Raw genomic sequence first — 113,155 nt, 5'->3', positions numbered from 1 at the left:
GTCGCCAGTCTCGCGGGCTCGACCGAAGCCGTCTGGCTCACCGGCGCTTTTCTGGCAGCACAGACCATCTTCCTACTGATCATCGCCAACAGTCCTTTCTGCCCGCGCCTGTTCGCTCCGCTGATTGCCGTCAGCGCACTGGTCACCCTGACCCTTAGCCCGCTTCTGCTCCCGCTTGGTCTCCTTATCCACGCGCTTTGGACCCTACTGCACCAATCGGCCCGCATCACAGGTCACCTGCCGCGCCCATATCTCTACTTCACGCTGACCGCAGACCTGACTGCAGCGACCGTCCTCACCTTCGCCCTACACTTCACCCAATAAAAAGGACGCCCGCAAAGGGGCGCCCTCTTTCATCTTTGTCAAAATACTCTCGGGGGTCCGGGGGCAGACAGCCCCCGGCCGCGCCCCGCAAGCCCCACAGGGCTTATGTCCGCTGGCCCTTGCCCAAGTGCTTTTTCAACTTCGAAGGCTGTGCCTTCTTCTTGTTCTGATAGGGGTTCCGATCCCCTTGTCCACGCATATGCAGACGGATCGGCGTGCCGGGCATATCAAAGTCCTCGCGCAACCCATTGATAAGATAGCGCGAATAGCTATCCGGCATCTTATCGGGATGCGAACACATGACCACAAATCCCGGCGGACGAGTCTTGGCTTGGGTCATGTAGCGCAGCTTTATCCGGCGGCCGTTCGGCGCGGGCGGCGGGTGGGCCGAGATCATGCCTTCCAGCCAGCGGTTCAGCTTGGCTGTCGACACGCGGCGGTTCCAAACGTCGTGGGCGCGCTCAATGGCGTTGCGCAGACGGTCCAAACCACGGCCTGTTTTCGCAGAGACCGTCACCAGCGGCGCGCCGCGGAGCTGAGGCAGCAGACGCTCGAACGACTCTTTCAAATCGCGCAGCTTCTCTTGCTTCTCGTCTTCGATGTCCCACTTGTTGACAGCGACGCCCACAGCCCGCCCCTCGCGCTCGGCAAGGTCGGCAATCCGCAAATCCTGCTGCTCGAACGGGATCGCCGCATCCAGCAGAACGACCACGACCTCGGCAAATTTGACCGCGCGCAAACCGTCAGAGACTGACAGCTTCTCGACCTTGTCCTGCACCTTGGCGCGCTTGCGCATGCCAGCAGTGTCAAAGATCCGCATCGGCAGCCCGTCCCACTCGATCCGCAATGCGATCGCGTCGCGGGTGATGCCCGCTTCGGGTCCAGTCAGCAGGCGATCCTCGCCCAAAATCTTGTTGATCAGCGTCGACTTTCCCGCATTCGGACGGCCAACGACAGCAACCTGCAACGGCTTTGCCGCAGTTGGGCGGTGCACCTTCAGGTTCTCGTCACCGTCGAAATCGTCCTCGTCATCGCCCACTTCGACCTCGGTCTCGGGCGCTTCGGCTTCGGCGCGCTCGGCGTACTCATCGGCCAAGGGCAGCAAAGTCGTGTACAGGTCGTTCAGGCCTTCGCCATGCTCAGCTGACAAACGGATCGGCTCGCCAATCCCCAGACCATACGCCTCAATCACACCTGCATCCGCGGCAGCGCCTTCGGCCTTGTTCGCGGCAAGGATCACATGCTTGGCCCGTTTGCGCAGGATTTCGGCAAAAATCTCGTCTACGGGGGTCACGCCCACGCGCGCATCGATCATGAACAGACAGATGTCCGCCATATCCACGGCCCGCTCGGTCAGGCGGCGCATCCGCCCTTGAAGGCTGTCATCCGTCGCATCCTCGAGGCCCGCGGTGTCGATCACGGTAAAGCGCAGGTCCGCAAGGCGTGCATCGCCTTCGCGCAGGTCGCGCGTGACGCCGGGCTGGTCGTCGACCAGCGCCAGCCGTTTACCAACGAGGCGGTTGAACAGCGTGGACTTGCCCACATTGGGGCGGCCCACGATGGCCAGCGAAAATGTCATAGTAGCGACTCCGTCAGGATCAAGCCGCAGCCCTTAACGCATATTTGCGTCAACGGAAAGCGATCAGTTTGCCCTTGCGCGACACAACATACACCAAACCGTTCACAACGATGGGTGCGGTTGCCGCGCCGCCATCAACGACCACACCGCCGGTAAACGCACCGCTCGTCGCGTCAAAGCTGCGGAGCGAGCCGTCGCCCGACGCAATCAGCAACTGGTCATTCACCAGAAGCGGACCGTAGTGGGCATAAACGTCCGCCCGCTTGCGCGGCGTGCGGGCCATATAGTTTGGCAATTTGGTGCCCCAGATGCGGCTACCATCAGCAGCATCCAAGCGCAGCAATTCGTTCCGGTCCGAAATAAGGAAGACCGAGCCGCCGCCGACAGACACGGGGCTGAGCGCGCCTTCTTGGGCCGTCCACATACGATCACCGGTATCCAGATCCAGCGCCGCCAAGCGGCCAGAGTGGTTCGACACGTAAACCGTGCCGCCATCAATCACCGGATCGCCTGTCACCGCGCTGATCTGGGCCAAGGCGCTGCCTGTCCGCGTCCCCGACACCGACGCGCGCCAACGCTGCACACCGCCAAGACGGAACGCAGACACCAGCTCACCGTTCGAGAAAGGGAACAGAACCAACTGGTCTGTCACGGCGGGCGCAGGACCGCCCACGATGGACGCGCCACCTTCGACGCCATTCAGTTGCCAACGCACGCGGCCAGTGTCTTTCTCCAGCGCCCAACCACGGTTGTCGCTCGAGACAAAGTAGACCAGATCACCCGCAACGGTGGGTGTGCCGGTCCCGCCCGCGTTCAACTGCTGTTCCCATAGGATGCGGCCAGTCGCGATATCCATCGCGGTCAGGCTGCCAAAACCCGAGGACGCGTAAACCAAATTACCATCCACAGCGAGCCCGCCGCCCGAGGCTTGGCTCGAGTCGTCACGCATCGGGGTTAGGTCCCGGCGCCACAAGACACGGCCATCCGGTGCGGTCGCCTGAACGGTCGCTTGGGCATCCAAGGTAAAGATCCGGTTGTCCGCCACTACGGGCTGCGCCGTAATACGGTGCTTGCGATCCTCGGCCGCGCCGATCGACACTTCGAACACCTGCTCCAGCGGGTAGTTCACGCGCAGATGTCCTGGGTTGTTCTGGATGTTCGCTTGCGACTGGGGCCACGAGGTTAGGTTCTGGGCCGCAGCAAAGGAAATCGGCGACGAGATATTCTCTGGCGCGGCCTCGGGGGTTTCGCCCCGCAAGGTCAGGCGTTCACCAGGTAGGATCACCTCTTGCTGTGCGCAGCCCGCCAGCAGGGTTGTCGCGGCAAGAACCGCAGTCAAGGCAGTGCGGCGGCAAAGCGTCATGGCAATCTTCCTCGTCAAACTATTATTGGGCCGCAGCCTCGGGGTCGGCCCCCAAAGCGGTCAATGCATCACGGACACGCTGACGCTGGTCAGGGGCGACCTCTGCGTCGTTCAGAATACGGTTCAAAGTCTCGACCGCCACATCACGATTGCCGGCACCCGCCTCAAGATAAGCCAACTCTTCCAAGGCCAGCAGGCGCAGGGGCGCGCCGGGTGCGGCCAAAGCCTCTAGCGAAACGCGGCGCGCATCGGTGTCTTGGGTTTCGGGCGCGATCAGCAGCGCCTTGAACGCTGCGATATCACGGTAGATGCGGGGCAATTCGCCGTCAGCGGCCACTTCGTTCAGGGCGGTGATCGCCCCTTCTGCGTCGCCAGCCTCGACCAGTTGCTGCGCGCGCATCTGTGCCACGATCGCAGAGGCGGTCGCATCCGGCGCTTCGATCATGCCCAGAGCGTCAGCGCGCTGTTCGGGGGTCTCTGCGGTGGATGCGTCAAGCAGGCTATCACCAAAGGCCTCTGCCTCGGCCCGTTCTTGCGCCTTGGACCACTCGTTCCAAGCGGCGCCGCCAACGACCACAACGACGGCCAAACCCACGATCCATCCATACCGCTTGATATAGGCGAAGGTCCGATCGCGACGCACCTCTTCGGTGACTTCGTCGATAAAGCTGTCGGTATTGCTCATAGTCTGCCCCGTAACTCTTTGCCCCTCTGTAACCCTAGACGCGTTCCCTTGCCAAGGGCGATGGTGCTTTTGCATTCATCCTAAAGGGTCTACGGGCTATCGGAATTCCTCCATTTGCCGTTTATATGTCGCACAGCTAATCTAAACTATGTGGTTTAGCGTATACGTTTTCGGTGTAGGAATAGCCCGCAACGATTCCCGCCTTTGTGTGATAGACTGTGTTGCGGGCCAAGACCGAGGATATCCATGCGCATCGTCCAACTTCTGACTGCCCTGATTGTAACCGGAGTTCTGTATCTGGTTGTGTTCGAGCGCGAGCAATTGCTGGCCTTTGCAGGTGCTGCCCCAACCGAGGAGACCGCATCCGAAGACGAGGCGCGCACCACTCGTAAGGTGGGTGTGGTCGTGCAGACCATGGAAGCCCAAGAAATCGACAGCGCCGTGATTTTGCGCGGCCAGACCGAAGCCGCCCGTCAGGTCGAGCTGCGGTCGGAAAGCTCTGGTCAGGTGATCTCGGCGCCTCTGCGCAAGGGTAAGTACGTGACCAAAGACACAGTCATGTGTGAGCTTGATCCCGGCACGCTCGAAGCCACGCTGGCCGAAGCCGAAGCCGCCCTGGCCGAGGCCGAGGCCGCCCGCCCCGAAGCGCAGGCCCGCGTGGTCGAGGCCAAAGCCAGATTGCGCGAGGCTGAGATCAATGCCCGTGCCGCGAGCGAGCTGTCCAAGAATGGCTTTGCCTCTGAGACGCAGGTTGCCAACGCCGAGGCCGCAATCGAAAGCGCCCGAGCTTCGGTCGAGGCAGCAACAGGCGGACTGTCCAGCGCAGAAGCGCGCATTTTGTCCGCCAAAGCCTCGATCGCGTCGGTGAAGAAGGAGATTGATCGCCTGACCATCGAAGCCCCTTTTGATGGCATCATCGAAAACGACACCGCCGAGCTGGGCAGTTTGATGCAGCCCGGCTCGCTCTGTGGCACCGTCATCCAGCTGGACCCGATCAAGGTCGTGGGCTTTGTCCCCGAAACCGAGGTGAACCGCATTGATCTGGGGGCCAAGGCGGGCGCGCGTCTGACCACCGGCCAAGAAGTTGTGGGCCAAGTGACGTTCCTGTCCCGCTCCGCAGACGAGATCACCCGCACCTTCCGCGTGGAAATCGACGTCCCCAACGCGGACCTGAACATCCGCGAGGGCCAAACTGCCGAGGTTGCAATCTCTGCCCCGGGCGAGAATGCACATCTGCTGCCCCAATCCGCGCTGACCCTGAACGACGAGGGCGCTTTGGGCGTGCGTGTGGTCGATACGGGTGATGTGGCGCACTATATGCCTGTATCTGTTCTGCGTGACACCATCGACGGCATCTGGGTCAGCGGCCTGCCCCAAACCGTGTCCGTGATCGTGGTCGGTCAGGAATACGTAGTGGATGGCGTCGCCGTAGACCCCACTTATCGAGAGGCCAGTAAATGATCGGCATCGTCGACTGGGCTGCGGCCCGTGCACGGATGGTTCTGTTCTTTGTCGTGATCTCGATCGCGGTGGGGGCCTTTGCCTATGTGGGCCTGCCCAAAGAGGGCGAGCCGGACATCGAAATTCCCGCGCTGTTCGTCTCGGTTCCATTCCAAGGCATCAGCGCCGAAGACAGCGAAACCCTGTTGGTCAAACCCATGGAGACAGAGCTGTCCGATCTGGACGGGCTAAAGTCCATGTCCTCGACCGCGTCCGAAGGGTACGCAGGTGTCGCGCTGGAATTCGAGTTTGGCTGGGACAAGACCAAAACGCTGGCCGATGTGCGCGACGCGATGAACACTGCCGAAGGAAACTTCCCCGCAGGCGCTGAGAAATACTCGATCAACGAGATCAACTTTTCCGAATTTCCGATCATTATTGTGAACCTGACCGGCGCCGTTCCGGAACGCACAATGAACCGCATTGCCAAGGACTTACAAGAAGACATTGAAGGACTGGATGCGGTTCTGGAAGCCGGTATCGCGGGCAATCGCGACGAGATGCTCGAGGTCGTGATCGACCCACTTAAGCTAGAAAGCTACAACGTCACAGCCGATGAGCTGATCAGCGTAGTTCAGAACAACAACCAGCTGATCGCAGCGGGCGAAGTGAAGACCGAACAAGGTTCTTTTGCCGTCAAAATCCCTTCGTCCTTTGACGAGCCGCGCGATGTTTATGACCTGCCCGTGAAAACAAACGGCGACCGTGTTGTGACTTTGGGCGATATCGCTGACATTCGCCTGACCTTCGAAGACCGACAGGGCACCGCGCGCTTTAACGGCGAGAAAACCGTTGCCCTGCAGGTGGTCAAGCGCAAGGGCTACAACCTGATCGACACCGCAAACGAGGTCAAAGAGGTCATCGCCACCGCCAGCGCCGCTTGGCCTGACGAGATGCGCGCCGCCGTGCAAGTGGGCAGCTCGAACGACCAGTCCCACACTGTGGACAGCATGGTCAAACAGCTCGAAGGATCGGTGCTGACGGCCATTGCGCTGGTGATGATCGTGGTACTGGCGTCGTTGGGGATTCGCCCTGCTCTTCTGGTGGGCTTCTCAATCCCGACCTCTTTCCTGCTGTGTTTTGCGATCCTCGGGGCGTCCGGCATCGCCATTTCGAACATCGTGATGTTCGGCCTCATCCTCGCCGTGGGGATGCTCGTGGACGGCGCGATCGTGGTGGTGGAATACGCCGACAAACGCATCTCCGAAGGCTCCGGCCCTATGCACGCCTATGTCGAGGCGGCAAAGCGCATGTTCTGGCCCATCGTCAGTTCGACCGCGACAACGCTCTGCGCCTTCTTGCCCATGCTGTTCTGGCCCGGTGTGCCCGGCGAATTCATGGGAATGCTGCCCGTTACCCTGATCTATGTTCTGTCTGCCTCGTTGGTGGTGGCGCTGATCTACCTGCCTGTCCTTGGCGGCGTGACCGGCCGCTTGAGCCGCACGTTCCACAATTCAGGCGAAGGTCTGCGCCGCATCGCGCCTTGGTGGGTGCGCATCCTTCTGGTTCCCCCCAGCCTCTACCTGATTTTTATCGGCGTCATGCAGACCCTGAACCCGGGCTATCTGACCAACGGTCAGGGTGGCGGCAGCTTTGGCGCCTATTTGCCCGGTATCATGATTTTCCTCGTCGGGGCTGTGCTATCCAGCATCACCATCGACGCTGCCCGCGTGGATTGGCGCAAGAAGCGCAGCGTGGATGCAGGCTACAAACGGTCGCCGTTCGGTTGGCTCATGCACGGGATCGTGGGCAATCCCATCATGCCGCTTGCGGTCATTGGCGGGGTCATCTTCTTTGTCATCTCGACCTTTGGTTATTATGGCGCGAACAACAATGGAGTCGAATTCTTCGTCGCGTCCGAACCCGAGCAAGCGCAGGTCTACGTCCGCGCCCGCGGCAACCTGAGCCTGCAGGAAAAGGATGCGCTGGTGCGCGAGGTCGAGGAAGTCGTGATCGCCCACCCCGGTGTACGCTCGGTCTTCTCCTTTGCCGGATCGGGCGGCTTGGACAGCAACAACGGTGGCGCGCAGGCCCCATCGGACACCATCGGTCAGGTCCAATTCGAAACCATCCGCTGGGAAGAGCGGATGGGCCGCGCCGATCTGGACGGCAACGTGGTGCTCGAGGAATTGACCACACAGCTCAACCAGATTCCGGGCATACAGGCCGAAGTGCTTGAGCTGGCCATGGGCCCCGCTTCTGGGAAACCTGTGCACCTGCGGCTCAAGGGCGACGACTGGGACGAACTGTTGGGCGCGACGCAAACGGCCCGCACCCAGTTCGAAAGCCTGCCCGGCCTGACGCTGATCGAAGACACCCTGCCCCTGCCCGGCATCGACTGGCAAATCGACGTGGACGTGGCCAAGGCGGGTCGCTATGGCGCGAACGTGGCAGCCGTGGGCGCGATGGTTCAGCTGGTCACAAACGGTCTGCTCTTGGACACCATGCGCGTGGACACCAGTGACGAAGAGATCGACATCCGCGTCCGCCTGCCCGAGCAGGACCGCGTGCTGTCGACATTAGATACGCTCAAGGTCCGTACCGCCGAAGGGCTCGTGCCCTTGGCCAACTTCATCACGCGCCAGCCCGTCGCGCAGTTGGCCGAGATCAACCGCGTCGATCAGAAGCGGCACTTTGACATCAAGGCAGACGTGGCCCCCGGCCTGTGGAAACTGGTGCAGGACGGCGAAATCACCGCCATGCTGCAGGACCTGACTGTGCTGCCCTTGGGTGAACGCGGCCAAGCCTTTGCGACCAAGGGAGAAACCCCCTACGGTCTGTACTGGCTAGCCGAGGGTACGGACCGTGAGGCCGTGCGCGACGCAGTCAACGGCGACGCTGTGCTCAGCGCCGTGAATGGCAACGAACGGATCGAAGCACTGAACGCTTGGCTCGACACAGAGCCATTCCCCGCCAGCATAGAGGCAGAGTGGACTGGTGACCAAGAAGATCAGGCCGAGTCCGCAGCCTTCCTTCAGAGTGCGTTTGCAGGTGCGCTTGGGCTGATGTTTGTGATCCTTCTGGCGCAGTTCAACAGCTTCTATAACTCAGTACTCGTGCTCTTGGCGGTCATTCTATCAACGGCAGGTGTGCTGATCGGGATGCTGGTGATGAACCAGCCGTTCTCGATCATCATGACCGGCACAGGGATCGTCGCGCTTGCGGGGATCGTCGTGAACAACAACATCGTTCTGATTGACACCTATCAGGAATTCTCGCGGTACATGCCGCGGATCGATGCGATCACGCGCACAGCCGAAGCCCGCATCCGTCCCGTTCTGCTGACCACCATCACCACGATGGCGGGTCTGGCCCCGATGATGTTTGGCCTCAGCCTCGATTTCATCAACGGCGGCTACTCGATCGACAGCCCCACTGCCCTGTGGTGGAAGCAGCTTGCCACCGCAGTGGTCTTTGGTCTGGGGATCGCCACGGTTCTGACGCTGGTCTTTACGCCATCACTGCTGGCGCTGCGGGTTTGGGCGGGCACATATCTGCACTGGATCGCGACTCTGCTGGCCAAGATATCCCTTGGCAAAGGCAGCCGTGCCGCGCGCGATCTGGCACTGGCCCGTGCTGCGAGACGTGTCAAACGGCCCGAAATCATTTGGGAGGTCGAGGATATCTCGGCCCCCGTGCCGCACCACACCAGCACGATGCGCGCCGCCGAGTAACATCTCAGCCCCTTCTGCACCAGAAGGGGCTGTTTTCGTTCAGGCCGCCGCTGCAGGTTTCTGGTTGGCTTTCTCCTTTAGGTGATCAGCCAGACGCACGGCGATGCCCATCATCATCAAGGTCGGGTTCGCGTGCCCGCTGGTCGGAAAGACCGAGCCGCCCGCTACATAGAGCCCTTCGGTCCCGTAGACCTGACAGTTCTGATCCACAACACCGGTCGCCGGATCATGGCTCATGCGTGTCGTCCCCAAGGTGTGCGCCATATCAATGATGACTGCATCTTCGGGGCGGTCGTTCTGCACCCAATCGGCCAATTGCGGACGCGGCAGACCAGATGCCTCTAATTCGTCTGCAACCAGTTTTGCAATGCCCGCGAGCGCGCAGCGTGGCGCTGCTCCGATCTCCCACTCCACACGGGGCAGCGGGTTTCCAAAACGGTCGGTCTGATCAGACAAGGTCACGCGGTTTTCAGCGCGCGGGGGCTGTTCGGTAATCGCATGAATCGCAACGCCGGTGAGCTTGTGCGGGATGCCGCGGGTCTCGAATTCTTCGACCACGAAATTAGGACTGATCAGGATTGCGGCGTTGGACACCATCTGCTTGACCTTGCGCGGAACGATCCCGCTTTGCAGCGCCTTTTGCGCGACACCTGCGCCGACGATGCCCGCGTTGGCGATGATGTTCTTGATATCTGCCAGCGGCCGGTCGCTCTGGCGTTTCAGCAAACGCTTGAGCGCATCAAACGGGTTGTCCTCGGCACGCTCCATCATGAAGTAGACCGCGCAATTCAACTGCTCTTCCTCGCGCTGCAACTCCGGCGCCATGGAAAGGCCCGGCATGTACATCAGCGTACAACCATTATGGGACAGACCATAGAAGCTGAACCTTTTCTTAATCGGCTTCAGATCCTTCTCGGGGAAGCTCGCCACATGCGCGCCCGGATGGTCCATCAGGTAGCGGCCCACCTGATCAGTGTCGTTGCCAAGCCCCGCCGGTTTGGCGTCATTGGACAGCAGCAGAAGACGCGCATTTTCCACCGCGCTCGCCGCGATCACGCAGGTGTCGGCGTGCAGTTCGAACACCTCTCCGGCGATGTTCGCCACGGACACCCCGCGCACAAAACGCCCCGTTGGATCGGTCAGGATTTTTTGCGCCGTCGCATCGGTCACGATGGTCACATCATTCCGCTGTTCTTCCAGAAATTCCGGGCCCGAGCGATAGATATCCAACGGGTCCACACGCGACCGCGCAAATTGCCAGAAGAAAGGCTTCAGCCGGCTTTCGTTGATTTTGGGTTCAGGCGCCTTGCGGCCCGCGACATCCCAGAACTTTTCATCGTACACATTCGGGCCAAGGTTCAGGATATCGGCCGCACGGTCGAGGTAGGGCATCAACTCGGGTCGGCTGATCGGCCACCCCGACAGCGGCACCCAAGGGCGCTCTGCAAAATCGGTCTCGTCGAACGTCGCGGATTTTCCCGCCCAAGCAATCGTTGATCCGCCAATCACGCGGCAGCGCACGCCATAGCGCTGAACGTCGGGGTCCCAGTGCATCGTCGACTCCGCATGAAATTCCTGCCGCTTGGCCAAGGGCGCGGGGCTGCGCAAATCTCCGTCATGGTCCACGCGGCACAGTTCGGCCGTTTCCGGCGTTTCGATCAGACCCGCGCTTTCCAGCACGACGATATTCAAACCTTGGCCTGACATCTCTTGGGCCACGGCCAGACCGGACGGGCCAGCGCCAACAATCAACAAATCGATTTTTCCGGGATTTTGGGAGAATTGCGACAGGGGAACGAGCGTCGTCATACAACAAATCTTTCAAAATTTTGGGACCGCGAACCGGCAAAAAACCAAGCGGTGCCCCACAAAGAATCTAAAAATACGCGGATAGTTTACTGCGTTCCGCGCAAACACCCTATGGTAGAATTGCTGTCGACTTGCGCTGATTGCCGCAACCTGTGGGCGACAGCCAACAAAAAGGGCGATCCGAAAAGGACCGCCCTAATTTCACTGGAGATTTGCCCACGTCAGGCCGCGTCTTGTGCCTCGGCGGCTTGGCGGCGCCAGAGGCTGGCGTACCGCCTATCTTGGGCCAAAAGGTCATTATGGGTCCCGCGCTCGACGATTTCGCCATCTTGCAGAACCACAATCAAATCCGCATCCGCAATGGTGGACAGACGGTGTGCGATGGTCAGCACAGTCCGCCCTTGGGCCGCGTGCACCAGCGCCTCTTGGATACCGCGCTCGGTCTCGGTGTCGAGCGCGCTTGTCGCCTCGTCCAGCATCAGGATCGGCGGGTTCTTGAGCAGGGTCCGCGCAATGCCGACGCGCTGCTTTTCACCGCCTGACAGTTTTAGGCCCCGCTCGCCCACCTGCGTGTCGTACCCGTCAGGCAAGCGCAGGATGAAATCGTGGATCTGTGCGGCTTTGGCGGCTTCGATAATCTCATCCTCCGATGCGCCATCGCGACCGTAGGCGATGTTGTAGCGGATGGTGTCGTTGAACAGCACCGTATCCTGCGGCACCACGCCGATCGCGGCGTGAAGGCTGGTTTGAGAAACATCGCGCAGGTCTTGCCCGTCAATCCTGATGGCGCCACCGCTCACGTCGTAGAACCGGAACAACAAACGGCTGATCGTAGACTTGCCAGAGCCCGACGGGCCCACAATCGCGACGGTCTGCCCCGCGCTGATGGTCAAAGACACGCCTTTTAGAACTTCGCGCTCTGGGTCATAAGAAAACCGCACGTCGTCCAGCGTAATCTCGCCGCGGGTGACCTTCAGCTCTTTGGCGTCGGGCTTGTCGGTGACCTCGGACGGCTGATCCAGCAGGTTGAACATCTCTGCCATGTCCACAAGGCTCTGACGGATTTCGCGGTACACGGTCCCGAGGAAACCGAGCGGGCTGGTGATCTGCACCATGTAGGCGTTCACCATGACGAAATCCCCTACTGTCAGGTCACCCCGCTGGACGCCCAAAGCGGCCAAGATCATCACCGCTGCCAAACCGACAGAGATGAAAAAGGACTGCCCCGAATTTAGGAAGGCCAGCGAATAACTCGTCTTGAGCGCGGCCTTCTGATAGCCCGCCATGCTTTCATCGTATCGTGTCGCTTCGCGCTCTTCGGCGTTGAAATATTTGACAGTTTCGAAGTTCAGCAGACTGTCGATCGCCTTCTGATTGGCGGTCGTGTCCTCTTTGTTCATTTGGCGGCGCAGCTTCACGCGCCACTCAGTCACCACAAAAGTAAAGGTGGTATAGGCCACCACGGTCCCCAGCACGATCAGCAGATACCACACATCAAACAGAACCATCAGCCAGATCGAAATCAGCAGCAGTTCGATGGTCAGCGGGCCGATCGACAACAGGGTAAAGCGCAGCAGGAACTCCACGCCCTTGATGCCCCGCTCGATAATCCGCGAAAGCCCGCCAGTCTTGCGCGTCAGATGATAGCGCAGGGACAGGTTGTGGATGTGGCGAAAGGTTTCGTGGGCCAGTTTGCGCACCGCCCTCTGCCCGACAGGGGCAAAGAATACATCACGCAACTGCTGCAACGATACGGTCAGGAACCGCGCCGTCGCGTAGATCACCGTCAGCGCCACCGCGCCCAAGGCAAAGCCCGCGACATCCGGAATTTCGCCATCTGGCGACAGGGTGTCCACGGCCAGCTTGTACATATAGGGCGACGCGGTCGCGACCAGCTTGGCCACCAAGAGCGACAGCAACGCCAGAACCACGCGGACGCGGATCCACTTGGGCTCCTTGGGCCAAAGATATGGGGCAACGCGGCGCAACACGCGCCAGCCGCCGCTACGTTCTTCGGCGGCGGTCGGATCGGTCTGGGTTTCGGGGGGCATTCGGGCTCCGCTCTAAGTCTGGGGCAGAGAATAGGTCAGCCCCCTACCCTTGGCCAGTGCTTGCCCGTTAGTCCCGTGGCAAATCAAAGATTTGACCGGGGTAGATCAGATCGGGGTTACGGATTTTGTCGCGGTTCGCTTCAAAGACACGCACATACAGCACGCCCTCGCCATAAGTGTCCGCCGCAATGGCCCACAGAGTCGATCCGGGCACGACAGTCGCGGTCACAGCGCCGCTCGCATCGCGCGGCGCATCGGCCAGCACATCCTCGCTCTCGCGTCGGAAAGGCGTTTCCAGACGAGAGGCGACAGAGCCATCTTCGGCAATCTCGTCCACGCGCAGAGTGTAGTTCCCGCTGTCGATCTCAGGCAGTTGGACGCGCCAGCTGCCGTTATCGTCAATAGCGCTGGTGATCACAGGCTCGTTGTCCACATAGACCCGCACATGACCGGCTCCGGTGCTGCGACCGGCAAGGTTCACGTCGCCCTCAGCGTCGTAGCTGATCACGTCCAGCGCCACCTGCTCCATCACCTCGGGGGCCGAGCCGCCCGGTTGCAGCACGCGCATCCCTTTGTCATCGGCCAGCAGAACAGTTGGCGCGCCGGGCGCGTCAGACGCGATCGGCAGGGGCGCTGGTGCTGCGGGCGCGTCGGGCGCGGTCATCGCTGTTTCGAGTTCGGGCTGTTCGGGCGCGCTGCTCTCCGCCTCGGGCACGGGCAAGGCCGCGACGCCTTGCGCAGCATCCTCTTCGGTCGGCGCGGGCAAGGACACAGGCGCGAGGATAACGCGCTGGTTGCCTTGGGTGCCGTTGGTGTCACCATCCCGATGGGCCAGTGTCAGCACGCGGGGGCGCGGCGCGGGCGGCAGATCGAGGAAGCTAACGAACTTGCCGTCGGCCCCCGCATCCGCGGTCGCCACACGCGCGCCGTCCACCAGAATGGCCAATTGCAGACCGGCAGGCGCGCGTCCAGCAACCAACGTGCTGCCGTTGGGCTCGACCCGCACCAGATCAAACTGGAGCGCGGGGTCAGAGGGCTCTGTTGTAGGGGTCGTGACATCGGCGCTTTCCGCCGTTGCGGTCGCCTCTTCCATGGCTTCGGGTGCGGCGCTGACCTCTGGCTCGGGCAACGCTGCGACCACTGGGGCCTCTGCACTTTCAGCTGTTGAAGCGGTCTCTGCGGCGGGCTCTGTAAGCTCAACTTGAGACTCATCTGCGGCCATTTCAGCCGATTGCGCATCACCTGTTTCCCCATCAAGGAACGCAGGCACGTCCATCTCATCGGCAAAGAAGAAAACCGCCAGCGTCGCAAAGACCACACCGGTGCCAAGACCCATCAGAATTGTGCGTGTATTGGTCATTTTTCTGTGGTTTCCCCGCTTGTCGAAGCCATCACGACGTATTGATCGAGGATACCAACCCGCTTAAACGGGGTCTAGGCGAATTCCCGCCGAAGGAGAGCCACCCATGTCCTTGTTTTCCGTTTGTGTCTTTTGCGGCGCACGTTCAGGCAAAAACCCCGCATTTGAAAGCGCTGCCGACGCGATGGGCCGCGCCATCGCCGCTGAAAATTGGCGGTTGGTGTACGGTGCTGGCGACGTTGGTCTGATGGGCGTGGTCGCCCGCAGCGCCCAAACCGCAGGGGCGCAGACCTTTGGCGTGATCCCCGAGCACCTGATGAAATGGGAAGTCGGCAAGCGTGATCTGTCCCAGTTCATCGTCACGGAAAACATGCACGAGCGTAAGAAAGTGATGTTCATGAACTCGGACGCCGTGGTCGTTCTGCCGGGCGGCGCGGGGTCTCTGGACGAGTTTTTTGAAGTGCTCACATGGCGGCAACTGGAGCTGCACGCACGGCCCATTATTCTGGTGAACACCGACGGCTACTGGGGCCCCTTGGTGGACCTGCTGCAGCACGTGGTGGATCAGGGTTTTGCCGGTGCTTCGATGCTGGAATTCGTGACGGTGGTGGACACGGTCGAGGACGCGGTCTTGCGTCTGCGCGAGGCCGCCCGCGCCCCTGCGGTCGAGTAAATCGCAAGCGCGGTCCAGATCATCCCAAAGGCTATGGCGTACCAGATGCCAAAGGGCTCTTTGAACAACAGGACCGCGACCAGAAATTGCAGGGTCGGGTTCAGGTACTGCAGAATGCCAACCGTCGCCATCGGAATGCGGCGGCTGGCATAGCTGAACAGGATCAGCGGGAAACCCGTCAGCGGACCCGAGAACAGCAGAAGCGCGGTCTGGTACGGGCTGTCCATATGCGTGCCACCGATCCAAAGCACCGTCAGCGAGATCGGGATCAGCAGCACAACCTCTGCCGTCACACTGACGACAGGTCCGATGCTGAGAAGCTTCTTGAGCACCCCATAAAAGCCAAAGCTAAAGGCGAGGATCAACGAAATCCACGGAGCCACGCCAAGCCCCCATGTAAGCAAAGACACCGCCCCCGCAGCCAGCGCCACAGCGACCATCTGCCATCGGTTCAGGCTCTCGGCAAAGAAGATGCGCCCGAGCAAAACCGCGACCAGCGGAAAGATGTAATAGCCCAAGCTGGCTTGGGTCGCGTGGCCCGTGTTGACCGAATAAATAAAGAAAAACCAGTTGAGCGAGATCGTCAGCGACGCTCCCGCGATGACAAGCAGCGTTCGGCGGTTACCAAGCGCGGCAGGCAACTGCGCAATGCGGCCCTGTACGGACAGAACCAGCGCGAAGAACACCGCCGACCACAGGGTCCGGTGCGCGAGGATGGTCAGCGGCGGAACATCCGACAAAAGCTTGTAGAAGATCGAAGACAGCCCCCACACCACACAGGCCGAGATCATCGCTAGAATGCCGCGAACGGTCTGGGTCATGGCAGGCTCCTTGGGGTCGTCTGCCAAATGTCTGCGCCTCTGCCGCGCAGATTGCAATGGTGTCAGGCGGATGCCCCTGTGCAAAGGTGCAGATGCGTTTGCGCCCCCTGTAGGTGGGGGCGCGACGCGGGATCAGGCCGCCAATTCCTGTTTGATCAACTCTTCGATCTTGTCGATCGGGTGGTTGGTCAGGGTTTTGGGGATTTCGGCAATCACCTTGTCACTGACCTCTTGGTGCATTTCCTTGCGCAGTTCGCCCAGGGTCTGCGGGGGCGCGACAACGACAATCTCGTCGAATTTGCCCTTGTGCGCCTGCTTGTACAAAATGTCGGCCATATCGCTCGCAAAGCGCTCTTTGGCCAGTTCGTGCCAATCGGTGTCATCCACCGCCGACTTTTGGCCGGGGCCACCGTCGTGCATGCGGCCAGGACGGTTTGCGGATTGCTCGCGGTCCGATGGGTTTTCTTGTTCTTCGATCCGCACCACATTCAGATCAAGGTCCTGCGCATCAAGATCGTTGCGGAGGAACAAGGCCTTTTCGCCATCTGCGATCAAAACCCATGCGCCGTTTTTCAACTTAGTCATTAGCTGTCCTCCTTTTCGTCTGCTTTGGTCACTCGGGTGTCACCTGCGGGACGCTCGGTTGCGCGCTTCTGCTCGTCGCGGGTGCCGATGTCGCGCTGCAAGTTGCCGCCCTGTCGTCCCTGCTGATCCATCTCTCCCTCAGCGCCCATCACCTTATCGGTGTCTCGGCTGCCGTCTTTCGACCTGACGCGTTCGGCCATAACATCCTCCTGTGCATTGATTTCATTAAGAAAACGCAAGGGATGCCTAAAAGTTCCCCCAAAAGAAAACGCCCCGCGGAAAACCGCAGGGCGTCCAGAAATTCGCGTTGCGCGGGAAAGCCTTAGGCTTTCGACAGGCGCTCTGCCACGTTTTCCCAGTTAACCAGTTTCTCGAGGAAGTTGGTCAAGTAGGCGGGACGCTTGTTGCGGAAGTCGATGTAGTAGCTGTGCTCCCACACGTCGCAACCCAGCAGTGCGGTCTGGCCAAAGCAGACGGGGTTCACGCCGTTCTCGGTTTTGGTGACCTTCAGGGTGCCATCGGTGTCGACGACCAGCCATGCCCACCCCGAACCGAACTGGCCTGCGCCAGCTGCCGAAAAGTCTTCTTTGAACTTGTCGACCGAGCCGAACGCGTCAACGATGCGGGCTTCCAGCTCCGACGGCATCGCGTCGCCTTTGGGGCCCATCATTTCCCAGAACTGCATGTGGTTCCAGTGCTGCGACGCGTTGTTGAAGATGCCGTTCTGGGCAACTGCGTCCGCGTTGTAGGTGCCTTTGATGATCTCTTCCAGCGACTTGTCCGCCCACTCGGTGCCGTCGATCAGCTTGTTGCCGTTGTCGACGTAGGCCTTGTGGTGGATGTCGTGGTGAAACTCCAGCGTTTCCTTCGACATGCCCAGATCTGCCAGAGCGTCGTGGGCGTAGGGAAGTGCGGGAAGTTCGAAAGCCATAGTAGCCCCCTTGAATTCGTGTGAAATTAATATGCCTCTTAGGTGATCCGACACAGGCCTCACGTCAAGCCTGAGTTTGAATTTCCCACCAGAGAGTCGTCAAACAAACGGTCTGATGGCTCTGTTGTTCCGCATATCCTGCGGAAAATCATCAGATATTCTGTGCACCCCGTCACATTGGACCTACACATAAGAAAACCCTGCCCAATCTCTCGGGCAGGGTTTGTCTGTCTCGTCCAAAACAGAACTTAGAAGTAGCCGACTTCGCCGCCCTTGGCTGCCGAAACGCTCAGCAGTTTAAAGGCGTAATCCCCAACCGAGCGGAAGCAGATCAAGCGGAAGCTGTCGTCACCGGCCATCCAGAACGCGGCCGCGACCTGAGCGATGCGGGTGCGGCGCAGATCACCAGTGGTGAAGGCCTCGGGGGACATGTCAACGGGGGCGACCTTGGCGATCACTTCGCGTGCCCCTGCCCCGTCGATGCCGAACACCGCGCGGGCGTCTGACACGTTCACGGCCAAGAAGTGCGAGCCAGCAAGCGTGCTGTTCAGCTCATCCACTTTGTCGACGACTTGGGCATAGGGCACGAACACCATCAGCTCGTCCGGCGACATCCAAGCGATGCCCCCTTCCAAACCGCCAACCATTTTGCGGACCTCTGGCAGCGAGTCGACGCCCGCCACCGCGCAGAGCGCTTTGGCCAGATCGGCGTTCGACAGATCACCGCGGACGGTGATCATGCCATGCAGGCCCAGTTCAGAGACGCGGCAGAACCCTTCGGTGTTCGCGCCAGCCAATACGCTGATTGCTTCAGACATTCTGCTTTTCCCCTTCTTTGTCGTACCAGACAGGGTCAACGATTTTCGCCATAACGGTCGAGCCGTCGGTTTTCGCGAATTCCACCAATTCGCCCATACGCTCGGGTCCGTGCTTGACTAGACCCATCGCGATACCGCGGCCCAAGGTGGGCGAGTAGTAGGTCGAGGTCACGCGGCCGATCATGGTGCGCTGGCCGTTCTCGTTGTGGCCGTGAACCACAGCGTAGGCACCATCGGGCAGCACGCTGCCATCGACGGTTTCCAGACCCACCAGACGCCAGCGATCTTCGCTTGCCAAGAAGGTGCGCTGCTGACCGCGTTTGCCGATGAAGTCCTCTTTCTTTTTCGAGATCGCCCAATTCAGCCCCAGATCTTGCGGGATCACGGTGCCATCGGTTTCGTCCCCGATCATGATAAAGCCCTTCTCGGCGCGCATGACGTGCAGACATTCGGTGCCATAGGGCATGACGCCATGCTCTTCGCCAGCTTCCATCAGCGCATCCCAGAAGGCGCGACCTTGGCTTGCAGGCACCGCGATCTCGTAGGACAGTTCACCCGAGAACGAGATGCGGAAGATGCGAGCATCAAAGCCACCCAGCTTGCCTTGGGTCCACTCCATGAACTTGAGCGCGTCTTTGGACACGTCCATGCCACCCAGCTTTTCCAGAACCTTGCGGGCTTTGGGGCCCACAACGGCGATCTGTGCGTACTGCTCGGTAACATCGGCGGTGTAGACTTTCATGTCCCACCACTCGGTCTGCAGCCACTCTTCCATGTGGGCGTGGGTGTGCGCCGCGCCGCCAGAGGTGGTGTGCACAAGGAAGGTTTCCTCGTCCAAGCGGGCCACAACGCCGTCGTCCATCAAGAAGCCGTTCTCGTTGCACATCAGGCCGTAGCGGCATTTGCCCGGCTTCAGAGTGCTCATCATGTTGGTGTACATGAGGTCGAGGAACTTGGCCGCGTCGGGACCTTTGACGATGATCTTACCTAGCGTCGAGGCATCCAGCAGACCCACATTGGTGCGGGTGTTGGTGATCTCGCGGTTCACCGCCTGCTCGTGGGTCTCGGACCCGCGGGGGAAGGTGTAGGGACGACGCCAGTGACCGACGGGCTCCATGTAGGCACCGTTGTCGATGTGCCACTGCTGGATCGGAGTCTGACGGATCGGCTGGAAGATTTCGCCGCGCGCTTCGCCACCGATCGAGCCCATCGAGATAGGGGTATACGGCGGACGGAAAGTGGTGGTGCCCACCTGCGGAATCTCTGCACCCAATGTATCAGCAAGGATCGCCAAGCCGTTGATATTGCTGAGCTTACCCTGATCGGTCGCCATACCCAGCGTGGTGTAACGCTTGGTGTGCTCGACGCTCTCGTAGCCTTCGCGGGCAGCCAGCTGAACGTCGGACACTTTGACGTCGTTCTGGTAGTCCAGCCACATCTTCATGCGCAGCTCATAGACAGCGTCCGCGGGCATCATCCACACGGGCTGCATCGGCTTCTCGTCGCGCTCGTCGCCGCTGGGTGCGGGGGTCGAGGCAGCGGTGAAGCCAGCAGCCTCGGCGGCTTTCTTGCCCGCTGCATCCGCATCCGCCAGAACTTCGCCAAGGCCGAGGGGGCCAGAGGCGCTGCCTGCGGTGATGACAAAGGGTTTGCCCTCTTGGTTGGTGGGCGCGCGGTCGGGATCGGGTTTGAAGTGGCTTTCGACCTCGTCCCAAACCAGCTTGCCACCGCAGTGCGACCACAGGTGCACAACAGGCGACCAGCCTCCGGACATGGCAACCGCGTCACATTTGATCGTTTCGATCACAGCGCCGCCATTGCCTTGCATTCGGCAGAGCTCGACGCCTTCAACGCGCTTGCCACCTTTGACTTTGGCGATCGCCTTGCCGGGTTCGACACGAATGCCAGCCTTGCGCGCCGCATCGGCCAGAGCGCCTGCACCGTCTTCGCGAGCGTCGATGATTGCAGGAACCTCGACACCAAGCTCCTTGAGCTTGAGCGCGGTGCGGTAGCCATCGTCATTGTTGGTGACGACGACAGTTTTCTGACCTACGGCGACACCGTAGTTCACCGCGTAGTCGCGGACAGCACTTGCCAACATGACACCAGGGATGTCGTTGCCTGCAAAGCTGATGGGGCGTTCAATCGCACCAGTCGCGGTCACGATCTGCTTGGCGCGGATGCGCCATAGACGGTGACGGGGGGCGTCCAGTTCGGGCGCGTGGTCTTTGACCCGCTCGTAGCCCAACAGGTAGCCGTGGTCATAGACCCCTGCCCCCATCATGCGGCGACGGACAGTGACGTTGGGCATCTCGTCCAGACGGGCCAGAGCGCCAGCGATCCATGTTTCGGCTTCGATGCCGTCGATGGTGCCGCCGTCCACGGGAGCGCGGCCACCAAAGTGCGCAGTCTGCTCCATCAGCAAAACCTTGGCACCGGCTTCACCAGCGGCCAAAGCCGCCTGAAGGCCAGCCACACCGCCGCCGATCACAGCAACGTCGACATACGCATAGAAGTGCTCGTAGCGGTCGCCATCAGTGTCCTTGGGCGCCTTACCCAGACCAGCGGACTGGCGGATGAAGGGCTCGTAGACGTATTTCCACAGCGGACGCGGGTGGATGAACATTTTGTAGTAGAAGCCAGCGGTCAGGTAGTTCGCGAACAGACCGTTCACCGCGCCGATGTCGAAATCGAGCGAGGGCCAGTGGTTCTGGCTGGTCGCGGACAGACCGTCAAAGAGTTCGGTCGTCGTGGTGCGCTGGTTCGGCTCGAATGTGTTGCCAGAGCCGAGGTTCACCAGAGCGTTCGGCTCTTCGGCGCCAGAGGCCACGATCCCGCGGGGACGGTGGTACTTGAACGACCGACCGACCATCATCTGGTCGTTGGCCAGCAATGCAGAGGCCAGCGTATCGCCCGCGTGGCCTTGCATTTTCTTGCCGTTAAACGTGAACGCGACAGATTTCGAGGTGTCGACCAGACGGCCTGCCTTGGAAAGTCGGGTGCTCATTCTCTCAGACCTCGCTTTTGCCGGAGAACGGGGGGATTTGAGTATTTACGCAAAGCAGAAAGGTCATTCGAACTCTCTCCACTTAAAGCCGGGGCGCGCTGCGCGGATTTTTTCCAGAAGATCTGCGGGCGGCACAGAGGTTTGGGCGGTGTAGGTGCCGAAAACCTCAAGCGTGACGGTATCTCGCGCCGCGTGGAACCACTTGCCGCAGCCATTTGCATGGCGCCAGCGTTCGAAATGTACGCCGCGCGGGTTTTCACGCATGAACATATAGCTCTCGAACTCTTCGTCGTTCGAGCCCGGTCCGAAACGTTTCAGATGAGCCTCGCCGCCAGCGGAGAGTTCGGTTTCCTCGGCCATGACGCCGCAATAGGGGCACTGGAGTGTCAGCATGAGGCCAATCCTTTTGCACGGAAAGAGGTGGAAATTGCGCACGACAAAGACCGCAGGGCACGGAATGCGTGCTGCGAGGCGGCGGTGCTGGTGTGTCGGGAATAAGTGTCGCCGCCCCCCTGAGGTAAGTCGGAAAGCGGGGTGCGGCGACGGTATGCTTCGGCCATTCGATCTTTGAACGACCGGCCGAAAGGCAAGTCGGTGTTATTGGCCGGTAACGTCTTCGGCTGCGTCATCAACAGCGTTGGCCGCGCCTTCAAGCGCTTCGCCAGCTTGCTCAGCAGCCGGGCCTGCGCCTTCGATGCTGATGTTGATGTCGTCTTCTGAGCCAAAATCCATGCCGTTATACAGCGCGAAACCAAGGACAACGACTGCGACGACGAGCGCGCCGACGATGAACGCGAGAACGCTGTTCGAGCTGTTGCTTGTTCCGGTGTTGCTGTCGTGGGCAGCCATGATTTCGCTCCTGTGTAATGGTCAGTTACACAGCAAACGCCGGATATGCGAAAAAGGTTCCGCATTTTAGTGCGCCACACCAGCGGCCACGGATTCGTCGATGAAACGGCCTTCTTTGAAGCGGTCCACGGAGAATTCGTTTGCCAGCGGCGAGTAGCCCTTGGCCATCAGTTCCGCCATCGCCCAACCGGAGCCGGGGATCGCCTTGAAGCCGCCGGTGCCCCAGCCGCAGTTGATAAAGCAGTTTTCCAGCGGGGTTTTCGAGATGATGGGCGAGCGGTCGCCGGTCATGTCCACGATCCCACCCCACTGACGCAGCATCTTCAGGCGGCTGATCATCGGGAAGGTTTCGACCAGAGCGCGCACGGTTTCCTCGATGTGGTGGAAGCTGCCGCGCTGGGTGTAGTTGTTGAAGCTGTCGGTGCCCCCGCCGATCACCATCTCGCCCTTGTCGGACTGAGACATGTAACCGTGAACGGTGTTCGCCATAACGACAACGTCCATGCAGGGTTTGATGGGTTCGGAAACCAGAGCCTGCAGCGCCGCCGATTCAATCGGCAGACGGAAGCCCGCCATATCGGCCAGAACGCCCGAGTGACCCGCGACCACGATGCCAAGTTTGTTGCAGTCGATGGAGCCTTTGGTGGTTTCGACACCTACAACACGGCCCGCCACGCGGCGCACGCCGGTGACTTCGCACTTTTGGATGATGTCCATGCCCATGTCAGAGCAAGCACGGGCATAGCCCCACGCCACAGCATCGTGACGCGCAGTACCGCCGCGTTTCTGCAAGAGACCACCCAGAACAGGGTAACGCGGGCCGTCAATGTTGATGATCGGCACGATTTCTTTGACCTTTTCGCGGCCAATGAATTCGGTCTTCACGCCCTGCAGCGCGTTCGCATGGGCGGTGCGCTGGTAACCGCGGACCTCGTGATGGGTCTGGGCCAGCATGATGACGCCGCGGGGGCTGAACATGACGTTGTAGTTCAGATCCTGCGACAAAGTCTCATACAGGTCGCGCGCCTTTTCATAGATCGCGGCAGACGGATCCTGCAGGTAGTTCGAGCGGATGATGGTGGTGTTCCGGCCGGTGTTGCCGCCGCCGAGCCATCCCTTCTCGATGATGGCAACGTTTGTGATGCCAAAATTCTTGCCCAGGTAATAGGCCGTCGCCAAACCGTGGCCGCCCGCGCCTACGATAATGACATCGTAGGATTTTTTGGGCTCGGGCGAACGCCATGCGCGCTCCCAGCCACTGTGGTAACGTTGTGCCTCTCGGGCAACCGCGAAGACGGAATAGCGTTTCATCAGACTCGAATCCGTAGGTGTGTCAGTTCATGATCCGTCATGGACCTGTCGCAATTCTGGACCGCCTCTCTCAGCGTCACAATACCGACTGGATGCGACATGAGGCCGTGGCGGCCTGCGACATACCATGGTTATGGCGCGATTTTGACTTTTTCCAAGAGCCATTCCTGCCTAAATAGCGGTCAGACTTGGGAGACGACATGACATTTTGGATCATCACACTCGGCCTGGCTGCAATGGTTGCGGCGCTGCTCGTTCTGGCACTCATCCGAGGCAAGGCGGGCGCTGAACCCCCTGCGGCCTATGACCTGAAGGTCTATCGCGACCAGATGGCCGAGGTGGAGCGCGATTCTGCGCGCGGCGTGATCGCCCCCGAAGAGGTCGAGCGCCTGAAAGCCGAAATCGGTCGCCGGATTCTAGCAGCCGATGCCAAATTGCAAGAGCAGCAGTCTGGTGCAGGACAGCCGAAATCCGCGACTTTGGCCATGGCAGCGGTCGTCGGCGTCTTTCTGCTGGGGGGCGCTTGGTGGATGTACAACCACTATGGCGCGTTTGGATATGGTGATCTGGCGCTGAAGGACCGGATCGAGATGGCCGAAGAGCGCCGCGCAGATCGTCCTACTCAGGCGCAGGCCGAGGCGGAACTGCCGCCGATGCCGAACCCCGACCGCGATCCCAAATATCTAGAACTGGTCGAAAAATTGCGCGCCGCAGTCGAGCAGCGCCCCGACGATCTGCAAGGCCAAGCCCTGCTCGTGCGCAACGAAGCGGTCTTGGGCAACTTTGCCCGCGCCCACGCCGCTCAAGCCCGCGTCTTAGAGATCAAGGGCGACGAGGCTACCGCGACCGACTACGCGGATTATGCGGACGTCCTGATCCTTGCCGCCGGCGGTTATGTCAGCCCCGAGGCTGAGACCGCTCTAAAGCAAGCGCTGTCTCGCGATCCTAAAAACGGCACCGCTCTGTATTACTGGGGCCTGATGCTGACCCAAAACGACCGCCCTGATCAGGCATTCGGCATTTGGCGCAGCCTGCTGCGTCAGGGGCCCGACGATGCGGCGTGGATTCCGCCAATCCGCGCGCAGATCGAAGAGATCGCCATGCGTGCTGGTGTCGAATACACCCTGCCCCCCGTTTCTGACGCGCCAATGCTGCGCGGCCCCAGTGCCGAGGATATGCAGAACGCCGCCGAACTCTCTGACGAAGATCGTCAAAACATGATCCGCGGCATGGTCGCCAACCTGTCAGAGCGCCTTGCTACCGAGGGCGGGACCGCCCCAGAATGGGCGCGCCTGATCAATGCTTATGGTGTTCTTGGTGAACAGGACCGCGCAGCCGCCATCTGGGCCGAAGCCCAAGGCCGTTTCGCTAAACGCCCCGATGAACTGGCCGCCATCCGCGCCGCTGCAGAGCAAGCAGGGGTCGCACAGTGATCCACGAAGACATCGCGGAATTTGCCGCCGCCTGCCCGCCCATGACAGCCTTGGCCGGACTGGATTTCGGGGACAAAACCATCGGTGTTGCCGTTTCGGACACGTTCCGTGGCGTGGCGACCCCGCTAGAAACCATCCGCCGCAAGAAGTTCGGAGTGGACGCTGATGCGCTCTTGGCCATCCTGACCAAGCGCAATATCTCTGGCATCGTGCTGGGGCTGCCGCGCAACATGGATGGTACCGAGGGACCCCGCTGCCAAAAAACCCGTGCCTTTGCGCGCAACCTAACAAAACTGACCGACTTGCCGATCACATTCTGGGACGAACGCTTGTCCACAGTGGCCGCCGAGCGCGCGCTGCTCGAGGCTGACACGTCCCGCCGCCGCCGCGCCGAGGTGATCGACCACGTGGCGGCCAGTTACATCCTTCAGGGCGCATTGGATCGCCTTGGCCATCTTGGGAGAGCGGATTGACCGACGACATCTGGAAACGGGACGAAATCGAAAGTCCCTGCGTCAAAATCTGTGTGATTCACCCAGAAACCAAACTATGCACAGGCTGCTTGCGTTCGCTGGATGAAATCGGCGCTTGGTCACGGATGACTCCCGAAGTGCGCCGCCAAATCATGGGCGAACTTCCGGCGCGCGCAGACCTACACAAACAGCGCCGTGGCGGGCGCGCCGCGCGGCTCAAACGCGCCTGATATTCGAAGATTCTTCGAAATTCCATCTGCACTAGGGCGACTTGCCTAATATTCAGTCGCCCTTACGGCGATTGGGCGGCATTTCCGTTCTTTACAAGCTGTTGTCACGCATCTTACTTACCCAACATGACGCAGCGCAAACCCATGACCCGCATCCAACGCAAGAATACCGAAGCGATTCTCGAGGCCGCTTTGGTCGTGTTCTCGCAATACGGGTTCCGTGGCAGCACTCTGGATCAAATCGCCAAGGCCGCAGGCCTGTCGAAACCCAACCTGCTCTATTACTTCAAAAGCAAAGAAGCGATCTTTACCGAGGTGCTCGAAGGGCTGCTGGACAACTGGCTCGATCCCCTCCGTGAGATGAAGGAAGACGGCGACGCGATCGAAGAAATCTTGGCCTATATGAAGCGCAAACTTCAGATGAGCCGCGACTTCCCGCGCGAAAGCCGCCTCTTTGCGAACGAGATCATTCAAGGCGCCCCGCGCATGATGCACGCCATCGAAGGCGAGCTCAAAGAACTTGTCGACGAGAAGGTCAAGATCATCCGCAAGTGGAGTGCCGATGGCCGCATCGCAGAGATCGATCCATACCACCTGATCTTCTCGATCTGGTCGCTGACCCAGCACTACGCGGACTTTGACGTTCAGGTCCGCGCCATCCTGCGCGAAGACACCGACGAGATTTTCGACGAGGCCGAGAGCTATTTGACCACCCTCTTTACGCGAATGCTGACGCCCTAAACATGGGCCCTTCGGGCAGGAAAATTGCCCCGCCTCGATAGGTTTTGAATTTATCTATCATCCGGGGTCATTTTATAGATAATCCATTCGCGTTATAGGCGAAACCCGTCTTTTCCCGCCCTGAAACAGTGATCCGAAGCTTTTCACGCATTCTTAGACCGCGTATAAGCCGTTCAAATTCGTGACCCGCTTCCGGCCACTCCGGCGCGGGATATCCACCTATCGAGGACGGTATGAGCAAACAAAACCACGACGCAGATGTCGCCTTCATTCAGGCTCTTGCAGAGCTGCTGCGCGAAAACGATCTGACCGAACTGCAGGTCAAGCGTGAATACGCCGAGGATGATAGTCTTGATGTGCGCGTGTCGCGCGCAGCCCCTGTCGCGGCCCCTGCCCCTGTCCAGTACGCAGCCCCCGCTGCTGCAGCGCCTGCCGCTGCCCCCGCAGCCGCACCCGCCGCTGCCGAAGCCCCCGCAAGCGACAATCCCGCCGACCACCCCGGCGCTGTTACCTCGCCCATGGTTGGCACCATCTACCTGCAGGCAGAGCCCGGTGCACCGGCGTTCATCTCTGTCGGCGCACAGGTCAAGGAGGGTGACACCATCGTCATCATCGAAGCGATGAAGACCATGAACCACATCCCCGCGCCCAAGTCGGGCACCGTCAAGCGTATCCTCGTCGAAGACGGCTCGGCAGTAGAGTACGGCGCACCGCTCGTTATCATCGAGTGAGGCTGAACCATGTTCGATAAAATTCTGATTGCGAATCGGGGCGAAATCGCGCTGCGCGTCATCCGCGCCTGCCGCGAGATGGGCATCGCCTCTGTCGCGGTCCACTCTACAGCAGACGCCAACGCTATGCATGTGCGCATGGCAGACGAGGCTGTCTGCATCGGCCCCAATTCTAGCACTGACAGCTACTTGTCCTTCCCCGCGATCATCGCGGCCTGTGAAGTGACCGGCGCGCAGGCAATCCACCCGGGCTATGGCTTCCTGTCGGAAAACCAGAACTTCGTGCAGATCGTCGAAGACCACGGCATCACCTTTATCGGCCCCTCGGCCGAGCACATCAGCCAGATGGGCGACAAGATCACGGCCAAGGAAACGGCTGAAAAGCTGGGGATCCCCGTGGTGCCCGGCTCTGCTGGCGGCGTACCCACCGTGGAAGACGCCAAGAAGGTCGCCGCTGACATGGGCTACCCCGTCATTATCAAAGCGACCGCCGGTGGCGGTGGCCGCGGAATGAAGGTGGCCTTGAACGAGCAAGAGATCGAGAATTCGTTCCGCACCGCGCGGTCCGAAGCCAAAGCGGCCTTCGGCAACGACGAAGTCTACATCGAGAAGTACCTGCAAAAGCCCCGCCACATCGAAATTCAGGTGTTCGGCGACGGTCAGGGCAACGGTGTGCACTTGGGCGAGCGCGACTGCTCGCTGCAGCGTCGTCACCAGAAAGTACTCGAAGAGGCCCCCGGCCCCTGCATCACCGAAGAAGAGCGCGCGCGCATCGGTAAAATCTGTGCCGACGCCATCGGCGCAATGAACTACCGCGGCGCAGGCACCATCGAGTTCCTGTACGAGAACGGCGAGTTCTACTTCATCGAGATGAACACACGTCTGCAGGTTGAACACCCTGTGACCGAAGCCATCTTTGGCGTCGATCTGGTGCGCGAACAGATTCGCGTCGCGGCGGGTCAGAAGCTGTCGTTCACTCAGGACGAGTTGCAGATCAACGGTCACGCCATCGAGGTTCGCATCAACGCAGAGCGTCTGCCGAACTTTGCGCCTTGCCCCGGCAAGATCACCCAGTACCACGCCCCCGGCGGTCTGGGTGTGCGGATGGACAGCGCGCTCTATCAGGGCTACTCGATTCCTCCCTATTACGACAGCTTGATCGGCAAACTGATCGTGCATGGCCGCGATCGAACCGAGGCTTTGGCCCGTCTGAACCGCGCTTTGGGCGAGTTGATCGTTGATGGCGTTGACACCACTGTACCCCTGTTCCACGCGCTGCTCGCGGAAAAGGATATTCACACCGGTGACTACGACATCCACTGGTTGGAAAAGTGGCTGGCCGCGAATTTCGGCTGATCTTTCAGGCTGCTAGACACAATTTCCAAGGGCAGGCCATCGCGCCTGCCCTTGCGCATTCCGGCGGGCGGATTAGGATTATCCTCTATGACGATCACGCCGGAACTCCTCTTGAATGCCTACGCCGCAGGTGTCTTTCCCATGTCGGAGGGCCGCGATGATCCCGACCTATTTTGGGTCGATCCCAAGATGCGCGGCATCATTCCCCTGAATGCATTCCACATCTCGCGCAGCCTCGCCCGGCGGATCAAGCGGGGGGGATATTCGGTATCCATCAACGGCGATTTTCGCGGCGTGATGGAGGCCTGTGCAGAACGTCCAGAGACGTGGATCAACGCGGAGATTCTGGCTCTGTACACCAAGCTTCACGAGATCGGATATGGCCATTCTCTCGAAATCTGGTCCGAAGACGGAGAGCTGATTGGTGGGGTCTATGGCCTTGCCCTTGGCACTGCCTATTTTGGAGAGAGCATGTTCTCGCGCCAGACCGACGCGTCAAAACTGGCGCTAGCGTGGCTAGTGGACCACCTGCGCCGCACGGGCTTTACCCTATTTGACACGCAGTTCCTGACGCCGCACTTGGCCAGCCTTGGGGCGATAGAGATTCCTCGCGCCGAATATCACGCAAGGCTGTCCAACGCGCTGGAAAATGTTGCTGATATTTACTCTGTCCCGCTCGAAGACAATCCGTCGGCGGTGGTGCAGCGCAATACCCAGACGTCATAACGGGCGTGGTCCATCGGATTCAGTGCTGGCGATGACGCGACCATCCAGCCCTGAAAAACAGAGGCACCGTCCTGTTCGGCAATCGACAAAAATGCATAGCCTTCGCCAGCCGGATCATCCGGCGGGTAGCGACATTCACCGAGCGCGATGGTAACGCGCCCCAGACGCGCGTATCCGCCGGCTTCAATTTCCAGATCAGTGACGGCGCCGGTGATTTTATCCAAGCCGCGCAGCAACGCGCCGGTACCGCGCGTTGTCGCTTCTTGAGCTGCCGCAGGCAGCGAAACGGCCATCAACAAAGCTGCGGCGTACCGGATCACTCGGAGCCCCCGGACACGAACTTCATCATCAGCGACACAAGGCTGATCGCGCTCTGCGTATCCTCAATCTCGTCCCCAGCAGCAAGGTTATCGAGCGAGCCGCCAGGCACAATCTCGATGTAGTTGCCCCCGAGCAAACCCTCGGATGCGACGGTAATCGCACTGTCATAGGGCAGTTCGATCCCGTTCTGGATCTGGATTTCGGTCTCGGCGCGGAACGTGGTCGGATTCAGCTCCATGTCGCTGACGGTGCCGATTTTAACACCGGCCAAGCGCACGTCGGTCCCTAGGGTGATCCCCTCGGCCGAGCGGAAGCTCGCAGTCAGCGGATAGGTCGCAGACTGTCCTAGCGACAGGCCAGCCACCTGCCCTGCATACACCACAAACCCAATGGCGAGCGCCATAACAGCGCCGCCGACCAGTACTTCGGTACGGTTCTCAGCCATGATGATGCCTTACTCGGGCTGCCAGGCTTCGTAGTCCTGACGCGGTGCGGGCTCAGGGCGACGGATCGACCCTGCGGGCGCATAGGCCAGCGGCGTACCGGTCAGGTTTTCCTGGTGCGGCTTTTCCCACTCTTTGTGGGCCAGCGGACGATCGGTCGGCGGCTCATCATAGGTGTAGTGCAGCCAACCATGCCAGTCGGGGCTGACGCGGCTTGCTTCGGCTTCGCCGTTAAAGATCACCCAGCGGCGCTTGCCACCTTCGGTTTGGTAAAAGACGTTGCCCTGCTCGTCCTCGCCCACTTTTTGCCCGTGACGGTTGGTCCAGAGCATGGTGTTCAAGGTCGCGCCGTTCCACCAGGTCACAGCTTTCAGCAGCGTGTTCAGAATACCCATAGGTGCCTCCGATCTAATTACATTCCGTATGGCCGATTGGCCTCGAAAGGTCCAGTCCCTTAGCCGTGAGCGAGGGCGGTAACTTCGATTTCGATGCGGTATTTATCGTCGATCAGGCGACATTCCACCATGGTCGCGGCTGGCGGGTTTTCCCCAAAGGTTTCCGCGAGGATCGGCCAGCAAGCTTCGAATTCCGCGCGGTCCGGCAGGTAGTAGTTCACGCGCACCACATCGGCAAAGGAGCTGCCCGCTTTTTCAAGGGCGCCGCCAATGACCTCGAGTGCGGATTTGCACTGCTCTTCGACCGTATCGCCCTGCCCCACGGTGCCTGCCACATGGACGAAACCGCCCGCAACGACTGCACGGCAGTAGCCGATCTTTTCCTCGAACACACCGCCGGATTTGATGCGCTTCATCTGTCTTCAACCTTTTCGGGAAATGCGGCCACACTGGACCGGACAAGAAAAATGCCCGCCCCATCGGGGCAGGCATTGGAATGTCAGTCAGCCTCGGGCCTTAGCCCGCGCTGGCACCGCCCTTTTTGGCGGTTTCGGCGTAGATCATCAGCGGTTTCGCGTCCGAAGAGTTCACAGCTTCTTCGTTGACGACAACCTCTTCGACTTCGCTCATGCCGGGCAGGTCGAACATGGTATCCAGCAGGATGTCTTCCATGATCGAGCGCAGACCACGTGCACCGGTCTTGCGGGCAATCGCCTTGCGCGCAATCGCGAGCAGCGCGTCGTCGGTGAAGGTCAGCTTGGTGTCCTCCAGTTCGAACAGACGCTGGTACTGCTTGACCAGAGCGTTCTTGGGCATGGTCAGGATGGTGACCAGAGCGTCCTCGTCCAAATCCTCGAGCGTAGCGATGACCGGAAGGCGACCAACGAATTCGGGGATCAGGCCAAACTTCAGCAGATCCTCAGGCTCGAGCTCAGCCAGCAATTCGCCGACCCCTTTGGAGGTCTCGTCCCGCACATCCGCACCAAAGCCCATCGCGCTGCCTTTGCCGCGCTGCGCAATGATCTTGTCGATGCCCGCAAAGGCGCCGCCGCAGATGAACAGGATGTTCGTGGTGTCCACCTGCAGGAATTCCTGCTGGGGGTGCTTACGGCCGCCTTGGGGCGGAACCGAGGCCACGGTACCTTCCATCAGCTTCAGCAAAGCCTGCTGAACGCCCTCGCCCGAGACGTCGCGGGTGATCGAAGGGTTTTCCGACTTGCGGGTGATCTTGTCGACCTCGTCGATGTACACGATGCCGCGCTGTGCGCGCTCAACGTTGTATTCCGATGCCTGCAAGAGCTTCAGGATGATGTTTTCCACGTCCTCGCCCACGTAACCGGCTTCGGTCAGTGTGGTCGCATCGGCCATGGTAAACGGCACATCCAGAATACGCGCCAATGTCTGGGCCAGCAGCGTTTTACCGCAACCGGTCGGACCCAAAAGCAGGATGTTGGATTTGGACAGTTCAATCTCGGAACTACCCTGTGCGTGGTTCAGACGCTTGTAGTGGTTATGGACAGCCACCGACAAAACACGCTTGGCGCGGGCTTGACCGATCACATAGTCATCCAGAACTTCGCAAATCTCTTTGGGGGTCGGGACGCCGTCGTGCGACTTGAGCCCGCCGCCCTTCGTTTCTTCGCGGATGATGTCCATGCACAGCTCGACGCATTCATCGCAGATGAACACGGTCGGGCCGGCGATCAGCTTGCGCACCTCGTGCTGGCTCTTTCCGCAGAAAGAACAGTAGAGGGTATTTTTGCTGTCGCCGTTGCTATTGTTCGACATATCTCACCTTCTCGGCATTGTAGGTCTGTGCGGCCGATGCCGACAAAACCCCTTGGTCTTGAGCAATGCTAGGGCAGCACGCCCACCGCCACAATGTCAAATGTGCCACAGTGCGGTAATCTGTGGCACAAAACTGTTATGTTACGCCTCGTCTTCAGGCTTTGTGCGGTTTTCCACGATTTCGTCGATCAGACCCCATTCTTTGGCGTCCTCGGCCGACATGAAGTTGTCACGCTCCAGCGCGGCTTCGACTGTTTCGTAGTCGTTACCGGTGTGCTTTACGTAAATTTCGTTGAGACGACGCTTCAGTTTCTCGGTCTCGCGAGCGTGGATCATAATGTCCGTCGCCTGACCCTGATAGCCACCAGAGGGCTGGTGCACCATGACGCGGCTGTTCGGCAGCGAGAAACGCATGCCCTTTTCGCCAGCAGTCAGCAGGAGCGAGCCCATCGACGCGGCCTGACCAATCACGAGGGTCGAGACCTTGGGTTTGATGTACTGCATGGTGTCGTAGATCGACAGGCCCGAGGTCACAACGCCGCCGGGGCTGTTGATGTACATGCTGATTTCTTTCGAGGGGTTTTCCGCCTCGAGATGCAGCAGCTGTGCGACGATCAGGCTCGACATACCGTCGTGGACGGGGCCCGACAGAAAGATGATGCGTTCCTTCAGAAGGCGCGAGTAAATGTCATATGCACGTTCCCCGCGGCTGGTCTGCTCGACCACCATAGGGACCAGGGTGTTCATGTAAGTATCAATAGGATCGTGCATTCTCTGCCTCTGCCTGCTGTCTTTCGGACACTAAAATTCAAATTAGCTCCCTGAGTCTTAGTCTCGCACCAGACCCCCTGCAAGGGGCGTGCCCTTTTTTAAACGTCTCATTTGCTCAGATATTGATCAAAACCTGTTGCGCCCTAGCCTTCGGGATAACTTTCTAAGCAATGCCCATCCCCAAGAGGCTAGGCCCATGACCGACTTTTCCCCAACACGCACAGCAGCGCTGGAACGCCTGAGCGCGTTTTTACCCAAAGCTGGCAGCACTTATGCCAAGCGCCGGAACTACGACCTTGGTCCCGACCGCCACACAGAGGGCGTGTCAACACTGTCGCCCTATCTACGGCATCGGCTGATCACTGAAGCCGAAGTTCTAGAGGCCGTGCTCGCCCGCCACAGCTTGAAGTCAGCGGAAAAGTTTGTCCAAGAAGTTTACTGGCGCACCTATTGGAAGGGCTGGCTCGAGATGCGGCCCGGGGTCTGGACCGCCTATCGCGCTGACCTGCAGCGTCAGTTGGACCGACTGAAATCCGAGGGTGGTCTGCGCCGGATGTGGCAGGACGCCTGCGAAGGGGAAACAGGCATTGAACCGTTCGATTTCTGGGCCAAAGAGTTGGCGCAGACCGGCTATTTGCACAACCACGCACGGATGTGGTTCGCCTCGATCTGGGTATTCACCTTGGGGCTGCCGTGGTCGCTGGGGGCCGATTTCTTTATGCGGCATTTGCAGGATGGGGACCCCGCGTCGAACACTCTGTCGTGGCGCTGGGTGTCGGGGCTGCAGACCAAGGGCAAGACCTACATGGCCGCGTCATCAAACATTTCCAAATACACTGAGGGACGGTTCGGCGGCATTCACGGATTGGCGCAAGAACCACGTATCCCAGAGGCACCTGCAGACCCCGAACGCATGCCAATCCCGCTGACCCAGCCAGTGTCCAAAGGTCTGCCGACCGCTCTTCTGGTGCATTCCGACGACCTTGCCCTTGGGGATGTGCTGAAGTCAGCGCCGCAAGTCTTGGGAGCCGGAGTACTAACGGATGTGGGCCACCGAAGCCCGCTGGCCATCGCACCCCATGTCCAAGAGTTCGCAACTGCCGCAATCAACGACGCCCTGAACCGCTGGTCCGATCGTCTGGCAGAGCAAACCTTCCTGTCGCCTGATGCCGTGGCCGATTGGGCCACAGGTTTGGGCGCACAGCAGATCGTCACGCCATATGCCCCTGTCGGACCTGTCGCGGATGATCTAGCACGGATCGAAACGGCATTGCGCAGCAAGGGCATCACGCTGGCACGGGTGCGCAAGGACTACGACAGTGCTGCTTGGCCCCACGCCACCCACGGTTTCTTTCGCTTCAAAGAAAAAATCCCCGCACTGCTCGGGGCACTGCGGGGACTGACAACGGTTTAAAGCGGTTTACTGGGCCGCCATCGGCTGGCGGGCCAGTTCACACTGATGCCAGAGATCTTCGAGCGCGGTGACCAGACGCTCCATATCCTCGGCGCTGTGCACGGGGCTGGGGGTGATCCGCAGCCTCTCGGTTCCTTTGGGAACTGTGGGATAGTTGATTGGCTGGATGTAGACGCCGTGCTCGTTTAGCAGCTTGTCCGAGATAAACTTGCACTTCACCGGATCGCCAACCATCACCGGAATGATGTGGCTGGGGTTCGGGATGTGCGGGATGCCGATCTGGTCCAGCTTGGCGCGTAGCTCGGCCACGCGGGCTTGCTGCAACTCCCGCTCCGCACTGCTGTCCTTCAGGTGCCGGATTGAGGCCGCTGCCCCAGCCGCGACCGCAGGCGGCAAAGCGGTGGTAAAGATAAAGCCGCTCGCAAAGCTGCGGACGAAATCCACCATCTGGGCCGAGCCGGTGATGTAGCCCCCCACGACGCCAAAGGCTTTGCCCAAGGTGCCCTGAATGATGTCTACACGGTGCATCACGCCATCGCGCTCTGCCACGCCGCCCCCGCGGGGACCGTACATGCCCACGGCGTGCACTTCGTCTAAGTAGGTCAGAGCGCCGAACTCTTCGGCCAAATCGCAAATCTCTGCGATCGGGGCGATGTCGCCGTCCATTGAGTAGACGGATTCGAACGCAATGATCTTGGGCTGATCTTTGGGCAGCGTCTCAAGATGAGCGCGCAAGTCATTCAGATCATTGTGCTTCCAGATCACGCGCTGCGCGCGGGAATGGCGCATCCCTTCGATCATGGAGGCGTGGTTTAACGCATCCGACAGGATCACACAGTTCGGAATTTTTGCAGCCAGAGTGCCCAACGCAGCCCAGTTCGACACGTACCCGCTGGTGAACAGCAGCGCCGCCTCTTTACCGTGCAGGTCGGCCAATTCGCGCTCCAGCAGCACATGGTCATGGGTCGTGCCAGAGATGTTGCGCGTACCGCCCGCACCCGCGCCGCAGCGGTCCAGAGCGTCATGCATGGCGGTCAGGACTTTGGGGTGCTGCCCCATGCCCAGATAATCGTTCGAGCACCAGATCGTGACGGGGCGCTCTTTGCCCGCAGCATCACGATGGGTCGCATGGGGGAAATCACCTGTCCGGCGCTCCAGATCGGCAAAGTGGCGATAATTGCCCTGCTCTCGCAGATCGGTCAGTGCGCCATCGAAAAACTGGTTGTAATCCATAAGTCCCTTGGTCCCTTGGGGGCGGTGCACGCATGCGCCGCCCGTTGTCTTTCCAGCCTTAGCCGAACATGTCAGCAGTGATGCCCGCATACCAACCAACGGACTCTTCGTAGGTGGTTTTACGAAGATCTGCGTCTTCACCCGTTTGGGATATGAACCCATCCACTTTAGCGATTTTCTCGTCTGTCGCCTCGTAGGTCGCGCCGACTTTGACGCCATCGTCGGTGTCGATCAGCGACCAGCAGGTGTTCGAGAATTTGGCAGGGAAGACCTTGGAGCCGGTCAGAGCGCCACGCACCGCCATCGCCGCCACCTTGGCCTGAGAGTTCGCAGAGAAGCCGGACTTGGGCATGTCCCCTTGCGAGCACGCATCGCCAAGGACGTGGATATTCTCATCGATCTTGCTCTGCATGGTGTGGCCGCTCACGGGGGCCCAGTTGCCCTCGGTCACGCCTGCCATCTCGCAGATTTTGCCGGCTTTCATGGCGGGGATCACGTTGCAGACGTCCGCTTTGATCACTTCGCCATCCACATTCACCGTCATCTCGTCGGGGTTCACCTCAACGTTCGCACCGCCGAAATCGGGACCAATGCGTTCAACCATGCCGGTGTAATGCTTGCCCCACCCCTCTTCGAACAGCGCCTGTTTCGAGAATTTCTCTTTGGGATCGACGATGATGATCTTGGCTTTGGGGTTATTGGCCTTGAGCGTGTGCGCGACCATGCTGACCCGCTCGTAGGGGCCAGGGGGGCAGCGGTAGGGGTTCGGCGGCGCGACCATGACGAAGGTCCCGCCTTCGGGCATCGCGTTAATCTGAGCGCGCAGCAGCTCGGTCTGGCTGCCGCCCTTGTAGGCGTGGGGCATCGCGTTCTGGGCCATGGTCGACCAACCGGGCACCGCGCCGTCCACGAAATCAATGCCGGGGCTCAGGACCAGACGGTCATAGGGGACAGAGCCACCACCGGCCAGCGCCACCGTCTTGGCATCGCGGTCGATCCCGATGGCCCAATCGTGGACGACGTTCACACCACCTGCGGCCAGATTGCCGTAAGAATGGCCAAGGCTGTCCATTTCGCGGAAGCCGCCCAAATAGAGGTTCGAGAAGAAACAGGTGTAGTACTGGCGTGTGGGTTCGATCAGCGTCACGTCGATCTCGCCCTTGCTGTCCTTGGCGACATAGCGCGCGACGGTGGCACCGCCTGCGCCGCCCCCGATCACGACAACCCGCGGCTTGGTATTGGCCCGCAATGACGGCGCCCCCAGCGTCGCGGTTGCCGCGCCTGCAGCAATGAACGAACGTCTGTTCAATTTCATGGTTCTTCCTCCCTAGATGTGCGGCCCGGATGGTGTTGTTTTATTGGTCTCCGAGGTCCGCGAAATACGCAGCCAAGGCCGCGATCTCTTCGTCCGACAACCGCCCTGCCATCATCTGCATGACGGGATGGGGCCGGATCTTTTCTTTGTAGGCATGCATGGCGACCACGAAGTCCTCGGTCGGCCAGCCCGTGATGGACGGGATGCCTTGGTCACTGCCATTTCTCTGATGGCATGTGCTGCATTCACTTGAGAGATATTCTCCGTAGGCAGGGTCGCCGACGATAGCTAGCACTTCGGCGGACAGCTCTACCTCTTTGGGTAGGGCCGTTGGTTGGGCCTCGGGGATATCGAGTGGGCTATCCGAGAACTGGCGCAAATAAGCGAGAACATCGTGGCGGTCCTGCTCCTCTTTCAGGCCGCGGAAGTTCATGCGCGTATCGCTGACCAGCGCTTTGGGGTTGTCGAGATAGGCATCAAGGTGCTCGTAATCCCAGACCAGCCCGTTCTTGCCCTCGCGGATCAGACCGTCGGAATAGCGGAAATCCTCGATCGTGCCGGCCGTGCGGCCAAAGATACCGTTCAGCTGGGGGCCGACCTTGTTCTTGGCCCCTGCCCCAACCGCATGGCAGCTGGCGCATTTGCGGAACACTTTCTCGCCGTTTGCTGCGTCCCCGAGGGGTGCTGCGATCTCTTCAGCATGGGCTTGATGCACAAAGGCAGCGGCGATGACCGCCGCTGCCCCCAGATATGTCGCAATCCGCGTCATGGATCACTGACCAAAGGTCTTGAGGTACTCAATGACAGCCGCCACGTCGTCCTCTTTCTTGAGACCCGCAAAGGACATCTTGGTGCCTTTGATCTCTGCCTTGGGCTTTGCGATGAAGGCTGCCAGACGCTCTGGCGTCCATTCTCCGCCGTAGTCAACCATCGCGCCCGAGTACTTGAACCCGTCCGCCGAAGCGACCGAGCGGCCAACGATACCGTTCAACTGAGGGCCAGAGCCATTTTTCGCGCCATCACCAATCTTGTGGCAGGCTTTACACTTCTTAAAGACCTTCTCGCCCTTGTCGGCCAGCGCCTGATCAATCGCCATCGCAGGCGAGGCTGCCGGAGCCTCTTCTTCGGGGGCCGGGTCAGCGGCAGCGACCTGAACAGGCTCTTCTTCGGGGGCGGAAAGAGCCTCTTCGGTCACCTCTTCGCCGGGGGTCACGTCCAGCACAGTGGCGCGCTTGGTGATCTCGACGGTGTCCTTGCAGTTTTCCATGCAGGGCTCGGCGCGCCAGATTGCGTATTCACTATCTTCGCGGTCATCGATGATGAAGCCGTCCGCATTGGGCAGCACGATCTCGGTGAAGTTCTCGTTCGACAGAACGAAGTCATCCTCGACCAGATAATTGGAATAGAGGATGTACGCGACGATGCCATAAACCTCGTCCGGAGTCAGGCTCTGTGCGTTGCCAAAGGGCATGGAGCGGTTCACATAGTCCCATGCGGTTGACAGATGCGGCCAGTAGCTGCCCACGGTCTTGAGCGGGTCTTCGTCCGCCAAAGAGCCATCTCCGCCAGCCAGTTTGGGCCAGTTGCCGCGCCCTTCGGCAAAGTCACCGTGGCAGACAGCGCAGTTCTCGATGAACACTTCTTCGCCTGTGAACACGTCGCCAGATCCAACCGGAAGGCCAGTGCCATCGGGGCTGACATCCAGATCCCACGCTGCGATCTCTTCTTCCAGCGCGGGGCGGCCCAAGCCAAAGGGCGCGTCCGCATAAGCTGCAGCCGCCTGAGCGCGGGCAATCAACGCGAAATCGGGATCGCTATCGGCCGCCATGCGGTCATAGCTTTCGGCGTGTTCGGGGATCAGGCGATCCGCGAAATTTAGCGCCACCGTCAGCATCAGAACGGTGCCGACCGCCGAGCCTGCATAAAGTTTAAGAGACTTCGACATTTTCTGCCTCCCCGTTCGATTTCACATGCCATGTCTGGATGCAGTTGTTGTGGTAGACCGAGTTCAGGCCACGCACTTCGCGCAGTTGCGCTTTGGTGGGCTGCACGTATCCGGTTTCGTCCATCGCGCGGGATTGCAGCAGCATCTCGCTGCCGTCCCAGTTGATGTCCAGATAGAAGCGGGACAGCGCCTTGTCGCCAGCCTCGGACGCGAGGCGCGCCTGCTGCCATGTCTTGCCGCCATCGGTCGAGACGTCCACACGCTTGATCTTGCCGTGACCGGACCACGCCAGACCAGTGATGACCAACGGGCCGGGGCCATGCTTGATCGGCGACTGCGGGCTGGGGCTGGTGACGACCGATTTGGCGTCCATGACCCAAGTCCACTTGCGGCTGGTTCCGTCCGCCAGAGTGTCCGTGTATTTGCTGGTTTCCTCACGGCTTTCAACCGCTTGCGTGGTAACCTCAATGCGGCGCAGCCACTTGACCCACATGTTGCCTTCCCAACCGGGAACGACCAGACGCACGGGGTAACCATGCTCTTTGCGCAGGGCCTCACCGTTGGCTTTGAAGGCGACCAGAACGTCGTCCAGCGCCTTTTCCATCGGGATCGAGCGGCCGTTCGACGAGGCATCCGCGCCCTCGACATAGACCCACTTGCCCTCGGTCTGAATGCCAGCCTCGTTCAGCAGGGTGCGCAGGGGCACGCCGGTGTATTCCATATTGTGGATCATACCATGGGTGAATTGCGCGCCGTTCAGCTGCGCGCCCGCCCATTCCATGCCGGTGTTCGCCGCGCATTCGCAGAAGTACACATGCTGCTCACGGGGGAAGCGTTCCAGATCCGCGTAGGTAAAGACCAGCGGGCGATCCACCAGACCGTTGATCATCAGACGGTAGTCATCCTTGGAAAGCTCGATCGCGCCCGAGTGGTGGCGTTCAAACGCACAGCCCTGCGGAGTGATGGTGCCATCCAGCGCGTGGATGGGCGTGAAGTTGATCGAGCTGATCGGGTCCGCGGTCAGCCAAGGCACGTTGCGGCGCACCACATCGGTTTCGAACCGGATGGGCATGCCATAGGGGGTGGCGTCCACACCCTCGCCCAAACCTTGGGCCCATTCATGTACTTCGGTGATCAGCGGATCGGGGGTCTGAGCACGGGCGCCAGTGGCCGCCCCTGCCCCGATGGCAGCCGCACCGGCCAGAAACTGGCGACGCGAAGCCTTGGGTCCCTTGAAGCTGGATGTCATGTCCTTTGCTCCTTTTCTCAGATCGAAAAATTCATCTTCGTGAATTCTTCGGGGTAAAAAAATTTGGTTCCGATGGGCGCCTTACGCGCCCACCACCTGCACGCTGGTGTTGGGCTCGACCACGACGGTGCCCTTGTTGCGGATGTGGGTTTCGACCACGTCCCAGATATCGGGGCCTTCGGTGCCCTCGTTCACGCTTGCCCAACCGGCAACGACGTAATTCTTTGACGGATCCAGCTTTTCGCCGGTCTTGAGCAAGGTCAGTTCGCTGATGCGGCTGCCTTGGGGTTTGCTGATGTCGATCCGGTAGCCCAGACCGCCCATGCGCACCATGTCCCCGCCCTGCTGATAATAGGGGTTCGGGTTGAAAATGTTGTCCGCCACATCTTCCATGATGGTATGGATGAACTCGCCGCTCATCTCGGTGCGGTAGGCCTTGGGATAGGTCATCGAGGTGACGTTCCACAGATCCTCGCGGGTGATCGCCTGACCCGGCAGAACCGAGGGCCCCCAGCGCACGCCGGGCGACATGGCGATGTCCGCATCGCGTTCGGTCAGCAGCGCATCACAGATCAGATCATCCCACGTGCCGTTGAAGTTGCCACGGCGGTACAGCAGGGAGTCTGTGTGGCCAAGGACTTCGGACAGGGTGGATTCATAGGGCGCGCGTTGCTCGTCGATCAAAGCGGCAACCTCGGCGTCCGGTGTGATGACGTCAGAGAAGATCGGGATTAGTTTGTGGCGGAAGCCCATCATGCGGCCGTCGCGGATGTCTAGATCGACGCGGCTGACAAACTTGCCGTTCGAGCCAGAGGCCACGATGATTGTTTCGCCGACCAGAACGGGCTCGGGCAGCGCGTCGTGGGTGTGACCGGACAGGATCACGTCGATGCCACTGACAAGGCTGGCCATGTGGCGGTCCACGTCAAAACCGTTGTGCGACAGGACGACAACCACATCCGCGCCCATGTCGCGCACTTCGTCGACCATGGCCTGCATGTTTTCGTCACGGATGCCGAATGCGTATTCGGGGAACATCCAGCCGGGGTTCGCAATGGGCATATAGGGGAAGGCCTGACCGATCACGGCCACCTTCGCGCCACCACGCTCAAAGAATTTGTAGGGCTTGAACAGTTCAGCAGGTTCGTCCCACTCGGCGTCGAAAATGTTCTGCGCCAGCGAGTCAAACGGCAGACCCGAGACCAGTTCGTTCACACGCTCGGAACCCAGAGTGAACTCCCAGTGGAAAGTCATCGCGTCCGGCTTCAGCGCGTTCATCACGTTGACCATGTCCTGCCCCTGCGTGTGGTAGCAGGTGTATGAGCCGTGCCATGTATCACCGCCGTCCAGCAGGATGGCATCGGGACGGTCGGCGCGGATCGCATTGATCACGGTCGCAACACGGTCCAGACCACCCATCTTGCCATAGGTTTTGCCCAAGGCAGAAAAGTCGTTGTAGGTCAGCGCATAGTGGTTCGGTGAGCCGTCATTGATGCCATAGAGCTTGCGGAAATCCGCGCCGGTCACGTGAGGCACTTTGCCGTTCACTTCGCCCACGCCGATGTTCACTTCGGGTTCACGGAAATAGATCGGTTTCAGCTGTGCGTGAATGTCGGTGACGTGGATCAGCGACACATTCCCGAAGGTATCAAACTGTAGCAGCTGGTCCTGCGTCAGAGCTTGCTGCGCGGCCAAGCGGCTCCAGTTGCCAAAGCCCGACGCTCCGACCAGTGCGGAGGCGGCCATGCTGGCCTGAAGAAAATCGCGGCGGGAAATCATGTGGGACAGGCTCCGGTTCTGAGATCAATTTTGACAAAGGTTCCCTGTCCCGTGCATTGAATGCACGGGCCAAGGAAGGTTTCGTGTTGTGATAGTAGTAGGTTAGTTACGCACCGACGGTCCTTCGACCGACAGGCCGTTGCCGCGCGATGCGACATACAGCTCCAGAGCCAAGAATTCGGGGCTACCGGGCGAGAAGGTTTCCGCGCGGGTGTCACGGACACAGCCTTTGAAGCGCGCGTGAACCGAGTTCAGCTTGGCGTTCTTCAGGCGGTAGGTCGGGAAGCCGTTGATCTGGCCCTGCGACAGGTGGTCTGCGCGGATCAGATTGTCGTAGTTGTCTTCGTGACAGGTCGCGCAAGACAGCTCCAACTGGCCGGTGCGGGTGTAATAGAGCTCTTTGCCCTGCTCCCACATCGCCTGAGCGGGACCATCAATCGCGACGTTCACGGGCAGACCGCGCGACACAGCCGACATAAGCGCAACCATGTTGGTCATGTCACCCGACGTGTATCCCAGCGCCTCGGCCCCCATGTTTTCAGTACGGCAGGCGTTGATCTGCATTTCCATGGTGCGGACTTCGCCAGCGTCTTCGTTCCACTTGGGATAGACGGCTTTGACACCGGCCATATCCTCGGGCGCGCCGTGGCAGGATGCGCAGCTCTTATCTTCGGACCCCTCGGCGGTGTCCCACGCCTCGCGGGCGTCGTCGACAAAGATCATACCGGGGTTATCGAAGTCGTCTCGCTGCAGATCTTGGGTCTCGTGCGAGCGGAATTCCCAGCCGGACTGGATCGTGTCGATCATGTCCATGTGGGCGGGCGCAGCGGTGCTCGTGACGATTTCAAGATCGCCGTTCACCACCAGCGGTTCGGTCGGATCGGTTGCCTGCGCAGCCGTCGCCAGAGCGAAGGTGCTTGCGGCAAAACCCAACGCGATCATCGCCTTGCTTTTGATTTCCTTGGTCATGGTTTCCTCCCTGAAGCCAGAAAGCGGGGCGACAAAGTTATGCTCTTTGCGCGCCCCGCCCTGTCGCATTAGCCGATCGCTACCGGCTTGGTCTCTTCGTAGACGTCGCCGTCATCGTCGTACCAAGTGAATTTGAAGTCGCCTGCCTCGGGGACGGTCGCTTCGAATTCAAAGTAGGGGTTGGTCGAAATCGCAGGCTCCATCGCCACGTCCACAACCATCTGACCGTTAAACTCGCAGGTAAAACGGTTGATGATCGAGCGCGGGATGACGTTGCCGCTGCTGTCCTTGCGCTGACCGGACTCCATGGGGTGGCTGATCAGAGTCTTGAGGGTGATGGTTTCACCAGCCGAAGCCGACTTGGGAACCTTAACGCGGGGGCGTACACCAGATGCCATTTTAGGTCTCTCCTCAGAAAATCTATGTGTCTCGACAGGTCGCGGGCGTTAGCCGCCACAGCCGCCGATGGTCACTTTGACGGTGGATGCCGCACGGGCGAACGAGCCGTCTTCGAATTTGGCGATCGCGACGACGTCCTGCGTACCGGCAAGGCGGATACGGGTGGTTGCAGACTGCGAACCAGCCAGCGGGCCAAAGTTGAACTGGGCCACGCCGGGAGTCGGGTTGCCGGTCGCCAGAACCATGATGCTGGCTGCGCCGGGCGCATCGACGGTGATCGGAACAGTGTTGCCGTTTTCCGCGATTTCGGGGGCGGTCAGGGTGATGCCCTCGGCCTTCATGTCTGCGCCGCCGGTGAACTCGGCGATTTTGTCATCGGCCGAAGCCGCAACGCGGAAGGGAAGCACGGTCAGAGCTGCCGCACCTAGGCCCAGTGCGATTGTGTCGCGTCGGGTGAATTCCATTTCTCTCTCCTTAAATCCGGGTCGCTTACTGCTCTTTGAGCGTCATCAGGTAAGCGACGACATCCTCGACTTCCTGCGCGGTCAGCAGGGGTGTCAGTGCTTCGGTCGGTGCTTTGCCGGTGTAGGCATTACCGGGGCGGATGTAGCCCTCGTTCTTGTAGAACGCGGGCATGATCGTGCCCTCAAAAGTCTTTTTGGCATTCGCGACAAGGCCGCGCAGCTCTGCTTCGTTCCAGCGGTCGGCAACACCATCAAGGGTCGGGCCAACTTCGCCGTGGAACGGAACGTCCGACATGGCCGAGACAGCGTGACATGCAACGCAGTTGCCCTTGCCGCGGTTCGCCATGATCTTGACGCCGTTTGCCGGGTCGCCGGGCTGACCGGTCAAAGAAGTCGCGACATCGCCATATTCCGAGAACTCGACATCTGCCGGGGCAACGGGTGCCGCCATTGCGATGCCAGCAGTGCAAGCGGCGACTGCCGCGAGTGCAAATGAAAGCTTCATGTTTCCTCCCTGGCTACCATTCTTCCGCTGGTAGGCTCCGTATACTGTAGAACACCGCGCATCTTTTACGCAACAACAAATTCAACTAAGTGAATTTACTGATATGTTGCAGCGCAGCATTTCTGGTCTTGCTGGTTTGTTTACTCAGCCAACTTCCGCTGCAGGTACTTCTGGAACGGCTCTCCAGAGCTATATCCTTCTTCAAGAACCCAGTGCAACATGTTGAAAGTCGTTCCTTTTCCAAAGGCGCCGGGCATCTGTGCGACGGCGGCTTTGGGGGCGGTCGCACCCTCCTCTACCTCCTCAGGAAAGAACATCATTGTAGGGGTAAAGAGAACACCCCACCGTTGGATCATGTCCTTCTCCGAAAGGCTGGTCCCATCGAAATCCGTGACTTCAACGTCCCCGAACATGTTGAGCTGCACAACAAAGAAGTCGTCCTGCAACAGGGATTCGATGTCTGGGTCAACAAAGACTTCCTCGTGCATTTTCTTACAATAAATGCAGCCGCGCTGCTCGATGATTACCATCAGGCGTTTGCCCTCGGTGCTGGCTTCATCCAGATCTTCGCGCAGGTCCTTGAAGGTGTCGTGCATCCAGTCCGCCTTGTGCAGACCATCGTCCCCCATCTCGGCCGCCATAACGGACGTGGACAGGCACAGCGCCGCCCCTAGGGCGGTTAATCGTTTCAGCATAGTCTTCCTCCCAGATAACAAGCCGCCCCTTCTCGGGCCGCAGCACAGAGTGTTCGCCTCACCCCAAGGATGTGAAAGACGGGAACCATTCGATCATCGCCGCCGCGATCAAGTTCACCGCATTTGTCGCAATCAAAATGGCAAAGATGATCAGCATCACGCCCATCACCTTTTCCACGTAGCCCAGATATTTCCGGTTGCGCTGTGCCCAAGCCAGAAACGGTCCGGCAAACAGAGCGGCGACAATAAAGGGCGCGGTCATCCCGATCCCGTAGACAAACAGCAGCGCGCCGCCCTGCCACACATCGCCCATGCCGCTCGCCACCATCAGGATCGACGCCAGCGCAGGGCCGACACAGGGCGTCCACCCAAAGCCAAAGGCCAATCCCATGACATAAGCCCCGCCTATGGACGCCGGATTGGCGGAGCTTTCGACCCGCGCTTCGCGGTACAGAAGGCCGATGCGCAGAACACCAAGGAAGTGCAAACCAAAGACAAACAGGATCGCTGCGGCCACGTAACTCAGAGGCTGCTTCCACTGGGCAAAGGCCTGCCCCACCGCCGTCGCGCCCATCCCGAGCAGGACGAAAATCGTCGTGACCCCTAACGCAAAGGCGATCGCAGACCGGATCAGACGGGCGCGGGCCCCCGCTGCAATCACGCCATCGCCGCGCAGTTCCGCAACCGACAGACCAGCCATATAACTGAGGTAAAACGGGACCATAGGCAGGATGCACGGCGTGAAAAACGACAGCAGACCCGCCAGCAATGCCCCCATGTAGGTGACATCCAACATGCAATATTCCTTGATTTATTCAAATATTTGATTACATGCTTGCCTGAAGCTGTCAATTGGATTGATCGCATGCCGCATCTATTTGCAAAAACCCTCTTTGCTGGCGCTCTCGCGCTTGCTCCCTTGACCGCCAGCGCGGCCGAGCTGGTGATGGTCGAGCAAGTGGGCTGCGCCTACTGCGAGATGTGGCACAAGCAGATCGGCCCAATCTACCCGAAAACATCTGTCTCTGCCGTGGCCCCCTTGCGATCTGTGCAATTGACCGAGATTGACGATGCAGGGTTCGATATTGCCCGACCCGTCGTCTTTACTCCGACTTTTCTGCTAGTTGACGACGGTCAGGAACTGGCAAGACTAGAAGGATACGCAGGCGAAGATTTCTTTTGGCCCTTGGTCGAGAAAATGGTCGCCGAACACGCCGGTTCTCCCCTCTCAGACACCGCTTCCGGCAGCGGTTCGTGATGTAAGTTAGTGATAGGCCCTTCCTATGTCTCTTCCTGCCATAAAAGACGATCTCACCGATTTTGAAATGGACCGCATGCTCGAGCGTGCGACCAGCGCCGCGAACTTCCTCAAGGCGATCAGCCACGAGGGTCGCTTGATGATCCTGTGCCATCTCGTGGATGGCGAAAAGTCGGTCACCGAACTCGAAGAATTGCTGTCTGCCCGTCAGGCTGCTGTGTCCCAGCAGCTGTCGCGTCTTCGTCTCGAAGGGCTGGTCGTGCCCCGCCGTGACGGCAAGACGATCTATTACAGTTTGGCAGATGACCGCCCCCGTCGTATCCTAGAGCGTGTTTACGAAGTATTCTGCGATAGCGAGTGAACCTGACGACACGCTAAACTGCCGGCGCGTCCGGCCGTCATTGGACTTGGGAGGGTTCCGATGATCGATGGGATTTCCGACGCGGTTTTGGTCGCGTTGATTGGTGCGTTCGGAGGCCTGCTTCTGGGCCTCGCGGCGCGGTTGGGCCGCTTTTGCACACTTGGGGCAATCGAAGATTACTTTTACGGTGGCAGCGACATCCGCTTGCGGATGTGGGGCGTGGCCATCGGTGTCGCCTGCATGGGCGTGTTCGGCGCCAATGCGGCAGGGCTGCTTAACCCCACCACCTCCTACTATCTCGACACACGCTGGCTGCCATGGGCGTCGATCATCGGCGGCGGCGTCTTTGGCTATGGCATGGCGCTCGCTGGCAACTGCGGCTATGGCGCATTGGCCCGCTTGGGTGGAGGCGACCTGCGGTCCTTTGTGATCGTGGTGGTCGTCGGGATGGCGGCTTACGCCACGCTTTACGGTCCCTTGGCCTTTGTTTTCGCCAAGCTTTTCCCGCGTATCACCACCGATATGCCACAGGGGATCGCCCATGGACTGTCCTATCTTCTGCCCGTCTCGCCCGCCATAATCGGCATGCTAATCGGCGCCGCCATTTTGATCTTTGCCATCTGGCCCGCGCGCATGCGGGCGGACCGCAAAGCCATGGTCTGGGGCGCTGTCGTGGGTCTGGCAATTCTGTCGGGCTGGCTTGGCACCGGCTATATCGCGCAGCACGGGTTCGAGGTTGTCCCCGTCGCATCGCACAACTTCTCGGCCCCTGTGGGCGAAGCGATGCTCTATGCGATGATCGGCGCCAATCATGCGCCGTCGTTTGCCGTGGGATCTGTGATCGGGGTGTGGAGCGGCGCGCTGGTCGGTAGCTTCATGCTGGGACATTTCCGGTGGGAAGCCTGCGAAGACCCCCGTGAATTGCGCCGTCAAATCATTGGCGCAATCATGATGGGCGTTGGCGCGGTTCTGGCCATGGGCTGCACGGTCGGCCAAGGGCTGTCGTCCATGGCGCTGCTCAGCTACTCTGCCCCCGTAACCATCGTGTCGATTTTCGGCGGCGCGGCTCTGGGCCTGCGCCACTTGATCGAAGGGTTCGCCCCCGCCGAATAACTTCAGGCGGGCAGCTTCTTGGCTGCATCGCCAGAGCACAGCGGTGTTATCGCCAACATCGTCTCTAGCGCGTGGTTGTCACAGATCAGGGTGTCGAGCGTGATCGTTTCCATGTGCGCGTAAAACGCATCCAGCGCGGCAGCGATCGCCTCTTTTAGACGGCAGGCATCAGTCAGCGGGCACGTGTTGTCCACATCGGCAAAGCACTCCGCGACGGGCACATCCGCTTCGAGCAGGCGAAAGACCTCGCCAATCGAGATCTGTTCGGGCGCGCGGGCCAGCGTCAGACCGCCCCCGCGACCACGTGTGGTTTCCAGAAAACCGAGCTGCGCCAGCTGGTTCACGATCTGCCCCAAATGGTTCTCGGACGAATTACACGCCTCTGCGATATCATGCTTGGTGACACGGCGATCCATGTTCACAGCACAAAACATGAGCGCCCGAATGGCGATATTGGTGCGCTTGGTTATTCTCACAGAAAGTCCCTCCGTCCGAAATCTGCAATGACGCTATCACGTCGAGAGACGGCGGGACTTGATGTAGATCAGATGTGTGTTTTCGCGAGGTCTTCCAAAATCGGGCAGTCCGGCCGGTTGTCCCCCGCACAGCAATGGACGAGCCGCGCAAGAGTATCGCGCATTTCGGCCAGCTCGCGCAGCTTTGCTTCGATCTGCTCCAAATGGCTCTGGGCAATAGCCCGCACATCTGCACTGCTGCGCCCGTTATCCCCCCAAAGGGCGAGAAGGTTGCGGCAATCCTCGATCGAAAAGCCCAAGTGGCGTGCCCGCCCGACAAAGGCGAGCTTATGCAAGTCGTTCTCCGAGAATTTGCGATATCCGTTTTCCCCGCGTGCTGGGGTGATCAGGCCGATGTCCTCGTAATAGCGGATCGTTTTGGCGGGCAGCCCCGTGCGGTCGGAAACATCCTTGATATTCATACGCTTGCCCCCTGCCCCAAGGTCACACGGTTCAGCCGTAACGCATTCCCCAGAACAAAGACGCTGGACAGCGCCATCGCCCCGCCCGCCAGCATCGGCGACAGCGTCAGCCCGAGCGCGGGATAGAGAACACCCGCCGCCACAGGGATCAGCGCAATGTTATAGCCAAAGGCCCAGACCAAGTTCTGACGGATGTTTTGCAGAGTCGCACGGCTCAGGCCAATCGCCTTGGGCACGGCCAAGGGATCGCCAGACATCAACACCACATCCGCAGCTTCGACCGCCACATCTGTGCCGGTGCCAATAGCAATCCCGACATCAGCGCTGGCCAGAGCGGGCGCATCGTTGATCCCGTCACCGACAAAGGCAATTTTCCCGAACTCCTGCTTCAATTGCTCCACGGTGTCGCGTTTACCTTCAGGGCGCACGCCCGCAATCACACGGGTGATTCCCAACCGCTGCGCCACATATTCCGCCGTCGCATGAGCGTCACCGGTGACCATCACGGGTTCCAACCCTTCGGCGCGGAGGTTCTGCACCGCCTCGGCAGCACTGTCCTTGATCCGATCCGCCACTGCGATGGCCGCGATGACCACGCCATCTCGTGACACCCACACGACCGTCTCTCCCCGCGCAGTGCGGGTCTTGGCCTCAGATTGCAGTGCACCAGCGACAGAGCCGCCCACCCAAGCCAGCGTGCCCACACGGATCGTCTGACCAGAGACCCGCGCCTCGACGCCAGATCCTGTTTCAGACAGGAAGCCCTCGGCCTCTGGGACCGTCTCTGCGCCGCGGAGAATTGCGTGGGCAATCGGATGCTCTGACTTGGCCTCCAAGGCTGCGGCAAGCGACAAAGCCTCTGCTTCTGTCACCCCATCAGACGGCAGAACGGCGGCAAGTTCCGGGCGGCCTTCGGTCAGAGTGCCGGTTTTGTCAAAGACCACAGCTTTGACCGATTGCAGCTCTTGCAGCGCGTCGCCCTTGCGAAAGAGCACACCCAACTTAGCCGCGCGGCCCATGCCAACCATAATCGAGGTCGGTGTTGCCAGCCCCATCGCACAGGGGCATGCCACGATCAGAACGGCCACTGCTGCGATCAGTGCGCGGGCCAAATCCGGCCCAACCACCAGCCAAACAAGGAAAGTCAGCGCAGCAATTCCCAAAACAGCAGGGACAAACCACATGGTCACGCGGTCAATCAACGCCTGAACAGGCAGCCGCGCGCCCTGAGCAGTTTCAACCATGCGGATGATCTGGGCCAAGGCGGTTTTGCTGCCGACCGCATCCGCACGGACGCGCAACGCGCCAGTGGTGTTCAACGTGCCAGCCGACACCGCGTCCCCCTCGTCTTTGGCAACAGGGACAGGCTCACCGGTCAGCATCGACTCGTCCACATGGCTTTGACCGGACAACACAGTGCCATCGACCGCCACACGCTCGCCCGGGCGCAGTTGCAGGATATCTCCACTCTCGATTTCCGCGAGAGGGCGCTCTGCGGTTGTCCCGTCAGCCTGCTCGACCCGCGCAGTTTTCGGGCTCAGATCCATAAGCGCGCGGATGGCCGCACCTGTGCGCCCCTTGGCACGCGCTTCCATCCAGCGCCCCAAAAGGATCAGAGTACAGATCACTGCTGCAGCCTCGAAATAGACCCCGTGGCCCGCCACGCTCATGGCAGAGGGCACCAGCGTCACAACGGTCGAGTACCCCCACGCCGCCAGAGTGCCGAGCGCGACAAGCGCATTCATGTCAGGCGCACCTCGGAACAGCGCCGGAAGACCCAATTGAAAGAACCCTCGTCCAGGCCACGCCAAAACCAACGTTGTCAGGACCAATTGGAGCAGCATATCCCCCCGCGCTCCAATTGTGCCGTCGATCAACGCGCCAAATCCGGGCACCCAATGGCGCCCCATTGCCAGCACAAAGACAGGCACTGTCAGGGCAGCCGATAGAATGAACTTCTGCCGATACTGCACTGATTTATCGATACCTTCTGCCGTCTCATCTGTCCGTAACCGCGCACCATAGCCCGCTTGCTTAACAGCGGCGATCAGGTCCGCAGCAGACACGCCCGAATAGACTTTGGCACGAAGACGGTCCTCGGCCAGATTGACCTTGGGCTCGACCACGCCCTCTACATTTGCCAGCGCTTTTTCCACGCGCAAGACGCAAGAAGCACAGCTGAGCCCTTCTAGGTCCAGCACGATCTCTTCGGTCGCCATAGGGTAGCCCGCCTTGGCCAAGCGCGCTTGGAGCGCCGATGGGTCAAAGGCTGGCCCCGTATCAATCTCGAGCGTGTGGGTCGCGAAATTGGTGTTGGCGTCCAGAACGCCGGCAACCTCGGACGCGGCGGCAGCAGAGCGCCGCGCACAGCCTGCGCAATTCAATCCTGACAATTTGTACTGACGATGCATGACAAGGATTCCTTTCTCTTGCCCTGCATATAGGGCTTCCAGTTACTGGAAGCTCAACCCTTCAGATCAGAAATTATTCAGGTGCGGCGATCTGCACCCCCGCTTGCTCCAACCGCGCGCGCACCGCACGCGCCATTTGGATCGCACCTTGGGTGTCGCCGTGCAGGCAAATCGTATCAACGGGCACATTCACCCGCGCGCCAGATTGCGCAATGACAGAGCGCTCTTGGACCATTTCCAGCACCCGCTCTGCAGCCTGATCGGGGTCATGCAGCACAGCGCCCGGTTGGCCCCGCGGCACGAGCGTCGCATCGTCTTGATACGCGCGGTCGGCAAAAATCTCGGCACTGAAGGTCGCGCCCAACTGCTCTGCCGCGCGCTGCTGCTGGGTTCCGGCAATCACGAAAAGCCGCAAGTCGGGCGACACAGCTAATGCTGCGCGATAGCACACCAGCGCCATCTCTAGATCCCGCGCGCACATGTTTGCCAGCGCCCCGTGCAGCTTCAGATGCGCCACTGGCACGCCTGCCGCTGCCGCCATCCCCATGAACGCGCCAAGCTGGTACTGCACCAGTGCAGTTAACTCGGCCTCGGTGAGTTTCAGATCACGCCGCCCAAACCCTTGCAGATCGTCAAAGCCCGGATGCGCCCCGACAGCGACGCCCGCCGCCTTGGCCTGCGCGATGGTTTGCGCCATGACCACAGGATCGCCCGCATGAAATCCACACGCCACGTTTGCACTGCTGATCACCTGCAGTAGCGCCGCGTCGTCCCCCATGACCCAAGGGCCAAAGCTCTCGCCCATATCAGCATTCAGATCGATGGTGGTCATTCCCAGCCCTCCGGATCAGTGGCCGACACAACACCGGACACCAAGGTAAAAGACAGTAGATCATGGATCGTCTCTGGCGCACGCACGACGGGCGCAACCCGCCCGCGCAATGCCTTGGCAAAGTCGACCTGCGCCGCGCGCGCCGCCAGTGCCTGCTCTAGCGTGACGAACCGAAACCGGATCTTCGCGCCCGCCGCCAACTGTGCAAAAGCAGGCAGATCAGCGCTGATGACGGTCGCAATGCGGGGGTAGCCGCCGGTTGTCTGCGCCTCTCGCATCAGCACATAGGGCGTGCCGTCCCCCGTGATCTGAATATCGCCAAGGCTAACAATCTCGGACGTCACGCTCAGCCCGTGGTCCGACTGCACGCCCTGCCCGTCAAACGACAAGGCGGCCCCCATCCGGCTCGCCCGAGCGGTTTTCAAAAACACGGTTTGCTCCAGCCAAGCGCTCCCTTCCTCCCCGAACCAGCCGCTCTGAACAGACGGGATCACACGCACCTCGGTTGCAGTCGTCCGCCAGTTCGGCAAACCAAGTCCAGCCTCGGCTGGTGTGGGGTCCAATTCCAGCACATCCCCGTCAGTCATCGGTGCGCCAATTCCCGCTTGGATATGCGTGCTTTTCGCCCCGAACCGCTCTGGCACCTGCCATGTCCCTGCGACCGCCAAATAGCCATAGGTCCCTTCGGTCGCAGCGCCTATCTCCAACTCAGCACCAGCCGGCCACGCGTGGGTTTGCCCCCACGCCAAAGACTCACCGTCCAATTGAGCTTTCATCCGCGCGCCGGTCAGGGCGATGATCAGATCTCCGTCCGCCGTGTAGCGTCCGCCCATCTGTCCCATCTCAATCGCACAGCCATCGAAACCAGCCCCGAGCAGGGCACGGGCCTCGGCCAAAGCCATGGGGTCCATCGCCCCACCCGCCGACAGACCAAACGCCGACAGCCCGGTGCGCCCGCTGTCCTGCAAAGTGACCGAGGGCCCGGCGGACAGAACCTTGATCCAGGTCATAGCCGGTCCTCCAGCAACCCGCCGCCAGCGGCGAGATGATCGGCAAAGGCTTCTGGCCCCACAGGATCAAAGCGCAGGACATCCCCTGCGCTCAGATACGGCCCCGACCCATCAGGATCAAATCCACGCCATGCGGCCTGCCCGATCTGCCGCCAGCCAGTTCCCGAAGGTACGGCAAAAAGCACGATTTGCCGGATTGCTGCCGTAATCGCCCCGACCGGCACTTTCGGCGTCAAACCACTCTGCCGTGGCACATTCCAATGAGCAGGCAATTCTCCAAGATACGGCATTCCAGGCGCAAACCCCAAAGCCAGCACCCGCAGAGGTGTCGCGGCCAATTCATCGACCAGATCCGCTGCAGACCGACCCGCTAGCCCCGCAAACTCCTCCAACTGCGGCGCAAAATCCGCATCAAAGCAACTCGGCAACCGCCAAGCCCGCGCCACCGGAGCCTCCACCTTAGACCAATCCTCTTGCCCCAACACATCGCGCAACGCCGCCTCAGCACGCCCACGGGACAACACCGCAGGATCAAAACGCATAAACGTGGATTTCAGCGTCGATCCAACCTCAACCACCCCGTCCAGTCCTAACACAGAAACAGCATCACGGCACGCAATCGCCGCCGCATTCGCCTGCATCGACAGGGCCGGCGCAAATTCCACCAGCAAGCCATCTTCGCCAAGGGGATAAAGAACAGGATCAATCTTCGTCATGGCGTGCAGCCTAGCCAAATCCACGGCCGCCGCAAGCCAAGGACACGCCCTTCATCCCCACTGAAACACCAAGCTCTTTCTGCTTTGCAAAAATACTCACGGCCCGCCGCAAGCCACAAAGAGCGTTAAAAGAAAAAGGGCTCCGACCATCACCAGCCAGAGCCCCTCTGATCTTATTCCGCCGCGTCCAGATACTCTTCCATCGGCGGACAAGTGCAAATCAGGTTGCGATCCCCGTGCACGTTGTCGACGCGCCCGACCGGCGGCCAGTACTTGTCCACACGGAAGCTGCCCGCAGGGAAGCACCCCGCCTCGCGGCTGTAGGGGCGATCCCAGTCGCCCACAAGCGATGCCACCGTGTGCGGCGCGTGCTTCAGCGGGTTATTCTCGGCATCCATCTCGCCGCGCTCGATGGCGGAAACCTCTTCGGCGATGTCCTTCATAGCGACAATAAAGCGGTCCAGTTCAGCCTTCGTTTCTGATTCCGTCGGCTCGACCATCAAGGTGCCCGCGACAGGGAAGCTCATAGTCGGCGCGTGGAAACCGTGATCCATCAGACGCTTGGCGACATCGTCCACGGTCACATGGGCGCGGTCGCTGAACGGGCGCGTATCAAGGATACATTCATGCGCCACACGGCCCGAGCGCCCCTTGAATAGGACGTTGTAATGGTCCTTCAACTCGCTCGCGATGTAGTTCGCCGACAGGATCGCGACTTTGGTGGCTTGCGTCAAACCCGCGCCGCCCATGGCCAGACAATAGGCCCAAGAGATCACAAGGATCGAGGCCGAGCCCCAAGGCGCACCGGACACTGGACCCGTCGCGCCGCCCGTTTCGGGATGGCCTGGCAGATAGGGCGCAAGGTGCGCTTTGACACCGATCGGACCCATGCCGGGGCCGCCGCCGCCGTGGGGAATGGCAAAGGTTTTGTGCAGGTTCAGATGGCTGACATCTGCGCCAATCTCGCCGGGTTTTACCAGCCCGACCAGCGCGTTCAGGTTCGCCCCGTCCAAGTACACCTGCCCGCCACAGCGGTGGGTGATCGCGCAGACCTCTCGCACGGTTTCTTCGTAAACCCCGTGGGTCGAGGGGTACGTGATCATGCAGGCCGCCAGATCATCGCCCGCCTTTTCAGCCTTAGCACGGAAATCCTCGAGGTCGATATCGCCGTTTTCCAGCGCCTTGACCGCGACGACTTTCATCCCGCACATCTGGGCAGAGGCAGGGTTCGTCCCGTGAGCCGAGGTCGGGATCAGGCAAATCTTGCGGTGCCCTTCGCCGTTGCCCTCGTGGTAGGCCATGATGGTCAAGAGGCCCGCATATTCGCCCTGCGCGCCCGAGTTGGGCTGCATCGACATCGCGTCATAGCCGGTGGCCATGCACAGAATGCGGCTCAGGTCATCCACCATTTCTGCGAACCCGGCCCGCTGGTCTTCGGGGGCAAAGGGATGGATCGCGCTGAATTCGGGCCAAGTGATCGGCGCCATCTCGACCGCCGCGTTCAGCTTCATGGTGCATGAGCCCAGCGGGATCATCGCACGGTCCAGCGCCAGATCGCGGTCCGACAGGCGACGCATATAGCGCATCATCTCGGTCTCGGCACGGTTCATCTGGAAGATCGGGTGGGTCAGATACTCACTCTCGCGCACCAGATCGGCGGGCAAGCGGTAGGCCTGATGCGCCTCGTCAAACGTGCGCGTGATGCCAAAGGCTTCCCAAAGGCGTTCGATGGTTTCGCCACGGGTGGTCTCGTCGACCGAGATGCCGAGTTTGGTCGCACCGACTTTGCGCAAGTTGATTTTGCGGTCCAGCGCGGCCTGATAGATCACGCCCTGCATGGGGCCGACCTCGACCGTGATGGTGTCGAAGAAGGTGGTCGGCTCGGCGGTGAAACCAGCCTCTTCCAGACCTTCGACGAACTGGACGGCGACGGCGTGGATGCGCTGCGCGATGGCCTTCAGACCTTTGGGACCATGGAACACCGCGTACATACCCGCGATCACCGCTAGCAGCGCCTGCGCGGTACAGACGTTCGAGGTCGCCTTTTCGCGGCGGATGTGCTGCTCGCGGGTTTGCAGGGACAGGCGGTAGGCGGGCGTGCCGTGGCTGTCTACAGACACCCCGACAATCCGGCCGGGCATAGAGCGTTTGTACGCGTCGCGGCAGGACATATAGGCCGCGTGGGGGCCGCCCCCGCCAAGAGGCACGCCGAACCGCTGGGTGCTGCCCACAGCGATATCCGCGCCCATCGCGCCCGGCTCTTTCAGCAGGGTCAGCGCCATGATGTCCGCGACCACGATACCCAAGGCTTTGGCCGCGTGCAGGGCCTCCATCTCCGCAGTGAAATCGGTCAGCCCACCATAGGTGCCCGGGTACTGGAAGATCGCGCCAAAGACCTGATCCGCCTGCAGTTCGGCGGGGTTCCCGACGATCACCTTGATCCCCAAGGGCGCTGCACGGGTCTGCATCACGGCGATGTTCTGCGGGTGGCAGTTCTCGTCGACAAAGAACGCCTTGGCTTTGGATTTAGCCAAACGCTCGGCCATCGCCATTGCTTCGGCGCAGGCGGTTGCCTCGTCCAAGAGCGAGGCGTTGGCGATCTCCAGACCGGTCAGATCGCAAACCATGGTCTGGAAGTTCAGCAATGCCTCAAGACGCCCCTGCGAAATTTCGGGCTGGTAAGGGGTGTAGGCCGTGTACCACGCAGGGTTTTCCAAGATATTGCGCTGGATCGCGGGAGGGATCACGGTGTTGTAGTAGCCCTGCCCGATCATCGAGGAATGCACGGTATTCTTCTTGGCGATCTGGCGCAGGAACCATGTCAGCTCGCGCTCGGACTTGGGCGCGCCATACTCAAGCGGCTCGGCCTGACGGATGCTGGCGGGTACGGTTTCGTCGATCAGGGCATCCAGACTGTCTGCCCCCACCGCCTTCAGCATCTCGGCCATTTCCTCTGGCGAGGGGCCGATATGACGACGGTTGGCGAAATCGTAGGGATCGTAGTCGGTGGGGGTAAAGGTCATGTCAGCCTCAGCCTGCGTAGTCTTTGTATGCGCCTTCGTCCATGAAGCCGTCGATCACACTGGTGTCTTCTACCTTAATCTTGAAGAACCAAGCCTTGCCCAAGGGATCCTCGTTCACGAGGCTGGGGTTATCCACGATCTCTTCGTTCACTTCGACGATCTCGCCATCCACGGGCGCGCTGATGTCGGAGGCGGCTTTGACCGATTCAATCACAACGATCTCTTCGCCCTTTTCCACTTCGCGGCCCACGTCGGGCAGTTCGACAAACACCACATCCCCCAGCTGAGTGCTGGCGTGTTCGGTGATACCGACCACCAGCAGGTCGCCTTCGATTTCGAGCCATTCGTGTTCTTCGGTGAATTTCATCTCGCGGGTCTCCTACTGGCTTAGCGCTTGAAGTTATTGGGGACAAAAGGCAGGTCGACGACCTGAACAGGCATGCGTTTGCCGCGCACATCGCCAAACAGGCGCGTGCCGCTGGCCGCAAATTCGGTGGTGACATAGGCCATCGACATAGGCGCACCGAGGGTCGGACCAAAGGCACCGCTGGTGACTTCACCAATCGGGTCGGCGGCCTCTTCGCTGGCGTAGATCATGGTGTGGGCACGCATAGGGGCGCGGCCTTCGGGCTGCAGGCCCACGCGTTTTTTCGGCGCGCCGTTGTCGATCTGGTCCAGAATGACGTTCGCGCCGGGGAAGCCCCCTGCCCGTTCCCCGCCCGTCCGACGGGATTTCTGTATGGCCCAGATCAGGTTGCCCTCTACCGGCGTGGTGGTGGGATCAATGTCATTGCCATGCAGGCACAGACCAGCCTCAAGCCGCAGACTGTCGCGGGCACCTAGGCCAATGGGCTCGACAGCCTCCAACGCTATCAGGGCTTTGGCAAACTCGTCGGCGGTCGCTTCGGGGACAGAGATTTCATAGCCATCCTCGCCCGTATAGCCCGACCGCGAAACCCACAGCTCGCCATAGGGGCTGTCCACGATGGCGACGTCCATGAATTTCATCTCGGGCAACGCGGGCACGATGGATTTCAGGGCCTCTTCTGACGCAGGACCCTGCAAGGCCAACAATGCGCGGTCGGTGATTTCTTCGACGCCGTCCATGTGGGCCTTCAGGTGGGCAATGTCGGCGGACTTGTTCGCGGCGTTCACGACCAGCAGCAGATGGTCGCCGCGGTTGGCAAAAATCAGGTCGTCCAGAATGCCGCCCTGTTCGTTGGTAAAGAAACCATAGCGCTGACGCCCCTCGGCCAGACCCAGCACGTTCTGGGGGATCAGCGATTCCAACTGAGCAGCCGCATCCGCCCCGCGCAGGATCACCTGCCCCATGTGGCTGACATCGAACAGGCCGGCAGCGGCACGGCAATGCAGGTGCTCTTTCATCACGCCAAGGGGGTATTGCACGGGCATGTCATAGCCCGCGAATGGCACCATCTTGGCCCCAAGTTCCACATGCAGATCGTACAGCGGTGTGCGAAGCAAATCGCTCATCTGTCCTCCGGTTCTTCCGGAGCGGTCCTCCGGCATCGTGTCCCTGCGGGTTTCCCCACGCTCGATGCCCCCTCTGTCCTTGTCGCCTGAGATCGCTATCCCTTCGGCGGGCGCATGAGGCGCCTCTCTCCAGAGTGTTCCAGTAGGCCGGTTCTTTTGCCTGAGAGTTTACCGGGGCGGTTGCTCCTTCGGCCCTGACTGTCGTCAGTGTCTCCCGTACCTGTCGTTTTTGATAGGCGAAGAGTCGATAATGCGCAACGGGATTCGTTAATCTCTCGCTCAGATTTCTTTGCAGTCGCAGAAAGCACGAAAAAGGGCAGCCGAAGCTGCCCCTTCCCGATCATCGATGTCAGGCCCTTTTAAAGGGACTGGTTGTCTTCTTCGGCCATTTTTGCGTCCTCGCGCAACTCCAGCCACATGGCGTTCAGAACCGCGAACAACGCGGCCAGAGGCAGGCCCAATATCCAGGCAAAATACCACATGTGTCAGTCCTTTCTCAATACAGGGTTTCGCCGTTGGCGTTGACGTCATCCTCGGTCACCTTGCCCCAGAGGACAGAGTAAACCCACGAGGTGTACATCAGTATCAGCGGCATAAAGATCACCGTCGCCACCAACATCACGAAAAGCGTCAGATGCGAGCTAGAGGCATCCCACACGGTCAGAGAGCTGTCGGGATCGGTGCTGGACGGCAGGATGAACGGGAACATGGTCAGGCCCACGGACGAGATCACCCCAAGGATGCCCATCTTGGACCAAAGCATGGTCGTCGCTTCGCCGCCCGAGGTCAGACCCCGCAGAGCCATCAGCATCCCGACAAAGCCCATGATCGGTGCGATCATGATCCACGGGCGATCACCGTAGGACGCGATCCAAGAGCCGCCCTTGACCACATCCGACATCAGCGGGTTTGAGGGACCATCAGTGACCACATCGTTGACGAAGCTATAGCCGTCGGTGATCAGCAAGAGCCAAGCCCCCGCCACCGCGTAGCCGATGATCGCGACCACACCGGCAGTAAAGCCATAGCGGCGAGCACGAGACTGGATGCGGCCTTCGGTTTTCAGGTTCAGCCAAGCCGCCCCGTGCATGATCAGCATCGACAAGGACACCACGCCGGTCAGCAGGGCAAAGGGGTTCAAGAGGCCAAAGAAGCTGCCCTCGTAGATCGGCATCAGCGACGGGGTCAGGTGGAACGGCACACCGCGCAGGACGTTGCCCACGGCGACGCCAAAGATCAGTGCCGGCACCGCTCCACCCGCAAAGAGGGCCCAGTCCCACGTGCTGCGCCATGTGGGCGACGGACGCTTGGAGCGGTATTTGAACGCCACGGGACGCACGATAAAGGCACACAGGACAATGAACATCGCCATGTAGAAGCCGCTGAACGACACCGCATAAAGCGGCGGCCACGCGGCGAAAATCGCACCACCGCCAAGGATGAACCATACTTGGTTGCCTTCCCACACGGGGCCGACAGTGTTGATCACCACGCGGCGTTCGGTGTCCGTCTTGGCGACGAAAGGCAGCAGCGCCCCCGTCCCCATGTCGAACCCGTCCGTCAGGGCAAATCCGATCAGCAGGACCCCGAGCAGGCCCCACCAAATCACGCGAAGCATTTCGAAAGAAATGAGCTCATGAAGGATCATATCTATTACTCCGCCGGTGTGAATTCGGGCACATTGCCGTCATGGGTGCGCAAGCGGTGCTCGTGCTTGGCCATCCATTCCTCGGTCACTGCGACGTCCTGCGTGGGGCCCTTTTTGATGTATTTGATCATCAAGCCCATCTCGACGACGAACAGCACTGTGTAGAACAGCGCAAAGCCCGCAATGGTCAGCAGCAGCTGCGTGACGCTCAGGTGGCTGACAGACAGCGCGGTGGGCAGAATGCCGTCCACGGTCCAAGGCTGGCGGCCATACTCGGCCACGATCCAGCCCATCTCGGCCGCGATCCAAGGCAGCGGGATCGCCGCCACCGACAGGCGCAGGGCCCAACGGGGATAATCCATGCCTTTGAACGAACTACGGACAAAGAAGTAGCCGTTGATCAGGATCAGCGCCATGCCAATACCGACCATAATGCGGAAGGCCCAGAACATCGGCCACACGTGGGGCACGGTGTCATTTGCGGCCATTACGATCTGCTCTTCGGTCGCGTTGCGCGGGTCATCCACGTAGCGCAGCAAGAGGAAGGCGTAGCCCAGATCGTCACTATGCTGCTCGAATGTCTCCATGACATCTGCGGGCGTGTCTTGCATCTGCTCTTGGATGGTCATCAGCGCGTCATAGGCGATGATGCCGGAACGCACTTGTCCTTCGGCCTCTTCGACCAGTTCCGCGATGCCAGGGATTTCCTCGGTCAGCGAACGGGTGCCGATCAGCCCCATAACATAGGGCACATGGATCGCATAATGGGTCTCGCGGTCTTCTTGGTCGGGGATGCCCACCAGCGTAAAGGGCGCGGGGGCCTCTTCGGTTTCCCACATGCCTTCGATCGCGGCCAGCTTCATCTTCTGGTTCAGACCAGCGTCATAGCCGCTCTCGTCCCCCAGAACGACGACCGAGATCGCCGACGCCAGACCAAACGACGCTGCAACGGTGATCGACCGGCGGGCCAGTTCAATGTGGCGCCCCTTGAGCAAGTACCACGCCGACACGCCCATCACGAACATCGCTGCGGTGACGTAACCGGCCGACACGGTGTGCACGAATTTCGCCTGCGCGACCTCGTTGAACACCACATCGAAGAAGCTGGTCATCTCCATCCGCATGGTCATCGGATTGAATTCTGCGCCCACAGGGTTTTGCATCCAGCCGTTTGCGATCAGGATCCACAAGGCCGAAAAGTTCGAGCCAATCGCCACAAGCCAAGCGACCATCAAGTGCTTCACGCGGCTTAACTTGTCCCAGCCAAAGAAGAACAAGCCCACGAACGTCGCCTCAAGGAAAAAGGCCATCAGACCCTCGATCGCGAGCGGCGCGCCGAACACGTCCCCGACATAGTGGCTGTAGTAGGCCCAGTTCATGCCGAACTGGAACTCCATGGTGATGCCCGTGGCCACGCCAAGGACAAAGTTGATCCCGAAGAGAGTCCCCCAGAATTTGGTCATCTGTCGCCAGATCGGACGACCGGTCATGACATAGACCGTCTCCATGATCGCAACGAGGATCGAGAGACCCAGCGTCAGCGGCACGAACAGAAAGTGATAGAGCGCCGTCATTGCAAACTGCAATCTGGACAGCTCTACGACATCGAGTTCCATTGTCTGCTCCTGAGTGCGCGGGAAAACCTATCCCGCAGATTAAGATTTTACGAGGAGACATATCCCATAGTCGGAATGCATCGGTCCTTGATCTGGGTCAAAACCTAAATCCGCGATACAGCAAACGTAAGGTGGTAAATTACCGCAAGGTAATCGTGCGATCCGCGAGCGCACGGTCACAGTCTCGGTGGCTGGCGATCAGGATAGCAGAGGTGGGCAGATAAGCTCGAATACCTTGTAAAACAGCGGTTGCGGTGGCTTCGTCCAGCCCTTCGGTCGGCTCGTCCATCAGCAACACAGCGGGGCGTCCTGCGATCAGACGACCCAATGCGACACGCCGCCGCTCTCCCCCCGACAGCGCACTTCCTCGTGATCCGACGCGGGTTTTTAGCCCGTCGCGCGATGTCGCGAATCCCGAGAGCTGCACCGCTTCCAAGATTTGCCAAGCCTCATCTTCGGACAAATCAGGGTTCCCCAGGCGCAAACTGTCCAGAACAGAGCCATCAATCAGCGCCGCTCGCTGAGGGAGATAGCCTAGGTTCCCGCGCAGGTCCTCGTCGCTGTATTGGTCAACCGGAGTCCCGCCGATGCACACGCTGCCCCGATCCGCAGGCAGAAGCCCGGCGATCACATTCAGCACAGTGGATTTCCCAACGCCCGAGGGACCGGAGAGCAGCGCCATCTCGCCCCGTTCGACGGTCAGGGACAGGGTGTCGATCAGCGGCGTGATTGCCACCCCGCGCAGGTCCAAGGGCGGCACCACAACGGGTCCGGTTTTGCCGCGCTCTGCGAGTGGGACGGTCTCTTCGGGAATGTCGTCCATCACGCGCCGCGCAGAGTCTGCGATCCGTCCGAATTCAGAGATCCCGCGGGCCAAGGGCATCAACACCTCGGACAGAGCCAATGCCGCCAGAACACCGGTTGTCGCCAGCGGCGTGCTCAGGGTGCCTTGGCTGACCTGCCAGAACCCGACGAACAGTGCCCCTGCCACAGCGCTTTGCACGGCGATGGTGACCCAGAATTGCGCGGACCGTTCCACGCTGTCACGGCGATCCCGAGCACGCCCAAGGGCAAAGCCCGCGCGGTGGATTTGTGCGGCCTGCGCATCCAGTGCGTTATAGACCGTCAGATCCTCTCGCGCGGCAAAGGCGTCGTTGGCCCGCGCGCGCACGGCTTGGATCGCCCGTTCCGCGCGCCGAGCGGCCGGTAGCGCTTTGGGCCCGAACCGTCGGCCGATCGCCAACGCGCTGCCGCCGTAGACCAAGGCGATCCACCCAGCGACCGGCGCACCGATCAGCCAGAGCAGCCCCAACGAGGCCAAGATTAACGTAATCGCACCGGCAATCGCGGGCAGGAACAGGCGCAAGGTTACCCCGTCCAGAGCATCCACATCAGAAATCATCCGGTTCAGCGCAGCGCCCGCGCGGACCCGTTCGAGCCGCCGCAAGGGCTGCGCCATCAACCCGCGCAGTAGCCGCAAACGCACCGCGACGAGCGCCTTGAGCGTCGCATCATGGGTGAGCAGCCGCTCCCCGTAGCGCGCTGCCGTCCGGCCCAAGGCCAACGCACGGACCCCTGCACTGGGTTTAAAAACGTCAAATGTCAGGCCCGCGCCTGCCAGACCTGCCGCCGCAGCGGCCGCGATAAACCAGCCCGAAAGCGACAACAGCCCCACGCCAGCCAACAGGACCAAGACGGTCAACGCCCCACCGCGCCACATCGTCCCCTTGGCAGAGCGCAGGCACAGGATCAAAACACGCTTCATCGCTGTCATGCGCTTGCCCCCCTCGGCTTGGGCGCAATCGACAGATCACACGCGGCAAGCAACGCCGGATCATGGGTCGCAATGACCAGCAGCACGCCCTCGTCCCGAAGGCCAAGCAATGTGCTCCGCACCGCCGCAGCTGTCTCGGCGTCCAGATCCGCTGTGGGTTCGTCCACCAACAGCACATCTACGCCCGCAAGGAGCGCACGGGCCAGTGTCACTCGGCGCGCTTCGCCGCCAGACAGACCCGCTCCGTTTTCGCCCAATGTTTCGTTAATGCCATGGGGCAAGCGGTGAATTTGCGACAAAATTCCAGCGGCTTGCAGTGCATTATTCACAGCCGCCATATCCGCGTCAGGCCGCGCGAGCTTCAGGTTTGCCAGTACCGATGCCTTCATGAAGTGGGGGGATTGGGGCATCCAACCGATCCGCTGCCGCCAGCCCGTCGCTGTGGCCGCGGTCAACACGCGGCCCGCGACCTCAATCACGCCCGCCTCTGCAGGCATCAACCCCGCCAGCGCAGCCAAGAGTGTAGACTTGCCCGACCCGCTGGGGCCGGAGATCGCGAGGGCCTGTCCTGCGGCCACCTCGGCATCCGGATAAGAAATCAATTGGTCGCCCACGCGCAGGGTGACGTCCGTCAGACACACAGCCGCTGGACCGTCGATCTCCGCCGCCTCTGCCCCGCGGCCCAACACGGCGGGTATTTCGGCATCGCGCCATGCGATCACCTCGTCTGCAACAGCCAAGGCCGCCGCGCGGTCGTGCCATGCAGCAGACATATCGCGAAGGGGCGCAAAGTATTCCGGTGCAATCAACAGCAAAAACACACCGGACCACACGCTGAGCGGCGCGCTGTATGTGCCAAACTCGATCTGCCCCAGCAGTGAAAAGCCAACATAGACTGCCATCATCGCGACGCCGAGCGCAGCGAACAATTCCAGCGCAGTCGAGGTCAGAAAGGCGATCCGCAGAACCGCCATCGTCCGCGCGCGCAGATCATTGGTCGCCTCTTCGAAATCGCGTAGCACCGCACGCTCTGACCCCAAAAGCCGAATATCGACCAGCGCGCCCACCCGCTCGGATAACAGCGTGCCTAGCGTCGACATCTGATCCAGTTGGCGTGCGCTGGCCTGTTGCGCGGCCATACCAACCAACGCTGAAAAGACAGGGATCAGTGGCCCCGCCACCAGCAGGATCGCCCCCGCTGACCATGACTGGGTAAAAGCAATAATCAGCAGCGCCATGGGCACCACCATCGCCCGCAGCCGCGCCGGACCGAACCGCAGGATCGCAGGGCGCAGCATTTCCAGCTTTTCCGAAACCAGACTGGACAGCGCGGCGGGCGCGGCCAATGGACGGCGTGTCAACTCGCCATCGATAATCGCACGGCGCAGCGATGAAACGTGCCGCTCTGCCAGATCGGTCAATCGGCCACTGGCCCACCTCTCGAGCCCTGCGCGGCACAGCCCAAGGCCAAGAACCAAGGCTGCCGAAATTGCCACGAACGCCGCGTCAAGTGTGCCAGCAGTCCCCCGCGCCACAACAGACGCAATAGCCGCGGCCTGTCCCAGCCAAGCAAAAGAGCCAACCAGTAGCGCCAGTTCGGCGCGGCGGTCTCGGGGCGCTGCGATCTGTTTTGGTGTATCGGGAATGCTCATTCTGATCAGCTATCCCGCTGGCCTTGCGGGGACAAGCACAAGTCCTGCGACAAACCGCACTAGGCGCGACGCCATGCGCTGGACGCACGCTCCCACCGCTGCACGATCAAATATTCGATCGCGAGCATGAGCGCGGTAAAGCTCAGGGCATAGGCCAAAACCGACGCTGTATCAAAAAGTTGGAAATAGAGGTGGATCTGGAAACCCACCCCGTTGGACCGACCCAAAAATTCGACAACCAGCACGATTTTCCAGATGACGGCCAATCCGTTGCGGGTCGATGCTGCCACAAATGGTCCAAGCTGGGGCCAGACCACATGGCGCAACCGCGCGCCCAAAGGCATGCGGTAGACCTGCGCCATCTCAGTCACGCCGCGGTCCAGCGCACGCACCCCTTCGCGGATCGTCACAGTGACCATCGCGAATTTGTTCAGGGCCACGGCAAAGATCGCTGCGACCTCGTTCAAACCAATCCAGAGATAGCACAGCACAATGATGACGAGCGCAGGCACGTTCAAGAGCACCGTCACCCAAGGGTCGAGCCACAGGTTCAGCCGATCGGATTGCCCCAAAACAACCCCGAGCGCCCCGCCTCCGATCATCGCCAGAGCGAACGCCATCAGCACACGCTGCAATGTCGCCCCCATATGGGTCCAGAGCTTGCCGCTTTGGGCATGATCGACGATGACGGACAGAACCTCGCCTGGGTAAGGCAGGACCATCGGATCCGCGGTTGCCCATGCGGCCACCACCCACAGACATAGCAACGCTGCCAGCGAAACCGCCGTGACGCCAGATTTCCCCATCCGGTCTCTCCTCCCGTTCGGCATTCAGCCTAGCCGAAGCCTAACACATCCTGTTCCGCGACCAAGGTCGCATAGGGCATCAAAAAGATCAGTGCTTAACCTGCGCTCATGGGAGTTCTACGGAGAGTCATGGCCGCGCTCGCGTGGCTGTTCATTGCGCATTGCGCCAGCGCCGAGGGCTTGCCCCGCGAGCGCATCGAAGACTTTATCGTCCCGCCCATGTCCTTGGGCGAGGCGCTGAATGACAAGGGCGTCTGGCAACTGCTGAACTCTGGCGGGGCCGAGACGGGCTATGTCTTTGAAACCTCGGTCATGGCCCCGTTGCCCGGCTTCTCCGGCGCGCCGATCAACATGTTGGTGGTGCTGGACCTCAACGGGCGCTTTATGGACGTCAAACTGATCGAGCATAACGAGCCGATCTTTGTCTCTGGTCTGGGAGAGGCACCTTTCCGTCAATTCCTAGAGCAATATCGAGGGCTCTCGATTTCTGACAACATGGTTGTGGGCACCCCATATGGTGCGGGGGGCGAGGGCGGCCAGCTCGTCTATTTGGATGGCGTGACCAAAGCCACCGCGTCGGTCCGGATTGCCCACGAAAGCATTTTGGCCGCCGCCCTGCAGGTCGCCCGCGAAAAGATGCAAGGCGTCTCGGCGGGGCCGCCTGCCCTGCCCGATCTGTCGATTGACGAGCCTCTGACTTGGCAGGATCTCGTAGACCAAGACCTGATCCACCGCGTCACCTATACCAACGCCGAAGTTCAACAGTTGTTCGAGGGGACGATCTGGCAGGATGACGACCCAGAGGCTCTGGACGATCCCGAAGCCATGTATCTGGACCTGTGGGTCGCCGATCTGGGGCCGCCCTCGATCGCCCGCGCTGTCTTGGACGAGGATACCTACGAGGAACTTCAGTACTTCCTGTCGATCTCGACCTCTGACGCACCGATCCTGATGGTTGAGACCGCCCGCCACGGGCTGGTGACCGAAGACTTCGTGCGCAACACCTCGCCCGACCTGATCGCAGTGCACCAAGATGGCCTGCCCGTGGCGATGCGCGACGCCGACATCTTTGTGACTTTGGCCGATGATGCGCCGGACGCCCTGCACGACGGCACCGCCATGATCTTGCGCACCGACCGCCGTCTCGGCTTTGATCCAACCCGCGACTGGCTGCTCTCTATTCAGGCGCAACGACAGCACGGCATGTTCCAACCCGAGACCGGCTCGGTCTCTTTGGACGCAACCCTATCAAGCCCCGAGCGGTTCTACACGCGCCCCGCCGAAGTCCGCCGTCTGTCCCCGTTCGAGGAAGCCATCCGCAGCCGCCAGACCGACCTGATTGTCCTGGGCATCGCGATGGCACTCCTGATCCCTGTCTTGTTGTTCGGCCAATCGTGGCTGGCCGCCCGCAAGCTGTTTACCCCGATCCGACTAGCCGTTCTGGCTGGCATTCTGGGCTTTGTAGGTTGGTGGGGCCAAGGGCAACTGAGCATCGTCACGCCCCTCGCCACGCTGCAAACGGCGTTGGCAGGCGGATCCTATGCGTTCCTGCTGTATGACCCCTTTGGCCTTGCTGTGTGGGTTGCCGCGATTGTCGGTTTCGTCCTGTGGGGGCGCGGGCTGTTCTGTGGCTGGCTCTGCCCGTTCGGCGCGCTTCAGGAATTTGCCCACCACATCGGTCGGTTGCTGCGCCTGCCCCAGATCACCATCAGCGCCACCTGGGACCAGCGCCTGAAGTCGGTGAAATACATCGCTCTTGCCGGATTGGTCGCGGTCACAATCTTTGCCCCCGCCCACATGGACAAAGCCGCCGAAATCGAGCCCTTTAAAACCGCGATCACCACGTTTTTCATCCGCGAATGGTACTACGTGGCCTATGCCGCGCTCTGGCTGGTGCTTGGCCTGTTCGTGTTCAAAGGGTTCTGCCGCTATCTTTGTCCACTCGGGGCGCTAATGGCGATCGGGGGCGTCCTGCGACTGCGCCGCTGGATTCCCCGGCGCGTGGAATGCGGATCGCCCTGCCAGCTGTGCCGTGTGAAATGCAATTACGGCGCCATCAAGAAGACCGGAGAAATCCAGTACTCCGAATGCTTCCAGTGCCTTGATTGCGTGACCATCCATGACGACCCAAAGCAGTGCGTGCCCCTGATCCTTGCCGCAAAGTCGCAAAAACGCCGCCCACAACCGGAGGCCGCCGAATGAACCGTCGCCGTTTCCTGACGCTTTCTGCTGCGTTTGCCTGCGCGCCCGCTCTGGCCCGTGCGGATACGTGGTCCGGTATCGCGCTTGGGGCAGAGGTCAGCGTGACGCTTTATGGCCTGCCAGACCGAACAGGCCCGATGCTGTCCGCCATCCCGCGCAGATTGCGCCAGATCGAGCAGACCTTTTCGCTCTATGAACCCTCTGACCTGACGCGCCTGAATGAACGGGGCTCGGCCGATATGTCCCCCGAGTTTGCGCAGTTGATCGACGTGTGTGATGAGGCGCACGGCCTGACAGGCGGCCTCTTTGATCCGTCGATCCAGTCCCGTTGGACCAACCCACGGGCCAAGACAGGTTGGCAGCACACCACGCGAAACGGACGCCATCTGACCCTTGGCGCGGGCCAAAGCCTGACCCTGAATGGCATTGCCCAAGGCTATGCCACCGACCTGATCCGCGCCGACCTGCTGGCGGCGGGCGCGGATAAAGCCCTGATCAACATCGGGGAATATGCGGCGCTCTCTGGCCCCTTTCATCTCGGGATCTCTGACCCGGCCCAAGGCATTGTCGGGCAGACCAGCCTGACAGGCACCGCCGTTGCGACTTCGAGCCCCTCGGCCACTCTGATCAACGGCACGCCCCACATCACAGGCCCGAAGGGCGAGCACCCGCTGTGGTCCACCGTCAGCATCACCGCAGACAGCGCAGCCATGGCCGATGCCCTATCGACAGCCGCCTGCATGATGCCCCTGACCGCCCTGCGTGCCCTGAAACGGCAAGCGAACCTGCACAAGATCACCGTTGTAGACGCTGACGGAAACCTACGGACGCTATAACGCAAAAGGCGCGCCGGTTTCCCGACGCGCCCTCTTTTTCAAACCAATCGAAGATCAGCCGGCAGCGGCAACCGCGCGCTTGGTCATCACGCCCACAAGGTGCGCGCGATATTCCGGCGTGCCATGCAGATCGCCAATCATGTCGCCTGCGTCCACGGTCAGACCGTTGATCGCATCGGGGCTGAAGTTCGCGCTCAGCGCTTCTTCGGCCTCGGTCCAGCGGAAGACACCATCGTTCGACGCACCGGTCACAGCCACACGGACGCCATCGGCGAACTTGGCCACGAACACACCCACCAGCGCAAAGCGCGATGCAGGCTGCACGAACTTCTGGTAATTCGCCGCCTGCGGGACAGGGAAACGAACCTCGGTGATGATCTCGCCTTCTTCGAGCGCTGTCATGAACAGGCCGTCAAAGTAGTCATCCGCCGCGATTTCACGGTTGTTGGTCACCACAATTGCGCCAGACGCCAATACGGCCGACGGGTAGCACGCCGCCGGATCGTTGTTGGCCACGCTGCCGCCAATGGTGCCACGGTTGCGCACCGCCGGATCGCCAATGTTGCTGGCCAGAGCCGCAAGCGCCGGATAGTGCGCCCCAGCTTCGGCTGCGACAACAGCATGGGGGGTTGCGCCACCGATGCAGACCTCGCCTGCGTCGTTTTTGCAGACGCCCTGCATCTCTGGGATACCCGTCAAGCTCACCAGTTTGGACGGCATCGCCAGACGCTGCTTAAGCGTCGGGATCAGGGTCTGGCCACCCGACAGAGGCTGCGCCTCGTCGTCGGCCAGCGCCGCAACTGCATCTGCGACGGTCGTGGGTTTTTCAAAGTCGAATGCGTACATATCGCTCCTCCTGAGATCGCAGTCTCCTGCTTTCTCTTTCTCGAAATACTCCGGGGGTCCGGGGGCAGCGCCCCCGGTCCACCCTCTCCGTCATTAGCCTTTCATCGCTGCCCAGACGCGCTGGGGCGACAGCGGCATGTCGATATGGGTCACGTCTTTTTTGCCGCTCGACTGGATCGCGTCGATCACCGCGTTCACCACCGAAGGCGGCGAACCGATCGCGCCTGCTTCGCCGCAGCCCTTCACACCAAGCGGGTTGTGGGTACAGGGTGTCGCGCAGGAATGATCCACCACATAGAACGGCACGTCTTCGGCGCGGGGCATCGCATAGTCCATGTAGGACGCGCTCAAGAGCTGGCCTTCGCTGTCATAGACACAGTTTTCCAGCAGCGCCTGACCGATACCCTGACCGATGCCGCCGTGAACCTGACCTTCAACGATCATCGGGTTCACCACGTTGCCGAAGTCGTCTGCAGCCGCAAAACGCTCGATCGTGACCCTGCCGGTTTCGGGGTCAAGCTCGACCTCGCAGCAGTACGCACCCGACGGGTAGGTAAAGTTCGACGGATCATAGAACGCGGTCTCTTCGAGGCCGGGCTCAATGTCTTCGAGCGGGTAGTTGTGGGGCACGTAGGCCGCCAAGGTCACATCGCCCCAAGCCACCGACTTGTCGGTGCCTGCCACGGTGAACTGGCCATCCTTCAACTCGATATCGCCCTCGGACGCTTCGAGCAGGTGGCTGGCGATCTTCTTGGCCTTCTTGATGATCTTCTCGGTCGCTTTGACCATCGCAGATCCGCAAACCGCCAAAGAGCGCGAGCCATAGGTGCCCATGCCGAACGGGATTTTCGAGCTGTCGCCGTGGACAATTTCGATCATCGACTCGTCGATGCCGAGCATGTCCGCAACGACCTGCGGGAACGCCGTTTCGTGGCCCTGACCGTGGCTGTGCGCGCCGACCATGACGCTGATCGAACCGGTCGCGTTCACACGCACGGTCGCTGCGTCATAGAGACCCGCACGGGCACCGAGTTGACCCACAAGGTTCGACGGCGCGATACCGCAAGCCTCGATGTAGCAGTTCACACCCAGACCGCGCAGCATACCCTTGGCTTCGGACTCTTTGCGGCGCGCTTCGAAACCGGCCAGATCGGCGATCTCTTCGAGCTTGTCCATGGTCGCAAAGTAGTCGCCCGTGTCGTACTCGACCGCCACGGGCGTCGCGTAGGGGAACTCCGAGATGAAGTTCTGGCGGCGCAGGGCGATCGGGTCGACACCCAGTTCGCGGGCGGCTTTGTCCACCACGCGTTCCAACTGATAGGTCGCCTCGGGGCGGCCAGCACCGCGATAAGCGTCAACAGGGACAGTGTTGGTGAACACGGCCTTTACGTTCACGTAGATCAGGGGCGTTTTGTAGTTGCCCGCCATCAGCGTGCCGTGCAGCCACGTAGGCACCGACGGCGCGAAGGTCGACAGGTAAGCCCCCATGTTTGCATAGGTTTCTGTCCGCAGCGCGGTAAAGTTATTGTCCGCGTCCAGCGCCAGTTCGATCTTGGTCACGTGGTCGCGGCCATGGGCATCGGACATAAACGCTTCGGAGCGCGAAGCGGTCCATTTTACCGGGCGGTTCAGCTTGCGCGCGGCAAAGGTCACAAAGGCTTCTTCCGCGTAGTGGAAGATCTTGGTGCCGAAACCGCCGCCCACGTCAGGGGCCACAACGCGCAGCTTGTGCTCGGGGATACCCAGAACGAACGCGCCCATCAGCAGGCGGATCACGTGGGGGTTCTGGCTGGTGGTGTAGAGCGTGGACTCGTCGTTCGAACGGTTGTACTCGCCCACAGCCACGCGCGGCTCCATCGGGTTTGCGACCAGACGGTTGTTCACCAATTCCAGCGTGGTGACGTGCGCGGCGTTCTTGATCGCCTCGTCCACTGCAGCCTTGTTGTCCTCAACAAAACCCCAGTCGTAGCAGAGGTTCGAGGTCAGGTCGTCGTGTACCTTGGCGCTGCCCTCTTCAAGCGCGGCCTTCATGTCCACAACGGCGGGCAGCTCTTCGATATCCAGCTCGATCGCTTCGGCTGCATCGCGGGCCTGCTGCAGGCTCTCGGCCACAACAGCGGCGATGGGATCACCGACGTGGCGGACTTTGCCCTGAGCCAGAACGGGGTGCGCCGGTTCCTGCATAGCTTCGCCAAAGCGGTCGGTCACCTGCCAACCGCAGGGCAGCCCGCCGATGCCTTCGAAATCGGCGCCGGTAAAGATGCCGACAACGCCTTCCATGGCGGCGGCAGCGCTGGTGTCGATGTTGTTGATCCTACCGTGCGCCACGTCCGAGCGCAGGAAATACACGTAGGTCTGACCGTAGACGTTAATGTCGTCGGTATAATTGCCGGTTCCCGTCAGAAACCGGACGTCCTCGCGCCGCTTCGATGCAGCGCCGATGCCTGAATCCTTTGGCATGGTCCATCCTCCCTAAAACTGCGGCGGAGCGATCCGCCATGCGACCGGCACCTCCTCGCGCCAGTAGCCGTTTTACTCTGCGGCGATCTTCGACACGTCCTGACCGGACGCTGCCATGATGGCCTTGACGATGTTGTGGTAGCCGGTGCAGCGGCAGATGTTACCCTCGAGATGATGCCGGATTTCGGCTTCGGTCGGGGACGGGTTCTGCTCGAGCAGTTTGGTGGCTGTCATCACCATGCCAGGGGTGCAGAAACCGCACTGCAGGCCGTGATAATCCTGAAAGGCCTGCTGAACGCGGCTCAGGGTGCCGTCGGGCTCAGCGATGCCTTCGATTGTGGTGATTTCAGCACCGTCTGCTTCAGCGGCCATCATGGTGCAGGACTTCACAGCCTTGCCATTGACGTGGACAACACACGCGCCGCACTGGCTGGTGTCGCATCCGACGTGGGTGCCGGTCATCCGCAGATCCTCGCGCAGGAACTCCACCAAAAGGCGGTTCCCTGCCGCTTCTCCGCTCACGGCACGACCGTTTACGGTCATTGATAGTTTTGCCATCTAACTCCTCCCTAGCTGGCGAATTGCTTGGTCGTTTAGACCCAGCCTGTCACGAGAACAGGCGTTTGATAAATCCTTTCTTCTCCGCAGGCGCTTCTTCGGCGGCTGCTGGCTCTTCTGCTGCAGGTTCGGGCGCTGCTTCCTCGGCAGGTCCCTCCACAACATTCTGGAAATTGGTGAAAAACTGGTCTGCCATCTTCTTGGCAAAGCCGTCGATGACGCGGCTGCCAAGCTGCGCGAGCTTGCCGCCGACCTTGGCATCGACATCATAGGTCAGGGTTGTGCCAGTGTCAGATGGCGCCAAGGTCACAGTCGCCTCGCCCTTGGCGAAACCGGCGGCCCCGCCCTTCCCTTCGCCCACCAGTTTGACTGAATTTGGCGGGTTCATATCTTCGAGATTAACTTTGCCCGAGAACTTGGCCTTCACGGGGCCGACCTTCTGGACAACGGTGGCATCAAAGCCCTCTTCGGGGCTGCCTTCCATGGATTCGCATCCGGGAATGCACTGTTTAAGCACCTCTGGATCGAGGATCGCCGCCCATACGACTTCGGGCGTTGCGGCAATCTCTCGTGAGTCGTTCATTTTCACGGTAACGGTCCTCCCTCGCTTCCATCATCAAGCCTATGGGTGAACCGTCAAATGGCATATTAGACTAAGGGATGAGTTTCCCACATATTTCACCGCACAGGCGGTTGATGGGTCATTCCGTAATCAGCGTAAATCTGCGCAATGCGGCCATCGGCAAGTGCCGCTGCGATGGCGTCGTCCACCATGTAGCTCAGCGCCTTGTAGCTGAAGTGCACAGCCGTACCCAAAGTCCACTTTGACACCGCAAAACCGGCCAGAGACGGCTGGTGAATACCGATGGTTTCGGTTGCGCCATACTCCAGTTGGCCCATCGGACCCATAGCGGCTTTGACCTCTTGGTTCGCCAGCGCTTCCATGGCGCCTTCCATGGTCGGGAAGCGGACGATGTTGGTCATCATCTGACCGCCCGCCATGCCACCCAAGTAGAAATCGGAAATCGAGTCATTCTCGACCGAGACCTTGTCGAACCGGAAATAGGCCGGCACAGGCAGATCTTCGGGATAGCTCGCTTTGTCGTAGGCGATGGCGATGCTCTCGGCCGCATATTGGCCGCTGAACGTCACCTGCTCGACCCGACATTTGAATTTGGAATCATAGGGAATGCGCATCATCACGTTGGCGATGCGTCCGCCCAGATTGGACCCTTTCCAGATGTTGACCCGCAGGTCCGCTTCCAGATTTTCGCCGGACATCACGAAATTGAACTTGGGTTCGACGCCGATGTACTCGGCAATCAGCTTGGCAATTTCGATATCCACGCCCTTGGGCTGACCATTTTCCATCCAGCTGTAGGGCGGATAATCCTCGTAAACCGCAAAGAGCATGGAGCCTTGGTCCATGATCTGATCCAAATCCAGCCCCACGATATCGCGGCTGGCATTCTGAGGTTTTTCCTGAGGGACGTAATCCGCGCAAGGGTCCTCGGCGTGGGCAGCGGTGACGCCGCCCACGACCAAAGAGAGAACAAGAGCGGGGAGAGAGAGGGCTCTTGTCCGCTGCATCTTAGTGCGCCGACGAGAGGCCGATGGTCAGGGTCTCGGCTGCCTTGTGATAGGCATCATCGCCGCCCTTCTCTAGGATGTGCGCCGCACGGCTTGCCACGCTGTCCGCAACAGGAGCACCGGACAGGGTCTCGATACCGCCAGCGATTTCGGCCAGCTCGTCGTGGATCGCATCCGCGTCACCTTCACCGCCGTCAGCCATGGCGGCCAGCTTGTCACGCAGAGCCAGCAGTTCGGGTGTCAGCTCGTCAATCTGGTCCTGATCAGGACGGGTTTCGATGTAGGTACGAATTGCCCACGCGGCCTCTTGGCCCAGCAGTTCGCCGAACGCAGGCATCTTGGTGATGCCGTTCTGTGTATAGCCGTACTGGAAACGCTCTACGTACCATTCGTCGCCGTATTCCTCGGCCTCAAGGAAACGCAGATCAGGGGCCAGACCGCCCGAAACAACGCCCAAACCGTGGCAGCGCGCGCAGTTCTGGTTGTAGCCAGAGTCGCCAATCGCGATCGCCTTTTCCCAAACCTCCTGGCCCGCTTCCTCCGCGCGGTAGGGGTTTTCGGTCAGCCATTCGTCACCTACGGCAGGCAGGCCCTCGGTGTTCACAGCCTGAGGGGTCACATCGCCATGAGCCAGCGCGAGTGTCGCGGTCAGGGCGATCGCCGCGCCACCTAGGGCGAGGGTCGAAATTGTCTTGGGCATTGGGGGTCTCCTCCGTGGTGCCGTGTTCGCGTCTTTTTGTTTTGTTATAAATGCAGGGGGGAAGAGCGGTATTAGACCTTGGTTGGGGGGATTGACTATCTAACGGGTGTGGGTGTGGGACATTGGTCGTAGAGCGCATGCGCCCTGCCCCATTCCGACTTTTGTGGCGGTCTGGTGGGGGCATCAGCCCCTTGCCCGTGCCTGCGCTTTGCGTGCAGTCTGATCGGGCGCGGAACCTTTGGGTCGACTTGCCCACCGCAGCATATCAGAGGGAGGGGACGACACCGCATGACCGTAGGCCTGCATGTCGAAAATCTGCGCTACCGCTACGGCGCGAAAGAGGCCCTGAAGGGCGTGTCGTTCACCCTCGAAGCCGGTGCATTCGGGGCTCTACTGGGGCCAAACGGTGCCGGAAAATCAACGCTCTACGGTCTACTGACCCGGCTTTTCACGACGTCCGAAGGGCGGATCGAGATTGCAGGTCATGACCTCAAGGCACAGCCCCGCGCCGCCCTGGCCCGCATGGGCGTCGTCTTTCAGAACCAGACGCTGGATCTGGACCTGAGCGTGCGGCAAAACCTGTCCTACTTTGCCAGCCTGCACGGGCTCTCGGGCCGCGAGGCCAGCACCCGCATCGACGCTGCGCTGGACCGTTTGAATATGCGCGAACGCGCGGGGGAAAAGGCCCGCGCCCTGAATGGGGGCCACCGCCGCCGCACGGAAATCGCCCGCGCTTTGATCCACCAGCCGGATGTGCTGCTGCTGGACGAGCCGACTGTCGGCCTTGACGCCGCCGCCCGCCGCAGCATCACGGACCATGTGCACCAGTTGTGCGCCGAAGACGGCCTGACCGTCCTCTGGGCCACGCACCTGACGGACGAAGTCCACGACCCCGACCGCCTGATCGTCATCCACCAGGGCGAAAAGCTGGCGGACGGACACGCGGGAGATCTGCGTGAGGGTGCCGACCTGTCCGACTATTTCCTCTCCCTCACCGGAGCGCAGGCATGAACATCTACCTCACCGCCCTAAGCGCCATCGTCAAACGCGAGGCTCTGCGCTTTGTGCACCAGCGTGAACGCTTCATCGCCGCCATGGTGCGTCCGCTGATGTGGCTACTGGTGTTCGCGGCCGGTTTCCGTGCCGCGCTGGGGCTGTCGATCATTCCACCCTACCAAACCTACATCACCTACGAGACCTACATCGTCCCCGGCCTCTGCGGGATGATCCTGCTGTTCAACGGAATGCAGAGCAGCTTGTCCTTGGTCTATGACCGTGAAATGGGGTCTATGCGCCTGCTGCTGACCGCGCCCTTGCCGCGCTGGTGGCTTCTGTTTTCGAAACTATGCGGGTCTACGGCAATCTCGATCCTGCAGGTCTATACCTTCCTTGCCGTCGCGGCGCTGTTCGACATCACGGTCGCGCCTTGGGGCTATCTGGCCGCCCTGCCCGCGCTGATCATTGCAGGGCTGATGCTGGGGGCGCTGGGGCTGGCGCTATCCAGCTTTATCAAGCAACTGGAGAACTTCGCAGGCGTCATGAACTTTGTGATCTTCCCGATGTTCTTTCTGTCGTCGGCGCTCTATCCGCTGTGGAAAATGGCCGAAAGCTCGCCTCTGCTACGGGACATCTGCGCGGTGAACCCCTTTACCCACGCAGTCGAATTGATCCGCTTTGCGCTCTACCTGCGGCTAGAGCCGATGGCACTGCTGTGGACGGTCCTCGCGCTGGTCGCATTTATGCTTCTGGCGATTTGGGGCTACGACCCAGAACGGGGCATGACCCGCCGCAAGGGCTGATCTACGACCATAGCAACCGTGAAAAATTTGGCCTCCTGTGCTAGGTAAAGCATGGGAGGATTTTTTATGCGTTTGACTTTGGCCCTGATCGCCGCCGTTTTTGCGGCCCCTGCAACCGCCGCCGAATACGGCCCCGAGGACGGCACGCTCAACCCCGAAGAGCTGACTTGGCAGAATAACTTGAAGAAAGCCGAAGAGGGCAAAGTGGACATGATGGTCTGCGCTTCTGGCTATCTGATGACCAAGTCCGGCGACCACGACACCGCCCGCAAAATCTTCGAAGCCTGCGCCGAGGCGGGATACACCGCCGCCATGACATGGATGAGCTACATGGAGAACAACGGCTTTGGTGGCGAGTACAATCCCGACGCCGCCGCACAGTGGGATCAGCGCGCCGCAGAGCTTGGGGATCCGGTGGGCAAGTTCAACCACGGCATCAACCTGATGCGCGGGCACGGGATCACCCAAAACGCAGAGCTTGGCCGTCAGTATGTGGACGAGGCTGCCAAAGACGGCCTGCCCGTTGCGCGCCGTCTACAAGGGGCCGATTACGATCTGGACGAAGTCACGCCAGACGCGGACAATTGGCGGTACGCCCCGCTGTTTTGAACGGACCTAGCCCCGTACGATCTGTGCGGGGCTGCCATCCAGACGCAGAATGCGATCCGCCAGACGTGTTGCCTCTTCGGCGGAATGCGTGACGATTAGGGTCGCCACATCACGCCGGTCGCGCAGAGCTTCGAACAAGCTCATCATTTCATTGGCCATGTCTGGGTCGAGCGATACGAAAGGCTCGTCCAATAGAAGAAGCTTTAGCGAACCGGCAAACGCGCGCGCCAAGGCCAAACGCCTCTGTTGTCCAAGCGAAAGCTGACGTGGAAAATCCGCGCCCCGACCCGCCAAGCCAACCTCTTCCAGCGCCTTTTCAGCGCCTTCGGCAGTGACCCCAGCCGTCAGAATCAGATTGTCGAGTACCGACCGCCACGGCATGAGGGTCGGTTCCTGAAACACCATGCCAATCTGGTCGGGGCGGATGACTTGTCCCTGATACTTCGACTCCAAGCCTGCGATGATCCGCACCAATGTGGACTTGCCGATCCCTGAAGGCCCGGTCAGCGCCAACGTCTGCCCAGCCGCAAGTTTCAGAGAAATCGCACCGAGCACCTGCCGCGTGCCATAGGACATGCCATCCAAGGCAACGGTCAGTACAGGAGGCGTGTCCGCCCCCTGTGAGATGGTGTCATTCGATGCCACGAGTCGAAGCGCCATTCGCCCTGCCCTAGCTACCCGGCTGGACAAAGACGCCTTCGGGCAAGGTGGTTGCGTTCCCGATCAGGTCCGAGCCGCCAAGCTCGGCCATCAGTGCCAGCATCTTGGCCGCGGCCTCTTCGTTTACGGCGCCCTTGGCGGGGATGCCCGCGCGGAAGCCCTCAATCAGCGCGTCATATTGCGCGTCATTCTTGACGTTCATGCGGTCACGCAAACGGGTCCACGCGTCGTCATCCTCGGCCAGCAAGTCCTTGGCCGCGCGGGATGATGCGGCAAACCCCTCTAGGATTTCGGGATGGTCGCGCAGCATCTCGCCTTTGAACACGTAGCCCAACAGAGGGGTCTCGGGGTCGAGCCCCAAGGCCAAGGCCGCGTCCGACACAGACACGAGTTGGCGCATCCCGGCTGCCTGCATCTTTGCCATGAAGTGCCAGAAGTTGATCGCCCCTTGGGTCTCGCCCTGAAGCGCGGTCTTGAACACCAGTGGCGGTGCGCCAAAGACTTGCTCGGTCTCTGCAGCCAAATCCATGCCGTATTCTTGCTGGGCATATGCCTGTAGGATCAGCCAGCTCTTGTCCAAGGGACCGCCCGCGATGCCGATCTTCTGCCCCTTCAGATCCTCTAGGGATTGCGCTGGGCTGTCGCCAGCGACCATGACACCACCCACAGCCTTGGAGTACGGCACGAACACATAATCATGTCCGTCCGCCCGCTGGCGCGCCACCCAGAGCCAGTCCGACACGATCACATCGGCCTCGCCGCCCTGAAACGCCACCTGGGCTGCAGACCCGCCCGCGACACCTTGAACTTGCAGATCGTACCCGTTCTGTGCGTCCAGCTCATAATGCTGAATGGTGTCGAGTTCCCAGTTCACGGTTCCGAACTCCAGAACCGCCGCGCGGATGACGGGGGTCTCGGCAGTGGCTGCGCCTGCACCCAGAATCAGTGCGGTGCAGGCCGTGCTCAGCGCCCTTGCAAAGGTCATGTGATTGTCCTCCCTGACAGTTGCGCCCATGGTACATGTCCCCCCAATCAGCGCAAATTACGACCAAAGGACGATATCGGAGCCCCCTCTCCGTTGACCTGTATCAAAGGAGCGCGAAATGCGTGCTTCTAGCCTTGGGACGCACAACCCAAGGAGGGAAAAATGCATCGTTTTTGCACCATTTTATGCGCGGCCGTGACCGCCGTTTCGGCCGCCCCCGCCATCGCCGCCGACAGCACCTTTGAGGCCGTCAAAGTCACCGCGGGCGAGACCCTGTTCCAAGCGGAATGCCGCCGGTGCCACTCCCCCGACGCGGATCACGACTCTTATGGCCCGCCGCTAGAGAACATCGTCGGCCGCGCCGCTGGCAGTTATCAGGATTATGATTATTCGACTGCTTTGGAGGCATCGGGCATCGTTTGGACCCCAGCTGCCCTGCGCGCGTGGATGGAGGACAACGACGGTTTTATGCCCGGCACCAAGATGCGCCACGTGGGGATCGAAGACAGGACAGTGCAGGATTTCATCCTTGCGTACCTGACCTCGATCACAACACAGGACAACAGCGCCATCTCTGAGTGACGCGCGTTCGGGGCCGGATGAAACACGTTCGACCCCGCAACAAATTATGCACCTGCAGCGACTCAAATGTGCGGAATAACGGAGGGAGTATGTCAAGTCTCTAGGGGTCGTAAGACTAAGGCCGGATACCTATCAAACCTCGCGTCCGTATACTGATGCTCAGGACGGCTCCATTTTCCATTGTTCGGAGCTGAACTGACCGTCTAGGGAGGACATAATGAAGAAACTTCTAGCCGCAATGTCGGTGAGCGCGCTGGCAATCACTGCCGCGCACGCGCAAGTCACCGAGGAGATGCTGGCCAACGACCGTATGGACACGTCGAACGTTGTCACCAACGGCATGGGCCGCGACCTTCAGCGTTACTCGCCGCTGGAAATCCTAAACAAAGATAACGTCAAGAACCTCGTTCCGGCATGGGCCTTCTCCATGGGCGGCGAAAAGCAGCGCGGTCAAGAGACCCAGCCGCTGATCTATGACGGCATCATGTATGTGACCGGTTCGTATTCGCGTCTCTACGCGATCGACGTGATGACCGGCGAAGAGCTGTGGCAGTACGACGCCCGCCTGCCCGAAGGCATCCTGCCCTGCTGTGACGTGATCAACCGCGGTGCGGCGATCTACGGCGACAAAATCTTCTTTGGTACTCTGGACGCACGTATCGTTGCGCTGGACCTGAAGACCGGCGACGTTGTCTGGCGTGACAAGATCGCGGACTACAAGGCTGGCTACAGCTACACTGCGGCACCCCTGATCGTTGACGGTCTGGTTGTGACCGGTAACTCGGGCGGTGAATTCGGCATCGTCGGCGAAGTTCAGGCCCGCAACGCTGACACTGGTGACATCGTCTGGACGCGTCCGATGATCGAAGGCCACATGGGCACGCTGAATGGCGAAGAATCGACCATGACCGGCACCCTGAACGCGACTTGGCCCGGCGACCTTTGGAAGACCGGTGGCGGCGCGACCTGGCTGGGTGGCTCGTATGACATCGAGACCGACACTCTGGTCTTCGGCGCAGGTAACCCTGCCCCTTGGAACAGCTGGCTGCGCGGCGCAGGTGAGCCCACCGAAGGCAACACCGGCGACAACCTGTACGCAGCAAGCCGCGTCGGCATCGACCCTAAGACCGGCGACATCAAGTGGCACTTCCAGACCACTCCCCGCGAAGGCTGGGACTATGACGGTGTGAACGAAGTCGTTGCTTATACCGACCGCGAGGGCAACAAGCGCTTCGCAACCGCGGACCGTAACGGCTACTTCTACGTTCTGAACCGCGAAGACGGTGCGTTCGTATCGGCCAACCCCTTCGTCAAGGACATCACTTGGGCGAATGGCATCGACGAGACCGGTCGTCCGATCTTTAACGAGCCCAACCGTCCCGGCAATCCCGCGAACGCGGCTGACGGTGGCAAAGGCGAAGTCGTCTTCTCGTCGCCCTCGTTCCTGGGTGGTAAGAACTGGATGCCCATGGCGTTCAGCCAGAACACCGGCAACTTCTACGTTCCCTCGAACGAGTGGGGCATGGACATCTGGAACGAGCCTGTGACCTACAAGAAGGGCGCGGCATACTTGGGTTCGGGCTTCACCATCAAGCCGAACTACGAAGACCACATCGGCTCGCTCAAGGCGATTGACCCGGACACCGGCGAATGGGTCTGGGAATACAAGAACGACGCACCCCTCTGGGGCGGCGTGATGACCACCGCAGGCGGTCTGGTGTTCTTTGGCACCCCCGAAGGCAAGTTCATCGCTCTGGATGACGCGACTGGCGAAGAGCTGTGGTCGTTCCAGACCGGCTCGGGCATCGTGGGCCAGCCTGTCACATGGGAAATGGACGGCGAGCAGTATGTTTCGGTCGTTTCCGGCTGGGGCGGCGCGGTTCCGCTCTGGGGTGGTGAAGTGGCCAAGAAGGTCAACTACCTGAACCAAGGTGGCATGGTCTGGACATTCAAGCTGCCCAAGCAGCTGGCGTCCGCCAACTAATCCCCAACCTCTCCCAGAGGTACCAGAGGCGTCCGGTTTCGACCGGGCGCCTTTTGTGTTTCCGGCCGTTTTGGACGTGGCGCATAATACCCTGCGGTATTAGACTTTTTGGTAACAGAAGCCATTCGCGAAAAACGGCTATCCTCAATCGAGGAACACGAGGACAGATTCATGCAACATCGCGCCACTTCACAGATCGCAGCCGGAAACGCGCTGGTCGTTGACGACCACCCGCTCTTTTGTGACGCGTTGACGCTAACACTGCGGTCCATCGCCAACTTTGGCGAAATCCACACCGCTGGCACCTTGGAAAATGCGCTAGAAGCCGTGAGCGCCGACCCCAAGATCGAGATGATCATCCTTGATCTAAACCTGCCCGATGTGAATGGCCTTGACGGGCTGATCCGCCTGCGCAACGCGACCCCCAAGGCCGCGATCGTCATCGCCTCGTCCATGTCCGACAACCGTATGATCAGCCGCGCCCTGCAAGCCGGTGCGAATGGCTTTGTTCCGAAACAGGCGCAGCGGGCGGTGTTCCAGATGGCCTATGACGCGGTCAAGGCCGGACAGCCCTTTGTCCCCGAAGGCTACATTGATCCCAACGGCCAGAATGGTGAGGGCGGCAACCAAGAAGACGCGCTTCAGCGCCTGTCGTCCCTGACCAACCAGCAGGCACGCATCCTGAACCTGATCTGCGAAGGTAAGCTCAACAAACAGATCGCCTATGACCTGTCGATCGCTGAAACGACAGTTAAAGCACACGTTACCGCAATCATGCGAAAGCTCGGTGTGCACAGCCGGACTCAGGCAGTTTTGATCGCGCAAGAGGCCAACTTTAACAGGGTCTTGCCAACCACAGAGTAATCGCCCATCCTCGGGCAAATATGTAAGAGGACACCGGTCGAGTGAACGGAGCGCTACCACGTTCCGGCAGGGAGGAGACCGCTGACAAGAAAGCGATGCGTGTTGCGCAGGTGACGTGCGACCAGCCCAATCTGATGGAGGAGATCAGGTTACAGCTGGGAGACGATCCATTTGCGCTGGTGTGCTTGTTTGCTGCTCCCTGTGCGGATTTTAAACAGTTGATCGAGGATGCCTCTGGCGCCTTCGAGGGTGCCGATGTGTTGGGCTGCACCACCGCCGGAGAGCTGGGGGCCGAGGGCTACGAAGAGGGTCAGATCCTCTGCGTGGGCTTCCCTGCCCGCTACTTCACTTCCATCACCTACGCGCTGGACCTGCTGAACATGGCAGACGACCAGCAGATCATTGATACCTTGATCCAGCAGCGCATGGCCTTGGCCCAGACTGCGCCCGACCGCCCCCACGAATTCGCGTTTCTGCTGGTCGACGGCCTGTCCATGAGCGAAGAGAGCCTGACCACGGTCTTGGCCTCTGGCCTCGGGCCGATGCCCTTGTTCGGCGGGTCTGCGGGCGATGGGGTCAATTTCAAACAGACGTGGCTCAGCCACAATGGCGAGATTATGGAGAATGCGGCCGTGCTGGCGCTGGTCCGCAGCGCCTGCCCTGTCAAAGTGTTCAGCCACGACAATCTGGCCCCGACCGAAATGCGCATGGTCGTGACCGCCGCCAACCCAGAGGCCCGCACCGTCCAAGAGATCAACGCAGAGCCCGCCGCCGCCGAATACGCACGCCTTTTGGGCAAGGATCCGAACCAGCTTGACCCCTTTACCTTTGCCGAGCACCCCGTGGTCGTGCGTCTAGGGGACAGCCACCACGTCCGCGCCATCCAACGCGTGAACGAGCATGGCGAGCTGGTGTTCTTCTCCGCGATCAACGAAGGCATGGTTCTGACGCTGGCCGAACATCAGGACATCGTCGAGAACCTGCGCGAGGGCCTTGGGAAACTCAGCGCGGAACAAGAGCCTGATCTAATCCTCGGGTGCGATTGTATTTTACGCCGCATCGCGGCGGACCAGCGGCAAAAGACCAGAGAGGTCTCTGCCCTGCTTTCGGAAAACCGCGTGATCGGGTTTTCGACATATGGTGAACAGTTCGGTGCTCTGCATGTTAACCAAACGCTGACCGGGGTGGCCATCTACCCCCCGACCGACAACGAGGTAGCCTGATGTCGCTGATCAACCCCGCTGACAGTCTGGAACGCCAGAACGAAAAGCTGATGAAGATCACGCAGGCGCTGATGAGCCGCGTTGAGTACGGCACCGCCCAATCGAACGCGGCCTATGCCCAGTTCGAACGCGCCGCCCTGCTGGAAAAGCGTGTGCGCGAGCGGACGCTGGAACTAGAAAGCACGCTGGAGCTGCTGCACGACTCCAACGCCGCTCTGGCCAAGGCGCACACCGAAACCGAAGCCGCGCGCCGGAACCTTGCCGATGCGATCGAGACCGTGTCCGAAGGCTTTGCCCTATTCGATCCCGAAGACGTTCTGGTCATGTCGAACTCACGTTTTTGCCGTGATTTCAGGAACATGCAGGCCTATCTCAAACCCGGCCTGTCGTTCGAGGAATACGTCCGCCACATTGCGGAATCCGCGCAATTGGCTCTGCCGACAGAGGAAACTGCCGACAGCTGGTGCGCCCGCCGCATCCGCCGCCACAAAGACCACCACGTCATGTTCAACGTCGAACTGACTGGCGACCGGTGGCTGCAGGTGTCCGAACACCGTACCAGCAATGGCGGTACCGTGGTCCTACAGACCGACGTGACAGACATCATGCGGATGGAGCGTCAGGAGCGTGCCCGTCTCAAAGACAAACAGACCCGTATGATCCGCGCGACCTTGGATCACCTGAACCAAGGGGTCTGCGTCTTCGACGAGAATGCCCAACTGGTCGGCTGGAACCAGAAGATCAGCCATCTTTTGTCAGTGCCCGTTCGCCGCCTGACCATCGGCGCGTCGTTCGATGGACTCCTGGAACGGCTTGGCGATGACGTCCGTTTTAGCCGTGGCATGGACCGCGTCAGCTTCTTGCGGTGGGCGATGGCCAAGGGGCCGAAGTTCCCGATTTCGTTCGAGGTCAAGCGCGAGAACATGACCCTGCAGATCTTTGGCCGTGGCATGCCGGACCAAGGCTTTGTGATCTCTTGCACCGACGTGACAGCCGAACGCGAAGCCGCGCAGAAGCTGTACGAATTGAACGAGATCCTCGAACAGCGCGTCATGGAACGCACACTAGAGCTAGAGGATGCTCTGTCCGCCGCCGAGCGGGCGAATGCGTCCAAGTCCCGCTTTGTTGCGGCAGCCAGCCACGATCTGCTGCAGCCCCTATCGGCGGCAAAATTGTTCATCTCTTCGCTCGCGGACAACGCGACCTGCCAAAATGACATGGCGGTCTTAGCCAAGGCTGAGACCGCGCTGACCGGCGCAGAACAGATCATTGACGCCCTGCTGGATATTTCGAAACTGGAATCTGATGGCCTCAGTTTCGACATCCGCCGCTTTGCTCTGCGTGAAATCCTGTCTCCTTTGCGGGATGAAATGACGATCCACGCAAACAGCAAGGGGCTGGAGCTGTGCATCGTTGACAGCAACCTGATGGTCGAGAGCGACCCGTCCTACTTACGCCGCATCGTGCGCAACCTGATCTCGAACGCGATCCGCTACACCCCCAAAGGCCGCGTGTTGGTCGGTGTGCGCCGCAATGGCGGCTCTGCTCGCATTGAGGTGTGGGACACAGGCGTCGGCATCCCCGAAGAGGATCAGAGCGCCATCTTTGAAGAGTTCAAACGGCTGGACACCAAGGCCAGCGCGAATGAGGGGCTTGGCCTAGGACTGGCCATCGTAGAGCGCGCCTGTGCGCGTTTGGGGCACCCTCTGGGCCTGTGGTCCGAGGTCGGTCGCGGTAGCTGCTTTATGGTGAACGTCCCTGTCGCGGGCGAGGCAGAGCCCGCCCTGACCCCGTCCAACCGCCCCACCCGCCCCGTAGGACTGGCGCAATCGGGTCTGATTGTGCTGTTGGTCGAGAACGACCCGCAGCTGCGGCGCGCGATTTCGATCCTTGTCGAGAGTTGGGGCGTCAACGTGATCGAGGCCGAGGACGCGCCATCTGCGCTAGACCTGCTGTCGGTGCTGCAAATTTCGCCAGACGTGTTGCTGCTAGACTACCAGCTTGGGCCAGGCATGTCGGGAACAGAGCTTTACTGCGCCGTCACAGACAGTCTGGGCCGTATTCCCTGCGCGATTATTTCGGCGGATCGGTCACCTGAGCTTAGACAAACTTGCAAAACTCTGGACATCGAGTTGCTGCTCAAGCCATTGGACCGCCAGAAGCTGGCACAGTTCCTAGATAGCACCGCGCGCGCGATCGCTTTGTAAGCTGACACACTGATTCACCTTAACACCTGCTGGGTTTCACGCCTCGCGGGTGTTTCTATGTGCGCTGCCAACCCACAGGCGCCATAGTGCATGCTGCGCTGCCAAAATCACATGCAAACCCACTCACTTTCGCTTCAAGACTTAACTTTTTGCTACCCCAAAAGGGTAGGTTAATGTATCATTAAGCTTACAAATTGGTTTCATCGGTGCGTTCTGCCGATGTCTGTGTACCCCCCCGGCCCCTTGTTCCAGCCGGCTTGGATTGGAGACTTTTGATGCAGCAACCTATCGCAGCCAGTGCCACAACAGCCCTCGCCCATTCGAATAAGTTGGGCAAAGATAACAAAGAATTCTGCATGAGCATGTGGGCCGCGTGGCGCCTGCGCTCTGTTGTAGAATCCTACGCAGAACAGACAGCCAAGCGCGAGGCATAAGGCCCTAACCTTGGCGCCGCGCCATCCACGGAATCAGGGCCATCAGGAACCCGATCCGGCACAGGTGGTGCACAGCGACATAAGCCCCGTCAAAATCCAGAGCGAGACCGATGGCCGCCATCGCCTCGACACCGCCTGGGGAATAGGCAACCCAGACTTGGCCGAACGGTAACCCCGTGAGTGCCGAGGCAACCCCGGCAAACCCCATCGAAATCAGCGCCGCAGCCCCAACGCTCGCGGCGCTGGCCGTAAAGAGGCGCAGGATGTCCGCTGGACGGATGCCCGTGAACCGCACCCCCATGACAGATCCGGTCACACAGAATCCCGCAAAGATCAATTCTGCGGGCGGCAAGCCGTGCACGATCCCCGTGACATGGGCCACCGCACTGACGATCATTCCACCCAGCAGATAAGCTGCCGGGAAGCCACGGCGAGCAATTGCCCACGAGAATGCACCGCCAACGGCCAACATTCCAAGCAAGGCAACCAACCCCAGCGTCTCGGTTGGGCCCGTGGCCGTACCCGCCTCGACCCCGAGCAGCAGCATACCCAACGGCAGTACAGCCGACAGGATCAGCAGGCGCATGCATTGCAGGATCAACACGGTCGTCGCATCGCCTCGCCCGCTGACCGCCATGGACAGCGCCAAGGACAATGTCCCCGGAGAACTGGCCAAGAGAGCAGTTTCACGATCCTTGGCAAATCCGCGCATGAGAATGGCGCGGCTGGCGACAACGGTGGCAAAGATCGACAGGCACAGCAGGATCAGGCTTAGGGCCCAGCCCCCGATCTGTCCCAGCAGCTCACTGCGAAAGCCCGAGCCCAAGGACGATCCGATGATCAGAAACCCGACATCGCGCAGCCGGTTGGGCAAGTAAAGCTTTACCCCGCTCCATGCGAGCGCCGAGGTCGCGAGCGCCGCCCCCACGAGCGGGGCCGCAGGAAAGCCGACAAAGGTCAGGGCAAATGCGCCCGTTGTGCCAACGGCAAGCGTCAGAGCGGTGCGCTGAAGGGACCCGTCAAACATGAAACCCACTTTTCAGTGTACAACAGTATGCAATTTTGGCTCTAGCATAGTTTCCGCTAACACATCCAGAGTGCATTCCCGCATTTCTGCAAATGCCCCAGTTATATACGCGCCTTAGCAACCCAATGCATATTTTCTGGCAGGAGTGATCGCATCCAAAACATCGGACCGCCCGCCTTCGAAAGCTTGCACCAGAAGGTCGGCCGAGGCTGGCCCTTTGGTAAAGCCCAGATGTCCGTGGCCAAAGTGGCACCACAGCCCCTTGTGTTTCGGGGCAGCCCCGACGACGGGCAGCATGTCAGGCATAAAAGGACGCGTGCCGTACCATTGCGGCTCTGCGATGCGGGGGCCCAATTCGATAATATCGGACACGCCCTTGGCACCTCGGGTGATCTGCCGTGTGTCTGCAGGCGCGGACATATCCACCAGCGCAGCGCCCGTCGCCAGACGCAGGCCCTTGTTCATGCTGGTCAGCACGACGGCGTTATCTCCGTCCATGATGGACGCCCCCAGCCCGCGCGGCGCGTCAAAGTGCGCGTGGTAGCCACGCTTGTAGACCATAGGGATTTTGTAGCCGAACCTTGCCAGCAATTTTGGCGACCACACCCCCATGGCAACAACCACATGTTCTGCGCTGATTGGGCCGCCGTCGGACTGAACCTGCCAACCGCCGGACACCTGTTCAAGGGTCGTCGCGTCCCCCTGCACCCATGTACCACCACGGTTGCGAAACAGCTCTGCATACCCTTCGACCAACGCACCGGGATCAGCGCAGAGCCACGTCTGTGGCCACCAAATTGCCCCACCAACTTCGGAGGTGATCGCAGGCTCTCGACGGCACAGTTCTGCCCCACTCAGGATTTCAGGCGACACATTATAATCGCGGCCAAGGGCCTGCGCATCCCGAGCCTCGGCCTCGGCTGTGCGCGGATCGCGCCGGATTTCATAATAGCCAGAGCGGCGGACCAGATTGCCCAAACCCGCAGCATCGATCAGGCGCTGGTGGGCGACCGTCGAGCGGCGGACCATTTCCGCATAGGTGCGCGCTTGCTCTGCGACCCTGTCGGGGCGCGAATGCCGCAAGTACTGCCAGAGGGCGGGCGCCATACGCAGTACGGCCCGCAGGTCGTAGGTCACATCATTGCGCAGCCCCAGCCCGAAGGCCGCAAGAGTCTTGAGATTACGGGGCAAAGGATAAGGCTCTGTGCTGTCTGCACTGATGAATCCTGCGTTGCCATAGCTGGCCTCCTGCCCTGCGGCACGGCGATCCAACAACGTGACCGCATGTCCGCGCTCTTGAAACGCCAGCGCAGTCGAGACGCCGATCATCCCTGCCCCAAGCACCAGAATCTCTGCCATTGCCTGCCCCCTATGCACTCGCGCAACGCTGTCTGGACTGAAGCGCTGCAATTAACGGATTGCAAGCCCTTGTGCGCCGCGCCCCTTGCAGCTTGGACGCGGATCGCCCATCAGTAAGACACACCCCTTATTCCAAAGCTGTAGTGCCGATGTTCAGTATCCTTGCGATTACGACCCCAATTTACATGCTGATCGCAACAGGCTTTGTCAGCCTCAAATCCGGTTATATCAGCCGCGACGTTTCAAAGGCCTTGGGGACTTTTGTTCTGCGCATTTGTATGCCGGTCATGATCGCGGGCGCTGTGAACCGCGAAGGGGCCGCCGCGCTGAACTGGCACTTCATGCTCGTCTATGGTGGGGCGTCCTTGCTGCTGATGATGGCAGGCATCTTTGTCATGCATAACTTGCGCAAGAATGGCTTTGCCGCCAGCGCGATGTATGCCTTGGGCATGTCGAACTCGAATAGCGGCTTTATGGGCTACCCGATTGCGGCGCTCGTGGTGGGCGAGGCCGCTTTTGACATTCTGGCGTGGGCACTGATCGTCGAAAATATGGTGATGATCCCACTCGCTTTGGCTGTGGCCGACGCAGGCGCCTACCCCGAAGAAAAGTTCCATCGCGCATTCTTCAAAGCGTTCATGGGGCTCTATAAAAACCCGATTTTTATTGGGCTCGCGATCGGACTTGTTGTGCGGTTCACGGGCATGCCGATCCCGGACGTCATACAGACCGTCATTGGGTATCTGACCGCCACCGCGCCTGTGGTCGCGCTGTTTGTGGTGGGTGGCACCGTTGCGAACTTTCCGATCAAGACGATTTCGGTCGAGACCGGAATGATCGCTGTGGGCAAGCTGGTGTTCCACCCGCTGCTGGTAACGGTCGGCATGCTCGCCTTCCCCATGAACGATCCGGCGTACATGCTAGGGGCTGCGTTGTTCGCGTCCGTGCCGATGCTGTCGATCTATCCGATCTTTGGCCAGCGCTACGGGATTGAGAGTATCACCGCGACCACGCTGGTGTTCACCACAACGCTGTCGTTCTTTACTGTCAGCGCGCTAATCTACCTGATGGGTTAACGAGCCAACGACAGAAGGCCATCCACATCCAGATGCGCCTCCATGTGGTCGGCCAGCGCGTCGAGCGTTTTCTCGACCACTTGTCCATAGTTCAGCTGACCGGACTGCACACCAAAGCCATCCAGAAACGCCGCGCGGAAAGCGTTATCCGTGAACATGCCGTGTAAATAGCTGCCGATGATGCGCCCATCGGCAGAGATTGCGCCTTCGGGCGCACCATCCAGGATGGCAAAGGGCCGCGCGCGGTCCGCCCCATCTGTGCGGCCGATGTGGATCTCGTAGCCGTCGAGTTCAATCCCGCTGGCCGCATGGGTCGCGCGGACTTGGGTCAAACGCTTGTCGCCGGTCATCTCGGTGGCCACGTCGAGCAGACCTAGGCCTGCATCTTCGCCCGCCGCGCCTTCGACACCCATTGGGTCGCGCACCACCTGCCCCAGCATTTGATAGCCGCCGCAAATTCCCAACACGTATCCGCCACGCCGCACGTGGGCTTGCAAATCAACGTCCCAGCCCTGCGCCCGCAGATAGGCCAAGTCACCGCGGGTCGATTTGCTGCCCGGAATGATCACCAGATCGGTGTCTCCGGGAATCGGCTGACCTGCGCGCAGCACGGAGAGGTCCACACCCTCTTCCTGCGCGAGCGGATCAAGGTCATCGAAATTGGCGATCCGAGACAAGCCAAGGCACACCACCTTGAACCCACGCCCACTGGAGCGGGTCGGCAGGTCAAGCGCATCTTCGGCAGGCAGCTTTGACGCGTCGGGGAAATAGGGCAGAACGCCAAAGCCCTGCCATCCGGTGCGGTCCGCGATCATTTTGTAGCCATCATCAAAGAGGCTCACATCCCCGCGGAATTTGTTGATCAAGAAACCTGCGATCTGCGCATTATCCTGATCGGGCAGCACGGCCTGCGTGCCCACCATCTGCGCAATCACCCCGCCACGGTCGATGTCCCCGGCAAGGATCACCGGCACATCCGCCGCGCAGGCAAAGCCCATATTGGCAATATCGCCGGCCCGCAGGTTGACCTCGGCGGGGCTGCCTGCCCCTTCGACGATCACCAGATCATAGGCGGATTTCAGACGGTTGAAGCTGTCCAACACGCTGGTCATCAACTGCGGCTTCAGCTTGGCATAATCACGCGCTTTGACTGTCGCTATACGCTTGCCCTGCACCACGACCTGCGCGCCCACATCGGTTTCCGGCTTCAGCAGCACCGGGTTCATGTCGGTGTGTAGCGGCACCCCGCAAGCAACTGCCTGAAGCGCCTGAGCGCGGCCAATCTCGCCCCCGTCAGAGGTGACGGCCGCGTTGTTCGACATGTTCTGGGGTTTGAACGGCGCAACCGACAGGCCGCGGCGGCACGCGGCGCGGCAGAGACCAGCCACCAACAGGGATTTGCCGACATTGGAGCCAGCGCCCTGGATCATAATCGCGGTCATCGGGTGTCTCCTGTTGCGGGCCGCGCCTACCAGCGCGGTGCCTTCGGCGAGGATATTTCTGCCAAGAAAGAGGCTGCAGGGTTGGTTTTACAGGCCCAGAGATTTACGCAGCATATTGCCCGCGACCAAAAGCAGGAACAATGCGAACACCCGCTTGAGCGGTTTGGGGTTCAGCGAATGGGCAATCTTGGCACCAATCGGGGCCGTGATCATGGTCATGCACACAACAATCGCAAAGGCCCCGAAGTTGACCGCACCGATGGTCAGCGGCGGACGGACGTCCGGCGAAACGGGCACGAACAAGAAGGCAACGACCGACGGGATTGCGATCAGGGCACCGAACCCGGCAGCTGTCGCGACCGCGCGGTGGATCGGTGTTCCATAAAGGGTCATTAGCGGAACGCCAAAGCTCCCGCCACCGATCCCCATCAGGACCGACAGAAAGCCAACGATGGGCGAAAGGATGGAACGTGCCTTGGTACCCGGCATTTCGTCGCCCAAACGCCATTCGGATTTGCTGAACGCCATCCAGAGGCCAATGCAAATCCCGAGGCCCCCGAAGATCCCCTGCAGAGCTGCAGACCGCAGTTGGGACACGGCCAGAACGCCGATCACAGCGCCGATCCCGATGCCCGGCGCCCAGGTTTTCAGGATATCCCAGTCCACCGCGCCCTTCTTGTTGTGGCTGTGCACAGAACGGGCCGACGTCACGATAATGGTCGCGAGCGAGGTCGCGAGGCAGATACGCATGACCTCGTCGCTGGCATATCCCAGATGCGTGAAAGTATAAAAGAAGGCCGGCACCAGAACGATACCGCCCCCGACCCCAAGAAGGCCTGCAAGGATACCCGCGAACGCGCCGATCCCCATCAAGAGCGCCAGAAGTGGAAGGATTATGTCGAACTGCATCTGTATCTCCCCTGAGGTCTGGGGTCTGCCCTAACGGTGGAAACGCGCAGTGACAAGAACTTAGGCAGCCTCAGGGATCTGCGCGAGCGCCGCAAGCACGGTTTCAGGGCCCGCGCCGGTCCCATGAGCATGTTCAGACAAATAGCGCCGCCAGAGCCGTGCACCGGGTTGGCCCGCAAAGAGCCCAAGCATGTGCCGCGTGATCTGGTTCAGCTTGCCGCCAGCACTTAGATGGCCCTCGATGTAGGGCAGCATCTGGTGAACAATGGCCGCGCGGCTCGGGGCGGGCCCACCGCCATAAATGCGCTGATCGGCCAGCCCCAGAATATCGTAGGGCTGATGGTAGGCCGCACGCCCGATCATCACACCGTCAAGGCCTTGGTCCAGATGGGGCACGCCATCATCCAGCGTCGCGATACCCCCGTTGATGGAAATATGAAGATCCGGATAGGCGGCCTTCATCTTGTGCACGAGCGGGTAGTCGAGCGGTGGGATGTCGCGGTTTTCCTTGGGACTCAGCCCTTCGAGCCACGCTTTGCGCGCGTGGATGGTGAAACGGGTCACACCTGCCTGTGCAACCGTTTCGATAAAGGCGGGCAGCACATCCTCGGGGACTTGGTCATCCACGCCAATGCGGCACTTCACAGTGACTTCTGCAGCGCACTCGGCTTGCATCTCGCTCACGCACTCAGCCACCAGTTCGGGGCGGGTCATCAGGATCGCGCCAAAACACCCTGACTGCACGCGGTCCGACGGGCATCCGACATTCAGGTTCACCTCATCATATCCGGCCTCTGCCCCCATGCGCGCGGCCTGCCGCAGTTCAACAGGCTCCGAGCCACCAAGTTGAAAGGCGACGGGATGCTCTTCGGGAGAGTAGTCCAGCAAATGGAGCGCCCCGCCACGGACGAGCGCAGGCGCGGTCACCATTTCGGTGTATAGCAGAGTCTCGCCACTGATGAGGCGGTGGAAGTACCGGCAGTGTCGGTCGGTCCAATCCATCATCGGGGCCACGCTCAGGCGGGCGGCGCGGCGAAGGGTCTCGGTCTGCTGCGTCATGGCGAAAAGCCCCTGAATACGGCCCGCAAATGGGGCTGGTGAAGCAAAACGGTGAAATAGCGCGGTTTTGCTCTTTTGAAAAGCCTAGCGCTCTTGTGAAGTTTTTGGATGTCTACGTATGTGAGGGGCCCTATGCGAGATTGCATGGAGCGAAGGCCAGACGGCAGAGAACCCGATGCGCATTAGGTTAACTTCGATGCACAACTTACTGATATAAAATAAATAAGCGGACCAGAGGCCCGCTTATTCAAAATCGTATGGACAGCTGAATTAGCCGATGATGGCGTTCAGGGTCGCGCTCGGGCGCATGATGGCGGCAACCTTGTCTGCATCCAGCAGGTAGTAGCCGCCCATGTCGCCAGGCTTGCCGTCGACTTCTGCGATCTCGGCCAGAATGGCCTCTTCTTTATCTGCGAGTTCCTTGGCGATCGGTGCAAACGCTGCTGCCAGCTCTGCATCGTCGGTCTGAGCGGCCAGAGCCTCTGCCCAGTACTTGGCGAAGTAGTAGTGGCTGCCACGGTTGTCGAGCTGACCAACGCGGCCCTTGGGCGATTTGTCGTTTTCCAGAACCTTCTGGGTTGCGACTTCAACCGCATCCCCCAGAACGCCGGCTTTCGCATCGCCCTTGCCCGCTAGGAACTTGAACGATTCACCCAGAGCGCAGAACTCGCCAAGGCTGTCCCAACGCAGGTGGCTCTCTTCGATGACCTGCTGGACGTGCTTGGGTGCGGTACCGCCAGCACCGGTTTCGAACAGACCACCGCCCTGCATCAGCGAGACGATCGACAGCATCTTGGCCGAGGTGCCCAGTTCCAGAATGGGGAACAGGTCGGTCAGGTAATCGCGCAGAACGTTACCGGTGATGGTGACCACGTCTTTGCCCTGAACCATGTTCTCCAGCGTGAAGCGGGTTGCTTCGCGGGGTGCCATGATCGGGATTTCGATGCCGGCTTCTTTCAGCGCGGGCTCGACGTATTTGATCAGCTCTGCATCGTGGGCGCGGTTTGCGTCCAGCCAGAAGGCTGCCAGACCGGTCGCTTTGGTACGGTTGATGCCCAGCTTGATCCAGTCGAGGATCGGCAGCTTCTTCGCGGTGCACGACCGCCAGATGTCGCCGGTTTCCACCTTGTGCTCAAGGATGACCTCGCCGCTGTCCAGAACGATCTGAACGGTGCCGGGGGCGTCCATTTCAAAGGTGGTGGGGTGCGAGCCGTACTCTTCGGCTTTCTGGGCCATCAGACCGCAGTTCGACACAGCGCCACAGGTGGTGACATCCAGCTTGCCGTTCTGTTTGAAGAACTCGATGGTCTCGTCATAGACACCGGCGTAGCAGTTGTCGGGGATGCAGCACTTGGTCGGTGCAGGCTTGCCATCGGGGCCCCAGCCGATACCGCCAGCGCGGATCACTGCGGGCATCGAGGCGTCGATGATCACGTCCGACGACACGTGCAGGTTGGTGATGCCCTTGTCGGAGTTCACCATGTACATATCGGGCTTCGCGGCCATCGCAGCTTTGTAGTCTGCTTCCAGCTCTTCGTTGCCTGCGATCTTGGCTTCCAGATCACCCAGACCTTGGTTCGGGTTGAAGCCCAGTTCTTTCAGTTTGTCGCCATGCTTGGCGATGAAGTCTTCCAGATAGCCTTTGACGAAGTGGCCAAAGATGATGGGGTCCGAGACCTTCATCATGGTCGCTTTCAGGTGCACCGAGAACAGAACGCCCGGCTCCATCGACGCGATTTCCTGTTTGACGAAGGCGCTCAGAGCGGACGCCGACAGGAAGGTTGCATCGACGATGGTGCCCTCTTCGTAGGACAGGCCGTCCTTCAGGACTTTGGTGCTGCCATCTTCGCCGGTGAAGACGATCTTTGCGCCACCAGCCTGATCGGCCGTGATGGTGGTCGCCTTTTCGTTGGCGTAGAAGTCGTTGCCGTCCATGGACGCAACGTGGGTTTTGCTGTCTGCCGACCAGTCGCCCATGCGGTGGGGGTTGGCTTTGGCGTATTCTTTGACCGCTTTGGCCGAACGACGGTCAGAGTTACCCTCGCGCAGAACGGGGTTCACGGCAGAGCCTTTGATCCCGTCGTAGCGCTTCTGGATGTCTTTCTCTTCGTCGGTTTGGGGATCGTAGGGGTAGCTGGGAACAGCGTAGCCCTTGTCCTGCAGTTCTTTGATCGCGGCGTTCAGCTGCGGCATCGAGGCTGAGATGTTTGGCAGCTTGATGACGTTGGCATCGGGGGTCTTCACCAGCTCACCCAGACCAGCCAGATCGTCAGCGATCTTTTGCTCTTCGGTCAGGTATTCGGGGAACACGGCCAGAATACGGCCCGCCACCGAGATGTTCCGAGTTTCGACGCTAATGTCGGCCTTGCCCGCAAACGAGCGGATGATCGGCAGCAGCGATGCACTGGCCAGCTCGGGCGCTTCGTCAACGATGGTATAAATGATGTCGGGGGTATCGCTTTTTGTCATGGCTTCGTTTCTCCGAAATCTGACGCCGTGGGCGACGGGCAGTATGCGCGCCGCTTAGTCGCCTCTGCCTTAGATCGGACGCGGCACCAAGTCAATGTGTGCCATTGTATACCGAAACGAAAAACGCCAAAAATTCACCGTTTGCCCCCAATTTAACAGGCAACAGCGGCAGGAAGTCGCGGATGATTTCAGAATAGATGCAATTGCACGGGGATCGGCGCGTAGCCCTTGCGGCAGGTTTCGCGCTTCATTTGTTCGATCGCCTCATAGGCCTCTTGCCAGCTGCTAACATATTCGACGCTTTGCTGCGCGCCTTGCGACCCGATGCGTCCCGTCTCGCGTTGCACAAACCATTCTCCAAAGAGCGTCTGCCCCGAGGAAATCACGCAATACCGGCGCTGGCGGCGGATATGATTGACCTTTTCAAGACGAATGTGCACGGCACTGTACCAAATGGATGGAACGGGTGACGTCCTATATGACCCTGTCCGATTGATTTGCCTAGATATTCTTTGTTCACTTTTGCGAATTCCACAGCGTCATCGGCGGATTTGCATCACACTTGAGCATGGGGAATGACGCACCCAGAACAATCATAGGTGGTATTTCGCGTCATAATTCCTACATATTTTAGGGTGATGGGCGGTGAAACTGGCTCCGCCGACATTGACCCCGCAGGAAACACCTGTAGAAGAAGGCCTCGTTTTATCTCGCCTGCCGGTAAAGGAATGGCGCCGGCCCGCATCCGCCAGACAGAACGACTGGCCCCGGGTCACGCGCACTAGGAGGATCCTAAAGTGCTCGATATGAACACCGTCCGCTCGGAGTTGTCCGAGATCTACGACCTGCGTCCCTCGGCCGAGTTGGCAGAGAGCCTATCGGACATCTACAAGAAGATGGACCGCGTGGTCACACCGCCGGACTTCCTGCAGGCCGCGCCCTACATCAAGGCGATCAATGACCTGAAGCGCGAGCGCAATGCGGTCATTCTGGCGCACAACTACATGACGCCGGACATTTTCCACGGAATCTCGGACGTTGTCGGCGACAGCCTGCAGCTGGCGATCGAGGCCGCGAAGGTCGAAGCCGACGTGATCGTTCAGGGCGGCGTGCATTTCATGGCCGAAACCTCCAAAATTCTGTCGCCTCAAAAAACCGTGCTGATGCCCGACATGGAAGCTGGCTGCTCGCTGGCCGAAAGCATCACGCCTGCGGGCATTGAAGAGATGCGCAAGCAGTTCCCCGGCGCGCCCGTGGTCACCTATGTGAACACCACCGCCGAGGTGAAGGCCGCATCGGACATCTGCTGCACCAGCTCGAACGCGATCCAGATCGTCGAGGCGCTGGAGGCGGACACCGTCATTATGACCCCCGACCAGTATCTGGCGCAGAACGTGGCCCAAAAGGTCAAGAACAAGCGCATCGTCTGGTGGGAAGGCTCGTGCATCGTTCACGAGCAGTACACCGCGCAGGACATCAACGAGTTCCGCGAATGGAACCCTGGCACCGTGGTCATCGCCCACCCCGAATGCCCGCCTTCGGTGGTCGAGGCATCGGACTTTAGTGGTTCGACCAGTGGGATCATCAAATACGTCACTGACAACAAGCCAAAAAAGGCGATGCTGGTGACTGAATGTTCGATGGCGTCGAACATCGCGGATTCGTTGCCCGAGGTCGATTTCGTCGGCCCCTGCAACATGTGCCCCTACATGAAGATGATCACTCTGGAAAAAGTGCTCTGGAGCCTGCACACCATGACCACACAGATCGAAGTTGATCCTGAGGTGGCCGAAGGGGCGCGCGTCGCTGTCCAGCGCATGATCGACATGTCCAAGAAACTGGGGCTCTGATCCTATTATGACCAGTGTGACCACCGAACGGGTGGTGATCGTCGGGGCTGGCCTCGGCGCGCTTTATGCGGCGCTGACCATTGCGCCCTACCCCGTGCTGATGATCTCGCCCGAGATTTTGGGCGAAGGGGCCAGTTCCGCGTGGGCTCAAGGCGGCGTGGCGGCGGCGATGGACGACCGTGACACCCCCGAAGACCACGCCCGTGATACCGTGTTGGCGGGCGCAGGCACCGTCGATGCCCACGTTGCGACCGCCGTCTGCGACGAGGCACGCGAGCATATCCTGAACCTGACCACCCTTGGCACGCCGTTCGACCGGACGGACGATGGCGGGTATGTCATGAGCCGCGAGGCCGCCCACAGCTTTGCCCGCGTCGTGCGCGTGCGGGGCGACCAAGCGGGTGCGGAAATCATGAAGGCATTGATTGCCACGGTTCGGGAGACCCCATCGGTGCAGGTGCTCGAAGGGCACCTAGCGACGGGGCTAGAAGTCGTCGATGGCCGTGTGACAGGCGTCTGGGTCTCTCAATCCGGAGACGAGCGCGCCGCGCCGGTGCTGGTGCAGGGCGCGGCGCATCTGTTGGCGGGTGGCGGCTCTGGCGGTCTGTACAAACTGACCACGAACCCGCCCCGCATTCGCGGACAGGTGATAGGCATGGCCGCCCGCGCAGGCGCCGAGATTGCCGATGCCGAGTTTGTCCAATTCCACCCCACCGCAATTGCGTGCGGCGAGGACCCTGCCCCCTTGGCCACCGAAGCCCTGCGCGGCGAAGGGGCGATCCTGATCAACAAGCAGGGCAAACGGTTTATGGAGCGCCTGCACCCCGACGCCGAACTCGCCCCCCGCGACATCGTAGCCCGTGGCATCTATGCGCAGACCCAAGCGGGCTACGAACCCGCTCTGGACACCCGCGAGGCCATCGGCGCCGAGATCATGACCCAGTACCCCGCCGTGGCCGAAGCATGCTTGCGGTCCGGCATCGATCCTGTCACCCAGCCGATCCCCGTTGCTGCTGCGGCCCACTACCATATGGGCGGGATCAAGGTAGATGACGAAGGGCGCGCGTCCTTGGACGGGCTATGGTGCTGCGGCGAATGTGCCTCGACCGGATTGCATGGTGCGAACCGTCTGGCGTCGAACGGGCTGCTCGAGGCTTTGGTTTACGCGCGCCGTGCGGCCACATCGATCATGGCAGGTCTTGGCGACGCGGCTCCGGCACCCGAAGTGCTGGTGGAAACCCAAGGTTCTATCGCCGCCCCACGCGAGGATCTTGTGGCGGACCTGCGCCAAATCATGACCGACAAGGTCGGGGTCGTCCGCAATGGCGCAGACCTAAAGGACGCGCTGGCCCGCATCTACCTGATCGAGTTCAGCCAGCCGAACTGCGACGCCTTGAAAAACATGACTGCGACCGCAACGCTGATTGCCGCCGCCGCTTTGATACGCGAAGAAAGCCGCGGAGCGCATTTCCGCTCTGACTTCCCGCAGACCAACCCGACCGGCGAGAGGTCCGTGATGACACTGGCGGACGCCATGGATATCCGCGCCCGCTACGCCAAGGAGTAAGCGATGAATTCCCCCCTGCCCGATCTGGTTCTGGAACCTGTGATCCGCAACGCGCTGGCCGAGGACCTTGGCACCTATGGCGACATCACCACGCGCACAGTGATCCCCGCGGATGTGACCTATACCGCACGGCTGAATGCGCGCGAGGCTGGCGTTGTTTCCGGCATGCAGATCGCGCGGATAGCGTTCCATCTGGTGGACCCTACGCTGAAAATTGAAACGCTGATTGCGGACGGCCAGCCTTGTGCCAAGGGCGACGTGCTGATGACCATCGAAGGCAGCGCGGCGTCCATTCTGTCTGGCGAGCGGGTCGCTCTGAACTTTGCGGGCCGTCTGACTGGCATCGCAACGTTGACCGCGAGCTATGTGGCCGAGACCGAGGGCACTGATTGCCGCATCACTTGCACGCGCAAGACCACACCCGGTCTACGTCTGGTGGAAAAGCAAGCGGTTCTGCACGGCGGCGGGTTCAACCACCGCTTCAGCCTGTCCGATGCCATCCTGATCAAGGACAACCACATCGCGGCAGCGGGTGGCATTGCGCCCGTGTTGGACGCTGTCAAAGCACAGGCCAGCCACATGATGCGGGTAGAGATCGAGGTCGATACTCTGGAACAGCTGGAGCAGGTGCTGGAGATCGGCGGCGCAGATGTCGTGCTGCTGGACAACATGGACACACCGACTCTGGAAAAAGCCGTAGCCATGAACGCGGGCAAGCTGGTGCTGGAAGCGTCGGGCAACATGACGTTGCCCCGCGTGGCAGAGGTCGCGGCAACGGGCGTGCATTACATCAGTTCGGGCGCACTGACCCATTCGGCGAAAACCCTTGACCTAGGGTTGGACTTCTAAGACCGGCCCTTCGGTCGCCAGTTCGAATGTTGTCACGGCCCATTTTTGTTGGCGCAAGCCATTGCGGGCCAACCATCCTACGGTGCCGTCGACATCGACCTTGCACCAGATGCCATCGCTCGCTGTCAGGCATTCCAACGCAGACACCTGTGTCAGTCTATCCAACACAAGCGCGACCGGCGCGTCCCGTCTAGGCTGATTGCGCAGGTTCAGCCGTGCTGCTGTTGTCAGTGGCACGGTGGCGTCGGCCTTCGCTGCCAAGAGTTGGGCGACATCGGTCTTGTCAGAACAATCGGCTGTATAGCCGACATAGAGGCAGCTTTGATTTCGGATGGCCTGCTGCAGTGTGATGACGAAACCACTGGGCTGACGCCGTTCAAGGATCAGACTTCGTCCCGAAGCAAGGTCGTCGCCAGTCATGCGGGTTTGATTGCCACCCAGAACCCCAAGAGTGCGCTGATCTTCGGTCAAGAGAACGATTTGCCCGTCGGCAATCCCCCAAGCTCCAAGCAAATCCAAGCCAGCGCCGCAACTCTTAGAGCGGGCAACAAACACATTTCCAAGCGTCTCAGTCGTCAGGTCTATTTCACAGACACCACCGCTTTGCGCGCGCACTCGGTCGAAAGAATACCACTCGCCGGAGAAAGCCGAAATCAGATCACTCAGTGTCTGCCCCTGCGCAAAACTGCTGCAAACTGTCAGAACCGCGGCCAGTGCCGCAGTGCAAAACCCCTTCATGAGCCGTTTCCGTTTCCGTTCCCATTGCCATTATTGCCGCCAGTGTTGCCGTTGTTCCCGTTGCCGTTTCCGTTGTTTCCGTTCCCGTTGCCATTGCCAATATTTCCGTTGCCGTTCCCGTTGCCCCAAAGATTGCGCTGGGTGACCGAAATATCGCGATTTAACGTGAAGATGCGCACGGGAGCGCCTGGGTTGTAAAGGCCATTCCCCTCCATCGTATAGCTGACGTAGCTATTGTAGGCTTCGACTTCGAGCCGCCCGTTCAGATCCGTTCCGGTTTGTGTGAGGGACGCGGTCGCGTTGTCTCCGACAGCAATGAGGGTTCCAGTGAGCTGGCTTCCTTCTTGGATCAGAGTACCTTCGAGGTTCACACCGCTCAGACTGATTGTTCCGCTGTTTTGGGTACCTGTCTGCTCTAACCGAGCATTCGCACCGTCGTAGGCTAGAATAACACCTTGGTTTCCGACAATATTCTGCGTCGCCTGCGATAGTGCGACTTGCGACCCTGCCCCTTCCACCACGATTTGGGCGGCATTTGCGAAGCCATCTTGCACCAAGGGCGCGTCTTCTCTGCCCAACTCAGAATACAGCGAGTTAGACTGGTCCACCTCGATCCGGTTCCCCTCGGCATCGCCTTGGGTCGGAGTGTTCTGAAGCAGATAGAGCTTGTTCCCGTCAGCAACAGCAGACAGGGGCGCGCACAAAAGACCGGTGAGCAGAAATGTCGTGTGTTTCATGCACCTCATGACGATCTCCGAGGTGAAAAGGTTTCAATGCCCCTGAAACAAAACCAGTGAATTGCCGGATCCGGCTTGGCGTATACTGGCGACCTCGCCGACCGAAGTCTGCTCAATCAGAACAAGACAGTCCGAACAAGAGACCGTCAGGTTGGCCTCGTGCCCAGAACCCGTTTGGCGCAATTCAATGTCGTTGTGCGTCCCAGTCACCGACAGTTCGGCAATGAGCGGACGGACAAAGAGCGACGGGTCTTCAAGCGGGGTCCCGATCTGCAACTGACTGACTTGGATCCTGTTCGCACCTGCCTCGGCAGCCCCCAGAGGGACACCAAAAACAAGAGAAATCAGACAGATATGTTTCAGGAAGTGATGCATGGCTCAGACAAGGAAATGTTCTTTTCTTTCCTTGAAGTGCCATGATGTGACGTAGGGTAACAGGCCTCCTTTCCGTGAATTCTATGTGTCTTTCGCCCCCCTCGAAACTGAAGGGTGGCACCGTTTGATATCCTAGCCCAAAACCTCGTCCGACGATGGATCAACGGGAGGGGCGACCCCTTCGTTTGGACGTGTGGTGATCGGAGCGGAGACCTCATCGGGTTCAGGTTTTGCGGGGACGGTTCGCGGGATGAACAGGCTCCGCTTGGTCTGAGCAGACACCGGTTCGACCGGCGTTGCGCCCTGCCCGTACTTCTCACGACGATAAGCCTCTAGGAACGCTTTCCCGCCATCTGGGTCGGCAAACGCCCACAGCCCGACATCCACCCCTTCTGCGATCAGGGTCAGCACAGCCTTTTGTACCGCCGCCTCGATCGCGACCTGCTTGGGCTCGTTCATGGCGACACCCAGTTCGCTTTCCAGAATTTCATCCAACGCCACGTAGCGGAAAACATTCCCCTGCGTTGATATCGAGGCGATCGGCTTACGGATCATGACTGCGGCCAGAACCTCGCCAGAGCCAGTGGACACCGCACGCAAACTCACTGTTACCACGTCCAGCTTGTATCTGCGGTTTGCACCAATCCCAAGGTACTGCGCCCCGATGCCCCCAGACACGATATTCGAGTCATAGCCCACAATCGCGCCTTGGATCATGATTCCGGCGTGGTCCATCGGCCCAAGTGCAGCGGGATCAACCTCTGTCTCGCCACGATAGATACGGCGCATTTCCGTAACGATCTGACGTTCTTTGAGAAGGCTATCCAATGCGGCGCGATCCAAAACACTGAACCAACGACGCCCTCCGGCTTCGACCAGAGATTTGATCAAGATGTCGGCGGCACCCTGCGTGACCGCGCGGGACAGGTTCTGCCCTGTCGATGTCTCTTTGTACTGACCGCTTAGGTCAGGCATTTCAAACACCGACACCGTCATCTTTCGCGCTGGCGCGGGCACATTCAAAAGCGCCTGCGACTGATCCGTTGTTTGACTCTGCTCGGCTTCAAATTTCGCATTGTCCAGATCACGGTAGAGCCCCGGAAGGTTCGCATCGCACGCGGACAGGCTTAGCGCGACCACACCAGCCACCGCGGTTCTGACCAACCACCCCATCAGTTTACGACCAGCTGGGGCACCGATATCTCGGTCACAGTACCCTCGACCGTATCCGTGAGCGTCAAGTCGATCGAGTCGACCCCGCGATCAAAGGTGATTTCTGTAGTGCCGAACACCACCTTGCCGCTTTCCTGCGGGTCATCCCCGAAAATGGCCTCAACCACTTCGCTGGACAGAGACGATAAGAGCCGGCTCTGAAGCTGTCGGGCAAAAAGCTCTGCCTGCGAGAGCCCGGTCGAAGCACTGCTGAACGAACTAGAGGACCGGGGCGCCTCGTAGTCCGATGCCGTCGCATTCCGCTGCGCATTCGCGATAGACAGAAGATGCCCAGAATTCAGGGGGCTGCCCCCAAAGCTAGGGTTCACTGGCTGATAGACCAAGTCCTGCGACGCCGCGTGCCCTGCCGCAAGCGACAGCGCTGTGACGAGTACCAGAGTGATTCGATCTGCCATGTGCCTGCCTGCTTTTCGGGGACGATTGTTTTGCAAATGCTATTTACAGATATTGTAACAAGTTGCACCAATAAATTAATTACAGTCTCTAGTAGAATTTACCCACTCGTTAAGACGTAATTACAAACTTAGGTATTAATTTATATCCGTACGGGTGTAACCCAATCTCCATAGTGCGTGCGCATGTAAACTATTAATTACACTTTTGGGGTTCCACGGCTCACATTCGAGATTATGAAGGTGGCACTATACTTGCGACACCCTCCAGTCGTTAGTGTGTGTGAAAAGATAAATAAAATCTATGGTATGGCTGCGAAACTTTACGGGCGCAGTGGCGGGAACGGGTGCATCTGCACACAACAAAAAGCAAGTCGAACCACTCACTGATCGGAATACAAAATGAAAGTTAAAGCCCTTCTCATCAATTCTGCATCGATTGCGGTTATCTCGTCGTCAGTCGCTGCGCAGGATGTGGACAATGCCGCGCTACTTGATCAATTTGGCGACGACAACACAGCCACTATCACGCAAGAAGGCGGCCTGAATAAGGTAGGCCTGATCGCGAACGAAGAAGAAAACGATATCTACGCAATTCAGAATGGCACCCTGAATACTTTGACCGTGACACAGGGCGGCAACAGCAATAGCGTCGGCACCGTCGGGACTGGCTTTCAGCAAATTGGCGACCGCAACTCGACCACCATCACACAGAACCAGAACAACAACGTTGTTCAGTCGATCACGCAGACCGGCGTGAGCGGGTCCACTGCGAGCCAGAACGCGATTTCAATCACTCAGGGCTCATCCATCAACAATACACCCGCTGAGTCTGCGAACATTGTGACCTCGATCCAACAGAGCAACACCCTGAGTGGTGATGCTAACTCGATCACAATCAACCAGAGCCGGCAAGACGGCGGAGCAGTGTCCGGCATCGCAAGCGCCAACCGCATTGGCCAAGACGGTGAAGTGATCACCCAAGAAGGGTCTGCAAATACCATATCGCTGTCTCAGACCGGCATGGCAAACCTGATCACAAACGTAACCCAAGGCGGCGGGACTGGAAACTCTGCCACGATCTCGCAAAACAACTCTGGTTCGGCTGGTGCGGTAAACGGAAACACCGCAGGCCTGGTACAGAACGGCGACAGTAACGCCCTTTCGATCACCGTAACTGGTGATGGCAACGGTAACGGTGGTCTGACCGCACGCTTCGCATCTGGAATTTCCGCAACAAGCAGCATCATCTCGCAGACAGGAGATCAGAACCAAGCTTGGTGGAATGCTACCGGCAACGACAACCAGTTCGGCATCCTGCAAAACGGCGCGGGCAACGTGACTGGCATGACAATGATCACCGGCGATAACAACCAGACGGCCTTTGTCCAAGACGGTGACGCGAACACGATCACGGCTGTCTCGATCATGAACGACAACGTGGATCTCGGTGCAAGCCAGACCGGCAACAACAACGATATCAGCATCGGCACCCTGAGCGGCGACTCGAATGCGCTTCAGTTGATCCAGATCGGTAACGCGAACGCCATGGATTTCGATGTTGAAGGCGCCTCGAACACACTGCGTGCACAACAAGGTGTCGCAGGAGCGGACCCAGCGCAAACTGGCAACAGTATCATCGTGGACATTGCCGGCCAGAGCAACAGCACCGATTACGACGGTGGCATGACCAATGATGACAACCGCCTGTTCCAAGCTGGGCTGGACAACAAGTTGACCCTTGCGGTCACTGGCAACAGCAACTTGTTCAAAACCTCGCAGTCCGGCAACGAAAACGAAGCAACCATCACCCTGACTGGCGGCTCGAACACACTGGCCCTGTCGCAGATGGCGGCCGAAGGCGAAGTAATGGGCAAAAACCAGTACGAGATCACCATTACAGGTGCATCAAACGACGTGGTCAGCATCCAGACCGGCAATGCCAACACTCTGGTCGCGGCAATTACTGGTTCCAGCAACCTGTTCAACACCACTCAGCTTGGCGTGAGCAACCTGATGGACCTGGCTATCAACGACGACAACGGCGCCTACAACCTGACCCAAAACGGTACCGGCAACATCTTGATTGGCAAAGTCAAAGGAACCGGCAACGATTCACAGAATGTGACCGTTGATCAGATTGGCAACTACAACATCGCCAAACTGAGCCAGCAGGGCAAAAGAAACACAGTCAAAATCAAGCAGTAAGGAACCTCCCCCGAGTGCTTGAAAAGAGGCGCCGTCCTGAATTTCAGGACGGCGTTTGTATTCATTGATAGACAAAGGGCACCTCACTGATCCGCACCGCATCCACGATAAAATCGGCCACACGCCGGATGCGCTGTAGGTCGCGAAACTCTTCGGGATAGAGCAGCCAATAACGCCGGTTGAACTGCACCTCGTCGGTCAAGAGGGGCACCAGCTCTGTTTGATGCGCCATGAAGCATGGCAGCACCCCCAGCCCCGCCCCTGCGCGCACCGCGTCAAGCTGCGCTTTGACTGTTGCGGCCTTGTAGACCGTTTGCAGTTGCGGATGGATCAGGCGGTTGAAATCCAGCTCGCCAGTATAAAGCAGGTCGTCGATGTATCCGACAAAGGGGTAATTGGTCAGCCCCTCGACCGATTTGGGCGGACTGGCCAAGAGCGCAGGCGCACCGTAAAGCCTTAGGTCATAATCTACCAACTTGCGCATGATCAGACGGCCGGTTTGCGGGCGATCCAGACTGATCGCAATGTCGACATCCCGCTTCCACAGCTTGTGGGTGCGCGGGACAGGGACCAGTTCCACCCGCAGCCCTGGATTGTCACGCAGGATCTTCGGTAGAATGTGCGACAGAACGGCGTTCCCGAAACCATCCGGGGCGCCAACACGGACAACACCCGACAATTCCTCGGACGCTCCACGCCCCAAACGATCCCCCAGCGCCAGTGCGTTCCGCTCCATCTCGCGCGCGTGGGCGAGCATGTGCTCACCCGTTTCGGTCAGCAGCATGCCTTCGTCGCTGCGCTCGAAGACAGGGGTGCCGATGGCGCGCTCAAGCCGCTCAATGTGGCGCGCCACAGTAGTGTGGCTGACACCAAGCCGTCGGGCCGCCAAGGTCATGCGCCCTGCCCGCTCTGTCTCCAAGAAATAGCGGATGTCTTCCCAATCGAACTGCATCAATACCTCTGCACGTTTTTCGACATGCATTGTGCAAAACCGTTCATTTCCCGTCCAGCCAATAACGGCAATAGTTGCACCAAGGACAGATGGTACCGGGGAGGAAGCGCCATGTTGGAATTGGGGACTTATGATTATGTGATCGTCGGGGCTGGCTCTGCAGGCTGCGTTCTGGCCAACAGGCTCAGCGAAGACCCCACCAAGTCGGTGCTACTGCTCGAGGCGGGCGGCCACGACAAATACCATTGGATCCACATCCCTGTCGGCTATCTCTATTGCATCGGCAACCCGCGCACGGATTGGGGGTATAAGACCGCCGCCTGTGAGGGCCTGAATGGCCGCGAACTGCTCTACCCTCGGGGCAAAGTGCTGGGGGGCTGCTCGTCCATCAACGGCATGCTCTACCTGCGCGGCCAAGCGGCCGACTATGACGGCTGGCGCCAAATGGGTCTGACTGGTTGGGGCTGGGACGATGTCCTGCCCTATTTCATCAAGTCCGAAGATTACTATGGCGGCGCAAACGAACACCACGGCGCGGGTGGTGAGTGGCGCGTCGAAGAGCAACGCCTGAAATGGGACATCCTAGAGGCATGGAAGCACGCTGCCGTCGAAGCTGGCATCCCCGAGACCCCTGATTTCAACACTGGAGACAACTTTGGCGTCGGGTATTTCAAGGTCAACCAGAAGGCAGGCTGGCGTTGGAGCACGTCCAAAGGGTTCCTGCGACCCGCCAGCAACCGCCCGAACCTGCGGGTCGTCACCCATGCACAGGCCGAAACACTGACCTTTGACGGCATGCGCGCCAGCGGCTTGAAGCTGCGGGTCCAAGGCGCCCTTGCCCGTGCCACCGCACGCGGCGAAGTCATCCTGAGCGCTGGCGCAATCAACTCTCCCCAACTGCTGCAACTGTCCGGCATTGGACCCGGCGCGCTTCTGCAAGAACACGGGATCGACGTCCGGCTCGACGCTCCTGATGTGGGCGGCAACCTGCAAGACCATCTGCAAATCCGCTGCGCCTACAAGGTGCACGGGGCCAAGACCTTGAATACCATGGCGAACACCCTCTTTGGCAAGGGCATGATCGGCCTCGAATACCTGCTGAAGCGCTCTGGTCCGATGTCCATGGCGCCGAGCCAGCTGGCAGCCTTTGCGTATTCCAGCCCCGATGTGGCGACGCCCGATCTGGAGTACCACGTTCAGCCAGTGACTCTCGAAGCGTTCGGCCAAGCGCCCCACGACTTCCCCGCCATCACTGCGAGCGTCTGTCATCTGCGTCCCGAAAGCCGTGGTCATGTGCACATCACCGCTCCCGACGCGCTGACCCCGCCGGAAATCCAACCCAACTATTTGTCAACCGAAGGCGATCGCATCGTCGCGGCGAATGCCATCAAGTTGACCCGCCAGATTATGAGCCAACCCGCCATGGCGCAGTTCTCGCCCGAAGAGTTCAAGCCAGGTCCGCAATACCAGACCGACGCCGAACTCGCCGAAGGCGCGGGCAACATCGCTTCGACCATCTTCCATCCCGTGGGCACCGCGCGCATGGGCACCGACGATCGCGCTGTAGTCGACAATGCCTGCCGGGTCAGAGGCATTCAGGGGCTGCGCGTGGTTGACGCCTCGGTCATGCCGACGATCACCTCGGGCAACACAAACTCGCCAACCATCATGATCGCAGAAAAGGCGGCTGACATGATCAAGGCTGACGCGAAATCGCTTCAGCCCGCCTGACGCACACCCGAAGGATAGCTGTATATCCCTAGGTATTAAAAATTATACCTTTGGCGCTAAAACGCGTCCCGTATGGGCCGTTCTACATATCAGTAAGTGTGTAGTCGGAGTGTTTCATCGTGGAAAACGAAGTTCTGGAGTGTGCGACCGAAGAAGTCCTAAAAAGGATCGCTGGTCGCGACAAAAACGCATTACGCGAATTGCATCAGATGCATGGCAACAAGCTTTACACAGAGCTTGCCCGCCTACTGAGCGACCGCGAACTGGCTCGGATCACCTATCTGGAGCTGATGCCCCGCGTCTGGCGCGAGGCTGCGACTTATGACCCCTCTGTGGAAGACGGGCTGGACTGGTTGCTGCGCCGCACGCGCTGCTTGGCCATTGAAAGGCTGAAGGAAAAAGCCGGTGACCAGCCCTTCTACGGACGCAACATCGCGTGGGAAGAGGACGCAGACCTCGACCAGACCGAGCGGCAATTGCGACACCATCAAGTTGGTCGGATCAATACAGCCTTACGGACACTTTCCGTCCAAGCGGCCGAGATGTTGGTAGCCCGATTGGTCTACGGGCTGTCCTTAGATGACCTCGGGTCACTCTACAATCTGCCGTCTCAGGTCGTTGGTAGAAGGGTAAGAAGCGCGGGTGTCGCGCTACGAACCCAACTGCTCGGAGCTGCCTGTTAAATGACGATTGACGAACGTGCCTTTGCTTTTGTGCTGGGAAGTCTGGACGATTTGGCGGCGGCTGACGTCGCCGAAGAGATCGGGCAAAGCAACCGTATGAGAGAGCGCGTGAGTTATTGGCGACGACAGCTAGCCCCCTTGATGCCCCCGCCCGTCGAAGAGGTCTTCGAAAACCCCGTCAGTTGGGACGAGGTCGAAGCCGTGGTCTTTGGCCAACTCTGATCAGGGCGCGAGCCACTGGCCAGAGAACCCATTCACGCGCCGATATAGCGCGCGTTTGTGCTTGTCGGCCTCAATGAGCAACAGCTCGATTTCTGCCACCTCGAATTTCAGCACAGCAAAGCGATCAAGCTGCGGATCATCTGTATGATCATAGGGGCTTTGGATCGCATATCCCGGATAGGGATGCCCCCCGTAAACTTTGCGCGCCTGATCCGGCACCCCCTCCCAAATCGGGGGCAATTCCTTGCGCGGGCGCTCTTTCATCTTGCCTCGCAGCCGGATTTGCAGCGAAGCAGACGGGTCCCACACGTGCAGACCGGCATTGGGGGCTTCGCGCAACTCCGACACCTTTTCCGATGCAACATCGGTGTGCACTTCTAGCGTACCCGTATCAGGGTTGACCGCGCGCAGCACGACGCTGCGCATTTCAGGCCAACCGCTTAGGCCAAAAGTCGCTAAAGTCGGATGCCGTGCCGCAGCGTCCCGCGACTGCGCCCCCGCCAAAAGCCTGCCCCACCCAAAATCGAGCAAGGCACTCAATGAGACGTGGGTCGCCTCAGACATCGTCATCCTCGTCTTCGGACGCCTCTTCGCCGCGGAAGCCTGTGGCGACCACGAATTTTTCAGAGCTGTCGGCGCGGCTCGACGGGGGTTTGACGTTGACCACTTTTTTGAAGCGCTGCTTCAATAGTTGCTGCAAGCTGCCCTCGGCCCCGCCAGCCAGAACTTTGGCAACAAACGTTCCCTCGGGCTCCAGCACGTCAAATGCGAAATAGGCCGCAGCCTCGCACAGAGCGATGATGCGCAAGTGGTCCGTCTGCTTGTGACCGCTGGACGCAGCCGCCATGTCCGACATGACGACAGTCGCACTGCCGCCAAGCCATTCTTTGACCTGCAAATCAGCGTCATCGGCCAAGAAGTCCAGCTGATGAATCTCAGCGCCTGCGATGGCTTCGACCTCTTGCAGGTCCACGCCAAGCACGGTGCCGATCGCCTTGCCCTTTTTCTCGCCCAAAGCATTCACGCGTTTGACCGCCACCTGACACCACCCGCCAGGAGCACACCCCAGATCCACGACGCGCGCACCCGGCACGAGGAAGCGATACTTTTCGTCGAGCTCCAGAATCTTGAAGGCCGCGCGACCGCGATACCCTTCTTCCTTGGCACGTTTGACATAAGGGTCGTTGAGCTGACGCTGCAACCAGCGCTGCTGGCTGGTTGTGCGCCCACGAGCGGTTTTGACTTTGACGGTCAGATCGCGCTGGCCGCGACCCGACGTGTTTTTGGTTGGTTTTTTCGCCATTATTCGATGTCCTTCAGAACGCCATCGACGCTCATCTGTGCGTACAAAAGCCCCTCGCGCAGACCACGATCCGCCACCGAAAGGCGGTCCGTAGGCCAGCAGCGTAAGAGCGCTTGCAGGATCGCAGAGCCTGACATGATCAGGGTCTGGCGATCATTTCCAATGCGGGGATCGCGGCGGCGGCCTTCGGGGCCAAGCTTGAGATAGCCGTCAATCACTTTGTTGATCTGGTCCGAGTTCATGCGCAACCCGTCAACCTTGGTCCGGTCGTAGCGCTTGAGCCCAAGGTGCGAGGCCGCAACGGTCGTCACCGTGCCGCTGGTGCCGACAATCTGGAACCCCTGACGCTGCTGCTCGCGGGCATAAGGCGCGAACTCGGCCAAGTTCTCTTCAAAGAACCAGCTCATCAGGGCAAACCGCGCTGCGTCATCCTCAACATCCGAGAATTGCTCGCGCAGGGTTGCCACGCCATAGGGCACGCTGATCCAGTCCACCACCTTGGCCGGCGGGTGGTTCAGGCGCGGACCACGGGCCTTGAACCCCTGATGCAGGCGCATGATGGATTTCGCCCGCTCGCGGCGCGGCACTTGGGCCAGATCAATCCAGACCAGTTCAGTGGAGCCACCGCCGATATCGACAACCAACAACTGCTGCGTGCGCGGGCTGACCAGCGGTGCGCAGGACACCACGGCCAAGCGGGCCTCTTCCTCTGGCGGAATGATCTCTAGCGAAAGACCTGTCTCGCGACGCACCTGTTGCAGGAACTTACGAGAGTTCTTGGCCCTCCGACACGCTTCAGTCGCCACGAGACGCATATGCGTCACGCGATGCCGCTGAAGCTTCTGCTGGCACACCTTCAGCGCCTGCACAGTCCGATTCATGGCTGCGCGGCTTAGGTTGCCAGTGCTTTCCAAGCCCTCGCCCAACTGGACGGACTTGGAAAAGCTATCGACCACCGTGAACTGAGCGCCATTCGGTCTGGCAATCAGCATACGGCAGCTGTTCGTGCCCAAATCCAAGGCGGCATACAGCTCGTTTGGATCGGGCGATGCGCGATGAGCGCTCTCGACCGTTTTCGGGAGTGCGCCCGCGCAATCGGGACGCCTGGGCGTCATGTCCACGCCCTCCATTCATTGTTACCCGATAGGGTAGTCACTCCGTCCCGAATGCGCAAGGACCGGTTATGCACATATGCAGATGTCGTTGCGCCCCGACCGCCCACTTCCCATATCAGGCACATGATCATCATGCGGAACTTTCACGGCCAGCAGCATGGCCACGAACGGTGCCCAAGATTATGCTCAGGTCGCACACACGTTTTACAGTGTCGAAATTTGCACAAGGCGACGCAAACGCGCGCTCTACAACAGACTGCATAGGGAACAGGGAATCGCATCATGCCCGAGATCACCATCGTTTACTGGCGCGATATTCCGGCTCAGGTCATCGTCGGCAAAGGACGCAAAGCAGCGAAAATCCAGCTGCCAGAGCGTTTTGAACAAGCCATCGACCGCGCCGCCATGAAATCCGGCGCCGATCAGACTGACGATTATCTGGCCGAATGGCGCAAAGACGTGATCGACACGCGGGATGGTGACCCCCAGACCCTTGCCGAGGCGGAAGCCGCACGGCTGACTGAGGAGTATGATCAGGCCAAAGTGAAGGCGCTGATTGAAAACGGTGGGCGTGCATGAGCACACCCCGGCAGATCTGGGAGGCCGCGATGGCTTTGTTGAATTTCCGCAAGCGCGAAGACGTGGCTGCACCCACAGTGAACCCCCAAGTCGAGGCTTTCCTTCAGAATTACTCGATCGAAGTCATGCCGCGCACCGCGTCAAAGGTCGAAAACTTCCGCGACCTGCTGCCCGAGGGCACACGCGTCTACATCGCCCACATCGAAGGCACCCCGATCGAAGACATGGTCGAAACCGCAGCCCGTCTGGCAGATGACGGTTTTCAGGTCATGCCCCACTTCCCCGCGCGCATCATCAAAGACGCCGCGACCCTCGAGGACTGGATCAACCGCTATCAAGGCGAAGCAGGCGTTAAACAGGCGCTGCTTCTAGCTGGCGGCGTTGCGCAGCCCCACGGCGAATTCCACAGCTCCATGCAGCTGATGGAAACTGGCCTCTTTGACCGCGCAGGCTTCACCCGCCTCCACGTCGCGGGCCACCCCGAAGGCAACAAGGACATCGATCCCAAGGGCGGCGACCAGAACGTCATGGACGCTCTGCGCTGGAAGGCGTCGTTCAACGAACGCACCGATGCCGAAATGGCTCTGGCGACCCAGTTCTGCTTCGAAGCAAAGCCGATCATCGAATGGGCCGACAGCATCAAAGCCGCTGGCGTTGACCTGCCGATCCACATCGGAATCGCAGGCCCTGCCAAGCTGCAGACCATGATCAAGTTCGCGGTTGCTTGCGGAGTTGGCCCCTCCCTCAAGGTTCTGCAGAAGCGCGCCAAAGACGTGACCAAGTTGATGCTTCCCTTCGAGCCCAACGAGGTCGTCGCAGAACTGGCCGCACACAAGGCTGCCAACCCTGATTTCAACATCACCAATGTCCATTTCTTCCCGCTCGGCGGCATCAAGACTAACGCGCAGTGGGCCATCGACAACGGCGGACGCTCTGCTGTCCCCGCAAACCAAGACTAAGGAACGCCAATGACCCGCACTGTCATCGAGTCGCAAACCAAGACTGTCACCATCGGCTTTGACGAGCCCTTCTGCGTCATCGGCGAACGCATCAACCCCACCGGCCGCAAGAAACTGGCGGCAGAACTCGAAGCAGGCGATTTCAGCACCGTCGAGAAAGACGCGCTGGAGCAGGTCGCGTGCGGCGCCATGGTGCTCGATATCAATGCGGGCGTTGTCTACAACTCGAACCCCAACCCGAACGAGACTGAGCCGCCGCTCATGACCAAGATGATCGAACTGGTTCAGGGTCTGACCGACACGCCGCTCTGCATCGACAGCTCTGTACCTGCCGCGCTCGAAGCAGGTCTGGCAGCAGCAAACGGCCGCCCCCTGCTGAACTCGGTGACCGGCGAAGAAGACCGTCTGGAACTGGT

Annotated in this window: 109 protein-coding genes and 1 riboswitch (2 of these 110 running past the window's edge); of the genes, 37 read left to right on the top strand and 72 right to left on the bottom strand. The window is 60.2% G+C overall.

Going from position 1 to position 113,155, the window contains the following annotated elements; genetic code table 11:
• A protein-coding gene (locus N4A58_RS10315; RefSeq protein ID WP_293709252.1) for a hypothetical protein crosses the window boundary here: on the top strand, positions 1–324 show its 3' portion. The gene continues 84 nt to the left of window position 1, outside the view; the window shows 324 of its 408 coding nt (coding positions 85–408); its start codon lies beyond the left edge, outside the window; it ends in the stop codon at positions 322–324.
• A 103-nt stretch (positions 325–427) separates the two neighbouring features.
• Here N4A58_RS10315 and der read toward each other — a convergent pair whose 3' ends face one another.
• The 3 genes from der to N4A58_RS10300 are packed head-to-tail and all read right to left on the bottom strand — an operon-like array spanning position 428 to position 3,951.
• Complete coding sequence (gene der, locus N4A58_RS10310) at positions 428–1,903, bottom strand: ribosome biogenesis GTPase Der (RefSeq protein WP_293709250.1); 1,476 nt, start codon at positions 1,901–1,903, stop codon at positions 428–430.
• Between the two features lie 49 nt (positions 1,904–1,952).
• A complete protein-coding gene (locus N4A58_RS10305; RefSeq protein WP_293709248.1) occupies positions 1,953–3,266 on the bottom strand; it encodes a PQQ-like beta-propeller repeat protein in 1,314 nt (437 codons plus the stop codon).
• Positions 3,267–3,288: 22 nt separating this feature from the next.
• Positions 3,289–3,951 carry a tetratricopeptide repeat protein gene (locus tag N4A58_RS10300; protein ID WP_293709246.1) on the bottom strand — a complete coding sequence of 221 codons (663 nt, stop codon included), beginning with the start codon at positions 3,949–3,951 and terminating at the stop codon, positions 3,289–3,291.
• 246 nt (positions 3,952–4,197) lie between these two features.
• Between N4A58_RS10300 and N4A58_RS10295 the strand changes: the two genes are divergently transcribed.
• Positions 4,198–5,412 carry an efflux RND transporter periplasmic adaptor subunit gene (locus tag N4A58_RS10295; RefSeq protein WP_293709244.1) on the top strand — a complete coding sequence of 405 codons (1,215 nt, stop codon included), beginning with the start codon at positions 4,198–4,200 and terminating at the stop codon, positions 5,410–5,412.
• A complete protein-coding gene (locus tag N4A58_RS10290; protein ID WP_293709242.1) occupies positions 5,409–9,125 on the top strand; it encodes an efflux RND transporter permease subunit in 3,717 nt (1,238 codons plus the stop codon). Before N4A58_RS10295 ends, N4A58_RS10290 begins: the two co-directional genes overlap by 4 nt.
• Positions 9,126–9,164: 39 nt before the next feature.
• On the opposite strand, the gene N4A58_RS10285 is transcribed toward N4A58_RS10290, so the two are convergent.
• The 3 genes from N4A58_RS10285 to N4A58_RS10275 all read right to left on the bottom strand — a co-directional run bounded on the left by N4A58_RS10285 (position 9,165) and on the right by N4A58_RS10275 (position 14,345).
• Entirely contained in the window at positions 9,165–10,934 is a 1,770-nt protein-coding gene (locus N4A58_RS10285; protein WP_293709240.1) for a GMC family oxidoreductase, read from the bottom strand.
• A gap of 221 nt (positions 10,935–11,155) precedes the next feature.
• Positions 11,156–12,985 (bottom strand): ABC transporter ATP-binding protein/permease, encoded by a 1,830-nt coding sequence (locus N4A58_RS10280; RefSeq protein WP_293709238.1) that lies wholly within the window; start codon positions 12,983–12,985, stop codon positions 11,156–11,158.
• A gap of 67 nt (positions 12,986–13,052) precedes the next feature.
• Positions 13,053–14,345, bottom strand: coding sequence for a LysM peptidoglycan-binding domain-containing protein (locus tag N4A58_RS10275; RefSeq protein ID WP_293709236.1), 1,293 nt, complete (start codon positions 14,343–14,345; stop codon positions 13,053–13,055).
• 106 nt (positions 14,346–14,451) lie between these two features.
• On the opposite strand from N4A58_RS10275, the gene N4A58_RS10270 reads away from it, so the two are divergent.
• Positions 14,452–15,018, top strand: coding sequence for a TIGR00730 family Rossman fold protein (locus N4A58_RS10270; protein ID WP_072706630.1), 567 nt, complete (start codon positions 14,452–14,454; stop codon positions 15,016–15,018).
• Here N4A58_RS10270 and rarD read toward each other — a convergent pair.
• The 9 genes from rarD to N4A58_RS10225 all read right to left on the bottom strand — a co-directional run bounded on the left by rarD (position 14,910) and on the right by N4A58_RS10225 (position 23,340).
• Entirely contained in the window at positions 14,910–15,839 is a 930-nt protein-coding gene (gene rarD / locus N4A58_RS10265) for an EamA family transporter RarD (RefSeq protein ID WP_293709233.1), read from the bottom strand. The two genes, N4A58_RS10270 and rarD, sit on opposite strands and share 109 nt — an antisense overlap.
• Before the next feature lie 132 nt (positions 15,840–15,971).
• The gene (locus N4A58_RS10260; protein WP_072706632.1) at positions 15,972–16,424 is read right to left on the bottom strand and encodes a host attachment family protein; all 453 of its coding nucleotides are present in this window, start codon (positions 16,422–16,424) and stop codon (positions 15,972–15,974) included.
• Positions 16,424–16,624, bottom strand: a complete 201-nt coding sequence (locus N4A58_RS10255; protein WP_293709229.1) for a hypothetical protein — start codon at positions 16,622–16,624, stop codon at positions 16,424–16,426. The genes N4A58_RS10260 and N4A58_RS10255 overlap by 1 nt, the downstream gene beginning before the upstream one ends.
• Positions 16,625–16,746: 122 nt before the next feature.
• Positions 16,747–17,355, bottom strand: coding sequence for a superoxide dismutase (locus N4A58_RS10250; protein ID WP_072706634.1), 609 nt, complete (start codon positions 17,353–17,355; stop codon positions 16,747–16,749).
• A gap of 248 nt (positions 17,356–17,603) precedes the next feature.
• Positions 17,604–18,173: a sarcosine oxidase subunit gamma gene (locus N4A58_RS10245; protein ID WP_293709227.1), complete on the bottom strand. Its 570-nt coding sequence runs from the start codon at positions 18,171–18,173 to the stop codon at positions 17,604–17,606.
• The gene (locus tag N4A58_RS10240) at positions 18,166–21,180 is read right to left on the bottom strand and encodes a sarcosine oxidase subunit alpha family protein (protein WP_293709225.1); all 3,015 of its coding nucleotides are present in this window, start codon (positions 21,178–21,180) and stop codon (positions 18,166–18,168) included. The genes N4A58_RS10245 and N4A58_RS10240 overlap by 8 nt, the downstream gene beginning before the upstream one ends.
• A gap of 63 nt (positions 21,181–21,243) precedes the next feature.
• Positions 21,244–21,573, bottom strand: coding sequence for a sarcosine oxidase subunit delta (locus tag N4A58_RS10235; RefSeq protein WP_293709223.1), 330 nt, complete (start codon positions 21,571–21,573; stop codon positions 21,244–21,246).
• A 204-nt stretch (positions 21,574–21,777) separates the two neighbouring features.
• A complete protein-coding gene (locus N4A58_RS10230) occupies positions 21,778–22,029 on the bottom strand; it encodes a hypothetical protein (RefSeq protein ID WP_293709221.1) in 252 nt (83 codons plus the stop codon).
• 66 nt (positions 22,030–22,095) lie between these two features.
• Entirely contained in the window at positions 22,096–23,340 is a 1,245-nt protein-coding gene (locus N4A58_RS10225) for a sarcosine oxidase subunit beta family protein (protein WP_293709219.1), read from the bottom strand.
• A gap of 200 nt (positions 23,341–23,540) precedes the next feature.
• Between N4A58_RS10225 and ccmI the strand changes: the two genes are divergently transcribed.
• From ccmI to aat, 7 genes are all read left to right on the top strand, one after another.
• Positions 23,541–24,773, top strand: coding sequence for a c-type cytochrome biogenesis protein CcmI (ccmI, locus tag N4A58_RS10220; protein ID WP_293709218.1), 1,233 nt, complete (start codon positions 23,541–23,543; stop codon positions 24,771–24,773).
• Positions 24,770–25,246 carry a Holliday junction resolvase RuvX gene (gene ruvX / locus N4A58_RS10215; RefSeq protein ID WP_293709217.1) on the top strand — a complete coding sequence of 159 codons (477 nt, stop codon included), beginning with the start codon at positions 24,770–24,772 and terminating at the stop codon, positions 25,244–25,246. Before ccmI ends, ruvX begins: the two co-directional genes overlap by 4 nt.
• Complete coding sequence (locus N4A58_RS10210; protein WP_072706642.1) at positions 25,243–25,476, top strand: DUF1289 domain-containing protein; 234 nt, start codon at positions 25,243–25,245, stop codon at positions 25,474–25,476. The genes ruvX and N4A58_RS10210 overlap by 4 nt, the downstream gene beginning before the upstream one ends.
• Before the next feature lie 144 nt (positions 25,477–25,620).
• Positions 25,621–26,217 carry a TetR family transcriptional regulator C-terminal domain-containing protein gene (locus N4A58_RS10205; RefSeq protein WP_293709215.1) on the top strand — a complete coding sequence of 199 codons (597 nt, stop codon included), beginning with the start codon at positions 25,621–25,623 and terminating at the stop codon, positions 26,215–26,217.
• A 233-nt stretch (positions 26,218–26,450) separates the two neighbouring features.
• Positions 26,451–26,948, top strand: a complete 498-nt coding sequence (gene accB, locus N4A58_RS10200; RefSeq protein WP_293709213.1) for an acetyl-CoA carboxylase biotin carboxyl carrier protein — start codon at positions 26,451–26,453, stop codon at positions 26,946–26,948.
• Between the two features lie 9 nt (positions 26,949–26,957).
• Positions 26,958–28,304, top strand: a complete 1,347-nt coding sequence (gene accC, locus N4A58_RS10195; RefSeq protein ID WP_072706645.1) for an acetyl-CoA carboxylase biotin carboxylase subunit — start codon at positions 26,958–26,960, stop codon at positions 28,302–28,304.
• Positions 28,305–28,391: 87 nt separating this feature from the next.
• The gene (aat, locus tag N4A58_RS10190; protein ID WP_293709211.1) at positions 28,392–29,030 is read left to right on the top strand and encodes a leucyl/phenylalanyl-tRNA--protein transferase; all 639 of its coding nucleotides are present in this window, start codon (positions 28,392–28,394) and stop codon (positions 29,028–29,030) included.
• Here aat and N4A58_RS10185 read toward each other — a convergent pair.
• The 6 genes from N4A58_RS10185 to N4A58_RS10160 all read right to left on the bottom strand — a co-directional run bounded on the left by N4A58_RS10185 (position 28,967) and on the right by N4A58_RS10160 (position 32,748).
• Positions 28,967–29,350, bottom strand: a complete 384-nt coding sequence (locus tag N4A58_RS10185) for a DUF2155 domain-containing protein (protein ID WP_293709210.1) — start codon at positions 29,348–29,350, stop codon at positions 28,967–28,969. The two genes, aat and N4A58_RS10185, sit on opposite strands and share 64 nt — an antisense overlap.
• Entirely contained in the window at positions 29,347–29,796 is a 450-nt protein-coding gene (gene mlaD / locus N4A58_RS10180; protein ID WP_072706647.1) for an outer membrane lipid asymmetry maintenance protein MlaD, read from the bottom strand. Before mlaD ends, N4A58_RS10185 begins: the two co-directional genes overlap by 4 nt.
• A gap of 9 nt (positions 29,797–29,805) precedes the next feature.
• The gene (locus N4A58_RS10175) at positions 29,806–30,189 is read right to left on the bottom strand and encodes an NADH:ubiquinone oxidoreductase subunit NDUFA12 (RefSeq protein WP_072706648.1); all 384 of its coding nucleotides are present in this window, start codon (positions 30,187–30,189) and stop codon (positions 29,806–29,808) included.
• A 59-nt stretch (positions 30,190–30,248) separates the two neighbouring features.
• Positions 30,249–30,605: a RidA family protein gene (locus tag N4A58_RS10170; RefSeq protein ID WP_092464355.1), complete on the bottom strand. Its 357-nt coding sequence runs from the start codon at positions 30,603–30,605 to the stop codon at positions 30,249–30,251.
• 100 nt (positions 30,606–30,705) lie between these two features.
• Positions 30,706–31,977: an ATP-dependent Clp protease ATP-binding subunit ClpX gene (gene clpX / locus N4A58_RS10165; protein ID WP_072706650.1), complete on the bottom strand. Its 1,272-nt coding sequence runs from the start codon at positions 31,975–31,977 to the stop codon at positions 30,706–30,708.
• 141 nt (positions 31,978–32,118) lie between these two features.
• Complete coding sequence (locus N4A58_RS10160) at positions 32,119–32,748, bottom strand: ATP-dependent Clp protease proteolytic subunit (protein ID WP_072706651.1); 630 nt, start codon at positions 32,746–32,748, stop codon at positions 32,119–32,121.
• Positions 32,749–32,944: 196 nt separating this feature from the next.
• On the opposite strand from N4A58_RS10160, the gene N4A58_RS10155 reads away from it, so the two are divergent.
• Positions 32,945–34,162, top strand: coding sequence for an FAD-binding domain-containing protein (locus N4A58_RS10155; RefSeq protein WP_293709206.1), 1,218 nt, complete (start codon positions 32,945–32,947; stop codon positions 34,160–34,162).
• A gap of 6 nt (positions 34,163–34,168) precedes the next feature.
• Here the strand turns inward: N4A58_RS10155 and hemA are convergent, their stop codons facing one another.
• From hemA to N4A58_RS10095, 12 genes are all read right to left on the bottom strand, one after another.
• Positions 34,169–35,395 (bottom strand): 5-aminolevulinate synthase, encoded by a 1,227-nt coding sequence (gene hemA / locus N4A58_RS10150; RefSeq protein WP_293709313.1) that lies wholly within the window; start codon positions 35,393–35,395, stop codon positions 34,169–34,171.
• A 58-nt stretch (positions 35,396–35,453) separates the two neighbouring features.
• The gene (locus tag N4A58_RS10145) at positions 35,454–36,710 is read right to left on the bottom strand and encodes an NAD(P)/FAD-dependent oxidoreductase (RefSeq protein WP_293709204.1); all 1,257 of its coding nucleotides are present in this window, start codon (positions 36,708–36,710) and stop codon (positions 35,454–35,456) included.
• A 40-nt stretch (positions 36,711–36,750) separates the two neighbouring features.
• Positions 36,751–37,479: a c-type cytochrome gene (locus N4A58_RS10140; protein WP_293709202.1), complete on the bottom strand. Its 729-nt coding sequence runs from the start codon at positions 37,477–37,479 to the stop codon at positions 36,751–36,753.
• Between the two features lie 3 nt (positions 37,480–37,482).
• Positions 37,483–38,655 (bottom strand): c-type cytochrome, encoded by a 1,173-nt coding sequence (locus N4A58_RS10135; RefSeq protein ID WP_293709200.1) that lies wholly within the window; start codon positions 38,653–38,655, stop codon positions 37,483–37,485.
• Complete coding sequence (gene soxC, locus N4A58_RS10130) at positions 38,639–39,904, bottom strand: sulfite dehydrogenase (protein ID WP_293709198.1); 1,266 nt, start codon at positions 39,902–39,904, stop codon at positions 38,639–38,641. Before soxC ends, N4A58_RS10135 begins: the two co-directional genes overlap by 17 nt.
• Positions 39,905–39,985: 81 nt before the next feature.
• Complete coding sequence (gene soxB / locus N4A58_RS10125; protein ID WP_293709196.1) at positions 39,986–41,683, bottom strand: thiosulfohydrolase SoxB; 1,698 nt, start codon at positions 41,681–41,683, stop codon at positions 39,986–39,988.
• A gap of 102 nt (positions 41,684–41,785) precedes the next feature.
• Entirely contained in the window at positions 41,786–42,652 is an 867-nt protein-coding gene (gene soxA / locus N4A58_RS10120; RefSeq protein WP_293709194.1) for a sulfur oxidation c-type cytochrome SoxA, read from the bottom strand.
• Between the two features lie 68 nt (positions 42,653–42,720).
• Entirely contained in the window at positions 42,721–43,050 is a 330-nt protein-coding gene (soxZ, locus tag N4A58_RS10115; RefSeq protein ID WP_072706659.1) for a thiosulfate oxidation carrier complex protein SoxZ, read from the bottom strand.
• Positions 43,051–43,098: 48 nt separating this feature from the next.
• Positions 43,099–43,515: a thiosulfate oxidation carrier protein SoxY gene (soxY, locus tag N4A58_RS10110; protein WP_072706660.1), complete on the bottom strand. Its 417-nt coding sequence runs from the start codon at positions 43,513–43,515 to the stop codon at positions 43,099–43,101.
• A 25-nt stretch (positions 43,516–43,540) separates the two neighbouring features.
• Positions 43,541–44,020 carry a sulfur oxidation c-type cytochrome SoxX gene (gene soxX / locus N4A58_RS10105; RefSeq protein ID WP_072706661.1) on the bottom strand — a complete coding sequence of 160 codons (480 nt, stop codon included), beginning with the start codon at positions 44,018–44,020 and terminating at the stop codon, positions 43,541–43,543.
• A 140-nt stretch (positions 44,021–44,160) separates the two neighbouring features.
• On the bottom strand, positions 44,161–44,715 hold the full coding sequence (locus tag N4A58_RS10100) for a thioredoxin family protein (RefSeq protein ID WP_092464354.1): 555 nt from the start codon (positions 44,713–44,715) through the stop codon (positions 44,161–44,163).
• A gap of 58 nt (positions 44,716–44,773) precedes the next feature.
• Complete coding sequence (locus N4A58_RS10095; RefSeq protein ID WP_092464352.1) at positions 44,774–45,511, bottom strand: cytochrome c biogenesis protein CcdA; 738 nt, start codon at positions 45,509–45,511, stop codon at positions 44,774–44,776.
• Positions 45,512–45,580: 69 nt separating this feature from the next.
• Between N4A58_RS10095 and N4A58_RS10090 the strand changes: the two genes are divergently transcribed.
• The 3 genes from N4A58_RS10090 to N4A58_RS10080 are packed head-to-tail and all read left to right on the top strand — an operon-like array spanning position 45,581 to position 47,447.
• Entirely contained in the window at positions 45,581–45,973 is a 393-nt protein-coding gene (locus tag N4A58_RS10090) for a hypothetical protein (protein ID WP_072706664.1), read from the top strand.
• A 25-nt stretch (positions 45,974–45,998) separates the two neighbouring features.
• A complete protein-coding gene (locus N4A58_RS10085) occupies positions 45,999–46,334 on the top strand; it encodes a helix-turn-helix transcriptional regulator (protein WP_072706665.1) in 336 nt (111 codons plus the stop codon).
• Positions 46,335–46,394: 60 nt separating this feature from the next.
• Positions 46,395–47,447: a YeeE/YedE family protein gene (locus tag N4A58_RS10080; protein ID WP_293709191.1), complete on the top strand. Its 1,053-nt coding sequence runs from the start codon at positions 46,395–46,397 to the stop codon at positions 47,445–47,447.
• A 2-nt stretch (positions 47,448–47,449) separates the two neighbouring features.
• On the opposite strand, the gene N4A58_RS10075 is transcribed toward N4A58_RS10080, so the two are convergent.
• The 15 genes from N4A58_RS10075 to N4A58_RS10005 form a co-directional block, all read right to left on the bottom strand.
• Entirely contained in the window at positions 47,450–47,923 is a 474-nt protein-coding gene (locus tag N4A58_RS10075) for an Rrf2 family transcriptional regulator (protein ID WP_293709189.1), read from the bottom strand.
• Between the two features lie 68 nt (positions 47,924–47,991).
• Complete coding sequence (gene cueR, locus N4A58_RS10070) at positions 47,992–48,384, bottom strand: Cu(I)-responsive transcriptional regulator (RefSeq protein ID WP_293709187.1); 393 nt, start codon at positions 48,382–48,384, stop codon at positions 47,992–47,994.
• Positions 48,381–50,795 carry a heavy metal translocating P-type ATPase gene (locus tag N4A58_RS10065; RefSeq protein WP_293709185.1) on the bottom strand — a complete coding sequence of 805 codons (2,415 nt, stop codon included), beginning with the start codon at positions 50,793–50,795 and terminating at the stop codon, positions 48,381–48,383. The genes cueR and N4A58_RS10065 overlap by 4 nt, the downstream gene beginning before the upstream one ends.
• Positions 50,796–50,868: 73 nt before the next feature.
• Positions 50,869–51,627, bottom strand: a complete 759-nt coding sequence (locus N4A58_RS10060; RefSeq protein ID WP_293709183.1) for a 5-oxoprolinase subunit PxpA — start codon at positions 51,625–51,627, stop codon at positions 50,869–50,871.
• On the bottom strand, positions 51,624–52,637 hold the full coding sequence (locus N4A58_RS10055) for a biotin-dependent carboxyltransferase family protein (RefSeq protein ID WP_293709181.1): 1,014 nt from the start codon (positions 52,635–52,637) through the stop codon (positions 51,624–51,626). The genes N4A58_RS10060 and N4A58_RS10055 overlap by 4 nt, the downstream gene beginning before the upstream one ends.
• Positions 52,634–53,353, bottom strand: coding sequence for a carboxyltransferase domain-containing protein (locus tag N4A58_RS10050; RefSeq protein WP_293709179.1), 720 nt, complete (start codon positions 53,351–53,353; stop codon positions 52,634–52,636). The genes N4A58_RS10055 and N4A58_RS10050 overlap by 4 nt, the downstream gene beginning before the upstream one ends.
• 173 nt (positions 53,354–53,526) lie before the next feature.
• The gene (gene gcvP, locus N4A58_RS10045) at positions 53,527–56,376 is read right to left on the bottom strand and encodes an aminomethyl-transferring glycine dehydrogenase (protein WP_293709177.1); all 2,850 of its coding nucleotides are present in this window, start codon (positions 56,374–56,376) and stop codon (positions 53,527–53,529) included.
• Between the two features lie 7 nt (positions 56,377–56,383).
• Complete coding sequence (gcvH, locus tag N4A58_RS10040; RefSeq protein WP_293709175.1) at positions 56,384–56,743, bottom strand: glycine cleavage system protein GcvH; 360 nt, start codon at positions 56,741–56,743, stop codon at positions 56,384–56,386.
• 20 nt (positions 56,744–56,763) lie between these two features.
• Entirely contained in the window at positions 56,764–57,870 is a 1,107-nt protein-coding gene (gcvT, locus tag N4A58_RS10035) for a glycine cleavage system aminomethyltransferase GcvT (RefSeq protein ID WP_293709173.1), read from the bottom strand.
• Positions 57,871–58,009: 139 nt separating this feature from the next.
• Positions 58,010–58,097: riboswitch (glycine riboswitch) on the bottom strand.
• A gap of 132 nt (positions 58,098–58,229) precedes the next feature.
• A complete protein-coding gene (cydX, locus tag N4A58_RS10030; protein ID WP_293709171.1) occupies positions 58,230–58,352 on the bottom strand; it encodes a cytochrome bd-I oxidase subunit CydX in 123 nt (40 codons plus the stop codon).
• A gap of 14 nt (positions 58,353–58,366) precedes the next feature.
• A complete protein-coding gene (gene cydB / locus N4A58_RS10025; protein WP_293709169.1) occupies positions 58,367–59,518 on the bottom strand; it encodes a cytochrome d ubiquinol oxidase subunit II in 1,152 nt (383 codons plus the stop codon).
• A gap of 5 nt (positions 59,519–59,523) precedes the next feature.
• A complete protein-coding gene (locus N4A58_RS10020; RefSeq protein ID WP_293709167.1) occupies positions 59,524–61,134 on the bottom strand; it encodes a cytochrome ubiquinol oxidase subunit I in 1,611 nt (536 codons plus the stop codon).
• A gap of 139 nt (positions 61,135–61,273) precedes the next feature.
• Positions 61,274–62,908 carry an amino acid ABC transporter ATP-binding/permease protein gene (locus tag N4A58_RS10015; RefSeq protein ID WP_293709165.1) on the bottom strand — a complete coding sequence of 545 codons (1,635 nt, stop codon included), beginning with the start codon at positions 62,906–62,908 and terminating at the stop codon, positions 61,274–61,276.
• Complete coding sequence (locus tag N4A58_RS10010; protein WP_293709163.1) at positions 62,905–64,560, bottom strand: ABC transporter ATP-binding protein/permease; 1,656 nt, start codon at positions 64,558–64,560, stop codon at positions 62,905–62,907. The genes N4A58_RS10015 and N4A58_RS10010 overlap by 4 nt, the downstream gene beginning before the upstream one ends.
• A 59-nt stretch (positions 64,561–64,619) precedes the next feature.
• On the bottom strand, positions 64,620–65,366 hold the full coding sequence (locus tag N4A58_RS10005) for an ABC transporter permease (RefSeq protein ID WP_293709161.1): 747 nt from the start codon (positions 65,364–65,366) through the stop codon (positions 64,620–64,622).
• 129 nt (positions 65,367–65,495) lie between these two features.
• Here N4A58_RS10005 and N4A58_RS10000 point away from each other — a divergent pair, with 129 nt between their 5' ends.
• Both N4A58_RS10000 and N4A58_RS09995 read left to right on the top strand, forming a co-directional pair.
• Positions 65,496–67,568 carry a 4Fe-4S binding protein gene (locus tag N4A58_RS10000; RefSeq protein WP_293709159.1) on the top strand — a complete coding sequence of 691 codons (2,073 nt, stop codon included), beginning with the start codon at positions 65,496–65,498 and terminating at the stop codon, positions 67,566–67,568.
• Positions 67,565–68,404, top strand: coding sequence for an FAD:protein FMN transferase (locus N4A58_RS09995; RefSeq protein ID WP_293709157.1), 840 nt, complete (start codon positions 67,565–67,567; stop codon positions 68,402–68,404). Before N4A58_RS10000 ends, N4A58_RS09995 begins: the two co-directional genes overlap by 4 nt.
• A gap of 54 nt (positions 68,405–68,458) precedes the next feature.
• Here the strand turns inward: N4A58_RS09995 and N4A58_RS09990 are convergent, their stop codons facing one another.
• The 6 genes from N4A58_RS09990 to pedF all read right to left on the bottom strand — a co-directional run bounded on the left by N4A58_RS09990 (position 68,459) and on the right by pedF (position 74,558).
• A complete protein-coding gene (locus tag N4A58_RS09990) occupies positions 68,459–69,250 on the bottom strand; it encodes a xanthine dehydrogenase family protein subunit M (RefSeq protein ID WP_293709155.1) in 792 nt (263 codons plus the stop codon).
• Between the two features lie 93 nt (positions 69,251–69,343).
• Complete coding sequence (locus N4A58_RS09985) at positions 69,344–71,710, bottom strand: xanthine dehydrogenase family protein molybdopterin-binding subunit (RefSeq protein WP_293709153.1); 2,367 nt, start codon at positions 71,708–71,710, stop codon at positions 69,344–69,346.
• A 72-nt stretch (positions 71,711–71,782) separates the two neighbouring features.
• Positions 71,783–72,268, bottom strand: coding sequence for a (2Fe-2S)-binding protein (locus N4A58_RS09980; protein WP_293709151.1), 486 nt, complete (start codon positions 72,266–72,268; stop codon positions 71,783–71,785).
• A gap of 49 nt (positions 72,269–72,317) precedes the next feature.
• Positions 72,318–72,857, bottom strand: a complete 540-nt coding sequence (locus tag N4A58_RS09975; RefSeq protein ID WP_293709149.1) for a CoxG family protein — start codon at positions 72,855–72,857, stop codon at positions 72,318–72,320.
• Between the two features lie 89 nt (positions 72,858–72,946).
• Complete coding sequence (locus N4A58_RS09970) at positions 72,947–73,858, bottom strand: ABC transporter substrate-binding protein (RefSeq protein ID WP_293709147.1); 912 nt, start codon at positions 73,856–73,858, stop codon at positions 72,947–72,949.
• 1 nt (position 73,859) lies between these two features.
• Positions 73,860–74,558 (bottom strand): cytochrome c-550 PedF, encoded by a 699-nt coding sequence (gene pedF / locus N4A58_RS09965; RefSeq protein WP_293709145.1) that lies wholly within the window; start codon positions 74,556–74,558, stop codon positions 73,860–73,862.
• A gap of 288 nt (positions 74,559–74,846) precedes the next feature.
• Between pedF and N4A58_RS09960 the strand changes: the two genes are divergently transcribed.
• From N4A58_RS09960 to N4A58_RS09950, 3 genes are all read left to right on the top strand, one after another.
• Positions 74,847–75,569 carry an ABC transporter ATP-binding protein gene (locus tag N4A58_RS09960; protein ID WP_293709143.1) on the top strand — a complete coding sequence of 241 codons (723 nt, stop codon included), beginning with the start codon at positions 74,847–74,849 and terminating at the stop codon, positions 75,567–75,569.
• Positions 75,566–76,357, top strand: coding sequence for an ABC transporter permease (locus N4A58_RS09955; protein WP_293709141.1), 792 nt, complete (start codon positions 75,566–75,568; stop codon positions 76,355–76,357). Before N4A58_RS09960 ends, N4A58_RS09955 begins: the two co-directional genes overlap by 4 nt.
• A gap of 66 nt (positions 76,358–76,423) precedes the next feature.
• The gene (locus N4A58_RS09950) at positions 76,424–76,966 is read left to right on the top strand and encodes a sel1 repeat family protein (protein WP_293709140.1); all 543 of its coding nucleotides are present in this window, start codon (positions 76,424–76,426) and stop codon (positions 76,964–76,966) included.
• A gap of 6 nt (positions 76,967–76,972) precedes the next feature.
• Here the strand turns inward: N4A58_RS09950 and N4A58_RS09945 are convergent, their stop codons facing one another.
• On the bottom strand, positions 76,973–77,626 hold the full coding sequence (locus tag N4A58_RS09945; RefSeq protein ID WP_293709139.1) for an ABC transporter ATP-binding protein: 654 nt from the start codon (positions 77,624–77,626) through the stop codon (positions 76,973–76,975).
• A 10-nt stretch (positions 77,627–77,636) separates the two neighbouring features.
• Positions 77,637–78,611, bottom strand: a complete 975-nt coding sequence (locus N4A58_RS09940; protein ID WP_293709138.1) for an ABC transporter substrate-binding protein — start codon at positions 78,609–78,611, stop codon at positions 77,637–77,639.
• A 162-nt stretch (positions 78,612–78,773) separates the two neighbouring features.
• Here N4A58_RS09940 and N4A58_RS09935 point away from each other — a divergent pair, with 162 nt between their 5' ends.
• The 6 genes from N4A58_RS09935 (at position 78,774) to N4A58_RS09910 (ending at position 85,905) form a co-directional block, all read left to right on the top strand.
• On the top strand, positions 78,774–79,193 hold the full coding sequence (locus N4A58_RS09935) for a c-type cytochrome (protein WP_293709137.1): 420 nt from the start codon (positions 78,774–78,776) through the stop codon (positions 79,191–79,193).
• A gap of 217 nt (positions 79,194–79,410) precedes the next feature.
• Entirely contained in the window at positions 79,411–81,177 is a 1,767-nt protein-coding gene (locus N4A58_RS09930) for a PQQ-dependent methanol/ethanol family dehydrogenase (protein ID WP_293709136.1), read from the top strand.
• Between the two features lie 171 nt (positions 81,178–81,348).
• On the top strand, positions 81,349–82,041 hold the full coding sequence (locus tag N4A58_RS09925) for a response regulator transcription factor (protein ID WP_072706697.1): 693 nt from the start codon (positions 81,349–81,351) through the stop codon (positions 82,039–82,041).
• Between the two features lie 41 nt (positions 82,042–82,082).
• Positions 82,083–83,264 carry an FIST N-terminal domain-containing protein gene (locus N4A58_RS09920; RefSeq protein ID WP_293709135.1) on the top strand — a complete coding sequence of 394 codons (1,182 nt, stop codon included), beginning with the start codon at positions 82,083–82,085 and terminating at the stop codon, positions 83,262–83,264.
• A complete protein-coding gene (locus N4A58_RS09915) occupies positions 83,264–85,471 on the top strand; it encodes a PAS-domain containing protein (RefSeq protein WP_293709134.1) in 2,208 nt (735 codons plus the stop codon). The genes N4A58_RS09920 and N4A58_RS09915 overlap by 1 nt, the downstream gene beginning before the upstream one ends.
• A 275-nt stretch (positions 85,472–85,746) precedes the next feature.
• On the top strand, positions 85,747–85,905 hold the full coding sequence (locus tag N4A58_RS09910) for a hypothetical protein (RefSeq protein ID WP_177218605.1): 159 nt from the start codon (positions 85,747–85,749) through the stop codon (positions 85,903–85,905).
• Positions 85,906–85,909: 4 nt separating this feature from the next.
• Here the strand turns inward: N4A58_RS09910 and N4A58_RS09905 are convergent, their stop codons facing one another.
• Positions 85,910–86,932: an AbrB family transcriptional regulator gene (locus N4A58_RS09905; RefSeq protein WP_293709133.1), complete on the bottom strand. Its 1,023-nt coding sequence runs from the start codon at positions 86,930–86,932 to the stop codon at positions 85,910–85,912.
• 114 nt (positions 86,933–87,046) lie between these two features.
• Complete coding sequence (locus N4A58_RS09900) at positions 87,047–88,291, bottom strand: FAD-binding oxidoreductase (protein ID WP_293709132.1); 1,245 nt, start codon at positions 88,289–88,291, stop codon at positions 87,047–87,049.
• Positions 88,292–88,476: 185 nt separating this feature from the next.
• Between N4A58_RS09900 and N4A58_RS09895 the strand changes: the two genes are divergently transcribed.
• Complete coding sequence (locus tag N4A58_RS09895) at positions 88,477–89,367, top strand: AEC family transporter (protein WP_293709131.1); 891 nt, start codon at positions 88,477–88,479, stop codon at positions 89,365–89,367.
• On the opposite strand, the gene N4A58_RS09890 is transcribed toward N4A58_RS09895, so the two are convergent.
• From N4A58_RS09890 to N4A58_RS09870, 5 genes are all read right to left on the bottom strand, one after another.
• On the bottom strand, positions 89,364–90,809 hold the full coding sequence (locus N4A58_RS09890; RefSeq protein ID WP_293709130.1) for a cobyric acid synthase: 1,446 nt from the start codon (positions 90,807–90,809) through the stop codon (positions 89,364–89,366). The two genes, N4A58_RS09895 and N4A58_RS09890, sit on opposite strands and share 4 nt — an antisense overlap.
• Before the next feature lie 87 nt (positions 90,810–90,896).
• Complete coding sequence (locus N4A58_RS09885) at positions 90,897–91,718, bottom strand: sulfite exporter TauE/SafE family protein (protein ID WP_092464344.1); 822 nt, start codon at positions 91,716–91,718, stop codon at positions 90,897–90,899.
• A 60-nt stretch (positions 91,719–91,778) separates the two neighbouring features.
• The gene (gene dusA, locus N4A58_RS09880) at positions 91,779–92,777 is read right to left on the bottom strand and encodes a tRNA dihydrouridine(20/20a) synthase DusA (RefSeq protein WP_293709129.1); all 999 of its coding nucleotides are present in this window, start codon (positions 92,775–92,777) and stop codon (positions 91,779–91,781) included.
• Between the two features lie 270 nt (positions 92,778–93,047).
• On the bottom strand, positions 93,048–95,246 hold the full coding sequence (locus N4A58_RS09875) for an NADP-dependent isocitrate dehydrogenase (RefSeq protein ID WP_293709128.1): 2,199 nt from the start codon (positions 95,244–95,246) through the stop codon (positions 93,048–93,050).
• Positions 95,247–95,434: 188 nt separating this feature from the next.
• Positions 95,435–95,686 (bottom strand): WGR domain-containing protein, encoded by a 252-nt coding sequence (locus tag N4A58_RS09870; protein WP_072706719.1) that lies wholly within the window; start codon positions 95,684–95,686, stop codon positions 95,435–95,437.
• 357 nt (positions 95,687–96,043) lie between these two features.
• On the opposite strand from N4A58_RS09870, the gene nadA reads away from it, so the two are divergent.
• From nadA to nadC, 3 genes are read left to right on the top strand one after another with little or no spacing between them, the layout of a single operon-like run.
• The gene (nadA, locus tag N4A58_RS09865) at positions 96,044–97,096 is read left to right on the top strand and encodes a quinolinate synthase NadA (protein WP_293709127.1); all 1,053 of its coding nucleotides are present in this window, start codon (positions 96,044–96,046) and stop codon (positions 97,094–97,096) included.
• A gap of 7 nt (positions 97,097–97,103) precedes the next feature.
• Entirely contained in the window at positions 97,104–98,663 is a 1,560-nt protein-coding gene (locus tag N4A58_RS09860) for an L-aspartate oxidase (RefSeq protein ID WP_293709126.1), read from the top strand.
• Positions 98,664–98,666: 3 nt separating this feature from the next.
• Complete coding sequence (nadC, locus tag N4A58_RS09855; protein ID WP_293709125.1) at positions 98,667–99,512, top strand: carboxylating nicotinate-nucleotide diphosphorylase; 846 nt, start codon at positions 98,667–98,669, stop codon at positions 99,510–99,512.
• Here the strand turns inward: nadC and N4A58_RS09850 are convergent.
• The 5 genes from N4A58_RS09850 to N4A58_RS09830 form a co-directional block, all read right to left on the bottom strand.
• On the bottom strand, positions 99,495–100,250 hold the full coding sequence (locus N4A58_RS09850; RefSeq protein ID WP_293709124.1) for an SH3 domain-containing protein: 756 nt from the start codon (positions 100,248–100,250) through the stop codon (positions 99,495–99,497). The genes nadC and N4A58_RS09850 overlap by 18 nt on opposite strands.
• A complete protein-coding gene (locus N4A58_RS09845) occupies positions 100,247–100,987 on the bottom strand; it encodes a hypothetical protein (protein WP_293709123.1) in 741 nt (246 codons plus the stop codon). The genes N4A58_RS09850 and N4A58_RS09845 overlap by 4 nt, the downstream gene beginning before the upstream one ends.
• Positions 100,988–101,020: 33 nt before the next feature.
• Positions 101,021–101,362 carry a hypothetical protein gene (locus tag N4A58_RS09840; protein ID WP_293709122.1) on the bottom strand — a complete coding sequence of 114 codons (342 nt, stop codon included), beginning with the start codon at positions 101,360–101,362 and terminating at the stop codon, positions 101,021–101,023.
• A 132-nt stretch (positions 101,363–101,494) separates the two neighbouring features.
• Positions 101,495–102,535, bottom strand: a complete 1,041-nt coding sequence (locus N4A58_RS09835) for a CsgG/HfaB family protein (RefSeq protein ID WP_293709121.1) — start codon at positions 102,533–102,535, stop codon at positions 101,495–101,497.
• On the bottom strand, positions 102,535–102,990 hold the full coding sequence (locus N4A58_RS09830) for a curli assembly protein CsgF (RefSeq protein ID WP_293709120.1): 456 nt from the start codon (positions 102,988–102,990) through the stop codon (positions 102,535–102,537). Before N4A58_RS09830 ends, N4A58_RS09835 begins: the two co-directional genes overlap by 1 nt.
• A 399-nt stretch (positions 102,991–103,389) precedes the next feature.
• Here N4A58_RS09830 and N4A58_RS09825 point away from each other — a divergent pair, with 399 nt between their 5' ends.
• Positions 103,390–105,195: a hypothetical protein gene (locus tag N4A58_RS09825; RefSeq protein ID WP_293709119.1), complete on the top strand. Its 1,806-nt coding sequence runs from the start codon at positions 103,390–103,392 to the stop codon at positions 105,193–105,195.
• A 61-nt stretch (positions 105,196–105,256) separates the two neighbouring features.
• Here the strand turns inward: N4A58_RS09825 and N4A58_RS09820 are convergent, their stop codons facing one another.
• Positions 105,257–106,147, bottom strand: coding sequence for a LysR family transcriptional regulator (locus N4A58_RS09820; protein WP_293709118.1), 891 nt, complete (start codon positions 106,145–106,147; stop codon positions 105,257–105,259).
• A gap of 111 nt (positions 106,148–106,258) precedes the next feature.
• On the opposite strand from N4A58_RS09820, the gene N4A58_RS09815 reads away from it, so the two are divergent.
• From N4A58_RS09815 to N4A58_RS09805, 3 genes are all read left to right on the top strand, one after another.
• Positions 106,259–107,878, top strand: a complete 1,620-nt coding sequence (locus tag N4A58_RS09815) for a GMC family oxidoreductase (protein WP_293709117.1) — start codon at positions 106,259–106,261, stop codon at positions 107,876–107,878.
• A gap of 119 nt (positions 107,879–107,997) precedes the next feature.
• Positions 107,998–108,561, top strand: coding sequence for a sigma-70 family RNA polymerase sigma factor (locus tag N4A58_RS09810; RefSeq protein WP_092464238.1), 564 nt, complete (start codon positions 107,998–108,000; stop codon positions 108,559–108,561).
• Positions 108,562–108,783 carry a hypothetical protein gene (locus tag N4A58_RS09805; protein WP_072706730.1) on the top strand — a complete coding sequence of 74 codons (222 nt, stop codon included), beginning with the start codon at positions 108,562–108,564 and terminating at the stop codon, positions 108,781–108,783.
• On the opposite strand, the gene N4A58_RS09800 is transcribed toward N4A58_RS09805, so the two are convergent.
• Genes N4A58_RS09800 through N4A58_RS09790 form a run of 3 tightly spaced genes read right to left on the bottom strand, consistent with a single transcriptional unit; the run spans position 108,784 to position 111,201 of the window.
• Positions 108,784–109,347 (bottom strand): pyridoxamine 5'-phosphate oxidase family protein, encoded by a 564-nt coding sequence (locus tag N4A58_RS09800; protein WP_293709116.1) that lies wholly within the window; start codon positions 109,345–109,347, stop codon positions 108,784–108,786.
• On the bottom strand, positions 109,340–110,086 hold the full coding sequence (locus N4A58_RS09795) for an RlmE family RNA methyltransferase (protein WP_072706732.1): 747 nt from the start codon (positions 110,084–110,086) through the stop codon (positions 109,340–109,342). The genes N4A58_RS09800 and N4A58_RS09795 overlap by 8 nt, the downstream gene beginning before the upstream one ends.
• Positions 110,086–111,201 carry a Ppx/GppA phosphatase family protein gene (locus N4A58_RS09790; RefSeq protein ID WP_293709115.1) on the bottom strand — a complete coding sequence of 372 codons (1,116 nt, stop codon included), beginning with the start codon at positions 111,199–111,201 and terminating at the stop codon, positions 110,086–110,088. Before N4A58_RS09790 ends, N4A58_RS09795 begins: the two co-directional genes overlap by 1 nt.
• 282 nt (positions 111,202–111,483) lie before the next feature.
• Here N4A58_RS09790 and N4A58_RS09785 point away from each other — a divergent pair, with 282 nt between their 5' ends.
• The 3 genes in view from N4A58_RS09785 to N4A58_RS09775 are tightly spaced (at most 29 nt apart) and all read left to right on the top strand, a layout consistent with a single transcriptional unit that may run on beyond the window.
• Positions 111,484–111,780, top strand: a complete 297-nt coding sequence (locus N4A58_RS09785) for a virulence factor (protein ID WP_072706733.1) — start codon at positions 111,484–111,486, stop codon at positions 111,778–111,780.
• 29 nt (positions 111,781–111,809) lie between these two features.
• Positions 111,810–112,739, top strand: a complete 930-nt coding sequence (locus N4A58_RS09780) for a methylenetetrahydrofolate reductase (RefSeq protein WP_293709311.1) — start codon at positions 111,810–111,812, stop codon at positions 112,737–112,739.
• Positions 112,740–112,748: 9 nt separating this feature from the next.
• Positions 112,749–113,155, top strand: partial view of a methyltetrahydrofolate cobalamin methyltransferase gene (locus tag N4A58_RS09775; RefSeq protein ID WP_293709114.1) — the 5' portion only. It continues 559 nt past the right edge of the window; 407 of the gene's 966 nt are visible here — the first part of the coding sequence; its start codon is at positions 112,749–112,751; the stop codon falls past the right edge of the window.

Source organism: Donghicola sp., from assembly GCF_025210255.1.
GTDB lineage: Bacteria > Pseudomonadota > Alphaproteobacteria > Rhodobacterales > Rhodobacteraceae > Donghicola > Donghicola eburneus.
This window is presented reverse-complemented; position numbering and strand designations above follow the sequence as displayed.

Excerpts from the sequence above, each read along its gene's own strand:
- N4A58_RS09830 (WP_293709120.1), bottom strand. The coding sequence starts at position 102,990 with ATGGCAGATCGAATCACTCTGGTACTCGTCACAGCGCTGTCGCTTGCG.
- N4A58_RS10280 (WP_293709238.1), bottom strand. The coding sequence starts at position 12,985 with ATGCCCCCCGAAACCCAGACCGATCCGACCGCCGCCGAAGAACGTAGC.
- N4A58_RS10095 (WP_092464352.1), bottom strand. The coding sequence starts at position 45,511 with ATGTTGGATGTCACCTACATGGGGGCATTGCTGGCGGGTCTGCTGTCG.
- N4A58_RS09945 (WP_293709139.1), bottom strand. The coding sequence starts at position 77,626 with ATGGCGCTTCGACTCGTGGCATCGAATGACACCATCTCACAGGGGGCG.
- N4A58_RS10255 (WP_293709229.1), bottom strand. The coding sequence starts at position 16,624 with ATGGCCGAACGCGTCAGGTCGAAAGACGGCAGCCGAGACACCGATAAG.
- gcvT (WP_293709173.1), bottom strand. The coding sequence starts at position 57,870 with ATGAGCGATTTGCTTCGCACACCGCTGTACGATCTGCATGTGGAACTT.
- N4A58_RS10260 (WP_072706632.1), bottom strand. The coding sequence starts at position 16,424 with ATGACTAAGTTGAAAAACGGCGCATGGGTTTTGATCGCAGATGGCGAA.
- hemA (WP_293709313.1), bottom strand. The coding sequence starts at position 35,395 with ATGGATTACAACCAGTTTTTCGATGGCGCACTGACCGATCTGCGAGAG.
- N4A58_RS09940 (WP_293709138.1), bottom strand. The coding sequence starts at position 78,611 with ATGACCTTTGCAAGGGCGCTGAGCACGGCCTGCACCGCACTGATTCTG.
- soxX (WP_072706661.1), bottom strand. The coding sequence starts at position 44,020 with ATGAAGCTTTCATTTGCACTCGCGGCAGTCGCCGCTTGCACTGCTGGC.
- soxA (WP_293709194.1), bottom strand. The coding sequence starts at position 42,652 with ATGACCAAGGAAATCAAAAGCAAGGCGATGATCGCGTTGGGTTTTGCC.
- N4A58_RS10235 (WP_293709223.1), bottom strand. The coding sequence starts at position 21,573 with ATGCTGACACTCCAGTGCCCCTATTGCGGCGTCATGGCCGAGGAAACC.
- N4A58_RS10065 (WP_293709185.1), bottom strand. The coding sequence starts at position 50,795 with ATGCATCGTCAGTACAAATTGTCAGGATTGAATTGCGCAGGCTGTGCG.
- N4A58_RS10275 (WP_293709236.1), bottom strand. The coding sequence starts at position 14,345 with ATGACCAATACACGCACAATTCTGATGGGTCTTGGCACCGGTGTGGTC.
- N4A58_RS10010 (WP_293709163.1), bottom strand. The coding sequence starts at position 64,560 with ATGAGCATTCCCGATACACCAAAACAGATCGCAGCGCCCCGAGACCGC.
- N4A58_RS10155 (WP_293709206.1), top strand. The coding sequence starts at position 32,945 with ATGACCGACTTTTCCCCAACACGCACAGCAGCGCTGGAACGCCTGAGC.
- cydX (WP_293709171.1), bottom strand. The coding sequence starts at position 58,352 with ATGTGGTATTTTGCCTGGATATTGGGCCTGCCTCTGGCCGCGTTGTTC.
- N4A58_RS09905 (WP_293709133.1), bottom strand. The coding sequence starts at position 86,932 with ATGTTTGACGGGTCCCTTCAGCGCACCGCTCTGACGCTTGCCGTTGGC.
- N4A58_RS10290 (WP_293709242.1), top strand. The coding sequence starts at position 5,409 with ATGATCGGCATCGTCGACTGGGCTGCGGCCCGTGCACGGATGGTTCTG.
- N4A58_RS09970 (WP_293709147.1), bottom strand. The coding sequence starts at position 73,858 with ATGCAGCGGACAAGAGCCCTCTCTCTCCCCGCTCTTGTTCTCTCTTTG.
- accB (WP_293709213.1), top strand. The coding sequence starts at position 26,451 with ATGAGCAAACAAAACCACGACGCAGATGTCGCCTTCATTCAGGCTCTT.
- N4A58_RS10145 (WP_293709204.1), bottom strand. The coding sequence starts at position 36,710 with ATGAAATTGAACAGACGTTCGTTCATTGCTGCAGGCGCGGCAACCGCG.
- N4A58_RS09895 (WP_293709131.1), top strand. The coding sequence starts at position 88,477 with ATGCTGATCGCAACAGGCTTTGTCAGCCTCAAATCCGGTTATATCAGC.
- dusA (WP_293709129.1), bottom strand. The coding sequence starts at position 92,777 with ATGACGCAGCAGACCGAGACCCTTCGCCGCGCCGCCCGCCTGAGCGTG.
- N4A58_RS09900 (WP_293709132.1), bottom strand. The coding sequence starts at position 88,291 with ATGGCAGAGATTCTGGTGCTTGGGGCAGGGATGATCGGCGTCTCGACT.
- N4A58_RS10060 (WP_293709183.1), bottom strand. The coding sequence starts at position 51,627 with ATGACCACCATCGATCTGAATGCTGATATGGGCGAGAGCTTTGGCCCT.
- N4A58_RS10090 (WP_072706664.1), top strand. The coding sequence starts at position 45,581 with ATGCCGCATCTATTTGCAAAAACCCTCTTTGCTGGCGCTCTCGCGCTT.
- N4A58_RS10140 (WP_293709202.1), bottom strand. The coding sequence starts at position 37,479 with ATGACGCGGATTGCGACATATCTGGGGGCAGCGGCGGTCATCGCCGCT.
- N4A58_RS10250 (WP_072706634.1), bottom strand. The coding sequence starts at position 17,355 with ATGGCTTTCGAACTTCCCGCACTTCCCTACGCCCACGACGCTCTGGCA.
- N4A58_RS09910 (WP_177218605.1), top strand. The coding sequence starts at position 85,747 with ATGCAGCAACCTATCGCAGCCAGTGCCACAACAGCCCTCGCCCATTCG.
- N4A58_RS10245 (WP_293709227.1), bottom strand. The coding sequence starts at position 18,173 with ATGTCTGAAGCAATCAGCGTATTGGCTGGCGCGAACACCGAAGGGTTC.
- N4A58_RS10020 (WP_293709167.1), bottom strand. The coding sequence starts at position 61,134 with ATGGAACTCGATGTCGTAGAGCTGTCCAGATTGCAGTTTGCAATGACG.
- N4A58_RS09805 (WP_072706730.1), top strand. The coding sequence starts at position 108,562 with ATGACGATTGACGAACGTGCCTTTGCTTTTGTGCTGGGAAGTCTGGAC.
- N4A58_RS09995 (WP_293709157.1), top strand. The coding sequence starts at position 67,565 with ATGAACCGTCGCCGTTTCCTGACGCTTTCTGCTGCGTTTGCCTGCGCG.
- N4A58_RS09845 (WP_293709123.1), bottom strand. The coding sequence starts at position 100,987 with ATGAAACACACGACATTTCTGCTCACCGGTCTTTTGTGCGCGCCCCTG.
- N4A58_RS10085 (WP_072706665.1), top strand. The coding sequence starts at position 45,999 with ATGTCTCTTCCTGCCATAAAAGACGATCTCACCGATTTTGAAATGGAC.
- N4A58_RS09780 (WP_293709311.1), top strand. The coding sequence starts at position 111,810 with ATGGCTTTGTTGAATTTCCGCAAGCGCGAAGACGTGGCTGCACCCACA.
- N4A58_RS10175 (WP_072706648.1), bottom strand. The coding sequence starts at position 30,189 with ATGGGTATTCTGAACACGCTGCTGAAAGCTGTGACCTGGTGGAACGGC.
- N4A58_RS10055 (WP_293709181.1), bottom strand. The coding sequence starts at position 52,637 with ATGACCTGGATCAAGGTTCTGTCCGCCGGGCCCTCGGTCACTTTGCAG.
- N4A58_RS10295 (WP_293709244.1), top strand. The coding sequence starts at position 4,198 with ATGCGCATCGTCCAACTTCTGACTGCCCTGATTGTAACCGGAGTTCTG.
- N4A58_RS10225 (WP_293709219.1), bottom strand. The coding sequence starts at position 23,340 with ATGAAACGCTATTCCGTCTTCGCGGTTGCCCGAGAGGCACAACGTTAC.
- aat (WP_293709211.1), top strand. The coding sequence starts at position 28,392 with ATGACGATCACGCCGGAACTCCTCTTGAATGCCTACGCCGCAGGTGTC.
- N4A58_RS09935 (WP_293709137.1), top strand. The coding sequence starts at position 78,774 with ATGCATCGTTTTTGCACCATTTTATGCGCGGCCGTGACCGCCGTTTCG.
- ccmI (WP_293709218.1), top strand. The coding sequence starts at position 23,541 with ATGACATTTTGGATCATCACACTCGGCCTGGCTGCAATGGTTGCGGCG.
- N4A58_RS09790 (WP_293709115.1), bottom strand. The coding sequence starts at position 111,201 with ATGACGCCCAGGCGTCCCGATTGCGCGGGCGCACTCCCGAAAACGGTC.
- N4A58_RS09955 (WP_293709141.1), top strand. The coding sequence starts at position 75,566 with ATGAACATCTACCTCACCGCCCTAAGCGCCATCGTCAAACGCGAGGCT.
- N4A58_RS09985 (WP_293709153.1), bottom strand. The coding sequence starts at position 71,710 with ATGCCAAAGGATTCAGGCATCGGCGCTGCATCGAAGCGGCGCGAGGAC.
- rarD (WP_293709233.1), bottom strand. The coding sequence starts at position 15,839 with ATGACCCAGACCGTTCGCGGCATTCTAGCGATGATCTCGGCCTGTGTG.
- N4A58_RS09875 (WP_293709128.1), bottom strand. The coding sequence starts at position 95,246 with ATGACAAAAAGCGATACCCCCGACATCATTTATACCATCGTTGACGAA.
- N4A58_RS10135 (WP_293709200.1), bottom strand. The coding sequence starts at position 38,655 with ATGTCGAAGTCTCTTAAACTTTATGCAGGCTCGGCGGTCGGCACCGTT.
- accC (WP_072706645.1), top strand. The coding sequence starts at position 26,958 with ATGTTCGATAAAATTCTGATTGCGAATCGGGGCGAAATCGCGCTGCGC.
- gcvP (WP_293709177.1), bottom strand. The coding sequence starts at position 56,376 with ATGACCTTTACCCCCACCGACTACGATCCCTACGATTTCGCCAACCGT.
- N4A58_RS09915 (WP_293709134.1), top strand. The coding sequence starts at position 83,264 with ATGTCGCTGATCAACCCCGCTGACAGTCTGGAACGCCAGAACGAAAAG.
- N4A58_RS09835 (WP_293709121.1), bottom strand. The coding sequence starts at position 102,535 with ATGGGGTGGTTGGTCAGAACCGCGGTGGCTGGTGTGGTCGCGCTAAGC.
- clpX (WP_072706650.1), bottom strand. The coding sequence starts at position 31,977 with ATGTCGAACAATAGCAACGGCGACAGCAAAAATACCCTCTACTGTTCT.
- N4A58_RS09850 (WP_293709124.1), bottom strand. The coding sequence starts at position 100,250 with ATGAAGGGGTTTTGCACTGCGGCACTGGCCGCGGTTCTGACAGTTTGC.
- N4A58_RS10080 (WP_293709191.1), top strand. The coding sequence starts at position 46,395 with ATGATCGATGGGATTTCCGACGCGGTTTTGGTCGCGTTGATTGGTGCG.
- N4A58_RS10050 (WP_293709179.1), bottom strand. The coding sequence starts at position 53,353 with ATGACGAAGATTGATCCTGTTCTTTATCCCCTTGGCGAAGATGGCTTG.
- nadC (WP_293709125.1), top strand. The coding sequence starts at position 98,667 with ATGAATTCCCCCCTGCCCGATCTGGTTCTGGAACCTGTGATCCGCAAC.
- soxY (WP_072706660.1), bottom strand. The coding sequence starts at position 43,515 with ATGGAATTCACCCGACGCGACACAATCGCACTGGGCCTAGGTGCGGCA.
- N4A58_RS09990 (WP_293709155.1), bottom strand. The coding sequence starts at position 69,250 with ATGTACGCATTCGACTTTGAAAAACCCACGACCGTCGCAGATGCAGTT.
- N4A58_RS10305 (WP_293709248.1), bottom strand. The coding sequence starts at position 3,266 with ATGACGCTTTGCCGCCGCACTGCCTTGACTGCGGTTCTTGCCGCGACA.
- N4A58_RS09885 (WP_092464344.1), bottom strand. The coding sequence starts at position 91,718 with ATGCAGTTCGACATAATCCTTCCACTTCTGGCGCTCTTGATGGGGATC.
- N4A58_RS10300 (WP_293709246.1), bottom strand. The coding sequence starts at position 3,951 with ATGAGCAATACCGACAGCTTTATCGACGAAGTCACCGAAGAGGTGCGT.
- N4A58_RS09840 (WP_293709122.1), bottom strand. The coding sequence starts at position 101,362 with ATGCATCACTTCCTGAAACATATCTGTCTGATTTCTCTTGTTTTTGGT.
- N4A58_RS10000 (WP_293709159.1), top strand. The coding sequence starts at position 65,496 with ATGGCCGCGCTCGCGTGGCTGTTCATTGCGCATTGCGCCAGCGCCGAG.
- N4A58_RS10160 (WP_072706651.1), bottom strand. The coding sequence starts at position 32,748 with ATGCACGATCCTATTGATACTTACATGAACACCCTGGTCCCTATGGTG.
- N4A58_RS09860 (WP_293709126.1), top strand. The coding sequence starts at position 97,104 with ATGACCAGTGTGACCACCGAACGGGTGGTGATCGTCGGGGCTGGCCTC.
- N4A58_RS10285 (WP_293709240.1), bottom strand. The coding sequence starts at position 10,934 with ATGACGACGCTCGTTCCCCTGTCGCAATTCTCCCAAAATCCCGGAAAA.
- soxB (WP_293709196.1), bottom strand. The coding sequence starts at position 41,683 with ATGATTTCCCGCCGCGATTTTCTTCAGGCCAGCATGGCCGCCTCCGCA.
- soxZ (WP_072706659.1), bottom strand. The coding sequence starts at position 43,050 with ATGGCATCTGGTGTACGCCCCCGCGTTAAGGTTCCCAAGTCGGCTTCG.
- N4A58_RS09815 (WP_293709117.1), top strand. The coding sequence starts at position 106,259 with ATGTTGGAATTGGGGACTTATGATTATGTGATCGTCGGGGCTGGCTCT.
- N4A58_RS09950 (WP_293709140.1), top strand. The coding sequence starts at position 76,424 with ATGCGTTTGACTTTGGCCCTGATCGCCGCCGTTTTTGCGGCCCCTGCA.
- soxC (WP_293709198.1), bottom strand. The coding sequence starts at position 39,904 with ATGACATCCAGCTTCAAGGGACCCAAGGCTTCGCGTCGCCAGTTTCTG.
- N4A58_RS10170 (WP_092464355.1), bottom strand. The coding sequence starts at position 30,605 with ATGAAGCGCATCAAATCCGGCGGTGTGTTCGAGGAAAAGATCGGCTAC.
- N4A58_RS10240 (WP_293709225.1), bottom strand. The coding sequence starts at position 21,180 with ATGAGCACCCGACTTTCCAAGGCAGGCCGTCTGGTCGACACCTCGAAA.
- N4A58_RS10015 (WP_293709165.1), bottom strand. The coding sequence starts at position 62,908 with ATGACAGCGATGAAGCGTGTTTTGATCCTGTGCCTGCGCTCTGCCAAG.
- N4A58_RS10005 (WP_293709161.1), bottom strand. The coding sequence starts at position 65,366 with ATGGGGAAATCTGGCGTCACGGCGGTTTCGCTGGCAGCGTTGCTATGT.
- N4A58_RS09930 (WP_293709136.1), top strand. The coding sequence starts at position 79,411 with ATGAAGAAACTTCTAGCCGCAATGTCGGTGAGCGCGCTGGCAATCACT.
- N4A58_RS09785 (WP_072706733.1), top strand. The coding sequence starts at position 111,484 with ATGCCCGAGATCACCATCGTTTACTGGCGCGATATTCCGGCTCAGGTC.
- der (WP_293709250.1), bottom strand. The coding sequence starts at position 1,903 with ATGACATTTTCGCTGGCCATCGTGGGCCGCCCCAATGTGGGCAAGTCC.
- N4A58_RS09980 (WP_293709151.1), bottom strand. The coding sequence starts at position 72,268 with ATGGCAAAACTATCAATGACCGTAAACGGTCGTGCCGTGAGCGGAGAA.
- cydB (WP_293709169.1), bottom strand. The coding sequence starts at position 59,518 with ATGATCCTTCATGAGCTCATTTCTTTCGAAATGCTTCGCGTGATTTGG.
- N4A58_RS10230 (WP_293709221.1), bottom strand. The coding sequence starts at position 22,029 with ATGGCTGCCCACGACAGCAACACCGGAACAAGCAACAGCTCGAACAGC.
- N4A58_RS09960 (WP_293709143.1), top strand. The coding sequence starts at position 74,847 with ATGACCGTAGGCCTGCATGTCGAAAATCTGCGCTACCGCTACGGCGCG.
- N4A58_RS09795 (WP_072706732.1), bottom strand. The coding sequence starts at position 110,086 with ATGGCGAAAAAACCAACCAAAAACACGTCGGGTCGCGGCCAGCGCGAT.
- gcvH (WP_293709175.1), bottom strand. The coding sequence starts at position 56,743 with ATGAAATTCACCGAAGAACACGAATGGCTCGAAATCGAAGGCGACCTG.
- cueR (WP_293709187.1), bottom strand. The coding sequence starts at position 48,384 with ATGAATATCAAGGATGTTTCCGACCGCACGGGGCTGCCCGCCAAAACG.
- N4A58_RS09825 (WP_293709119.1), top strand. The coding sequence starts at position 103,390 with ATGAAAGTTAAAGCCCTTCTCATCAATTCTGCATCGATTGCGGTTATC.
- N4A58_RS09925 (WP_072706697.1), top strand. The coding sequence starts at position 81,349 with ATGCAACATCGCGCCACTTCACAGATCGCAGCCGGAAACGCGCTGGTC.
- N4A58_RS09800 (WP_293709116.1), bottom strand. The coding sequence starts at position 109,347 with ATGTCTGAGGCGACCCACGTCTCATTGAGTGCCTTGCTCGATTTTGGG.
- N4A58_RS09890 (WP_293709130.1), bottom strand. The coding sequence starts at position 90,809 with ATGACCGCGATTATGATCCAGGGCGCTGGCTCCAATGTCGGCAAATCC.
- N4A58_RS10100 (WP_092464354.1), bottom strand. The coding sequence starts at position 44,715 with ATGCTGAAACGATTAACCGCCCTAGGGGCGGCGCTGTGCCTGTCCACG.
- mlaD (WP_072706647.1), bottom strand. The coding sequence starts at position 29,796 with ATGGCTGAGAACCGTACCGAAGTACTGGTCGGCGGCGCTGTTATGGCG.
- N4A58_RS10205 (WP_293709215.1), top strand. The coding sequence starts at position 25,621 with ATGACCCGCATCCAACGCAAGAATACCGAAGCGATTCTCGAGGCCGCT.
- N4A58_RS10270 (WP_072706630.1), top strand. The coding sequence starts at position 14,452 with ATGTCCTTGTTTTCCGTTTGTGTCTTTTGCGGCGCACGTTCAGGCAAA.
- pedF (WP_293709145.1), bottom strand. The coding sequence starts at position 74,558 with ATGCCCAAGACAATTTCGACCCTCGCCCTAGGTGGCGCGGCGATCGCC.
- N4A58_RS09820 (WP_293709118.1), bottom strand. The coding sequence starts at position 106,147 with ATGCAGTTCGATTGGGAAGACATCCGCTATTTCTTGGAGACAGAGCGG.